Source organism: Saccharopolyspora sp. NPDC045839, from assembly GCF_056431645.1.
In genome coordinates this window covers 24,017-131,817 of sequence record NZ_JBWKKH010000001.1, presented here as the reverse complement: position 1 = coordinate 131,817, position 107,801 = coordinate 24,017, and the positions used below count along the sequence as shown (strand labels likewise).

105 protein-coding genes and 1 pseudogene are annotated in these 107,801 nt (G+C 69.8%); 50 read left to right on the top strand and 56 right to left on the bottom strand.

From position 1 onward, the window contains the following. Positions 1-128: 128 nt before the first annotated feature. Positions 129-3,071: an FAD-binding and (Fe-S)-binding domain-containing protein gene (locus AC07EQ_RS00630; protein WP_478385751.1), complete on the bottom strand. Its 2,943-nt coding sequence runs from the start codon at positions 3,069-3,071 to the stop codon at positions 129-131. Positions 3,072-3,356: 285 nt separating this feature from the next. Continuing rightward, the gene (locus AC07EQ_RS00625) at positions 3,357-4,520 is read right to left on the bottom strand and encodes a pyridoxal-phosphate-dependent aminotransferase family protein (protein ID WP_478385749.1); all 1,164 of its coding nucleotides are present in this window, start codon (positions 4,518-4,520) and stop codon (positions 3,357-3,359) included. A gap of 40 nt (positions 4,521-4,560) precedes the next feature. On the opposite strand from AC07EQ_RS00625, the gene AC07EQ_RS00620 reads away from it, so the two are divergent. Then, positions 4,561-5,379 carry an IclR family transcriptional regulator gene (locus AC07EQ_RS00620; RefSeq protein WP_478385748.1) on the top strand — a complete coding sequence of 273 codons (819 nt, stop codon included), beginning with the start codon at positions 4,561-4,563 and terminating at the stop codon, positions 5,377-5,379. On the opposite strand, the gene bioD is transcribed toward AC07EQ_RS00620, so the two are convergent. From bioD to bioB, 4 genes are read right to left on the bottom strand one after another with little or no spacing between them, the layout of a single operon-like run. Then, positions 5,364-6,056, bottom strand: coding sequence for a dethiobiotin synthase (gene bioD / locus AC07EQ_RS00615; RefSeq protein ID WP_478385747.1), 693 nt, complete (start codon positions 6,054-6,056; stop codon positions 5,364-5,366). The genes AC07EQ_RS00620 and bioD overlap by 16 nt on opposite strands. Beyond that, the gene (locus tag AC07EQ_RS00610; RefSeq protein WP_478385746.1) at positions 6,053-7,192 is read right to left on the bottom strand and encodes an 8-amino-7-oxononanoate synthase; all 1,140 of its coding nucleotides are present in this window, start codon (positions 7,190-7,192) and stop codon (positions 6,053-6,055) included. The genes bioD and AC07EQ_RS00610 overlap by 4 nt, the downstream gene beginning before the upstream one ends. Beyond that, a complete protein-coding gene (locus AC07EQ_RS00605) occupies positions 7,189-8,448 on the bottom strand; it encodes an adenosylmethionine--8-amino-7-oxononanoate transaminase (protein ID WP_478385745.1) in 1,260 nt (419 codons plus the stop codon). Before AC07EQ_RS00605 ends, AC07EQ_RS00610 begins: the two co-directional genes overlap by 4 nt. 1 nt (position 8,449) lies before the next feature. Beyond that, entirely contained in the window at positions 8,450-9,523 is a 1,074-nt protein-coding gene (gene bioB / locus AC07EQ_RS00600; protein ID WP_478385744.1) for a biotin synthase BioB, read from the bottom strand. A 101-nt stretch (positions 9,524-9,624) separates the two neighbouring features. Between bioB and AC07EQ_RS00595 the strand changes: the two genes are divergently transcribed. Together AC07EQ_RS00595 and AC07EQ_RS00590 are read left to right on the top strand one after the other, a co-directional pair. Beyond that, complete coding sequence (locus tag AC07EQ_RS00595; RefSeq protein WP_478385743.1) at positions 9,625-10,179, top strand: TetR/AcrR family transcriptional regulator C-terminal domain-containing protein; 555 nt, start codon at positions 9,625-9,627, stop codon at positions 10,177-10,179. Positions 10,180-10,410: 231 nt separating this feature from the next. Next, positions 10,411-11,415, top strand: a complete 1,005-nt coding sequence (locus tag AC07EQ_RS00590) for a TerC/Alx family metal homeostasis membrane protein (protein WP_478385742.1) — start codon at positions 10,411-10,413, stop codon at positions 11,413-11,415. A 623-nt stretch (positions 11,416-12,038) separates the two neighbouring features. On the opposite strand, the gene AC07EQ_RS00585 is transcribed toward AC07EQ_RS00590, so the two are convergent. After that, complete coding sequence (locus tag AC07EQ_RS00585) at positions 12,039-12,518, bottom strand: hypothetical protein (protein WP_478385741.1); 480 nt, start codon at positions 12,516-12,518, stop codon at positions 12,039-12,041. A gap of 111 nt (positions 12,519-12,629) precedes the next feature. Here AC07EQ_RS00585 and AC07EQ_RS00580 point away from each other — a divergent pair, with 111 nt between their 5' ends. From AC07EQ_RS00580 to AC07EQ_RS00570, 3 genes are all read left to right on the top strand, one after another. Continuing rightward, positions 12,630-13,463, top strand: coding sequence for an MmyB family transcriptional regulator (locus tag AC07EQ_RS00580; protein ID WP_478385740.1), 834 nt, complete (start codon positions 12,630-12,632; stop codon positions 13,461-13,463). 267 nt (positions 13,464-13,730) lie between these two features. Beyond that, a complete protein-coding gene (locus AC07EQ_RS00575; protein WP_478385739.1) occupies positions 13,731-13,952 on the top strand; it encodes a hypothetical protein in 222 nt (73 codons plus the stop codon). Positions 13,953-14,105: 153 nt separating this feature from the next. Continuing rightward, positions 14,106-14,894, top strand: coding sequence for an SDR family NAD(P)-dependent oxidoreductase (locus AC07EQ_RS00570; RefSeq protein WP_478385738.1), 789 nt, complete (start codon positions 14,106-14,108; stop codon positions 14,892-14,894). Positions 14,895-15,067: 173 nt separating this feature from the next. Here the strand turns inward: AC07EQ_RS00570 and AC07EQ_RS00565 are convergent, their stop codons facing one another. Continuing rightward, positions 15,068-16,441 carry a serine hydrolase domain-containing protein gene (locus AC07EQ_RS00565; RefSeq protein ID WP_478385737.1) on the bottom strand — a complete coding sequence of 458 codons (1,374 nt, stop codon included), beginning with the start codon at positions 16,439-16,441 and terminating at the stop codon, positions 15,068-15,070. A gap of 123 nt (positions 16,442-16,564) precedes the next feature. Here AC07EQ_RS00565 and AC07EQ_RS00560 point away from each other — a divergent pair, with 123 nt between their 5' ends. Then, positions 16,565-17,308 (top strand): TetR/AcrR family transcriptional regulator, encoded by a 744-nt coding sequence (locus AC07EQ_RS00560; protein WP_478385736.1) that lies wholly within the window; start codon positions 16,565-16,567, stop codon positions 17,306-17,308. Between the two features lie 272 nt (positions 17,309-17,580). On the opposite strand, the gene AC07EQ_RS00555 is transcribed toward AC07EQ_RS00560, so the two are convergent. Continuing rightward, positions 17,581-18,219 (bottom strand): HD domain-containing protein, encoded by a 639-nt coding sequence (locus AC07EQ_RS00555; protein ID WP_478385735.1) that lies wholly within the window; start codon positions 18,217-18,219, stop codon positions 17,581-17,583. Positions 18,220-18,318: 99 nt separating this feature from the next. Between AC07EQ_RS00555 and AC07EQ_RS00550 the strand changes: the two genes are divergently transcribed. Both AC07EQ_RS00550 and AC07EQ_RS00545 read left to right on the top strand, forming a co-directional pair. Then, positions 18,319-19,287, top strand: a complete 969-nt coding sequence (locus AC07EQ_RS00550) for a GlxA family transcriptional regulator (protein ID WP_478385733.1) — start codon at positions 18,319-18,321, stop codon at positions 19,285-19,287. A gap of 286 nt (positions 19,288-19,573) precedes the next feature. Beyond that, a complete protein-coding gene (locus AC07EQ_RS00545; protein ID WP_478385731.1) occupies positions 19,574-20,605 on the top strand; it encodes a baeRF2 domain-containing protein in 1,032 nt (343 codons plus the stop codon). A 112-nt stretch (positions 20,606-20,717) separates the two neighbouring features. Here AC07EQ_RS00545 and AC07EQ_RS00540 read toward each other — a convergent pair whose 3' ends face one another. Both AC07EQ_RS00540 and AC07EQ_RS00535 read right to left on the bottom strand, forming a co-directional pair. Beyond that, the gene (locus AC07EQ_RS00540) at positions 20,718-20,891 is read right to left on the bottom strand and encodes a hypothetical protein (RefSeq protein ID WP_478385730.1); all 174 of its coding nucleotides are present in this window, start codon (positions 20,889-20,891) and stop codon (positions 20,718-20,720) included. Positions 20,892-20,993: 102 nt separating this feature from the next. Continuing rightward, positions 20,994-21,851 (bottom strand): lysophospholipase, encoded by an 858-nt coding sequence (locus AC07EQ_RS00535; protein WP_478385729.1) that lies wholly within the window; start codon positions 21,849-21,851, stop codon positions 20,994-20,996. Between the two features lie 379 nt (positions 21,852-22,230). Here AC07EQ_RS00535 and AC07EQ_RS00530 point away from each other — a divergent pair, with 379 nt between their 5' ends. Beyond that, a complete protein-coding gene (locus AC07EQ_RS00530; protein ID WP_478385728.1) occupies positions 22,231-24,333 on the top strand; it encodes a putative bifunctional diguanylate cyclase/phosphodiesterase in 2,103 nt (700 codons plus the stop codon). Between the two features lie 28 nt (positions 24,334-24,361). Here the strand turns inward: AC07EQ_RS00530 and AC07EQ_RS00525 are convergent, their stop codons facing one another. Continuing rightward, a complete protein-coding gene (locus tag AC07EQ_RS00525) occupies positions 24,362-24,751 on the bottom strand; it encodes a hypothetical protein (RefSeq protein WP_478385727.1) in 390 nt (129 codons plus the stop codon). A 159-nt stretch (positions 24,752-24,910) separates the two neighbouring features. On the opposite strand from AC07EQ_RS00525, the gene AC07EQ_RS00520 reads away from it, so the two are divergent. The 5 genes and pseudogenes from AC07EQ_RS00520 to AC07EQ_RS00500 all read left to right on the top strand — a co-directional run bounded on the left by AC07EQ_RS00520 (position 24,911) and on the right by AC07EQ_RS00500 (position 29,167). Beyond that, positions 24,911-26,041 carry a hypothetical protein gene (locus tag AC07EQ_RS00520; protein ID WP_478385726.1) on the top strand — a complete coding sequence of 377 codons (1,131 nt, stop codon included), beginning with the start codon at positions 24,911-24,913 and terminating at the stop codon, positions 26,039-26,041. 367 nt (positions 26,042-26,408) lie between these two features. After that, positions 26,409-26,759, top strand: a complete 351-nt coding sequence (locus AC07EQ_RS00515) for a DUF8129 domain-containing protein (protein WP_478385725.1) — start codon at positions 26,409-26,411, stop codon at positions 26,757-26,759. 358 nt (positions 26,760-27,117) lie between these two features. Then, positions 27,118-27,363, top strand: a pseudogene (locus AC07EQ_RS00510) (SDR family oxidoreductase); the annotation flags it as partial. Positions 27,364-27,395: 32 nt separating this feature from the next. Further along, the gene (locus AC07EQ_RS00505) at positions 27,396-28,583 is read left to right on the top strand and encodes a zinc-dependent alcohol dehydrogenase (RefSeq protein ID WP_478385724.1); all 1,188 of its coding nucleotides are present in this window, start codon (positions 27,396-27,398) and stop codon (positions 28,581-28,583) included. Between the two features lie 179 nt (positions 28,584-28,762). After that, on the top strand, positions 28,763-29,167 hold the full coding sequence (locus AC07EQ_RS00500; protein ID WP_478385723.1) for a DUF6292 family protein: 405 nt from the start codon (positions 28,763-28,765) through the stop codon (positions 29,165-29,167). 158 nt (positions 29,168-29,325) lie between these two features. Here the strand turns inward: AC07EQ_RS00500 and AC07EQ_RS00495 are convergent, their stop codons facing one another. Both AC07EQ_RS00495 and AC07EQ_RS00490 read right to left on the bottom strand, forming a co-directional pair. Further along, positions 29,326-29,811, bottom strand: coding sequence for a DUF6789 family protein (locus AC07EQ_RS00495; RefSeq protein WP_478385722.1), 486 nt, complete (start codon positions 29,809-29,811; stop codon positions 29,326-29,328). A gap of 89 nt (positions 29,812-29,900) precedes the next feature. Further along, on the bottom strand, positions 29,901-30,968 hold the full coding sequence (locus AC07EQ_RS00490) for an NAD-dependent epimerase/dehydratase family protein (protein ID WP_478385721.1): 1,068 nt from the start codon (positions 30,966-30,968) through the stop codon (positions 29,901-29,903). A gap of 308 nt (positions 30,969-31,276) precedes the next feature. Between AC07EQ_RS00490 and AC07EQ_RS00485 the strand changes: the two genes are divergently transcribed. Next, positions 31,277-32,458: a PP2C family protein-serine/threonine phosphatase gene (locus AC07EQ_RS00485; protein WP_478385720.1), complete on the top strand. Its 1,182-nt coding sequence runs from the start codon at positions 31,277-31,279 to the stop codon at positions 32,456-32,458. A gap of 48 nt (positions 32,459-32,506) precedes the next feature. On the opposite strand, the gene AC07EQ_RS00480 is transcribed toward AC07EQ_RS00485, so the two are convergent. After that, positions 32,507-33,022 carry a MarR family winged helix-turn-helix transcriptional regulator gene (locus AC07EQ_RS00480; RefSeq protein WP_478385719.1) on the bottom strand — a complete coding sequence of 172 codons (516 nt, stop codon included), beginning with the start codon at positions 33,020-33,022 and terminating at the stop codon, positions 32,507-32,509. Positions 33,023-33,296: 274 nt separating this feature from the next. After that, positions 33,297-33,548, bottom strand: coding sequence for a hypothetical protein (locus AC07EQ_RS00475; RefSeq protein ID WP_478385718.1), 252 nt, complete (start codon positions 33,546-33,548; stop codon positions 33,297-33,299). Positions 33,549-33,791: 243 nt separating this feature from the next. Between AC07EQ_RS00475 and AC07EQ_RS00470 the strand changes: the two genes are divergently transcribed. The 11 genes from AC07EQ_RS00470 to AC07EQ_RS00420 all read left to right on the top strand — a co-directional run bounded on the left by AC07EQ_RS00470 (position 33,792) and on the right by AC07EQ_RS00420 (position 40,325). Beyond that, a complete protein-coding gene (locus AC07EQ_RS00470; protein ID WP_478385717.1) occupies positions 33,792-34,376 on the top strand; it encodes a hypothetical protein in 585 nt (194 codons plus the stop codon). Between the two features lie 280 nt (positions 34,377-34,656). Further along, on the top strand, positions 34,657-35,424 hold the full coding sequence (locus AC07EQ_RS00465; protein WP_478385715.1) for a hypothetical protein: 768 nt from the start codon (positions 34,657-34,659) through the stop codon (positions 35,422-35,424). 65 nt (positions 35,425-35,489) lie between these two features. Next, positions 35,490-36,602 (top strand): SRPBCC family protein, encoded by a 1,113-nt coding sequence (locus tag AC07EQ_RS00460; RefSeq protein ID WP_478385714.1) that lies wholly within the window; start codon positions 35,490-35,492, stop codon positions 36,600-36,602. 4 nt (positions 36,603-36,606) lie between these two features. Continuing rightward, complete coding sequence (gene gvpJ, locus AC07EQ_RS00455) at positions 36,607-37,026, top strand: gas vesicle protein GvpJ (RefSeq protein ID WP_478385713.1); 420 nt, start codon at positions 36,607-36,609, stop codon at positions 37,024-37,026. Further along, the gene (locus AC07EQ_RS00450) at positions 37,023-37,820 is read left to right on the top strand and encodes a GvpL/GvpF family gas vesicle protein (RefSeq protein ID WP_478385711.1); all 798 of its coding nucleotides are present in this window, start codon (positions 37,023-37,025) and stop codon (positions 37,818-37,820) included. The genes gvpJ and AC07EQ_RS00450 overlap by 4 nt, the downstream gene beginning before the upstream one ends. A 1-nt stretch (position 37,821) precedes the next feature. Continuing rightward, the gene (locus AC07EQ_RS00445; protein ID WP_358503463.1) at positions 37,822-38,073 is read left to right on the top strand and encodes a gas vesicle protein GvpG; all 252 of its coding nucleotides are present in this window, start codon (positions 37,822-37,824) and stop codon (positions 38,071-38,073) included. A gap of 146 nt (positions 38,074-38,219) precedes the next feature. Then, a complete protein-coding gene (locus AC07EQ_RS00440) occupies positions 38,220-38,534 on the top strand; it encodes a gas vesicle protein GvpO (RefSeq protein WP_478385710.1) in 315 nt (104 codons plus the stop codon). Continuing rightward, positions 38,531-39,001, top strand: coding sequence for a gas vesicle protein (locus AC07EQ_RS00435; RefSeq protein WP_478385709.1), 471 nt, complete (start codon positions 38,531-38,533; stop codon positions 38,999-39,001). Before AC07EQ_RS00440 ends, AC07EQ_RS00435 begins: the two co-directional genes overlap by 4 nt. Then, positions 38,994-39,770, top strand: coding sequence for a GvpL/GvpF family gas vesicle protein (locus AC07EQ_RS00430; protein WP_478385707.1), 777 nt, complete (start codon positions 38,994-38,996; stop codon positions 39,768-39,770). The genes AC07EQ_RS00435 and AC07EQ_RS00430 overlap by 8 nt, the downstream gene beginning before the upstream one ends. Before the next feature lie 8 nt (positions 39,771-39,778). Continuing rightward, positions 39,779-40,006: a gas vesicle protein gene (locus AC07EQ_RS00425; RefSeq protein WP_478386225.1), complete on the top strand. Its 228-nt coding sequence runs from the start codon at positions 39,779-39,781 to the stop codon at positions 40,004-40,006. Continuing rightward, positions 39,999-40,325 carry a gas vesicle protein K gene (locus AC07EQ_RS00420; RefSeq protein WP_478385706.1) on the top strand — a complete coding sequence of 109 codons (327 nt, stop codon included), beginning with the start codon at positions 39,999-40,001 and terminating at the stop codon, positions 40,323-40,325. Before AC07EQ_RS00425 ends, AC07EQ_RS00420 begins: the two co-directional genes overlap by 8 nt. A 90-nt stretch (positions 40,326-40,415) precedes the next feature. Here AC07EQ_RS00420 and AC07EQ_RS00415 read toward each other — a convergent pair whose 3' ends face one another. Continuing rightward, positions 40,416-40,619 carry a CsbD family protein gene (locus tag AC07EQ_RS00415; RefSeq protein ID WP_478385705.1) on the bottom strand — a complete coding sequence of 68 codons (204 nt, stop codon included), beginning with the start codon at positions 40,617-40,619 and terminating at the stop codon, positions 40,416-40,418. 845 nt (positions 40,620-41,464) lie between these two features. On the opposite strand from AC07EQ_RS00415, the gene AC07EQ_RS00410 reads away from it, so the two are divergent. Continuing rightward, complete coding sequence (locus AC07EQ_RS00410) at positions 41,465-41,878, top strand: hypothetical protein (protein ID WP_478385704.1); 414 nt, start codon at positions 41,465-41,467, stop codon at positions 41,876-41,878. 140 nt (positions 41,879-42,018) lie between these two features. Continuing rightward, complete coding sequence (locus tag AC07EQ_RS00405; RefSeq protein ID WP_478385703.1) at positions 42,019-42,492, top strand: hypothetical protein; 474 nt, start codon at positions 42,019-42,021, stop codon at positions 42,490-42,492. 45 nt (positions 42,493-42,537) lie between these two features. Here the strand turns inward: AC07EQ_RS00405 and AC07EQ_RS00400 are convergent, their stop codons facing one another. Next, complete coding sequence (locus AC07EQ_RS00400) at positions 42,538-42,789, bottom strand: hypothetical protein (RefSeq protein ID WP_478385702.1); 252 nt, start codon at positions 42,787-42,789, stop codon at positions 42,538-42,540. Positions 42,790-43,060: 271 nt separating this feature from the next. Continuing rightward, positions 43,061-44,281: a PP2C family protein-serine/threonine phosphatase gene (locus AC07EQ_RS00395; RefSeq protein ID WP_478385701.1), complete on the bottom strand. Its 1,221-nt coding sequence runs from the start codon at positions 44,279-44,281 to the stop codon at positions 43,061-43,063. Positions 44,282-44,351: 70 nt separating this feature from the next. Here AC07EQ_RS00395 and AC07EQ_RS00390 point away from each other — a divergent pair, with 70 nt between their 5' ends. Next, the gene (locus AC07EQ_RS00390; RefSeq protein ID WP_478385700.1) at positions 44,352-44,729 is read left to right on the top strand and encodes an STAS domain-containing protein; all 378 of its coding nucleotides are present in this window, start codon (positions 44,352-44,354) and stop codon (positions 44,727-44,729) included. A 96-nt stretch (positions 44,730-44,825) separates the two neighbouring features. After that, on the top strand, positions 44,826-45,218 hold the full coding sequence (locus tag AC07EQ_RS00385) for an ATP-binding protein (protein ID WP_478385699.1): 393 nt from the start codon (positions 44,826-44,828) through the stop codon (positions 45,216-45,218). Positions 45,219-45,751: 533 nt separating this feature from the next. Here AC07EQ_RS00385 and AC07EQ_RS00380 read toward each other — a convergent pair. Both AC07EQ_RS00380 and AC07EQ_RS00375 read right to left on the bottom strand, forming a co-directional pair. Then, entirely contained in the window at positions 45,752-45,964 is a 213-nt protein-coding gene (locus AC07EQ_RS00380; protein ID WP_478385698.1) for a DUF2188 domain-containing protein, read from the bottom strand. An 80-nt stretch (positions 45,965-46,044) separates the two neighbouring features. Next, positions 46,045-46,428, bottom strand: coding sequence for a hypothetical protein (locus AC07EQ_RS00375; protein ID WP_478385697.1), 384 nt, complete (start codon positions 46,426-46,428; stop codon positions 46,045-46,047). Between the two features lie 343 nt (positions 46,429-46,771). Here AC07EQ_RS00375 and AC07EQ_RS00370 point away from each other — a divergent pair, with 343 nt between their 5' ends. From AC07EQ_RS00370 to AC07EQ_RS00345, 6 genes are all read left to right on the top strand, one after another. Next, entirely contained in the window at positions 46,772-50,704 is a 3,933-nt protein-coding gene (locus AC07EQ_RS00370) for a Pls/PosA family non-ribosomal peptide synthetase (protein ID WP_478385696.1), read from the top strand. Then, positions 50,701-52,041: a M1 family metallopeptidase gene (locus AC07EQ_RS00365; RefSeq protein ID WP_478385695.1), complete on the top strand. Its 1,341-nt coding sequence runs from the start codon at positions 50,701-50,703 to the stop codon at positions 52,039-52,041. The genes AC07EQ_RS00370 and AC07EQ_RS00365 overlap by 4 nt, the downstream gene beginning before the upstream one ends. Before the next feature lie 252 nt (positions 52,042-52,293). Further along, positions 52,294-53,229, top strand: coding sequence for an acyl-CoA desaturase (locus AC07EQ_RS00360; protein ID WP_478385694.1), 936 nt, complete (start codon positions 52,294-52,296; stop codon positions 53,227-53,229). A gap of 234 nt (positions 53,230-53,463) precedes the next feature. Continuing rightward, complete coding sequence (locus tag AC07EQ_RS00355; RefSeq protein ID WP_478385693.1) at positions 53,464-54,447, top strand: EamA family transporter; 984 nt, start codon at positions 53,464-53,466, stop codon at positions 54,445-54,447. Between the two features lie 164 nt (positions 54,448-54,611). Then, a complete protein-coding gene (locus tag AC07EQ_RS00350; RefSeq protein WP_478385692.1) occupies positions 54,612-55,640 on the top strand; it encodes an alpha/beta fold hydrolase in 1,029 nt (342 codons plus the stop codon). Between the two features lie 780 nt (positions 55,641-56,420). Beyond that, positions 56,421-56,921, top strand: coding sequence for a hypothetical protein (locus tag AC07EQ_RS00345; protein WP_478385691.1), 501 nt, complete (start codon positions 56,421-56,423; stop codon positions 56,919-56,921). A 202-nt stretch (positions 56,922-57,123) separates the two neighbouring features. Here AC07EQ_RS00345 and AC07EQ_RS00340 read toward each other — a convergent pair whose 3' ends face one another. The 7 genes from AC07EQ_RS00340 to AC07EQ_RS00310 all read right to left on the bottom strand — a co-directional run bounded on the left by AC07EQ_RS00340 (position 57,124) and on the right by AC07EQ_RS00310 (position 65,769). Next, a complete protein-coding gene (locus tag AC07EQ_RS00340) occupies positions 57,124-58,062 on the bottom strand; it encodes an ArsR/SmtB family transcription factor (protein WP_478385690.1) in 939 nt (312 codons plus the stop codon). Positions 58,063-58,698: 636 nt separating this feature from the next. Next, positions 58,699-59,631 (bottom strand): lipid kinase, encoded by a 933-nt coding sequence (locus tag AC07EQ_RS00335; RefSeq protein ID WP_478386224.1) that lies wholly within the window; start codon positions 59,629-59,631, stop codon positions 58,699-58,701. 61 nt (positions 59,632-59,692) lie between these two features. Continuing rightward, on the bottom strand, positions 59,693-61,120 hold the full coding sequence (locus tag AC07EQ_RS00330) for an amino acid permease (protein WP_478385689.1): 1,428 nt from the start codon (positions 61,118-61,120) through the stop codon (positions 59,693-59,695). Between the two features lies 1 nt (position 61,121). Beyond that, positions 61,122-62,291 carry an aminotransferase class V-fold PLP-dependent enzyme gene (locus AC07EQ_RS00325; RefSeq protein WP_478385688.1) on the bottom strand — a complete coding sequence of 390 codons (1,170 nt, stop codon included), beginning with the start codon at positions 62,289-62,291 and terminating at the stop codon, positions 61,122-61,124. Between the two features lie 39 nt (positions 62,292-62,330). Next, positions 62,331-62,867, bottom strand: a complete 537-nt coding sequence (locus tag AC07EQ_RS00320; protein ID WP_397526681.1) for a helix-turn-helix domain-containing protein — start codon at positions 62,865-62,867, stop codon at positions 62,331-62,333. A gap of 457 nt (positions 62,868-63,324) precedes the next feature. Further along, positions 63,325-64,968 carry a thiamine pyrophosphate-binding protein gene (locus AC07EQ_RS00315; protein WP_478385687.1) on the bottom strand — a complete coding sequence of 548 codons (1,644 nt, stop codon included), beginning with the start codon at positions 64,966-64,968 and terminating at the stop codon, positions 63,325-63,327. Positions 64,969-64,992: 24 nt separating this feature from the next. After that, positions 64,993-65,769 carry a cyclase family protein gene (locus AC07EQ_RS00310; protein ID WP_478385686.1) on the bottom strand — a complete coding sequence of 259 codons (777 nt, stop codon included), beginning with the start codon at positions 65,767-65,769 and terminating at the stop codon, positions 64,993-64,995. A gap of 158 nt (positions 65,770-65,927) precedes the next feature. Between AC07EQ_RS00310 and AC07EQ_RS00305 the strand changes: the two genes are divergently transcribed. Then, positions 65,928-66,803, top strand: coding sequence for a PaaX family transcriptional regulator (locus tag AC07EQ_RS00305; protein WP_478385685.1), 876 nt, complete (start codon positions 65,928-65,930; stop codon positions 66,801-66,803). Between the two features lie 316 nt (positions 66,804-67,119). Here AC07EQ_RS00305 and AC07EQ_RS00300 read toward each other — a convergent pair whose 3' ends face one another. Together AC07EQ_RS00300 and AC07EQ_RS00295 are read right to left on the bottom strand one after the other, a co-directional pair. After that, positions 67,120-67,524: a RidA family protein gene (locus AC07EQ_RS00300; protein ID WP_478385684.1), complete on the bottom strand. Its 405-nt coding sequence runs from the start codon at positions 67,522-67,524 to the stop codon at positions 67,120-67,122. Beyond that, positions 67,521-68,276, bottom strand: coding sequence for an SDR family NAD(P)-dependent oxidoreductase (locus tag AC07EQ_RS00295; RefSeq protein ID WP_478385683.1), 756 nt, complete (start codon positions 68,274-68,276; stop codon positions 67,521-67,523). Before AC07EQ_RS00295 ends, AC07EQ_RS00300 begins: the two co-directional genes overlap by 4 nt. A gap of 82 nt (positions 68,277-68,358) precedes the next feature. Here AC07EQ_RS00295 and AC07EQ_RS00290 point away from each other — a divergent pair, with 82 nt between their 5' ends. From AC07EQ_RS00290 to AC07EQ_RS00280, 3 genes are all read left to right on the top strand, one after another. Beyond that, positions 68,359-70,725, top strand: coding sequence for a bifunctional salicylyl-CoA 5-hydroxylase/oxidoreductase (locus AC07EQ_RS00290; protein ID WP_478385682.1), 2,367 nt, complete (start codon positions 68,359-68,361; stop codon positions 70,723-70,725). Continuing rightward, complete coding sequence (locus AC07EQ_RS00285) at positions 70,722-71,852, top strand: acyl-CoA dehydrogenase family protein (protein WP_478385681.1); 1,131 nt, start codon at positions 70,722-70,724, stop codon at positions 71,850-71,852. Before AC07EQ_RS00290 ends, AC07EQ_RS00285 begins: the two co-directional genes overlap by 4 nt. Positions 71,853-72,275: 423 nt before the next feature. Continuing rightward, a complete protein-coding gene (locus AC07EQ_RS00280; protein ID WP_358574794.1) occupies positions 72,276-72,476 on the top strand; it encodes a DUF1737 domain-containing protein in 201 nt (66 codons plus the stop codon). Positions 72,477-72,500: 24 nt separating this feature from the next. Here AC07EQ_RS00280 and AC07EQ_RS00275 read toward each other — a convergent pair whose 3' ends face one another. Continuing rightward, positions 72,501-73,328 carry an enoyl-CoA hydratase family protein gene (locus AC07EQ_RS00275; protein WP_478385680.1) on the bottom strand — a complete coding sequence of 276 codons (828 nt, stop codon included), beginning with the start codon at positions 73,326-73,328 and terminating at the stop codon, positions 72,501-72,503. 175 nt (positions 73,329-73,503) lie between these two features. On the opposite strand from AC07EQ_RS00275, the gene AC07EQ_RS00270 reads away from it, so the two are divergent. Continuing rightward, positions 73,504-75,129, top strand: a complete 1,626-nt coding sequence (locus tag AC07EQ_RS00270) for an AMP-binding protein (RefSeq protein ID WP_478385679.1) — start codon at positions 73,504-73,506, stop codon at positions 75,127-75,129. A 176-nt stretch (positions 75,130-75,305) separates the two neighbouring features. Here AC07EQ_RS00270 and kynU read toward each other — a convergent pair whose 3' ends face one another. The 5 genes from kynU to AC07EQ_RS00245 form a co-directional block, all read right to left on the bottom strand. Next, the gene (kynU, locus tag AC07EQ_RS00265; RefSeq protein ID WP_478385678.1) at positions 75,306-76,547 is read right to left on the bottom strand and encodes a kynureninase; all 1,242 of its coding nucleotides are present in this window, start codon (positions 76,545-76,547) and stop codon (positions 75,306-75,308) included. Between the two features lie 173 nt (positions 76,548-76,720). Further along, positions 76,721-77,575 carry a tryptophan 2,3-dioxygenase gene (kynA, locus tag AC07EQ_RS00260; protein ID WP_478385677.1) on the bottom strand — a complete coding sequence of 285 codons (855 nt, stop codon included), beginning with the start codon at positions 77,573-77,575 and terminating at the stop codon, positions 76,721-76,723. A 68-nt stretch (positions 77,576-77,643) separates the two neighbouring features. Then, entirely contained in the window at positions 77,644-78,918 is a 1,275-nt protein-coding gene (locus AC07EQ_RS00255; protein WP_478385676.1) for a multidrug effflux MFS transporter, read from the bottom strand. 143 nt (positions 78,919-79,061) lie between these two features. Next, positions 79,062-80,063 carry a helix-turn-helix transcriptional regulator gene (locus tag AC07EQ_RS00250; RefSeq protein WP_478385675.1) on the bottom strand — a complete coding sequence of 334 codons (1,002 nt, stop codon included), beginning with the start codon at positions 80,061-80,063 and terminating at the stop codon, positions 79,062-79,064. Between the two features lie 39 nt (positions 80,064-80,102). Beyond that, a complete protein-coding gene (locus tag AC07EQ_RS00245; protein WP_478385674.1) occupies positions 80,103-80,606 on the bottom strand; it encodes a nucleoside deaminase in 504 nt (167 codons plus the stop codon). A 323-nt stretch (positions 80,607-80,929) separates the two neighbouring features. On the opposite strand from AC07EQ_RS00245, the gene AC07EQ_RS00240 reads away from it, so the two are divergent. Beyond that, positions 80,930-81,952 carry a YncE family protein gene (locus AC07EQ_RS00240; RefSeq protein WP_478385673.1) on the top strand — a complete coding sequence of 341 codons (1,023 nt, stop codon included), beginning with the start codon at positions 80,930-80,932 and terminating at the stop codon, positions 81,950-81,952. A 286-nt stretch (positions 81,953-82,238) separates the two neighbouring features. Here the strand turns inward: AC07EQ_RS00240 and AC07EQ_RS00235 are convergent, their stop codons facing one another. Continuing rightward, positions 82,239-82,739 carry a hypothetical protein gene (locus tag AC07EQ_RS00235; protein WP_478385672.1) on the bottom strand — a complete coding sequence of 167 codons (501 nt, stop codon included), beginning with the start codon at positions 82,737-82,739 and terminating at the stop codon, positions 82,239-82,241. 168 nt (positions 82,740-82,907) lie between these two features. Here AC07EQ_RS00235 and AC07EQ_RS00230 point away from each other — a divergent pair, with 168 nt between their 5' ends. Both AC07EQ_RS00230 and AC07EQ_RS00225 read left to right on the top strand, forming a co-directional pair. Next, on the top strand, positions 82,908-83,456 hold the full coding sequence (locus tag AC07EQ_RS00230) for a TetR/AcrR family transcriptional regulator (RefSeq protein ID WP_478385671.1): 549 nt from the start codon (positions 82,908-82,910) through the stop codon (positions 83,454-83,456). A gap of 82 nt (positions 83,457-83,538) precedes the next feature. Further along, entirely contained in the window at positions 83,539-83,985 is a 447-nt protein-coding gene (locus tag AC07EQ_RS00225) for a hypothetical protein (protein ID WP_478385670.1), read from the top strand. A gap of 203 nt (positions 83,986-84,188) precedes the next feature. Here AC07EQ_RS00225 and AC07EQ_RS00220 read toward each other — a convergent pair whose 3' ends face one another. Next, positions 84,189-84,473 carry a hypothetical protein gene (locus AC07EQ_RS00220; RefSeq protein ID WP_478385669.1) on the bottom strand — a complete coding sequence of 95 codons (285 nt, stop codon included), beginning with the start codon at positions 84,471-84,473 and terminating at the stop codon, positions 84,189-84,191. Between the two features lie 92 nt (positions 84,474-84,565). Beyond that, on the bottom strand, positions 84,566-85,018 hold the full coding sequence (locus AC07EQ_RS00215; protein ID WP_478385668.1) for a hypothetical protein: 453 nt from the start codon (positions 85,016-85,018) through the stop codon (positions 84,566-84,568). Positions 85,019-85,073: 55 nt separating this feature from the next. Here AC07EQ_RS00215 and AC07EQ_RS00210 point away from each other — a divergent pair, with 55 nt between their 5' ends. After that, positions 85,074-86,438, top strand: coding sequence for a cryptochrome/photolyase family protein (locus AC07EQ_RS00210; protein WP_478385667.1), 1,365 nt, complete (start codon positions 85,074-85,076; stop codon positions 86,436-86,438). 147 nt (positions 86,439-86,585) lie between these two features. On the opposite strand, the gene AC07EQ_RS00205 is transcribed toward AC07EQ_RS00210, so the two are convergent. The 3 genes from AC07EQ_RS00205 to AC07EQ_RS00195 all read right to left on the bottom strand — a co-directional run bounded on the left by AC07EQ_RS00205 (position 86,586) and on the right by AC07EQ_RS00195 (position 89,552). Further along, entirely contained in the window at positions 86,586-87,875 is a 1,290-nt protein-coding gene (locus AC07EQ_RS00205) for an MDR family MFS transporter (RefSeq protein ID WP_478386223.1), read from the bottom strand. Further along, the gene (locus AC07EQ_RS00200; protein WP_478385666.1) at positions 87,875-89,011 is read right to left on the bottom strand and encodes a PLP-dependent cysteine synthase family protein; all 1,137 of its coding nucleotides are present in this window, start codon (positions 89,009-89,011) and stop codon (positions 87,875-87,877) included. The genes AC07EQ_RS00205 and AC07EQ_RS00200 overlap by 1 nt, the downstream gene beginning before the upstream one ends. A 130-nt stretch (positions 89,012-89,141) precedes the next feature. Next, positions 89,142-89,552 carry a hypothetical protein gene (locus AC07EQ_RS00195; protein ID WP_478385665.1) on the bottom strand — a complete coding sequence of 137 codons (411 nt, stop codon included), beginning with the start codon at positions 89,550-89,552 and terminating at the stop codon, positions 89,142-89,144. 370 nt (positions 89,553-89,922) lie between these two features. Here AC07EQ_RS00195 and AC07EQ_RS00190 point away from each other — a divergent pair, with 370 nt between their 5' ends. After that, positions 89,923-90,954: a C40 family peptidase gene (locus AC07EQ_RS00190; protein ID WP_478385664.1), complete on the top strand. Its 1,032-nt coding sequence runs from the start codon at positions 89,923-89,925 to the stop codon at positions 90,952-90,954. 230 nt (positions 90,955-91,184) lie between these two features. Here AC07EQ_RS00190 and AC07EQ_RS00185 read toward each other — a convergent pair whose 3' ends face one another. The 3 genes from AC07EQ_RS00185 to AC07EQ_RS00175 all read right to left on the bottom strand — a co-directional run bounded on the left by AC07EQ_RS00185 (position 91,185) and on the right by AC07EQ_RS00175 (position 94,767). Next, positions 91,185-93,506, bottom strand: coding sequence for a heavy metal translocating P-type ATPase (locus tag AC07EQ_RS00185; protein ID WP_478385663.1), 2,322 nt, complete (start codon positions 93,504-93,506; stop codon positions 91,185-91,187). A gap of 32 nt (positions 93,507-93,538) precedes the next feature. After that, complete coding sequence (locus AC07EQ_RS00180; protein ID WP_478385662.1) at positions 93,539-94,489, bottom strand: hypothetical protein; 951 nt, start codon at positions 94,487-94,489, stop codon at positions 93,539-93,541. 68 nt (positions 94,490-94,557) lie between these two features. After that, on the bottom strand, positions 94,558-94,767 hold the full coding sequence (locus tag AC07EQ_RS00175) for a heavy-metal-associated domain-containing protein (RefSeq protein ID WP_478385661.1): 210 nt from the start codon (positions 94,765-94,767) through the stop codon (positions 94,558-94,560). Between the two features lie 324 nt (positions 94,768-95,091). Between AC07EQ_RS00175 and AC07EQ_RS00170 the strand changes: the two genes are divergently transcribed. Then, positions 95,092-95,721 carry a class I SAM-dependent methyltransferase gene (locus AC07EQ_RS00170; RefSeq protein WP_478385660.1) on the top strand — a complete coding sequence of 210 codons (630 nt, stop codon included), beginning with the start codon at positions 95,092-95,094 and terminating at the stop codon, positions 95,719-95,721. Positions 95,722-95,869: 148 nt separating this feature from the next. On the opposite strand, the gene AC07EQ_RS00165 is transcribed toward AC07EQ_RS00170, so the two are convergent. The 6 genes from AC07EQ_RS00165 to AC07EQ_RS00140 all read right to left on the bottom strand — a co-directional run bounded on the left by AC07EQ_RS00165 (position 95,870) and on the right by AC07EQ_RS00140 (position 100,322). Then, positions 95,870-96,652, bottom strand: a complete 783-nt coding sequence (locus AC07EQ_RS00165; RefSeq protein WP_478385659.1) for a sulfite exporter TauE/SafE family protein — start codon at positions 96,650-96,652, stop codon at positions 95,870-95,872. A 4-nt stretch (positions 96,653-96,656) separates the two neighbouring features. Next, the gene (locus AC07EQ_RS00160; protein ID WP_478385658.1) at positions 96,657-97,241 is read right to left on the bottom strand and encodes a rhodanese-like domain-containing protein; all 585 of its coding nucleotides are present in this window, start codon (positions 97,239-97,241) and stop codon (positions 96,657-96,659) included. A gap of 26 nt (positions 97,242-97,267) precedes the next feature. Then, positions 97,268-98,677: an MBL fold metallo-hydrolase gene (locus AC07EQ_RS00155; RefSeq protein ID WP_478385657.1), complete on the bottom strand. Its 1,410-nt coding sequence runs from the start codon at positions 98,675-98,677 to the stop codon at positions 97,268-97,270. Between the two features lie 73 nt (positions 98,678-98,750). Next, positions 98,751-99,020, bottom strand: a complete 270-nt coding sequence (locus tag AC07EQ_RS00150) for a metal-sensitive transcriptional regulator (RefSeq protein WP_478385656.1) — start codon at positions 99,018-99,020, stop codon at positions 98,751-98,753. Positions 99,021-99,229: 209 nt separating this feature from the next. After that, complete coding sequence (locus AC07EQ_RS00145) at positions 99,230-99,631, bottom strand: hypothetical protein (RefSeq protein ID WP_478385655.1); 402 nt, start codon at positions 99,629-99,631, stop codon at positions 99,230-99,232. 121 nt (positions 99,632-99,752) lie between these two features. Further along, positions 99,753-100,322 (bottom strand): dienelactone hydrolase family protein, encoded by a 570-nt coding sequence (locus AC07EQ_RS00140; protein ID WP_478385654.1) that lies wholly within the window; start codon positions 100,320-100,322, stop codon positions 99,753-99,755. A gap of 56 nt (positions 100,323-100,378) precedes the next feature. On the opposite strand from AC07EQ_RS00140, the gene AC07EQ_RS00135 reads away from it, so the two are divergent. Next, positions 100,379-100,957, top strand: a complete 579-nt coding sequence (locus AC07EQ_RS00135) for an ArsR/SmtB family transcription factor (protein WP_478385653.1) — start codon at positions 100,379-100,381, stop codon at positions 100,955-100,957. Beyond that, on the top strand, positions 100,954-102,201 hold the full coding sequence (locus tag AC07EQ_RS00130; RefSeq protein ID WP_478386222.1) for a multicopper oxidase family protein: 1,248 nt from the start codon (positions 100,954-100,956) through the stop codon (positions 102,199-102,201). The genes AC07EQ_RS00135 and AC07EQ_RS00130 overlap by 4 nt, the downstream gene beginning before the upstream one ends. A 26-nt stretch (positions 102,202-102,227) precedes the next feature. On the opposite strand, the gene AC07EQ_RS00125 is transcribed toward AC07EQ_RS00130, so the two are convergent. The 5 genes from AC07EQ_RS00125 to AC07EQ_RS00105 form a co-directional block, all read right to left on the bottom strand. Then, positions 102,228-103,199, bottom strand: a complete 972-nt coding sequence (locus AC07EQ_RS00125; RefSeq protein WP_478385652.1) for a M56 family metallopeptidase — start codon at positions 103,197-103,199, stop codon at positions 102,228-102,230. Then, positions 103,196-103,555, bottom strand: coding sequence for a BlaI/MecI/CopY family transcriptional regulator (locus AC07EQ_RS00120; protein WP_132487928.1), 360 nt, complete (start codon positions 103,553-103,555; stop codon positions 103,196-103,198). The genes AC07EQ_RS00125 and AC07EQ_RS00120 overlap by 4 nt, the downstream gene beginning before the upstream one ends. Positions 103,556-104,002: 447 nt before the next feature. Then, complete coding sequence (locus AC07EQ_RS00115; protein ID WP_478385651.1) at positions 104,003-105,442, bottom strand: acyltransferase family protein; 1,440 nt, start codon at positions 105,440-105,442, stop codon at positions 104,003-104,005. Positions 105,443-105,601: 159 nt separating this feature from the next. Then, on the bottom strand, positions 105,602-106,276 hold the full coding sequence (locus AC07EQ_RS00110; protein ID WP_478385650.1) for a response regulator: 675 nt from the start codon (positions 106,274-106,276) through the stop codon (positions 105,602-105,604). After that, positions 106,273-107,523, bottom strand: coding sequence for a sensor histidine kinase (locus AC07EQ_RS00105; RefSeq protein WP_478385649.1), 1,251 nt, complete (start codon positions 107,521-107,523; stop codon positions 106,273-106,275). The genes AC07EQ_RS00110 and AC07EQ_RS00105 overlap by 4 nt, the downstream gene beginning before the upstream one ends. Between the last annotated feature and the right edge of the window lie 278 nt (positions 107,524-107,801).

The window sequence follows — 107,801 nt, the reverse complement described above, 5'->3', positions numbered from 1 at the left end:
GTCCTCTTTTCAGCAAAAACCTGTTTTCCCCCACGCGTCCGCGTCCCTTTTTCCGCAAGAAAACGCCACCTGCGCCGGCACCGGGCACCTTCGGGATCAACCTGGTGAAGCCGCCCTGAAACGAGCTCCTAGTCGATGGACAGCGCCTCGCGGACCAGTTCCACCGGGTGCCACGCGGTGCGGCCCGCTCCGTGGAAGATCTGCTGCCGGCACGAAACCCCGGTCGCGGCCACGACCGTGTCCTCGGGTTCCGCCGCCAGCGCCGGGAAAAGCCGGTCCCCGCCGACGGTCATGGACGTTTCGTAGTGCTCCGACTCGAAGCCGAACGAGCCTGCCATCCCGCAGCAGCCCGCGTCGATCTCCTCGACCTGCGCCCCCGGGATCCGGCCCAGCAGGGCGACCGTGGCGGCGGTGCCGACTTCGGCCTTCTGGTGGCAGTGGCCGTGGAAGACGATGCGGCGCCCCGCGAGCCAGGAATCCGCGCGCAGCGTCAGCCGGCCCGCGTCGATCGCTTCGACGAGGAGTTCCTCCACCTGCTTGACCCGCTGCGCCACGGCGTGCACCGACGAGGAGTCGGGCAGCAGCGACTTGTGCTCCTCGCGGAGCATCAACACGCACGACGGCTCGCAGCCCACGATCGGCGAATCCGGTGCGGTGTCCCGCTCCAGCGAGGTGACCAGCGCCGTCGCCTTCTTCTTCGCGTCGTCGAGCATTCCCTTCGACATGCTCGACCGCCCGCAGCAGCCGCCGCCCGCGAGGTCCACCCGCCAGCCCGACCGTTCCAGCAGCTCGATGCCCGCCCGGCCGATGTGCGGCTCGGTGTAGGTGGTGAACGAGTCCGCGAGCCAGGTGACCGCGCCCTGCGGAGCGGCGGCCTGCGCGGACGTGCGGCGGCGGAACCAGCGGAGCAGGCTGACCCGCTGGAACGTGGGCAGCGGGCGGGCCGCCGCGATGCCGAGCGTGCGGTCCAGGACCCTGCGCAGGAAGGGGATCCGGCTGGGCAGGTTCGACAGCGGGGCGGTCGCCGAGCCGAGCCGGTTGAGCGCGCGGATCGAGGAGAACACGCGCGACCGGAGCGGGGTCCCGTGGATCTCGTGGTGGTGCGCGAGCGTTTCGGCCTTCAGCGACGCCATGTCCACGCTCATCGGGCATTCGCTCTTGCACGCCTTGCACATCAGGCAGAGGTCGAGGATCTCGTGGAGGCGTTCGCCGCCCAGCGCCGCGTGCGGGTCCGGTTCGGACAGCGCCTTCACCAGCGCGTTGGCCCGGCCGCGGGTGGAGTGCTCCTCGTTCTTCGTCGCGATGTAGGACGGGCACATCACGCCCGCGGCGGACTTCCGGCAGGCACCGATGTTCATGCAGCGGTCCGCGGCGCCGCGCATGCCGCCGACGACCTCGAACTCCAGCATCGTCCGCAGCGGTGGGGCGGGCGGGAGCGCGTCGCGGTCGCGGAGGTTCTCGGTCATCGACGGCGCGTCGACGATCTTGCCGGGGTTCATGACGCCGTCGGGGTCGAAGAGCCGCTTGACCTCGCGCATGGCCTCGTACAGCTCGTCGCCGAAGATCTCCCGGTTGAACTCGCTGCGGGCGAGGCCGTCGCCGTGTTCGCTGGAGTTCACCCCGCCGTACTCGGCGACGAGGTCCTTGACCGCTTCCGCGACGGCGCGCATCTTGGCGACCTCGTCGGGGTCGGTCAGGTCGACGAACGGGCGGATGTGCAGGCATCCCACCGAGCAGTGGCCGTAGAACCCGGCCTCCATCCGGTGCTCGTCGAGGATCTCCTTGAACCGCTTGGTGTATTCGGCGAGGTGCACCGGGTCCACCGCGGTGTCCTCGACGAAGGCCAGCGGGCGGCGGGTCCCCTCGCCGGCGGCCATCAGCAGGCCCAGGCTGGACTTCCGGACCTTCAGCAGCGCCTGCTGCTCGGCGGGCGTGACCGCGCGAAGCGTGTGGTAGCCGTGCCCGTTCTGCTGCCACCGCGCATCGAGCCGGTCGAGCTGGGCGACCAGGTCCGCTTCGTCGTCGCCGGTGAAGGAGACGAACAGCAGCGCGCCCGGGTCGCCGACGAGCACGTTGCCGAGGTCGGCGAACTCGATCTTCTGCCGCGACAGGTCCAGGATCGTCCGGTCCATCAGCTCGACCTGGTGCGGGTCGCAGCTCAGCGCGTCCGTGGTGGCGGAGATGGCGCTCGCGGTGTCGGTGAAGTGGCCGACGGCGTAGACCGTCCGCCACGGCTTGGGCACCAGGTCCACCAGCGCGCGAGTGGCGATGACCAGCGTGCCCTCCGCGCCCACCACGAACTTCGCCAGGTCGAACGGCTTTTCCGGCCCGAAGCCGACCAGCCGGTCGAGCCGGTAGCCGCAGGCGCGGCGCCAGAACGCCGGCATCTTCGCCTCGATGACGCCCGCGTTGGCGGCGACGAGACCCGGAAGCGCTCGGTAGATCCGGCCTTCGAGGGTCTCCGCCGACGCCCGGCGCGCCCGCTCGGCCTCGTCGACGGGCTCGAACCGGGTGCACGAGCCGTCGGCGAGCACCACGTCCAGCGCCCGCACGTGGTCGATCGTCATGCCGTAGGTCAGCGAGCCGCTGCCCGCCGAGTTGTTGCCGATCATCCCGCCGATCGTGGCGCGGTTGCTGGTGGAGGTGTCCGGGCCGAACATCAGCCCGTGCGCGGCGGCGGCCTGGTTGAGCTGGTCCTGCACCACGCCGACCTCCACCAGCGCCGTGCGCGCCACCGGGTCGATCGCCAGGATCCGGTTCATGTGCCGGGACATGTCGAGCACCAGGCCGGGTCCCACGGTCTGGCCGACCAGGCTCGTTCCCGCGCCGCGCGGCACGACCGGCACACCGAGCTCGGCGGCGACCTTCACGGCCGCGGCGACGTCGTCGTCGTGGCGCGGGAACGCGACGCCGAGCGGCGTGATCGAGTACATGCTGGCGTCGCGGGAGAAGAGGTGGCGGGTGTAGTCGTCGAAGGCGACCTCGCCGTCCAGCGCGGCGCGGAGCGCGCGTTCCAGGCGCGAACCGAGGGTTTGCCGTGCGGCGGGAGCGTCAGTTGTCGGGACGGTCATCGCGATTCCTTTCCACCGATTCGTCCTTGCAGTCGCCGCGCCCGGCCGGCGGACCAGGGCGCCGCGCTGATTTACCTGGGCCGCGGTAATAAGCGGCGGTAGCCGCTTGCGGTGTGGGACTCAACTCGCACCGCCGCGGGTTCTCAGATGGCTCCTCGCGAGGACAGCCCCGACGTGGTGAATTGGCATTCATGATGTCGGGGATCCCACAGCGAGGGGGCATCGGTAATTCCCGCAGGGGGGCCGCCACCCGCACCGCCACGCAAACCAACTTGAAAACACTCCTTAGCCGCGCAACACCTCGAGGGCCGCTTGGAGACCGGTGGGGTCGACGGGCACCCCGGACAGTTCGAGTCCCATCTGGACGCCGGCGAGGGTGCCGGCCAGCGTCAGGTCGTTGAAGTCGCCGAGGTGGCCGATGCGGAACACGCGACCGGTGAGCTTGCCCAGGCCGGCGCCCAGCGACATGTCGAAGCGGTCCAGGATGACCTCGCGGACCTTGTTCGCGTCGTGTTCCTCGCCCAACCGCACGGCGGTCAGCGAGCTGGAGTGCTCGCGTTCGTCGGCGCACAGCACTTCCAGGCCCCAGGCCCGCACGGCTGCTCTGGTGGCCTCGGCGTGCCGGTCGTGCCGGGCGAAGACGTTGGGCAGTCCTTCCGCTTCGAGGAGGGACAGCGCTTCCCGCAGCCCGTAGAGGAGGTTTGTCGGCGGGGTGTAGGGGAAGAAGCCGCGCTCGTTGGCTTCGAGGATGGGCGCCCAGTTCCAGTACGACTTCGGCAGCCGCGCCCCTTCGGCGGCGGTGAGCGCCTTCTCGCTGATCGCGTTGAACCCCAGCCCCGGCGGCAGCATCAGGCCCTTCTGCGAGCAGCTGACCGTGACGTCCACGCCCCACTCGTCGTGCCGGTAGTCGATGGAGCCCAGCGAGGAGATCGTGTCGACCAGCAGCAGCGCGGGGTGGTTCGCTTCGTCGATGGCAGCGCGGATCTCCGGCACCCGGCTGGTGACCCCGGTCGACGTCTCGTTGTGGACGACCATCACCGCGGCGATGCCGTGCTGTTCGTCCGCGGCCAGCCGCTCGGCGACGACGGCCGGGTCGACGCCTCGCCGCCAGTCCCCGGGGACGAAGTCGACGACCAGCCCGAGGCCTTCCGCCATGTCGCGCCACAAGGTGGCGAAGTGGCCGGTTTCGAACGCGAGCACGCGATCGCCGGGGGACAGGGTGTTGACGAGCGCCGCCTCCCAGGCCCCGGTGCCCGAGGACGGGTAGATGACGACGGGCCGATCGGTGCCGAACACCGGCCGGACCCTGCGCAGCACGTCCTGCGCGAGTTCCGCGAAGTCCGGCCCGCGGTGATCGATCGTGGGTTGCGCCATGGCGCGCAACACGCTGTCGGGGACGTTGGTCGGTCCGGGGATCTGCAGGAAATGCCGTCCGCTGTTGGCGGCCATTGCACCAAACCCTTCTGAGCCGATCAGGTGACGCTGTGCCGTGACGTGGTACGCTGTGCCGTATGAAAGCGCCGAGAGAGTAGGCACGGCGGACTGGGGAGTCAAGGCATTGCGCAACGTCCTGAACACGCTGCGGGTACTGGAAGAGGTCGCCGCGCGGCAGCCGATCGGCGTCGGCGAACTGGCCCGCGCGCTGGACATGCCCAAGAGCTCGGTCCAGCGCTCGCTGCTCACCCTCGACGAGGCCGGGTGGATACGTCCGGCATCGGGCGAGGTCAAGCGGTGGGTGATGACCACCAAGGCGCTCGCGATCGGCGGCCGCGCCAGCGGTGACCTCGGCCTGCGCGACGCGGCCAGGCCGATCATGGAGGACCTGCGCCGGCGCACCGAGGAGACGATCCACCTCACGGTCCCGGAGGAGGACAGGGTCGTCCTGATCGAGCGGCTGGAGACGTCGAAGCCGCTGCGCATCAGCATGGCCCTGGGGCACGCGCTTCCCCTGCACGCGTCCGCCAACGGCAAGGCGGTCCTCGCCAACAGCGGCCCGGAGGTCCTCAAGCGCCTGTTCGCCGACGAGCTACCGCGCTACACCGACAACACGATCACCGATCCGGACCAGATGCTCGCCGAGCTGGCCCGGATCCGGGAACGCGGATTCGCGCTCAACCACGGGGAATGGCGGGCCGACGTCGGTTCGGTCGCCGCCGTCGTCCTGGAGGGACCGGAGAAGCCGATCGCCAGCCTCAGCGTGAACATCCCGATGAGCCGCCTGACCGAGGAGAACGAAGCGATCTTCGGCGCCGCGGTGAGCGAGGCGGCGAGGAGCCTCGGCGCCCGGCTCGGCTACGAAGCGGCGTGACCGGCCCGGAAACTCGGGCAGTCGGCCAGCCAGGAGCCGGCTCGCGCCCGGAACTGCTCCGGTTCGAGACCGCCTGCGCCGTCGGGAATCGCCGCCACGATCGGCACTCCCGTGACCCGGGGCAGCTCGGCGAGGTTGCACTCCTCGGCCAGCCCGAGCGCTTCCGGCACCGCGCCGAGCACCAGTCCCGCCGGCTCCAGGTTTCGCGAACGCAGGGCGTTGACGGTGAGTTCGGTGTGGTTGAGGGTGCCGAGCCCGGCCCGGGTCACGACGTACACCCGCACCGGGTGGTCCACGGCGAGCCCGGTGGCGAGGTCCAGCAGGGTGCCGCCCCCGGTGTCGAGGCGGACCATGAGGCCGCCCGCGCCTTCGACGATCACGGTGTCGCGGGTCCGGGCGAGCCCGCGGATGCGGGCCGCGTGCTCGCTGATCGGCGGGATCCCGATGCCGCGCCGCCGGGCGGCCGTGTCCGGCGCGAGGGGATCTTCGAGCCGGGTGAACTCGGCGACTTCGCAGCCCGCCAGCCGCGCCACGACGGAGATGTCGGGCTCGTCGGTGCCGACGCCGGTCTGCGCGGGCTTCACGACGATCGTTCCCGGACCGGAGCGGACCGCGAGCGCCGCGGTGGCCACGGTCTTGCCGACACCGGTGTCGGTGCCCGTGATGATGGTGATCATGCCTGCCGCCGGTGGTCGTCGATGGTGCGGGCCAGCACGTCGACGGCGCGCGCCCAGCGCTCGTCGTCGAGGCCGACGTGGGTGGTGATCCGGAGCCGGGAGATCCCGTCGGGCACCGATGGCGGCCGGAAGCACCCCACCCGGACTCCGGCTGCGAGCGCCGCGGCCTGTGCGGCGACGGCGACCTGCGGAGACGGCATGGGCACCGAGAGCACGGCGCCTGCCGACCGCGGCACGCCGAGCCGGTCGGCCAGCTCTCCGCCGCGCTGGTGGATCTGCGCCGGGAAACCGGGTCGCCCGCGCAGCCTGCGGAGGGCGGCCAGCGCGCCGGCGGTGGGCGCCGGTGCCAGCCCGGTGTCGAAGATGAACGGGCGGGCCCGGTTGGTGAGGTGGTCGATCAGCGCAGCGGAGCCGAGCACCGCACCGCCCATCGCGCCGAGCGATTTCGACAGCGTCGCGGTCATCACCACGTGCTGGTCGTCGGCCAGGCCGTGGGCGTGCACCAGTCCTCGGCCGCCGTCACCGACCACGCCGAGCCCGTGCGCCTCGTCGACGACGAGCAGCGCGTCGTGATCGGCACAGGCCGCCGCCAGATCTTCCAGCGGGGCGGCGTCGCCGAGCACCGAGAAGACCGACTCGGTCAGCACGATCGCCCGCCGGCCACCGGCTTCGGCCAACGCGGCCCGGACCGCGGCGACGTCGTTGTGCGGGACCACCTCGATCGCCGCCCGGGACAGCCGCGCGGCGTCGATCAGCGAAGCGTGCACGTGTGCGTCGGAGACGATCAGCGTCTGCTTGTCCGCCAGCACGGTCACCGCGGACAGGTTGGCGTGGTAGCCGGTCGAGAAGACCAGCGCCGCGTCGCGACCGGTGAACTCGGCGAGTTCGCGCTCCAGGTCGGCGTGCAGCGTGGTGGTGCCGGTGACCAGCCGGGACGCACCCGAGCCGGCGCCCCAGGCGAGGGCGGCGTCGGCGGCCGCTCGGCGCACCTCGGGATCGCAGCTCAACCCCAGGTAGTCGTTGTTGGCGAGGTCGATGACGTCGTCATCGACCGCCCGCGGCCGCAGCGTGCGCTGCAACCCGGCGTCTTCGCGCTTGGTCCGCTGCTCGGCGAACCACGTTTCCCAGCCGCTCATCCGGCCTCCGCAGCGGCCGCGATCCCGGCGCAGATGGCGGCGATGTCGTCGTCGGTGCACACGTACGGCGGCATGGTGTAGATCAGGTCGCGGAACGGGCGCAACCACACGCCCTGCTCCAGGGCGGCTTCGGTCGCCTTGACCACGTCGACCGGGTGGTCGAGCTGGACCACGCCGACCGCGCCGAGGACCCGCACGTCGACGGCATCGATGTCGTGCAGCGCCTGCAAACCCGTGTTGATCCGGCGCACGTCCGCCGCCCAGTCGCCGGTGCTCAGCAGGTCCAGGCTGGCCGAGGCGACCGAGCAGGCCAGCGGGTTGCCCATGAAGGTGGGGCCGTGCATGAGGACGCCGGAATCGCTGGCGGACACGCCACGGGCGACCTCCGTCGTGCAGAGCGTGGCGGCCAGCGACAGGTAGCCCCCGGTGAGCGCCTTGCCGACGCACAGCACGTCCGGGGTCACGCCGGCGGCGTCGGCGGCGAAAAGCGTTCCGGTGCGGCCGAATCCGGTGGCGATCTCGTCGAAGACCAGCACCAGTCCGTGCTCGTCGGCGATCTCGCGGAACACCCGCAGACATGCGGCGGGGTAGGGGTGCATGCCGCCGGCGCCCTGGAGGAGCGGCTCCACGATCAGCCCGGCGAGGCGGTCCGCGTGCTCGGCCGCGAGCGCGCGGAAGCCCGCCGCCCAGGCGTCGACGTCGCCGTCGAGCCGTGGCGGGCGCTCGCCGAACACCTGCTCCGGCAGCACGCCGGACCACATGGCGTGCATCCCGCCGTCGGGGTCGCACACGCTCATGCAGTCGAAGGTGTCGCCGTGGTAGCCGCCGCGGACGGTGAGGAACCGGGTCCGGTCCGGCAGGCCGGCGCCGCGCTGGTACTGCAGCGCCATCTTCATCGCCACCTCGACGCTCACCGACCCGGAGTCGGCGAGGAAGACGCGGTCGAGGCCGGCGGGTGCGAGGTCGACCAGTCGCCGGGCCAGCTCGATCGCCGGCTCGTGGGTGAGCCCGCCGAACATCACGTGCGACATCTGCTCGATCTGCCGGCGCACCGCCGCGTCGAGCACGGGGTGCCGGTAGCCGTGGATCGCCGACCACCACGACGCCATCCCGTCGACCACCTCGCCGACGCCGTCGAGGCTGATCCGGCTGCCCGCGGCGCCGGTGACCAGGCGCGTCGGCGTCGGTTCGGCCATCGATGTGTACGGGTGCCACAGGTGCTCGCGGTCGAACGCGAGCAGTGCTTCGGCGGTCATGTCAGGCGTTGGGGAGGACGTCGGTGCCGGCACCGCGGCGCCGGATCGCCGGATCGATCGGCTCCAGCCGCCCGGTCTGCCGCGCGAGGTCCTCCGCGGAGCCAAGGACGACGAAGCCGTTGTCGCGGATCATCTCGAGGTCCGCCTTGGCTTCCTGGCCCTCCGAGGTGAGGTAGTCGCCTAGGAAGATCGAGTTGGCGACGTGCAGCGCGATCGGTTGCAGCGAACGCAGGTGCATCTCGCGGCCGCCGGCGATCCGGATCTCCTTGTCCGGGCAGACGAAGCGCGCCATCGCCAGGATCTTCACGCAGCGGGTGGGGGAGAGCTCCCAGGTGTTCTCGAACGGGGTGCCGTCGAAGGGCATCAGGAAGTTGACCGGGATCGAGTCCGAGCCCAGCTCCCGCAGCGCGAACAGCGCCTCGACGAGTTGCTCGTCGGTTTCGCCCAGGCCCGCGATCAGGCCGGAGCAGGGCGAGATCCCCGCGCCCTTCGCCTTCTCCACGGTTTCGACCCGGTCCGCGTAGGTGTGGGTCTGGACGATGTTGTCGTGGTTGCTCTCGGCGGTGTTGATGTTGTGGTTGTAGGCGTCCACCCCGGCGGCCTTCAGGCGCTCGGCCTGGCCGTCCTTGAGCAGCCCCAGGCAGGCGCAGACCTCGACGTCGGGGTACTCCTCCTTGAGCGCCCCGACCATCTCGGTGACCTTGTCGATGTCCCGGGTGGACGGCCCGCGTCCGGAGGAGACCAGGCACACCCGGCTCGCGCCGCCCTTGAGCCCGGCGCCGGCCTGCTGGAGGGTCTCGTCCTTGGACAGCCAGGAGTACTTGAGGATGGGCGCGTCGGAGCCCAGCGCCTGCGAGCAGTAGTTGCAGTTCTCCGGGCACAGCCCCGACTTCAGGTTCACCAGGTAGTTCACCTTCACCGCGTTGCCGAAGTGCGCGCGGCGCAGCCGGCCGGCGGCGGCGACGACGGACATCAGCTCGGCGTCGTCGGCGCGCAGCACCGCGAGGGCGGCCTCGGGGGTGGCCGGCACCCCGGCGAGGATCCCATCGGCGAGCTGGTGGAAGGTGGTGTTCATCGCTTCTCCCGTGTCGGCAGGTGCGGCAACCTGAACAGTGTTCACCTGAACGGTGTTCAGGCTAGGCTGGGCGGGGCGATCGGTCAACGGGAGGGGTCTGCGTGCGGTATCACCGGAGCGACGTCGTGGATCGCGCGATCGCGGTCCTCGACGAGTACGGGCTGGAGTCGCTGTCGATGCGCCGCCTGGCCGCCGATCTCGGTGTGCAACCGAGCGCGCTCTACCACCACGTGCCGAACAAGCAGACGCTGCTGGCCGCGGTCGCCGACGAGATCCTGACCCGGGGCAGGCGAGCGCACCGGGCCCGGGAATGGGACCGGCGCGTGGTCGAGGTCTGCGCAGAGCTCCGGGACGCGATGCTCGCCTACCGCGACGGTGCGGAGGTGGTCGTCACGGCGCACACCTTCGGCCTCGGTGCCGCCGAGCCCGCGAACCAGCTGCGAGCGGCCCTGCGCGACGGCGGCCTGCCCGACGACCTGGTCGACGTCGGCACCCGGGCCCTCCTGCACCTCGTCTTCGGCCACACGGTGGAAGAGCAGATGGCGCTGCAGGCGGCGAGCGCCGGCGCGATCGACCGGGCGCCCGGCGGACCGGCGGACTTCGAACGCGGGCTCGAACTCGTCCTGGACGGCCTCCGTTCCAAGGTCGGCGGCTGACGACGCGCAGGCACCGCAAGGGGTTCGGCGCCACCGGCCGGAGTCGCGATCTCCGGGAGGCCCGGCGAGCGCTTTGAGGTGGCCGCCGTTCGGGCGCTGTTCGATACTCGGCTCGGGGGGAGTACTTCCGCAGGGTCTGTCCGGTCAGGACGGATGCCCGTTGGCATCCCCGGCAGGCCGCCCGCACGGGCGAAGGAGACCTCGAACGCAACCGAGTTCGAGGGGGTCTCCATGCCTCGTCCGACCGCTCTCGCCGCCGCCCCATCGGACTCGATCGGCTCGCCGTGGCTCTGGGGCATCAGCATCGCCGTGCTGCTGGCGCTGCTGTGCGCCGACTTCCTGGTCACCCGCCGCCCGCACGAGGTCTCCATGCGCGAGGCCATCGGCTGGTCGGTCTTCTACCTCGCCTTGCCGCTGGTGTTCGGGTTGTTCCTGTGGAGTGCGTTCGGCGGCAGCCAGGCGCTGGAGTTCATCACCGGCTTCGTGGTGGAGAAGTCCCTGTCGGTCGACAACCTCTTCGTCTTCATGATCCTGCTGTCGGGCTTCGCCGTGCCGGCCGAACTGCAGCAGCGGGTGCTGCTGTACGGCATCGTCGGGGCTCTGGTGCTGCGCGGGATCTTCATCGCGGCCGGGGCCGCCCTGCTGCAGGCGGGCACCTGGGCGTTCCTGGTCTTCGGCGCGATCCTGTTCGCCACCGCCGTCAAGATCCTGCACGAGGCGATCACCGGTTCCGGTTTCGACCGCGACGTGTCGCAGATGCGCTCGGTGCGCCTGCTGCGGCGGCTGATGCCGGTCACCGACGACTACCGAGGCCCCCGGCTCACGGTTCGCGAAGGCGGCCGACGTGCCTTGACCCCGCTGACGGTCGTGGTCGTGGCGGTCTTCGCCACCGACGTGGTGTTCGCCGTCGATTCCGTCCCCGCCGTCTACGGCATCACCGAGGATCCGTACCTGGTGTTCGCCACCAACGCGTTCGCCCTGCTCGGACTGCGTGCCTTGTACTTCGTGCTGGCGACGGCGCTCGCCAAGCTCACCCACCTCAACCACGGGTTGGCGATCATCCTCGCGTTCATCGGGGTGAAGCTGGTCCTGCACTGGGCGCACGGGATCTGGCCCGCCGTCCCGGAGATCCCGACCCCGCTCTCACTCGCGGTCATCGTGGTGGTCTTGGCGGCCGTCACGCTGACCAGCCTGCGCGCCCGCCGCGGCGCCGAAGAATCCACGCCCGGGAGCTGACCATGTCCACCGAAGTCCTCGTCGAACTCGCCGTGACCGTTCTCGTGGTGATCGCCTTGCTGATCACCTGCGCGGTCCTGCTCGACGCCCGCCCGCCCAGAGGGCCGCACCATTGACCGCGGTGGTGCTCCGCAGCCACACCCGCGAACACGACGCTTCCGCCCGGCTGTGGGAGATTCCGAAGCCCGGCTGGAAAAGCAGCGACCCCGAAGCCGCTTCCTGGCGGTGTCCGCACAGGCCGAACCGGACACAGTTCGGGGCTTCGGGGTCGGGTAGCTGCCTGGTATTCGCCGACCGCTTGCCCGCGTCGAATTCCACAGGGGGCATCGCACGTCGGGTCGGCTGGAGTGCCTGGGCGGTCCTAGCGGACAGCCACCTCACAAGTCCTGTTGGTATTCAACGTTGGACCACCTCCTTTCCTGTGTACCGAGGAGGCTAGGGGGTGGCGCCCCACCCGGGCAACTGATTTTTTCGCAGCGGCCGCCACGGCGTCCTCCCGCACGCGCAGCGGCCGGACAGTCTCATGTGGACAGATCATTCGAGCAGGGCCCGCCCCGCGGTCTCCACCGCATGCGGCCGACGTCGCATCCTGGAAGGCCCCCTTGGTTCGGTGGCTCGTGCGGTCACGTGCGCGCCGCGCCGCTCGGCGCCACGTTCCCGTGCGAATGCCCCCGCTGCGCGGTCCTCGGGCTCCGCGAGCTGCGGAGACCGGCGAACGCGAGTGCGGCGAACGTGATGACCCACGCGGCGCCGGCGAGCATGAAGGCCACGCCCAGGCCGGTGAGCGGCAGCACACCGGTGAACGTCAGCGGGAGGATGACCGCACCGGACACGGCGTTCCCCGCGATGGCCGACCCGGCCAGCCGCGACGGGATCTCCGGGTAGCCGGCGATCAGGCCGAGAGCGGCGGCGCCGCCGAGCATCGCGATCCCGATCGGCAGGAACCAGGCGGACGGCAGCCCGAGCGGAGCAGCGAGCCACTGCCCGCCCACCAGCATGATCACCCCGAAGGCCGCGGTGCCCCCGCTGTCGATCCGCAGGCTCCTGCGCAGCAGGTCGGCCCGTTCCCTCGGGCTGCCGGCGGTAGTGGTCGGGCTGCTCATGTGCGTCTCCTCGTCGTCGATCTGCCCAGAAGGTGGCATCGCGCAGGGCACGAGTTCAATGACCTCCGAGGTCATGGCCGCGGTGATCTGCGGCTGGCTAGGCTTCGGAACATGGGTGTGCGGCAACCGGCCAGGGTGGGGATCTTGCTCCGCGAGTGGCGGCGGCGTCGGCGGCTCAGCCAGCTGGACCTCGCTCTCCTGGCGGACACCTCCGCGCGGCATCTGTCCTGTGTGGAGACCGGCCGTGCGCGGCCGAGCCGGGCGATGGTGCTGCGCCTGTCCCGTGCCCTGGACGTTCCCCTGCGCGACCGGAACACCTTGCTGCTGGCCGCCGACTACGCACCGGCGTACCAGGAGAGCAGCCTCGATGACGAAGCCATGGCCTCGATCCGTTCGGCGCTGGACACCATGCTGGCGTCCCACGAGCCGTATCCGGCGGTCGTGGTCGACCGCCTGTGGAACGTGCTGCTCGGCAACCGGGCCATGGCCGTGCTCATGGACGGCATACCGCAGCACCTGCTGCTGCCGCAGCCCAACGTGTTCCGCCTGGCCCTGCACCCCGACGGACTGGCCCGGCGGTTGGTCAACCTGCACGAGGTCCGCGCCCTGTTCCTGGAACGGCTGCACCGCCAGGTCATCGCCACCGGAGACGCGCACCTGCGCGCGTTGTACGAGGAGGTGGGCGGGTATCCCGTCCCCGAGGACCCGGGAGCGGAACGGGGCGGCAGCGCCGGAAATGCGCCGAGCCCGATCCAGGTGCCGCTGAGGATCCGCACCCCGCAGGGCGAATTGGCGATGTTCAGCACCATGGCCACATTCGGCGCTCCGGCCGATGTGACGTTGTCGGAGCTGGCGATCGAGTTCTTCTACCCCTTCGACGAGCACACCGCGAACGCACTGCGCGCGCTGGCGTCCGCGGGCACGACCGGTGGCTCGCCGCTGTAGCGATAGGCCGCCGAAAAGACTCCGAGGTCAGCCGGCTCTCGCACTGCCGGTGGCGGTATCAGGTGTCCGAGCGCCACCAGCGGTGGGGATGCCGTCGTGCGTGGGGCGAAGCGGGAGACCGGTCAGGAATCGAGAAGCGCCGGCCGCGTGCCCGCGCCTAGCGTGACCGGAGCGGACACCACCGGTCGCCGGGCAGGGCCCGGCCGACCGCCACGAACGTCCCCACCCGGCTGGTCCCGGGGTTTCCCGATTTCGCAGGAGGTCCGAATGAACTGGAACAAGTGGGTTCGGCAGAGCCACCGCTGGCTTTCCATCGCCTTCACGGTGACCGTGATCATCACCTTCGTCGCCCTGGCGCAGGAAGAGCCCGTCGTCTGGATTTCCTACGTACCGCTGCTCCCGCTCGCGCTGCTCCTGCTCAGCGGCCTGTACATGTTCGCGCTGCCGTACGCCAGGCGCAGCCGCCGAAGCGCCGCTCGCGGGAGATGACCCGCTACCTGTTTTCTCCGTCGAAAAGACTTGCATGCCAAACGCTTTCGGATATCTCTCCGCGAGCACCGTCCAGTCGACTGCCCGGAACCCCACCCGGGGGCGCGCCTGACTGCCTATCGTGATGCCGGGACCCGACGAGAAGGGGTGGGCATGCGGACTTGGCTGGTTACCGGCGCGTCGCGCGGGTTGGGGGCGGCGCTCGTCGACGCGGTGCTGGCGCGAGGGGACGCCGTGGTGGCCACGGCCCGGGCCCCCGAACGCATCGCCGCCGTCGCGCTGGAGCACGAGGAGCGGCTGCTCACGTGCCGCCTCGACGTCACCGATCCGGACACCGTGCGGAAGGCGGTCGCGGCCGCGGTCGATCGGTTCGGCCGGATCGACGTGCTGGTCAACAATGCCGCTCTCGGACTCCTCGGTGCCGTCGAGGAAACCTCCGTGGAGGAGGCGAGAACCCTGTTCGACACCAATGTTCTCGGGGTGTTGTCGGTGACGAACCAGGTGCTGCCGGTGATGCGCGCCCAGCGGTCGGGGCACGTGCTGATGATGAGTTCGATGGGCGGGTTCGCCTCCGGGGCGGGATTCGGCGTCTACGCGGCGAGCAAGTTCGCGGTCGAGGGACTGGCCGAAGCGTTGCGGGAGGAGCTCGCGCCGTTCGGGATCGCGGTCACGATCGCCGAACCCGGGGTCTTCCAGACCGACTTCGCGTCGGTCGGCTCGGCGCGGGCCGGCCGGTCCATCGACGATTACCGCCAGGTCGGCGAGACGCTCGCCGAGTACGACGACGGCGAGCCGGGTGGCGACCCGGCGTGGGCCGCCGCCCAGCTCGTCGCCGTCGCGGACCGGGAGGATCCGCCGTTGCGGTTGCCGCTCGGCGCCGACGCCGTCGCCCGCATCAGCGGCAAGCTCACCGCCGTGGCAGCGGAGCTGGCCGACCTCTGAAGGGTCGTTCCGGAATGGTGTGCGAGCACGTGGTCGGCTGGGGCGCAGGGCGCCGGTTTCGCGCGAAACCGCCGCCGATGTCAGGCGCCGGACGCCTTCGGACGAGCCGGGCGGAGCCGTTCTGAAACGACCTCCAAGAGGAACCTCCTTCCTGATCGCGGGCTAACCCGCGATCAGGTGGCCTTGGGGGCGGCGCGCATGCTGACGTAAACGCACGGGGTGCCGTTGGCCAGGGTGGCGAACACCACCGGGCTGTACGCCTCGCCGCCGAGGTTGAAGGGCGCGGCGAAGACCGTCGGCGATACCGGCAGCAGGCTCGCTTCCATCGGCGGGGCAATGCCTTCCAGCTCGTCGACGAACTCGTAGCGGATCCGTGCGCCGCCCGCGTCGTCCCGGCTGATGGTCGTGATGGTTCCGGCGCGCCGATAGCTGCCCAGCAGCGGCGTCAGGTCCACCTCGGGCGGGTTCGCCGGCGGAGCGAACGGGGCCGGCATGCGCGCGTCGGCCAGTTCGGCCAGCAGCTCCCGGAACAGGTCGGCGTAGAGCCGGGCGAAGTCGCCGCCGTTGGTGAGCAGCACGAACGCCACGCCCGCCCGCGGGATGACGCGCAGGTAGGACTGCTGCGCGCCCGCGTTGCCGTCGTGCCCGAAGCCGAAGACCCCGTTCCAGTCGTGCAAGGTCCAGCCGAGACCCCAGCCGTCCGCGGACATGCTCCACTTGTCCGGGCTGTCCACCTCGCGGCGCTGCATCGCGGCGACCGCATCGGCGGACAGGACCCGGGTGCCGTCCGCGGCGATGCCGCCGTCCAGGTGCATCTTGGCGAAGCGGGCGACGTCACCGGCCGAGACGATGACCCGGCCGTACGGCCCCGCCGAGCGCGGCATCATGTCCCAGACGGCCGCAGGTTCGGGCTCCCGGCCGAGGTGGCCCATGGCCGTCCGGAACCGCAGCGCTTCCTCCGGCAGCGTCATCGAGTGCTCCAGCCCGAGCGGGGCGAACAGCCGGTCCCGCAGCGCCTGGTCCCAGGTCTGCCCGGTGAGCACCTCGACGATCCGGCCGAGCACGACGTAGCCGAGGCTGCCGTAGGAGAACGCCGTGCCCGGCGGGCAGTCCAGTGTCACGTCCCCGGCGGCCTCGACGTACTTCGCCAGGCAGTCGTCGCCGCGGCCGGAGTCGTGGAAGAAGTCGTTGGTCACCCCGCCGGTGTGCGACAGCAGCTGCCGGACGGTGATCGTCCTGGTGGCTTCCGGGTCCGGGGTGGCGAACTCCGGCAGCACGCCCACCACCGGCGCGTCCAGGTCCAGCTCGCCGGAGTCGACCAGCTGCATCACCAGCGTGGCGGTGTAGGTCTTGGCGAGCGATCCGGCCAGGAAGACCGAATCGGGGGTGGCGGACACCCCGGTTCCCCGGTGCAGCACGCCGCTGGCCAGCTCGTGGACGGTGCCGTCGGCCAGCACGGCGAGCGCGGCTGCCGGGACGTGGTGGGCGGCGCGCAGCTCGTCGAGCCTGGCCTGCCACCGGTCGACGTCGAATTGCGGTACTGGCATTAGATCCCCTCTGACCTGCGAACCGAACAGTGTGCGGACGTCCGCACACCGTACTGAGACCGTGCGTTGTGCGCAAGGACGTACACTGTTCGAACGGATCGCGCGTAGGAGCGAGGAGCCCGCATGTCAGCCGATGAGCAGCCGTTTCCCTCGGTGTGGGCCCGCCCGCAGCGACAGCGGCGGGAGCAGCCGGCGCTGAGCCGGGAGCAGATCGTCGCCGCGGCTCTGCGCCTGCTGGACGCCGAGGGAATCGGGGCGTTGAGCATGCGCAAGCTCGGCGCCCAGCTCAACGCCGGGGCCACCTCGATGTACACGCACGTGGCCAACAAGGACGAGCTGATCGAACTGGTCGTGGACGAGGTCTACGGCGAGATCGAGGTGCCGGTCCCCGGCGATGCCGCGGGCTGGCGCGCAGCCATCACCGGCTGCGCGCACAGCATCCGGTCGACGCTGCTGCGCCACCCGTGGATCGTCTCGGTGCTCGGCGAGGCGGGCGTGGCCTACCTCGGGCCGAACATGATGCGGCTGACCGAGGCCATCCTCGCCGCGTTCGAGGAAGGGGGCTTCCCGCTGGACGCGGCCGACCGGGCGATGAACACGGTCTTCGCCTACGTCGTCGGGGTGTCGACCAGCGAGGCGGCCTGGCTCACCATGCTCGCGCGCAGCGGGCAACGCGAGCAGGAGTGGGCCGAGCGCCTGTGGCCCGCCGCCGAACGAGCGGTGCGGGAATTCCCGCGGCAGCGCAAGCTTTACGCCGCGCAGCGGGGTCAGAACCTGCGCAGCGCCCGCGACGACGAGTTCGCCACCGGCCTGGACTGCGTCCTGCGCGGCCTAGCGGCCCGCTTCGCCCTCGACCCCGGCGCGTGACGCCACGCTCCACTTTGGACCGGCACGCCTTGGCGATGAGCTGAACCGGCTTCAGGGGTCGTTCGCACGTTCGGGATGTGGCCGTCTGGGGCGCAGGGCGGCGGTTTCGCGCGAAACTGCCGCTTCGCGTGGGGCGGGATGGCGTTTTCGCGCGAAACCGCCGCCGGCGTCACGTACCGGGCGTCTCCGGGATGAGCCGGGTGGAGCCGTTCTCTTGGAGAAGCCCGGGCGACCCGTCGAATCGGCGGTGCCGTTCTTCCCTCGGCGGGGGATCACTCCGGCCAGTCGGAGTTCTTGATGACCTCGACGAAGTCGCTGCGCACGAAGCCCGGGGCGTAGTGGGCGAGCACGTCCGCCTTGACGTTGCCGAACGTCGTCTCGGGGCGGTCCTCGATGCCTTCGGTGAACGCGGTGAGGATCCGGTTCTTGAAGTCCGGGCGGGGGTGCGCGGCGACCACGGCGGCGCGTTGCTCGTCGGAGACCGCGTGGTAGCCGATGCCCAGGACGTCGAGCTCGACGCCGCGGGTGACCAGGGCGACCTCGGGCGCCATGTGCAGCGGGATCTCGGGCGTGGTGTGCAGGGCGATGGCGGTCCAGACCCGGTCGGCGGGCTCGCCGCCGATGCCGTGGGCCTGCAGGAACCTGCGGGCCTCGTCGGCGCCGTCGATCTCGAAGCGCTGGTCCGCACGGCGGAACCGCTCGGTCAGCCCCAGGTCGTGGAACATGGCGCCCACGTACAGCAGCTCGGTATCGAACCGAAGCCCCTGCTCCCGGCCGCGCAACGACCCCCACAGGAACACCCGCCGGGAGTGGTCGAACAGCAACGGCGACGCGGCCTCGCGCACCAGCTCGGTGGCCTCCCGCGCCAGGGCGCTGTCCGGGATCTGCACGCCTGCGATGGATTCCTTCATCTGCGCTGCCTCCTGCTCGGTCGGTGACGGGTTCCAGGTTCGCCCGGGCGGCTACCCTGGTGCCATGTCCTTCCGGCCAGAAGAACCACAGATCCGGACATGACGCACCGGGTGGCCGTCGTGGTGTTCGACGGTGTGACCATGCTCGATGTCAGCGGCCCGTCGGAGGTCTTGCACCAGGCGGGTCGGCAAGGCCACCCGTACGAGTTGGTGCTGGTCTCGCCGCGCGGTGCACAGGTGGCCACGTCCGCCGGGCTGGGGCTGGCCGGCTGCGTCTCGGCGGCCGAGGCCGGCCCCGTCGACACGGTGGTGGTCGCCGGCGGCGACCGGCTGGCCGAGCGGCGACCGGAGGACGGCCTGCTGGCGACCGTGCGCACGCTCGCCACGCAGGCGAAACGGGTCGCGTCGGTCTGCACCGGCGCCTTCGTCCTCGCCGAACTGGGGCTGCTCGACGGCCGCCGCGCGACCACGCACTGGCGGCACGCCGAAGCGCTCGCCCGCCGCTACCCCCGGGTGTGCGTCGAGCCGGACGCCATCCACATCCGCGACGGCCGCTACGTCACCTCGGCCGGCATCAGCGCCGGAATCGATCTGACCCTCGCTCTCGTGGAAGACGACCACGGCGCGGACGTGGCCCGGGACATCGCCCGGGAAATGGTCGTGTTCCTGCAACGCCCGGGCGGGCAGTCGCAGTTCTCCACGGCCCTCGCCACCCCGCCGGCGCGAAGCGACGTGCTGCGCGCGGTGATCGCGTCCGTGGTCGCCGACCCGGCCGCCGACCACAGCCTGCCGGCCATGGCCGTCGCGGCGGCCGTCAGCACCCGGCACCTGACCCGCCTGTTCGGGGCCGAACTCGGCACCACACCGGCCCGCTGGGTCGAACGCGTCCGCCTCGACCGCGCCCGGCAACTCCTCCTCGACGGGCACAGCGTCACCTCGGCCGCGCGCCACAGTGGACTGGGCACCGACGAATCCCTCCGCCGCGCCTTCGCCCGCCACCTGGGCACGACGCCGACCCACTACCGCCAGCGGTTCGCCACCACGCAACGGCAGTCCCCGGAGCCGTGACCGCGGGCGGCTTTCGGCTTCGCTCAGCGCGAACTCCTCGCGCGAAGCCGCACCATGAACAGCGCACGACCGGCGCCGGAGACGCATCGGCGTCCCGCAAGAGGTGCACTGTGGACACCCGGGCGAGTGCTCGTCCGGCTCGGCCGAGCGCATCGATGCGTGGTGTGAGGAAAGCCATGCGGTCGTGGGTGGGATGTGTTGCCGTGGCGTTCGCCCGGGTAGCCGTTGATCGGCAAGCGCCGGGCAGCCACCCGGCGACGTGCGTCCGGAGTTGAGGAGTTCAGCGATGGAACTGGTTGGTTTGCGTCACGTGTACGAGCAGGAGGGGCCGTTCGCGACCGTCTACCTGGAGGCCCGCTCGCCCGGGGAGGACGCGGGCAAGCAGGTCGAGCTGCGGTGGCGGGCGCTGCGCGACCGGCTCCAGGCGGCCGGCGCGCCGGCGGAAGTGCTGGACGCCATCGAGTCGGCGCTGAGCGGTGCGCCCGGCGAGGAGCAGGCTCGGGGACGGGTGCTGGTAGGGGCCGGGCCCGCCGTGCTGCTCGACGAGCCGTGGGACGTCGAGCCCGGAGCCGGCGACGACGCGTTCTGGGATGAGCTCCCGCAGCTCGGCGCCTACGTGCGGGAGGCCGCGCGCTCGGTGTCCGAACTCGTGGTGATCGCGGATCAGGAAGGCGCGCAGGTGCGCCAGGACGTGGTGACCGAGCATCGCGGGCCGCGGGAGATCGACACGGACGTCGTGGAAGGCACGGGGCACGGCGGCGTGCACAAACCGCGTCACGGTGCGTTGTCCCACAAGCGCATTCATCGGCGCGCCGAGGAAACGTTGCAGCGCAATGCGAAGGACGTGGTGGCCCATGTGAACGCGGTCGCCGCGAAGTTCCGGCCGCAGGTGGTGGTCCTCGCCGGTGGTGTGCAGGCGCGGACCGAGGTGCGGGAGCACTTGCCGGTCGAGCTCGCGGAGCTGGTCGTCGAGACCGAGCGGGGCGGGCTCGCGCACAACGCCTCCGATGAGGCGCTCGACGAAGAGCTGGTGCGGATCGCCGGCGAGGAGAGCGAGCGCAGGGCGGCGGACAGCGCCGACAGGATGGAGGCGGGCCTGACGCACGGCCGGGCGGTCCAGGGGGACGATCCGGTGGTGCGGGCGGCCGAGCAGGGCGCGGTCGAGACGTTGCTGCTGGAGGCCGACGCGCCGGCGGAGCACGAGGCGTTGCTGCTCAAGACCTGCGCGGAGACGACCTCCGGCGTCGAACTCGTGCCCGCCGGGACCGGGCTGACCGACGGGGCGGGTGCGATCTTGCGCTTCCCCGTGCATCAGTAGCGCCCGGCCGTTTTCTGGGATCGCGCAAGGGAATTCCTCGCGCACGACGAAGGTGGCGGCAACGACGCAGGGGCCGGCGAACCGGGAGTTCGTCGGCCCCTGCACGTTCGGTTCACTCCGGACGTCGCCCGCGGCGCAGTGCTTCCGGCGGAACTCGGGGGCCCTTGTGCAGCAGCGGATCGGACTCGCGCCCGGGCTCCGGAGCAGTCCCGGTGCGCGACCGCCCGAACCGCTTGCGGAGCTGTGCCGGGATGTTCCGAAGTCGCGTGTTCAACATGAGATCCATGACCTCCTCGTGCGCGGGGTTTCAGCTGCCTCGGCACGAGGGTTTACGCCCACGGGGATGAGGAAACATCACCGCCGGCGCCGATCGAATGCCGCCCGCGTTTCAGGCCTTCCGGTGGGCGTCGAGCCAGTCCACGATCTCGTCGAGCACGCGGTCCTGCTCCGGCTCGTTGTGCGGCTCGTGGTAGAGCCCGTCGTGGATCCGCAGGGTGAGGTCCGGCGATCCGGCGTGGGCGCGCACCAGCTCGCTGGCGGCCGGCGGCATCAGCCGGTCCGCGCCGCCGTGCAGGACGAACAGCGGCATGGTCAGCGACTTCAGGCGCTGCGGCATCGCTTCGACCGCCAGCATGATCTCGGTCGCGGTCCGCGCCCGCATCTTCCCGTCGTGGCAGAGCGGGTCGGTGAGGTAGGCCCGGACGACCTCGGGGTCGCGGCTGATGGTGCTCGCGTCGAGGCTGCGCACGCCGAGGTCGGGCAGCAGCTTGGACAGCAGCGGTGCGGCGGCCCGCTCCACGGCCGACACCGAGCCGGTGTTGAGCGCGGGGGCGGAGATCACGGCACCGGCGATCCGGTCGAGCGGCGTCCCGGTGAGGTACTGCAAGGAGATCAGCCCGCCGAGGCTGTGCCCGTAGACGAACAGCGGCACGTCGTCGTGGCGCTCGCCGGCCAGCCGCGCCAGGAGGTCGACCCCGGCGACGGCAGCGGCCATGCTCCCGATGTTGCCGCGCTTTCCGGGAGACCGGCCGTGCCCGGGGTGGTCGAGGGTGTACGCGGTGTAGCCGGCCGCGTTGAGCCGCTCCGCGACGTGGCGGTAGCGGCCGCTGTGCTCGTGCACGCCGTGGACGAGCACGACCACGGCGACGGGCCGCTCGACGGTCCAGCTCTGCCAGTACTGCCCCGAGGGCAGGGTGCCTTCGAAGTGCGCCGCCTTCGGCCGAGCGTCGTCGTGGGACTGCGTCATCGGGTGCCTTCCTGTCCGGTCAGGTGCGCTGCTCGCCGTCCGGAGTGCACACGTCCGGGCAAGCCTCGTCCGATGATCGGAGCTCGGCAACCTGCCGGGCCGCCGAGCGGACTTCGGGCCTGATCGCGCCGGCGGCGCCCCGAGCCGTGGCGTCCGCCCGTGAACACTCCCGATACCTGCTGTGACCAGCTGTGGTCCATGTGGGTGACGATAGCGATTTTCGCGTTCGCGGAATGTACAGTGCGTGGCATTGCTCGAGCGGCTCCGCGCCCATGCGCGTTGGGCCCGGCGCCCGGGTAGTGCTGCGGGAGCGCGGTGCGGTTTCTCGCCCGCGCGAGTCGGCTGTCGCCGCCGCGGTGCAGCTCAGGACGGAGATGTGGTGAATATCCCCGACAGCCAGGCGACGGACGCGGTCGGCGATCGGCCCGACAGCGACGTCCGGCGACCGGGAGCGGCGCTTCTCGGAGATCCGTTGATCGGAGAGCTCGCGGCCGACCTGCGGGAGTACGCCATCTTCGCCCTCGACGCGGACGGCCGGGTGAGCAGCTGGAGCGCCGGGGCTCAGCGGGTCAAGGGTTACGACAGCGAAGAGGTCATCGGGCGGCACTTCTCGGTGTTCTACCCGCCCGAGCAGGTCGAGTCCGGGTATCCGGACTGGGAATTGGGCCAAGCCACAGCACATGGGTTCCTCATCGACCGGGGGTGGCGGCTGCGCAAGGGCGGGGCCCGCTTCTGGGCGCACGTGGTGATCACGGCACAGCGGGCGCCGGATGGCAGCCTGGAGGGCTTCATCAAGGTGGTCCGCGACGAGACCGAGGCGCATGCCCAGCGGCAGCGCTCGGAACGGCGGTTCACCGACCTCTTCGAACTCGCTCCGGTGGGCATCGCCCTCCTCGACCAGGACGAACGGATCCTGGACGCCAACGGCGCCCTGTGCGACCTGCTGGGCGACCGGCTGCACGGCAAGAGCGCCGCCGATCTGATGCACCCCAGCGATTCCCGGGCGGGACTGCTCTCGCGTCCCGCGGGCCCGGCCGAACCGGATCGACACCCGGCGTCACCCCGGGTTCTGGCCCGCGCCGATGGGCGACCGGTGTTCTGCGACGTGCGGTGCGCGGCGTCGGTGCGCGACGACGGGAACCGGTTCTGGCTGGCGGTGTTCCAGGACGTCACCGAGCAGGTCCGGCACGCCGAGACCCTGCACTTCCAGGCGACGCACGACCAGACGACCGGGCTGCTCAACCGGCAGGGCGTCAACGAGCTGCTGACCACCGTGCTCGCCGGCGGCGGCACCGACCGAGCGGCCGTGCTGTTCTGCGACCTGGACAACTTCAAGCGCGTGAACGACTCGCTCGGCCACGACGCGGGCGACGAGCTGCTCCTGGCGCTGGCGCAGCGCCTGGCCACCGAGCTCCCGCCATGCTGCACACCGGCCCGGCTCTACGGGGACGAATTCCTCGTGGTCTGCTCCGACGTGTCCGGCCGCGGCGGGATCGACGCGCTCATCACGAACGTCTCGGACATCCTGAGCGCGGCCATCCCGTTGCAGGACCGACTGGTCTCCATCACGGCTTCCATCGGCGCGGTCGCCGTCCAGGACGGTGCCACCATCGACGAGATCATCAGCGCCGCGGACGCGGCGATGTTCGACGCCAAACGCGGCCACGGACGCCTCACGCGGACCGCGCCGACCACCAACGGGGTGCAATTGGCCCTGGAGGAAGACCTCCGCGACGCATTGCGCCACGACCGGCTCCAGCTGCACTACCAGCCGATCGTCGCCCAGGACCGGTCCATCGTGCTGGCGGAAGCGCTCGTGCGGTGGCCGCACCCGGACCTCGGGCCGCTGGCGCCGGACGTGATCCTGCCGGTGGCGGAGAAGGGCGGCCTGCTGCCCGAGCTGGACCGCTGGGTCCTGCGCACCGCGCTCGGCGAGGCGACCACCTGGAAGTCGCACGACGGCCGCCCCGTGGGCGTGACGGTGAACGTCTCCGGGCTGCGCCCCGAGGCCCCGGACTTCGCCGACGAGATCTCCGCCGCGATCAGCGAGACCGGCATCGCGCCGGGCCGGGTCGTCGTCGAGATGGTCGAGACATCCCTGGTGGACCTGCCGTCGAAGCCCCGCAAGACGATGAGCGACCTGGCCCGCACCGGGGTGCGGTTCGCCATGGACGACTTCGGAACGGGCTATTCCTCGCTCGCCCGCCTCAAGGACCTGCCCACCCAGATCGTCAAACTCGACCAGCGCTTCGTCTCCGGCATGGGGACCGATCCGGCCGACCTCGGGATCGTCCGCGCCGTGGTCGAACTCGCCCGGGCGATGCGGCGGACCTGCATCGCCGAAGGCGTCGAGAACACCACCCAACGCCGCCTGCTCGAGGGCCTCGGCGTCGACGCGTGCCAGGGATTCCTGTTCTCACGCCCCCTGCCGGCACCGGAGTTCCGGGCGTTCATCGGCGCACCCGGTCCCGGCCTCCGCTGACGGTGTGCCGGTCCGGTGTTCGTGATCGTCATGCCTCGGTTTCGGGTCGTGCTCTGAGATCGCCCGAGGTGTGCAGGTCCACGCTCTCGATCGCGGTCCAGTACCGGATGGCATCCGTGACGGCCACCTCCAACTGATCGCTCAGCCTGGCCAGGTGGGTGCCGGCGACCTTCAGCTTGTCGCCGGGGTGATCGCTGGTCTTGGCCCGTTCCAGCTCGCGTTCGTCGAAGCGCCCCACCTGTTCGGCCAGCACCGAGCTCAACTGGCTGAGCTGGGCGATCGTCGACACGATCGCCGAGCCGAAGGCGTGGAGCTCCCGCAGGGACGGTTGCGGGGTCCTGGCTTGCCGGCTCACGGCCACCGCCACGGCGTCGCGGGCGCGGTGCAGCGCTTCCAAGGGATGTTCGTACTCGGGCATGGCGGGTGCCTCCTCGGCTCGGAAGGGCCCGGTAACGCTGAAGTACCCGGTGTCGCCGCCCGGCTCCCGCGATGGTGGAGAGCAACTCGTCGGGCGGCGGTTGTTTCGGAACCGCCCCGCCCCGGGAATGGCAGGGATGGTGCCGGAGTGGGAGGTGGCATGTCGTCGGCCGGACGAGGCAGCAACCGCGCGATCACGGTGGGTGTGGTCGCCGACCCCGGTGTGCCCACGGAGATCGCGCACCGGATCGCCGACGGGCTCCCGGGCGAGTTCCGCGAGCGAGTCGATCAAGACCTCGACTGGTCCGTGGAGGTCCGGTCCGAGGCGCTGTCGCTGAGCGAGGACGGCAGGATCGACATCGCGGGCAAGGCGCAGGAGAAGAAGTCGTCGGAGGGCTGGGACCTGCTGGTCTGCTTGACCGATCTGCCCCGGCGCGACGCCACCCGGCCCGTGGTGGCCGAGGTCGACACCGAGCACGGGGTCGGCCTGGCGTCGCTGCCGGCGATCGGCTGGATCCGGTTGCGGCCGTACGTCCGGGACGTCGTCGTGCACCTGGTGGGGTTGCTCGCGCGGGAAACGCTGAAGCTCACGGATTCCCGCCCGGCAGGCGGACACCACCACGCGCCGAGGTGGGGCTGGCCCGGTTCGCAGATCCGCCAGGTCCCCGCCGGGAACGACCACGCCGACGTGACCTTGGTGCTGCCCGGGGTGCGCGGCCGGCTGCGCCTCCTCTTCGGGATGGTGCGCGACAACCGGCCGTGGCGGTTGGTCCCGGAGCTGTCGCGGGCGATCGCGGCCGCCACCGCGACCGCCGCGTTCGGCATCTTCTTCCCGACCATCTGGTCGCTGGCGGACAACCTCAGCGTCGTCCGCCTGGTCGTGATCAACCTGGTCGCGGTCTTCGCCATGGTCACGTGGATCACGCTGCACAACAGCCTGTGGGAAAGGCCGCGCAACAGCGAGGACCGCAACAAGGTCGTGCTGTACAACGCGGCCACGCTGATCACCCTGACCATCGGGGTGGCCTGCATGTACGCCCTGCTGTTCGTGATCACCCTGATCGGGTCCACCGCCGTGATCAGCGTGGACTACCTGGGAAAGCAGTTGGGGCATGCGGCGACGTTCATCGACTACGCCAGCCTGTCCTGGCTGGCGAGTTCCATGGGCACGGTGGCGGGCGCACTGGGGTCCAGCCTCGAAACGGAGACGGCCGTCCGGCGGGCGACCTACAGCCGGCGGGAACGCGAACGCCGCGCCCGACGCCGCCGGGAATCGCGCGAGCAGGGCTAGCGGTCGTGCCGGAGGGATTCCCGCCTTGGCCGGGAAGTGTTCCTGCGCCGGAGAAAACGGCGCCGCACCAGGATTGGGCAGATCATCTGCTGTCGGCGGTCGGAGCATCGCGATCGGAAGGGGTAGGAGATGAAGAACTCGCTTGCCCGGCGCGGGAAGATCGGCCCGCTGAGCTGGCATCGCGGACGACGCGGTGCGATGACGTGGTCCCTGCGGCTGGGGCCCTGGTCGTGGACCGGCAGCAGGTCGTCCCACCGGAGTTCCCGGCGTTCCCGGTGGAAGGCCGGGCGCTGAGCGGCATCGCGCCGCGCCGAGCATGATCCGGCCGGGAACGGGGAACGCCTGTAGCTGTTGCAAAGGAGGAGAGATGTCCCCGCATGAGCTTCCCCTCATCGACTACGACAACGTGCCGGTCGGCTCCCTGCAGCACCGGATCCGGTCGCTGGACGGCGAGCAGATCCAGCAGCTGCTGGATTACGAGCGCGTGCACAACAACCGGGTTCAAGTGATGGAGGTGCTGGAAAACCGGTTGCAGGAGTTGCGGGAGGGCGCGACGCCGTCGGGCGGGACGCAGGAGGCGCAGCCCGTGGAGGCCGAGGACACCCCCGGGGGCTCCCCGGTCGAACCCAGCGGCTCGCCGGAACCGATGCACCCGCCGCGGCACGGCATCGGCGGACTTCCCGGCAAGCCCAAGGCCGATCGCCCGCGGAAGCAGTGAGCCCGGCTCCCTCGCGCCGAGCGGGCCGGGCGGAGCCGGCTGCGGCTCGCGCGCGGACGCCCGGTCCGTCCCAAGTGGACGCGCTGAAACCCGCGCGGAGGCGTGATCGCAACTCGCGGGCGCCCGGAGAGTAGATCTGCGGCGCCACTGTTAGGCACCGGTTTGCGGATCTGCGCGCCACGGGCAGCCGGGTAGTGCGCTTCCGGAACGGACGATCGATGGTGAGGTCGCGATGGCGGAATTGCCGAAGACAGCACGAGCGCAGCAGCAGCGCCCTCCAGGAACCACGCAGGCGATGCGACCGCATCCCAGGGATGAGATGCGGGATTACGTCGGCGCGCACCACCTGATCGGCACGCAGTCGCTGGTCGGCCGGCGCATCCGCGTCAACTGCGTGGCCCCCGGGCCGGTGTGGACTCCGCTCATCCCGGCGACGCTGACCGAAGACAAGGTGGAGGGATTCGGCGAGCAGATTCCGATGGGGCGCATGGCCCATCCCGACGAGATCGCGCCGTCGTACGTCTTCTTCGCAGCAGAGCGACTTTCGAGCTACTACACCGGTGAAGTGCTGACACCCGTCGGCGGCGAGACCCATCCCGGGTGACGCCGAACGGATCGACCACCTCGGAGGTGCGCGTGAAGGCGCTCACTTGGCAGGGACCGCGGGATGTCCGGGTGACCGACGTGCCGGACCCGCGGCTGGAAGCCGCGACCGACGCGGTCATCGCGGTGACCACCACCGGAATCTGCGGCTCCGACCTGCATCTGTACGAACTGCTCGGGCCGTTCCTGGAGCCGGGTGACGTGCTCGGGCACGAAGCCATGGGCATCGTCCAGGAGACGGGATCCGAAGTCACTCACATCAAGCCCGGCGACCGCGTCGTGATCCCGTTCAACATCTCCTGCGGGCACTGCTGGATGTGCCGCCGCGGGCTGTACGCCCAGTGCGAGACGACGCAGGTGCGCGAGCACGGCAGCGGTGCGGCGCTGTTCGGCTACACCAAGCTCTACGGCAGCGTGCCGGGCGGGCAGGCCGAGCTGTTGCGCGTGCCCCAGGCGCAGTTCGGCCCGATCAAGGTGCCCGACGGCCCACCTGACGAGCAGTTCGTCTACCTCTCGGACGTGCTGCCGACCGCATGGCAGGCGGTCGAGTACGCGGCCGTCCCGGAAGGGGGATCGGTCGTCGTGTTCGGCCTCGGCCCGATCGGGCAGATGAGCGCGCGGATCGCCGACTTCAGGGGTGCCCGGGTGATCGGGGTGGACCTCGAACCCGATCGGCTGGAGATGGCCCTGCGGTACGGCATCGAGGTCATCGACGCCCGCGCGCACGACGACGTGCCTTCCGCGGTCCGCGCCATGACGGAGGGGCGCGGCGCGGATTCAGCCATCGACGCCGTGGGCATGGAGGCGCACGGCTCGCCCGGAGCGGAGTTCCTGCAGAAGCTGGTCAGCGCCCTTCCGGGCGCGGTAGCGGAGCCGATGATGACCAAGGCGGGCGTGGACAGGCTCACGGTCCTGCACCAGTGCATCGACGCGGTCCGGCGTGGCGGGACGATCTCGGTCAGCGGCGTCTACGCGGGCACCGCCGACCCGCTGCCGATGCTGGTGATGTTCGACAAGGGCGTGCGGGTCAGCATGGGGCAGGCCCATGTGAAGCGGTGGATCGGTGATCTGATGCCGCTGGTCCGGGACGAGGCGGACCCGCTCGGGGTGCTCGACCTCGCGACGCACCGGCTGCCGTTGGACGAGGCGCCGCACGGCTACGACATCTTCCAGCGGAAGGAGGATGGCGTGGTGAAGGTCCTGCTGCGCCCAGGCGATTAGGTCAGGGCTCCTCGTCGAGGGTGAACGGCAGCGGCTGAGCGCCGCGCGGATGCCGGTGCGTTCCCGCGACGCCCTCGGGCACGTCGCCGGCTGGACTAGGCCGGCGCGATACCGGTTACCCAATGGGCGCCAGCCTGCTGAGGTCGAACGGGAAGCGAGGTCGGACGGGAGGATCGGTGATGGACACGATGAGCCTCGCGGCAGACGGATTGGTCGGCTACGCCACCTCCGTGGCGGAAGATCTCGGCGTCGACGTCTTCGAGATCGACATCAACCTCGATGTCGATCTCGCGACCGTGATCATTCTCGTGGATTCCCAAGTCCCGGTGTTCGAGGAGTTCCCGCTCATGCTGACCTGGGACGAGGTGAGCGGATGGGCGCTGCGGATCGACACCGACGGCTGCGGCGGGACCGCGACGCTGGAGTTCTTGGGCGAGGACATCCTGCCGGACTCCGCGTCGGTGCGGCGGTTCCTCTGGGAGGCGGTCCGCGGGAACAGCCCCGGCGTGCTCGCCTCACCCGCGTTCCGGCTGCCGAACGCGGGTGACGACCTGGAGCAACGACTCGCGCGGTTCTGCAACTGACGACGACGGCCGGAGTCCAATGTGGCCTGTTGGGGTGCCTGGAAGGTGTTCTTCGTGCCGTCCGCGAGTAGTCGGCATGGGGCTTGCGCGCAGGAAGGCACAAGTCCCGCCCGGCGGTCGCCCAGGTCTCAAGCCGGGACGGCCGCGGCCTGTCGCTTTTACGCACCCGCACCGCGTTGCCGCTTGACCGCATCGGGATCGGGCGCGAGCCGACCGGCCACCACGATGCCGTAGACGGCGTGGTCGAGCGCGATGACGAGACGACCGAGCAGCCTCCGACGGGTCGGGCGCACGGCCAGCAACGGCGCGATGACGGCCTCGAACCCCAGCCAGATGACCAGGCCGTACGCGGGGCCGGACCAGGGGCGCGACCTGATCTTCCACGGCAGGGCGTTGTACCCGAGCCCGGCGAATGCGCCGTACGACCAGTGCGCGGCCGCAGTGAGCGCGGTGCGGCTTTCCACGGGCAGCTGCTGGACGGACTCCGGCGCGTGCTTGCCGACTATCGCTTCCGGCGGTGTCTCCTCGACGAGGCCGACGTTCCCGGTGAGGGTCCGGATGCCGGTCATCGCCATGGCACCGACGAGTCCCCGCGCCCCGGCGCGGACCAGGTCGGGGGTCTTCGAGTGCTGGGAATGTGACACCGGGCCACCTTCCTGAGATCTGTCCTGCCAGGCCGAACAACCACCGGCTACCCGCCGGAACGGACGTCAACCACACGTCGTCATGGTGCTCAGGGGCGTTGACCGACGCCCGTGGCGAGCTCGTGCAGGCGGCCTCCCGGGATGCGCGGCGCGAGAGGCGGGGTTCTGCCGCCTGAGGCTTCCCGCAAGCCGTGGAGGAATCCTTCGACGGCGTCCGTGGAGCTGTGCCGCGGGGACCAGCCGAGTTCGTCCCGGGCTCGCGACACATCCATGACGGGAAGCCGCAGGAAGGCGTCGAACAGGCCCGGCGACGCGGGGACGAGGTGCAGGTGCCAAGCGGCGGAGAGGACTCCCTTGGCGATGCTGGGCGGAACACCCACCGTCGGCTTGCCGAAGAGCTCGCCCAGCACGCCGGTGTCGATCAGCGGATCCGCGGCGATGTTGAACGCTCCGGCGCTGGTGGAAAGCGCGGCAAGCCGGTACGCCTCGCCGACATCGTTGCTGTGCACCGCTTGGAAGCGCATGCCGCCCGGAGTCGGCAGGGCCGGCAGCAGGTCTGGCCTGACGAGCCGGTTGATCAGCATGGGCCCCAGGAAGAGCCGTCGTTGCTGGGATGCCGATTCCGGCTTGAAGCAGAACGCGGTCCGCATCCGGACGACCCGGATGTCCTGGTGCTGGAGCTCGAAGGCATCGAGGTACCGCTCCAGGTACGCCTTCTCCCCGCTGTACGCCGCGGCAGGCCACCCGTGGGTCGGCCACGACTCGTCGATCGGCCGCGCGTCCGGTCCCGGGCTGTAGGCGGCGATCGAAGACGCGTGCACCAGGCTCGGGACACCGGCCGCCGCGACGGCGTCGAAGACCCGGATGCCGCCGAGCACGTTGTTGCGCCAGGTCGTGATCGGGTCGTGGGTCGGCTGGAACAACCAGGCGAGGTGGATCACCACGTCGGCCGAGGCGAAGCGCGCCACCAGATCGTCTTCGGTGACGTCCGTGCGTTCCCAGCGCACCTTCGAGCTGGTGACGGGTGGCTCTCGCCGTGACAGCGCGATGATGGTGCCGACCGCGGGGTCCGCGTCGAGTGCGTCGACCACGCTGGTTCCGATGTTTCCGGTCGCCCCGACGACGACAACGCGCTGGGGGCTCTCGGCCGCCTTCATCGTTGGTCTCCTCCTTGGCCCGGTCTGCTCCCGCCGGCTTCCCCTCGTGGGAAGCGGAAGTGACGACAACTCCGGCTACCCGGCGAAATTCTCGGATAACCGCTGGGCTCTTCCGCTCACAGCCACGTCGAGTTGCCCGGTCGCCGGCTGCTGAAGCCGCGGACGGCTGTGCATGTCGGGTTCTGGGCGTGCCAGGACCGAAAGAGCCGGAAAGGTGGTGTCCGGGCCAGCGGTTTGCCGAACTGCGTCTTCCGGGCAATCAGGTGCTACCCGAAACCGGATGACCAACAGGAAGGGCGCGTGCAAGCGTGACCGAGCCCGCCCGGCTGGCGCTGGTGGACCGCGCCTTGAAGGAGGCCCCAGCGCACGAGCTCGCCGAAGTTCTTGAGGAAGTGCTTCGGAAGCACTACCGCGCCATCTCCTCGGAGATCTACTTGATCGACCTCCGGCTCGCACTCCTGGAACCGGTGCTCGCGTCGACGGCACCGGGGGTGTCGTTGGTGGGAACACCCGCAGGCCGGGCCTACTGCGATCAAGTCCCCGTGCGGGAAGCCGTCGGTGCCGGAGTTGTGCTGGACCTCCCCATGGCGGTCCGCGGTGACCGCATCGGCGTGCTGAACGTTCGCCTGCCGGAACTGCCGGATGCCACCGGGACGGACGAACTGGTCGCCTTGGCCGGGACGGTCGCGCATGCGATCACCCTCGCGGAGGTGGCCACGGACCGGTACCGGCGAGCCCGGCGGCCGGAACGGCTGACCCTCGCGGCGGAAATGCAATGGCAGCTGCTGCCGGTGCGGGCCGTCGACGGCAAGTCCTACCGGCTGGCCGGCCAGCTCGAACCCGCCTACGCGGTGCGAGGTGACAACTTCGACTGGTCGCAGGAGGCGGAGACCTTGACCGTCGCGGTCACCAACGGCATGGGGGAAGGCGTCACGGCGTCGATGCTGACGACCTTGGCGATCACGGCTCTGCGCAACGCTCGCCGAAGCGGTGCGGATCTGGTCGAACAGGCGGCATTGGCAGATCAAGCCGTCTGGTCGCACCACACGGGTGCGCAATACGTCGCGACCCTGCTGGTTCAGCTGGATCTCCAGAGCGGCAGCGTCCTCGCCATCGACGCGGGTTCCCCGCGGATCTGGCGCGTTCGCCAGGACGACGTCGCCCCCATCTCGCTCGAGGCTCAGCTCCCGCTCGGGATGTTCGACGGCACCGAGTACGTGACGCAAGCCTTCGAGCTCGAGGCGGGCGATCGGCTCTTCATCCTCACCGATGGCATATACGGCGCCGTTCTCGCGGATCGCAACTACACCACGACCTCGCTCAGACGGGCACTTCGATCCAGCCGCCTGCTGCCGCCGGCCGAGGCCGTACGGGCACTGATGAGCGATCTGCGGGCCTTCCTGCATGATCAAGAACTGGACGACGACGCCGTGGCGGTGTGCCTCGACTGGCTCGGTCCGGAACCGGTCCCGCCGCCGTCCACGTCGTGAAAGCTCGGACGCCGGCTGGTCGCCAGCGCTACACCTCGACCTGGTCGCTCAAGCGAGCTCTTCGTCTGCGTGACCGAGTTCCACAGCCGCCGAGTAGAAGGCGTTCAAGCCCATGCGCAGGGCACTGCGGTTCCGCGCGCTCATCTGCTGGAGCACTGCGGCGAGGTCCGCTTTCCGGGCACGCCGGAAGCGCTGCAAGAAACGCCGTCCGTCAGGGGAGAGCTGCAGGACGATCTCACGACGGTCGATCGCGCTGCTCCGACGTGCGAGCAGACCGGCTGCCTGAAGGCGATCGCACAAGCGACTGGTGACGGAGGGGATCGAGCCGAGCTCGTCGGAGAGCCCGACGAGATTGATCGAAGAGTGACGATCTACCACGATCAGGGCGCGCAGTTGCGAGGCCGAAACCGTCGGCCGGACGCGTTCCGCACTGCGTCCCCAGACCACGACGAGCGCCCGGGCTGCAGTCTCGATCTCGTCGAGGAGATCGGCTGGTGGTAGATCAGGCTGACGTACCAGGGTCGTCTCCCATGCTTGAGCACACGATCCACTCAGGTGATGCATCCATTGTCTCACGCGAAGGACCGGGAGAGTCCTGACGGCTCGATGTTCAGGACGAGATCGCCGGATCCTCCCGGGAGATTCGTTGCTGGTGAGCAAGTGTTCGTTTCGTTCCGCGAAGACCCGCGGGATCAAGGGCTGACGCCGGTCCTGATTAGACGATCGTCAGCCGGGCTTTCTGATGCGGGTGAACCTCGTGTGACTGCCGCGCTTCCTGCGTCTTCGCGTTCGTGTTGGTGCAGGACACGCTCGTGGCTGCCGGGATGGGCACGGGTTGTCAATGCTGCGGGCGAGCATCAGGTTTCGACCTGTCTGCACGTTCTGCGGTGACCACCAACCGCGGACGTTCCTCGGGCGGGACATCCTCCAGGCGGCCGTCGGCGAGGATCTTCGCCGCTGCCCTGACGATGTCCGCGATCACGTGCAGGCCCCCACGGATGCCCGCTGCCGCGTTCGGGGTGCGGACCAGTGCGCCGACGTCGACCAGGCTTCGGCTCACCCAGGGCGCGTTGATCTGGGCGACCAGCACGATTTGAACGCTCTCGTGCTCGTGAGGCCGCTCTGGAACATGTGCGGAGTCGTGCTTGCTTGACATGATCTGCCGCCTCCGAGGCCCTGGTGCTGCCGGGTCGTGCGTGCGATTCCACCGTGGGCATACCCCTGGGGAAAGCGACCATATCGGAGCGGCAGGAGAAACTTTCCGCGTGCAGGGTTGGGCGCATACTGGTGGCGAGCGTGGTGTCCGTGATGTGCCGGGCATCGCGAGGCGCTAGTGATCAAGGATGACGCCCGAAGGGCATCGACATCCTTGGAGGAGAGGGGCAGCGCCATGACGTGGTTTCCTCGCCTGCTCGGCATCGGAACGGCCGCGGCCGGCGCAGTCGTCGTACTGCGTCCGGAGACCCTCGCGACTGCTTGTGGGATGCGTGATTCGGACGGGAACGTCGCGCCGACCACCGCGGTTCTCTGCCGTGGCATCGGTGTACGAGACGTGCTTTCCGGGTTGGCAATGACCTTTGCGCCGAATCCGGACACGCTGCGGCTGGCCGTCGTGGCCCGTGCGTCGGCGGATTTCGGTGACGCGGCGGTCCTGGATCTTCTGCCCGGCGATTCGGAGACGCGGAACATCGTGGCGACGTTGGCGGCCGGCCGCGGTGTGCTGTGCGCGCTGAGCGGCCTGACCATTCGTTCGGACGCAGCGGACGAAGACGTTGTGAAGCCGGCGGACGACCAGCAGACCTGCGGGTGGCGAAGAGGTCACCGCGAGGGGCGCGCGACCGACCGGATGTCTCCCCTGCGGCGCTGGGTGAGCGAGATTGTCGAGGAGGAGCTTCGAGATGCGGAGTTGGTCGACTGACGTCGCTCGGCGTCTGCTCGAAGCTGTTCATGGAATTGGAAAGTCACGCTTCGCTCGCCGTGGAAGCCGATCTCGAATGCCTCGGCGTGGTGCTCGATCTTGTTCTCGCGAGAAGCCAGTTCGATCACGAAGTTGTCCCGTGGCAAGGGTTTTGGTCGACTACTAGGAGGGTAGCCACTCAAAATAATCGCCGTAGCGGCTCGGCAGCATGCCAACACGGGGGGAGCCGTTCGCGTTTACGGGCGACCGGCCCGCCGGAAACGCCCGCAGGAGGTTGATCATGAAATCCGGACCTCAGATCGCGCTCGCAGTTGCGATCGGTTACGTCCTCGGGCGCAGTCGGAAGATGAAGCTCGCGATCGCGACCGCCGGGGTGATGGCAGGGCGGCGCGTCGGGGTCAATCCCAAGGATCTCCTCGCGCAGGGGGGCAAACTGATCGCAGGGTCCCCCGAGTTGAAGAAGTTGACGGGTGAGGCGCGTGAGCGCCTGATGGACGCGGCGAAATCCGCTGCGATCGCGGCGGCGACGAACAAGATCGACTCGATTGGCGACAATCTGACCAAGCGGGCCGCCGGTTTGCGGGTTTCCAACGTCGGGGAACAGGCGGCTGGTCTTGGTGGGCAAGCCGCTGGACTCGGCAAGCGCGCGTCTGGACTCGGCAAGCGGACCGCCGGGGAAACTCCCGAGGAAGACGTGGACGAGGGTGAAGCGGCAACCGAGGAGCAGGAGGAAGAGCGAGCTGCGGTGCCGTCACCGCGAAGCACCGACCATGCCCGCGGCCGGAAGGATGAGCGTTCAGCATCGGCTCGCGCGAGCACGCGTCGTTCTGAGCCGAGTGGTCGGAAAGGCGGCTCCTCGGCGCAGAAGGAACCCGAGCCACGGTCGAAGACCACCGAGCGGTCCAGGTCGACGGCCGGTAGTGGGGCATCGGGAAAGTCCGCGGGCCGCTCGACTGGCCGGGCGGGGAGCAGAACCGGCTCCGGAACGTCGGCTCAGTACAAGTCGGGAACGAGTTCCAAGTCGTCCAGCACTAAGAAGTCGTCTTGAGCGTGGCTGAGGTGATGACCATGGCGGAGCAGCCCGATGGGCGTCGTTCCGGTTCTGGTGGGTTGTTGAGCGAGCTGCCGCTCGATCCGTTGAAGGCTGGGCTCCAGGATTTGTTGACCGCGGCCGGGGAGCGGGCGGCTGATTTCGTCAGCGACAAGGTCGAGGGCATGACCGAAAGGCTTGTGGAGTCGGCTGAAAACGGTGGTGCGGGGTTGATGGCCGCAGTGACGGGGGGTAAGGAGTTGACTGCGGGAGGGTCCCCGGTCAAGTCGGCGCTGAAGGCCGGCTTCTCCGGATTGAAGGAAAAAGCAAAAGAGACGCTAGGCATGGGTGGAGGCAAAGGAGGGAAGAAGGGCAAGGCCAAGGTTGTCAACATCATCGAGCACAACGATGTGGGATTGCCGCTTCGCGTTGTGTACGACCAGTGGACCAGGTTCGAGGATTTTCCGGACATGACGAAGAAAGTCCTCAGCGTGGACCAGGAATCCGACGAGAAGGTCAACTGGAAGGCGCAGATCTTCCTGTCGAAGCGAAGCTGGGAAGCCACTATCGTCGAACAGGTGCCCGACGACAGAATCATCTGGACTTCGAAAGGCGCGAAGGGGAGCGTGGATGGAACGGTCACGTTCCACGAGCTCGCGCCGAACATGACGCGAATTCTGCTTGTCCTCGAATACTATCCGCAAGGATTCTTCGAGAAGACGGCGTACATGTGGCGTGCGCAAGGGCGGCGTGTGCGAGCGGACTTCAAGTACATCAAACGGCACATGATGACGCGGACGATCCTGGAACAGGACAAGATCGAAGGATGGCGCGGCGAGATCCGCGACAGGGAGGTCGTCAGGACTCACGAGGACGCCCTGCGCGAGGAGGAGGAAGGATACGGCCGCGAACCCGCCGAGGAAGAAGAGGAATACGAAGGCGAGCGCGCCGAAGTGGATGAGGAGCCCGAAGAGGAAGAGGGCGAAGAAGAAGGCTACGGCGAGGAGGAAGACGAGGCCGAGCGAGACGAGTACTACGACGAAGCGGATGAGGAGGAAGAAGGATACGAGGACGAAGAGGAGTACGGAGACGAGGACGAGGAGCACCGGGAAGGTGACGAGGGCGACGAAGAAGACGAGGAGGAGGAACGCGAAGGGCGTCGAAGTGAACGTGTGACATCCAGCCGGAGAAGGTGATCGCATGACCGTCGCAAGCATGCAAGGCGGCGGCGGGTCCCCGGTGCAGCGGGGAACTGGAGGGACTCTTGCGGACGTGGTCGAGCTCATCCTCGACAAGGGGCTGGTCATCGACGTGTTCGTGCGTGTCTCGCTCGTGGGTATCGAGATCCTCACGGTCGATGCGCGCGTCGTCGTGGCCAGTGTGGACACCTACCTGCGCTTCGCCCAAGCGACCAACAGGCTGGACCTGGATGAGAAGGGCGGCAAGGACCTTCCAGAGCTCGTGCAGGGCGTGACGGAGAGCGGCGCGAAAGGCAAGACCAAGGGAATGATCGACGCGGCCAAGGACAAGTTCGACGAGTTCCGCAGTGCCGACGAGGACGACAAGAGAGAGAAGCAACCCGTGCGGCGCAGGGAATCACGCAGTCGGGAGCGTGAATGATGGCCACCCGCGCAGAACGAGCCGATCAGGTCCAATCGGGACAGAACGACGACGTCGATCGCGGCGTGTACGTGTACGGGATCGTCGGCCACCGCAAGAAGCTGCCGGACGATCTGCCCTCGGTCGGAGATGGCAGGGAAGAGGTGGACCTTGCCTCGTACGGCAAGATCTCAGCCCTGGTCAGCGAGGTGCAGCTCGCTCGTCCGCTCGGGACGCGCGAGGATCTGCTCGCGCATGAACGGGTGCTCGACACCCTCGCGGCGGAGGCGACGGTGATACCGATGCGCTTCGGATCCGTCGTGAGAACCAGGGAAGCCGTCGTCGACGAGCTCTTGGCGCCCCATCAGGGGCATTTCGAGGAACTGCTCGCAGAGCTCGCCGGGCTGGTGCAGTTCACCGTTCGCGGCCGGTACGCGAACAACGCGCACCTCCGTGAGATCGTTTCCGAAGAGCCCGAGATCCAGGAACTCCGCGCGGCCCTTCAAGGGCTGCCCGAGGATGCGGGCTACGCCGAGCGCCTGAGACTGGGCGAGCTGGTCAACAACGCGGTGGTAAGGAAACGTGAAGTCGATACCGAGACGCTGATCAGCTCTCTCGAGAAGTCCTCCGCTGCTTCCGCTTCACATGCGGTCGCGGGTGAGGACGACGCCATGCACGTCGCGTTCCTCGTTGATCGCGAGGCAGTACCGCAGTTCGAGCAATCAGTGGATGATCTCGGACGACAGTGGGATGGGCGCGTCAACTTGCGGTTGATCGGGCCTCTCGCTCCCTACGACTTCCTGCCGGAGACCTGACATGGGGCTCATCACCGGACTGCTCACGCTTCCGCTGGCACCGGTCCGAGGTGCCGTATGGGTCGCTGAGCAGATAAAGCAGCACGCGGAGCGGCAGTACTACGACCCCGCCCTGATCCAGCGCCAGATAGCCGACGTCGATGACGCGCACGCCGCCGGCGAGCTGACCGATCACGAGCGCGACGAGCTGCAAGCGGACCTGCTGGCCAGGCTGTTCGAAGCGCAACGCCGACGTGATGCTGGGGAGATGTGAATCCGGTGGCCACCACGCGGGACGACGACGCCAGGGACCGCGAGCCACCTGCTGATCGCCCTCGGCGACCTCGGCCGCGGCAACCAGGGTCGAAGGCGTCGGCGCCACGCGGCGATCGTGCCGAGAAAGACCGCAAGCCGCAGCGAGTGCGTCGGGAACCGGAAGGTGAAGAGGACAGGCGAGGTGATGATGATGGGGGACGTTCGCTCAAGGCCGCCCAGGCCGCGCAGCTGGCCGTCCGCCAAGTGCACGAACTGACGGGCCGGCAGCCAGAGGGGGTCACCTCGCTCGAGCGCGTGGAAAACGGTTGGCGCGTAAGCGTCGAGGTGGTCGAGAGCCACCGGGTTCCGGACACGGCGGACATCCTGGCGGTGTACGAAGCGGAACTGGACCAGGACGGCGAACTCCTTTCCTACCGCCGGGTCGATCGCTACTCCAGGGGACGAGGCGACGAACGATGAACGGGCACGATCGCGAGGAGCGGATGACGGCACCGGAGGTTCGAGGCGGCGGGGCGCGGGCACCCGCCTGGTACGGACAGCGCGGGGCACCACCTGCCAGACAGGAGTCCGCGAACCTCGCGGACATCCTCGAACGCGTCCTGGACAAGGGAATCGTCATCGCGGGTGACATCCAGGTGAACCTGCTCGACATCGAGCTGCTGACCATCAAACTCCGGCTCGTGGTCGCCTCGGTGGAACGCGCCCGCGAGATGGGGATCGATTGGTGGGAGCACGATCCCACCCTGTCGTCCGGCCACCGCGATCTGGCCGAGGAGAACCGGCAGCTGCGCTCTCAGGTCCGGGAGCTCGAATCCGAACGCGGCACACCGCAGGGCGCGATAGAGCAAGGCGAAGCCGAACAACGCCGTGAGCGTCGTCGAAGCACACCTCCTCGGCGCACCTCTGAGGAGCAGGACCGTGGCTGAAACCCTGTCCTACGTTTACGCGATCTCCCGGAAGGACGCGGACTTGCAGCCCGGCACCGCGGGGATCGCCGGGTCGGGGGTCCGGCTGGTCGGCTCTGGCGAGTTGGCAGCGCTGGTCAGCACGGTGTCCGCCGAGGAGTTCGGCGAGCAAGGGCTGCGGAAGAACTTGGAAGACCTGCGGTGGCTGGAAAGAACGGTGCGCGAGCACAATCGCGTCGTCGACGCAGCAGCTGCCACCTCGACCGTGGCGCCACTGGCGTTGGCCACGGTCTACTACAACGATGCTCGGGTCCAGGCTGCATTGACCGAACAAGCGCCCGTGTTCCTCGACGTCCTGGCGCTGATAGCCGGCCGCACGGAGTGGGGGGTCAAGGCATACGCGGACCTCGTCAAGAGCACGTCCGGGGAACCTGCTGAGCCGGAGACCGGCGAGGGCGAGCGCCCGGGACAGGCCTACCTCCGCAAGATCCGGGAGCAGCGGAAGGGGCGGGCGGAGGCAGAGCATGAAGCGGTGGAGCGAGCGAGCGAGATCCACGATGCCTTGAGCAAGCTCGCTCACGCGAACCGCGTGCACCCTCCGCAGAATCGCGACCTCGCGGCCTATCGAGGCTTGATGGTGCTCAACGGCGCCTACCTGGTCGACGACTCGCGGACCGAGGAGTTCACCTCCGCGATCGATGACATAGCGAGCGGAAGCTCCCTGCAGATCGAGCTCACGGGACCTTGGGCACCGTACTCGTTCGCGGTGGTATCCGCGGAGGGCCGGTGAGCGCGGCGATGACCACAGGACACGACGTCAGCACGCGAACTGTTCGGGACGCTCGGGAGATCGCGCTCGTCGACCTTCTCGACCGGCTGTTGGCCGGCGGAGTGGTGATCACCGGTGATGTGACCATTTCCTTGGCCGGGGTGGACTTGGTGCGGGTCTCGTTGCGGGCGATCATCACATCGATCCAAGAGAGCACGATGAACGTCGACTCCTGGGAGCGGGGCAGCGATGAGTGAACCGTCCGGAGAACGACGGGTCGGCCGGTCGGGAAGACTGCAGCACCGCATCGAAACCGATGCGGAGTCGGTCCAGCGCGATCTGGTCCGGCTCGTGCTGACCATCGTCGAGTTGCTGCGCCAGCTCATGGAACGCCAGGCCTTGCGCCGAGTCGACCAAGGCACGCTCGACGATGAGCAGGTCGAAGAGCTGGGTCTGGCCCTCATGAAGCTGGAACAGGCGATGACGGAACTGCGCGATCGATTTGGGCTCTCGACCGACGATCTCAACCTCGACCTCGGTCCGCTCGGCCCCCTGCTGCCGCGGGACGACCAGTGATGGTCACCTGCTCTCGTCGTCGTCGCTTCCAGAGCTGTGAGCGCCGTGGGCCGCACACCAGCGGGGGTGCGCGGCCCACGAAACAGGCGGCTATCCGTCCTGGTCGGGCTTCTTGTCCTTGTGCCCGGTGACGGCATCCTTCACCTTGTCCGCCGCCTGCTTCAGCGCACTCTTGGTCTGTTCGCTCTTGCCCGCGGCTTCTTTCTCCTTGTCGCCGGTGGCTTGACCGAGCTTCTCCTTCGCCTTGCCGGCAATTTCCTCGGCCTTGTGCTTGGCTTCGTCGCCTGTGCTCATGCCATGCTCCCTAGATGCGACTGCTCGGGACCCCGCTCGCCTTCGGGTAAAGCTCGACCCGATGGTCATGCGAAGTCGCTTCACGCTTACCCGCGACGTGTTGGTCTTACACCTGACGGAACTTGTTCCGGTGTGACGTGTGACACCGCTGTTGTGCACGGATTGCTACGAGGCCGGAAGTAGGCAATAGGTTGTCGCTCGGCAACTTATCCGCACCGCCACGCAAAACGAGGTTGGAAAAATCTCAGTGCCGGACCGGCCGACGATTCCCGTTGTGCGTTCCCGGGTACCCGATGGGAACTCAAGGTTCGGTGATGGCCATGATTCGGATCAGGGTGGCGCTGGCGAACCTCGTCAGGATCTTGCTCGGCTGGTGGGGTGGGGTGAAATCCGCCTTGGGTCGCCTCGGCCGCAAAGCATTCCAGTGGATTCGAACGCTGTCCGCGACGTTCACGGGTGCTTTCGGAAGGCTTTCACGGGCAGTGCCAGGTGTGGTGCGCGGGCGAAGGTTCGGATTCTCCGGGCGCGCCAAGAAAGCGAGAAGCGTTTCCGGGCGCCGTTCCGCTCGTGGAAGGGGCTCGGGTAGGGCGGGTGCGAGTCGCGGGAAGCGGATGAAACTCCGGGGCGGCAAGAGATAGTCGCGTGTTCGCCTCCGATCGGCCGAGGGATCCAGGGCGGAGGCGATTCTGGAAAACGGGGTTGATGTGAGAGAGGCAAGTGCCCCTCCGGGGCGGCGAAAGAAACAGCCCGGGGAAGTCATCGGCGACCGAAGTGGGCGATCGCAACGAGATTTCGCATCGTCCGGGCGGGCCCGCAGGGTGCCGGCGGAGTCGACCGCCGGAGACGTGGCCGATCGCAGCGGTGCGCCCCCTGAGGTCGGCGAGGGCACGGTGGCTGCCTTGGAGCGGTTGGAGAACAGCCTCTGGCGCCTCGCCCGCGCCGCGGTCGAAGCCTGCGCACAGCTCATCTCGACGAAGACCGAGAGAGTGGTCGGCAAACTCGCCGAACGCGCGGCCAAGTCCGGGCCGGTGCCTGGGGCTGCGCTACGGGCGGTGCGGGCGGCGATCCTCGGGAAGAGCCCGGTCTGGGAGGCGATCAAGGGTGCAATAGCCGGCATGAGCTGGCAGACCAAACTCATCCTGGTGGCCGGAATGATCTTGTTGCCCATCCTGCTGGTCGTGTTGGGCGCGGTCCTCCTGCTGGTGCTGATCGTGCGTGCCATCGTGGTGGCGTTCCGGGCGGCAACGCAGCGCGGTTGATACACCGCTTGATCGTGCCTCACTGGATCGAGCGATGCTTGAACGTATGAACTCGCGAATGGCGTCCGGCTCCCTGCGGCAGAAGAATGGGTTGCAACCGTTGGCACGTGTGGTGGCATCGCTGATTTGGAGCTCGAGACATGATTAAGATCAAGGCCTATCTGGCCACGCTCCTTGGCTATTTGCTGCACTTCTGGGACATGGTCAAGATCGCATTGCGCCTCGTTCGTAAGGTCGTCCAGGACGTGCTTGAAACCCGTGCGCCGAGGCGTCATGGCAAGCGCAGGTTCACTCGGAGGTCAAAGGTCCGCGAGCGGCGGATGATGCTTTTGCGGCGCACGAGCATGGTGGCAGCGGGGAGCGCGGCAGCGGCCGCCATGGCGTACGTCGCTTACCGCATGGTGCGTTCGTCGAAGGAACCGGAGGAACGTCCGCTCGGGCGGGAGGAAGCCCCCGAAGAAGCCGAAGCATCGACTGACGAGGGTGCTCGGCCGGCTGGGGAGACGTTCCCGCCCGAGGACGCCATCCCGGCAGCCAGGGCAGCCGAAACGACCAGTACCGGGAAGCGAGGCCGAAGCTCAAGGCGACCGGCCCGGATTCGTGGTTCCCGCTGACGGCCGGCGATCGCCGACCGGGCATCCCGGCGACGCCACGCCGTGCTACTTCTCGACGACGGTGACCCTGGCCGTTTCTCGTGGCGGCGCTTGTTCGGGCAGTTCCACGCTCCCGCCTTGGCGAGTGCGGATTTCGCGCATCATGTCGCGGATCTCGCTCAAGAGCAGGGCTTGAGCCATCGTCGCCCAGTACAGCGCTTCATCCTTCGGCTTGATCTGCTCGGCGGCCGCTCGTGCCCGGGCAAGAGCTCGGTCCGGGTCGGTGACGATCTTGCTGGTCTTGTTGTCCTTTGCCATGACCACGCAATACCCGCGGCCGCGATCATCAACACCGCGACGGCCGTTTCCGCGATCGTGAAGTCGAGGGGTCGGCCGGCGAAACGAGGAGGAGAGGCGGTGGTGATGGCCGAGGAGGAGGCCGGGTGCGCCCCACCGCAGTGATGATGTTGCGGCACTCCGCGATCGGTACTGGTGTGTCCCCGGGCAATGATGGTCGTCAACAGTGGGTTGCTCGCCGACCGAACCCCGACCTCGGCCCGCTGCTGCCGCGCGACTGACCCGCCCCTGCTCAGCCGGAGTGGCTGATCGCGAGGAGCGCGACGTCGTCCGTCGGCCGTTCGGTGCCGACGAGCTTGTTCATCACAGTGGTGCACACGGCGTCCGCCGGAGCGGGGGAGACCGCCTCGCAGAGCTGCTCCAACCCGACGTCGATCGATCGGTGGCGGCGTTCGACCAGACCGTCGGTGAAGAAGCAGACGACCCCGTCGGCGGGTAACGCGAGCACGCCGGCCCGCCGTTCGCGGCGAGTGACGCCGAGACCGACGGGGGGATCCACCGGCACGTCGGCGAGGTGGCTGCGGCGGGAGGGCGAGCCGATCACCGGCGGCAGGTGTCCGGCCATCGAGATGTGCAACGTGGTCGCGGCCGGGTCGTAGATCGAGTACGCGACGGTGGCCATGGCGTTCGGTTCGAAGTGGGTGACCTTGCGATCCAGTTTGTGGAGGACCTGCGCGGGGTCTTCCGTTTCGAGGGCGTAGGCGCGCAGGGCGCTGCGCAACCGGCCCATGATGATCGCTGCCGCCAGGCCGCTGCCGACCACGTCCCCGATCACGATGCCGATGTGCCCGGACGGCAGGGTGAAGACGTCGTACCAGTCGCCGCCGACACCCGGATCGACGCCGGAAACGTACCGCGCGTCGAGGGTGATCCCCGGGACCGCGGGCAGTCGAGTGGGCAGCAGGCTGCGCTGGAGCGCCTTCGTCGCGGCGCGCTCGGCGCGCGTCGTGCTGGCGCGGATCGCCAGCGCGATGCGATCGGCGAAGAGCTGGAGCAGGTGCACGTCATGCTCGGTGAAGCGGCGGGTGTCGTAAGTACCGATGTAGAGCACACCGATGATCTCGCCGCCGGCCAGCATCGGGGTGCCCATCAGCGTTTCAATCCCGTGCTCCTGGAAAACCGGTCGGAGGACCGAGGGGTCTTCGTGGCTGTCCAGGATCGGCGGACGGCGCCCGGAGGCGACCGCGTCGGCGAAGGCTGGGCCCACGTGAACCCGAACGTCCTGGCGGACCTCGTCCTCGATCCCGACGGCGGCGGTCGCGACCAGCAGCTCGCCAGCGGGTTCGTAGCGCATCACCGCGGCGGTGTCGACGTCGAGCAACTTGCTGACCCGGTGCAGCATTTCACGCAGCAGGTCGTCGGATTCGAGGTGCGCCAGCGCCGTGTCGGTGACGAGCTCGATCTGCCGCAACCGCTCCGCTGCGTCGTCGGACGAGTTGACCGCGGGCCGCATGGGGACATCGTAGCCTCGCCGATCCTTGATCATCTTTGCATTCGGGCACGGTGACGACCACCATGGGGACATGTCCACGCCTACCGGTTCAAGCGACCCCGCAGCACCGTTGACCGTGGTAACCCGATGGTCCGATCGCGTGTTGCTGATGGAAATCGCGGGTGAAGTCGAACTGCTCAACGCCCCGCGGGTCGAGTCGGCGATCATGAACGCGTTCGACATGCGGCCCGAGGTCCTGATCCTGGACCTCAGCGAGGTGACGTTCCTGTCCTCGGCGGGGCTCGCCGTCCTGGTCCGCGCTCGGAACCGCGCCGGAACCGACATCGGGTTCCGCGTGGTCGTCGAAGGCCCGGCAACGGTGCGGCCGGTGCAGCTGACCGGCCTCGACCAGGAGATCGCCTTCTTCTCCACCCAAGACCAGGCGATGGCCGCCGCCGCAGGCACTTGAGTTCCGCGGTCCGCGCCACGGATGGGGCTGGAAATGATGGCTGGTGAGCCGAACGGAGGTCGTGCTCTCGGTGCCGCCGGAGATGGTGGCGCCCCGGTGCCCGCGCTGCGCTACCGGATGGTTTCGGCATCTCCAGGGGAGTTGCCCGCGCTGCGCGACGAGCTGGCGAGGTGGAGCCGCTGCGCGGGCCTCGGGCGCGACGCCGCGGAAGCGCTCGCGCTGGCGTGCTACGAGGCGATGGCGAACGTCGTCGAGCACGCCTATGCGCGTCCAGGGGCGATGGACGTGGAAGCGGTGCACTTCGCCGCCGAGCGCCGTGTGCAGGTCACGGTCACCGATCGCGGCAGCTGGGTGCCGCTGGACTGGGGTTCGGACGTCGACCGGGGCAGGGGGCTGCCGTTGATCCGCCACCTCGCCGACGAGGCGGTGATCACGCCGGGCGATGCCGGCACGGAAGTGCGGATGAGCTGGTCAACACCCGGCGAGTGACGCCCTGCCGCAATTTCAATGGAAATCAGAGGTTCGATTTCCATTGAAATTGCGGCAGACGTGTTGCTCGGGGCGGCGCGGGGGTTCCCTGGGTTCCCCCCGTGGTAGCTGTGAGGCCTGTGTTCTCGATTCCTCACAGCCGGATTTCATCCCAGGCGTGGCGTTGAGAACGCTGGGCGGCCAGTTCTAGTCCCGGCGGCGCAGAGAACCTGATGCCGCGTGGGGTGGAGCGTTGACATGGCGGCGACCGATCGACCCGGCGGCCGTGGTGGCGAGCCGGAAGCGACCATTGTGGACGAACGGCAGGACAGGCGGACCCTGAGCAGGTCTTCCACGAGCTGTCGCCGATGCTGCCCGACGACGCGATCACCACGTCGGACTCGGGCTCGGCGGCGAACTGGTACGCGCGGCACCTCAAGATCCGCGGGGGACATGCGGTGCTCGCTGTCGGGCACCCTGGCGACGATGGGCCCGCCCGCCCCGTAGCCCGGGTCGACCAGCCACGTTGCACGCCCGAAGCGAGCGCGGCGGATTCAGGTGGCGGGCGCTACCGTGCGCTTCTCGTTCACCTCGCCGTCGAAGCCGTGGATGACCACGTCACCGCCACCGGTGCGCCGGGCTTTGTCCGCCGCCTCGGCGATGGCCCCGGCCTGGGTCCTGGTTCGCGACTCCGTCTTTCCAGTGCTCGCGTCGACGACTTTCCAAGTGCCTTCGGCGCGGTCGCGAACGACATGACGTTCTGTCATGGCGCCCTCCGGAAAATCAGGCACTGTCGACTCAGGACTACCCGGAGCGCCGTGCCCGACACCTGCGGGGCTCGCTCGGGTCAGCGGTCGGTCGAACCCTCCTGCGCGCGGACGACTTCCTCCTGCAGCATCCGGGACTGCTGGCGCGTGCGGATCCGGCCCAGCGTCCAGATCGTCACGCCGTGCGCCACGGCCAGCACCAGTAGCAGGACCCCCAGCCGCGCCACCACGGTCTCCGGCGCGCTGCCGAGATCCATCGGCACGACGGAGATCAGCGCGAGCAAACCCAGCGCTGCCAGGTGGAACACGACCACGACCAGTTGGTTCACCGAATCCGCGGCGGCGGTATCGCGGGCGGTCGACTGCAGGTAGGTCGTTCCGCTGCGCCGGATCAGCTGACCGTCGGCGACCACCAGCGCGGCGCCGACGACGAGGAACACCATGAACGAACCCACATCCGGCATCGGACTTCCCTCCACTTCCACTCGGAACGGATCTTTCACCGAGCGCTACCCGGAGCGCGGCGCGCGGTAAACGGCGAGCGAACGCTTGACACCGAGATGGACCAGTACGACCAACGCCGTCTCGAGTTGTGATGGCAAGCACTTCGCGGGGGCCTTCGGGATGCGGAAACCCGTTCGATCCGTAAGCTGACCTGTCTGCCCTGGGCGGGTCGTCGGAGTACGCGCCTGGACTACCGCGGAGCGAGACAGTGATTTCACGTCCTGTTCGGAGTTGCGACACCTCACGGGACCTGCCGCGCGGCGGGCAGCGGGGCAACGGGTCGTCGGCGGGACGGCGCGTTCGGTGACTCTGACCGCAGCAGGTGAACAGCTCGTCCCGTCCGCATCTCCGGAAACCGCGGTCGGCGCGGTCTTCTGGTCGGACTTCGCGCCCGATCAGCGCACCCTGGTCGAGGTTCTCGACAGCACGGCACGTCGATTCCCGGATGCACCGGCGATCGATGACGGCACGATGGTGCTCAGCTACGGCCGGCTGACCGCCGAGATCGGCGTCGTGCGGCGACGGCTCGCCGAAGCCGGTATCGGCATCGGCGACCGGGTCGGAATCCGGATTTCCTCCGGCACCGCGGAGCTCTACGTCTCGATCCTGGGCGTGCTGGCCGCCGGCGCCGCCTACGTTCCGGTGGACGCGGACGACCCCGACGAGCGCGCCGAACTCGTGTTCGGTGAAGCCGAGGTCTGCGCCGTGCTCTCCGACGGGGGCTCGTTCGCGTTGCGCCGCGAGCCGCTCGGTCGCCCGGGCGAACCATCGCCCACCGACGACGCCTGGATCATTTTCACCTCCGGTTCGACCGGGAAGCCGAAGGGCGTGGCGGTGAGCCACTCCGCCGGCGCGGCCTTCGTCGACGCCGAAGCCGGCCTGTTCCTCACCGAGGAACCCATCGGCCCCGGGGACCGGGTGCTGGCCGGGCTGTCCGTGGCGTTCGACGCCTCGTGCGAGGAGATGTGGCTGGCCTGGCGGCACGGCGCCTGCCTGGTGCCCGCGCCGCGCGCCCTGGTGCGCACCGGTGTCGACCTCGGCCCCTGGCTGGTGGCGCGGCACATCAGCATCGTGTCGACGGTGCCGACGCTGGCCGCGTTGTGGCCCGTCGAAGCGCTGGAAGAGGTTCGGCTGCTCATCTTCGGCGGCGAGGCGTGCCCGCCGGAACTCGCCGAACGACTCGCCGTCGAAGGCCGCGAGGTCTGGAACACCTACGGGCCCACGGAAGCGACCGTCGTCGCCTGCGCCGCGCGGCTCACCGGCGAGGGGCCGGTGCGGATCGGATTGCCGTTGGCGGGCTGGCAACTCGCGGTCGTCGACGAGCGCGGCGAACCGGTTGCGATGGGCGACACCGGCGAGCTGATCATCGGCGGCGTCGGCCTCGCCCGGTACCTGGACGCGGGCAAGGACGCCGAGAAGTTCGCGCCGCTGCCGTCGCTCGGCTGGTCCCGGGCCTACCGCAGCGGTGACGTGGTGCGGGCCGAGCCCGAGGGGCTGCTGTTCGTCGGCCGGGCCGACGAACAGGTCAAACTCGGTGGCCGCCGCATCGAACTCGGTGAGGTGGACGCGGTGCTGCAGGCCCTGCCCGGCGTTGCCGGGGCGGCCTCGGCCGTGCAGACCACCGCCGCCGGGAACCAGATCCTCGTCGGCTACGTGGTGCCGCGTGCCGAGTCCGAGGCGGCAGCGGACGCGCGGTTCGACTACGACCGCGCGGTACGGCGGCTGCAGGAACAGCTGCCCGCCGCGCTGGTGCCGCTGCTCGCGGTCGTGTCCGACCTGCCGACCCGCACCTCCGGGAAGGTGGACCGAGCCGCGCTGCCGTGGCCGCTGCCCACCACCGGCGGCGATCCCGCCGCGAGGTCGGCGATGTCGCCGACCGAGGCGTGGCTCGCGGAGGGCTGGGCGGAAATCCTCGGCGTGGAGGTGACCGACCCCGCCGCGGACTTCTTCGCCACCGGCGGCGGCAGCCTCACCGCCGCCCAGCTGATCGCGCGCATCCGGATGCGCCACGCCCAGGTGTCGGTCGCCGACATCTACCAGCACCCGACGCTCGGTTCGCTGGCCGCGCACCTGGACGCGTTGGAGGCGATGACCGAGACCTCGCGGCGCGTCGTCCGCCCGACGCCGCGCCTGACCGGGCTGTGGCAGGCCCTGATCATGCTGCCGCTGCTGGCCATCGTCGGGTTGCGCTGGACGACCGTGCTGGCGGCGCTGAGCAACGTGCTGGCCTGGACCGGATCCGTGCCGTTCGCGCCGACGGTGTCGGTTTGGTGGATCGCCGCGGCGTGGCTGCTCCTGTTCAGCCCCGCGGGCCGGATCGCGTTGTCGGCCGGTGGTGCGCGGTTGCTGCTCGCCGGGGTGCGCCCGGGCACCTACCCGCGCGGCGGGGGTGTCCACTTGAGACTGTGGACGGCCGGGCGGCTCGCCGAGTTCAGCGGCGCGACTGGTGTGTCCGGTGCCTCCTGGATGACCCACTACGCGCGGGCGTTGGGCGCCAAGGTGGCCAAGGACGTCGACCTGCACTCGCCGCCGCCGGTCACCGGCATGCTCAAGGTCGGCAAGGGCGCGGCCGTCGAACCCGAGGTGGACCTCGCCGGCCACTGGGTCGACGGCGACGAGGTGCACATCGGCAAGATCCGGATCGGCGCCGGTGCGCGCGTCGGCGCCCGCACCACGCTGATCCCCGGCGCCCGGATCGGCAAGTCCGCGGAGATCGCGGCCGGCTCCACGGTGCGCGGCTCGGTGCCCGCGGGGCAGCGGTGGGCCGGGTCCCCGGCCGTCCCGGTGCGCGAAGCGGGCCGCACCTGGCCGTCGAGCCGTCCGCCCAGGTCGCAGGTGTGGGCCTCGGTCTACGGGGTCACCTCGGTGCTGCTCGGGCTGCTGCCGGCGCTGGCGGCACTGCCCGGCGTCATGGTGCTCGGCCTCGCTCTCGGCGGCGCACCCGATCTCGGCTCGGCGCTGACCCGGGCGCTGCTGGCGGTGCCCCTGGCGAGCGCGTGCTACCTCGTCTCGTACGCGTTGCTGGTGCTGGTGAGCGTGCGCGCGCTGAGCATCGGGATGCGCGAGGGCTACCACCCGGTGCACGGCCGCATGGCCTGGCAGGTGTGGGCGACCGAGCGCCTGATGGACATGGCCCGCATCGGCCTGTTCCCGTTGTACGCCAGCCTGTTCACGCCGGTGTGGCTGCGGTTGCTCGGTGCCAAGGTCGGTCGCGGCGTGGAAGCCTCCACCGTGCTGGCGCTGCCGAAGATGACGAAGGTCGCCGACGGCGCCTTCCTCGCCGACGACACCATGGTCGCCACCTACGAGCTCGGCGGTGGCTGGCTGCACGTGGCCCCGGCCCGCATCGGCAAGCAGGCATTCCTCGGGAACTCGGGCATGACCGCGGCAGGGCGTTCGGTGCCCAAGCGCGGCCTGGTCGGGGTGCTGTCCTCGACGCCGCGCAAGGCCAAGAAGGGCTCGTCCTGGCTGGGCATGCCGCCGATGCCGCTGCGCCGTTCCATCGACGAGGCCGACGCGAGCCGGACGTTCGCCCCGCCGCTTCGGCTGAAGATCGCCCGCGCGGTGGTCGAGCTGTTCCGGTTCGTGCCGGTCGTGCTCAGCGCGGCGCTGGCGGTGCTGGTGCTGGCGGCGCTGGCGTTCCTGCACGCCGAAGGCGGGCTCTGGCTGGCCGCGTCGCTGGCCGGGCCGGTGCTGCTGGCCGCGGGCCTGCTGGCGTGCGCCATGACGACCGCGGTGAAGTGGCTGCTGGTCGGGCGCTACCGGGCGGACGAACGCCCGCTGTGGAGCTCCTTCGTGTGGCGGACCGAGCTCGCGGACATGTTCGTGGAGGTGCTGGCCGTCCCGTGGCTGATCGGTTCGGCCGGCGGGACGCCGCTGCTGACGGCGTGGCAGCGCAGCATGGGCGCGAAGATCGGTCGCGGGGTGTGGCTGGAGACCTACTGGCTGCCCGAATCGGACCTGGTGCGGCTCGGCGACGGCGCGTCGGTCAACCGGGGTTGCGTGGTGCAGACCCACCTGTTCCATGATCGGGTCATGCGGTTGGACGAGGTGCGCCTGGACGCCGGCGCTACGCTGGGCCCGCACGGAATCGTGCTGCCCGGTGCGAGCATCGGTGCGCACACCACCCTCGGCCCCGGGTCGCTGGTGACCCGGGGAGACGAGGTGCCCGCGCACTCGCGGTGGCTCGGCAACCCGATCTCGACGTGGCGGAAAGCGGGAGGACGTCGCCGGTGAACCCTGGTGCTGACCAGTCGGGTGCGCCGGCGCCGGGGGCAGATCGGTCGACGGATTCCTACCTGCCCGAGCACGGCAACGGCGGCTATCGAGTCGAGCACTACGACCTGGACCTGGAGTACCAGGTCGGCCCGAACCGGCTCGCCGGGCAGGCGACGATCTCGGCGGTCGCGACGCAGGCCCTGTCGCGGTTCAGCCTGGACCTGGCCGACCTGCGGGTTCGCCGGGTGCTCGTGGACGGCCGTCCCGCGAAGTTCACGCACGGCGGCGGGAAGCTCCGGATCAAGCCGGCACGTCCCGTCGCCGCGGCGGCGGAATTCCGGGTGGACGTCCGGTATTCGGGCAATCCGCAGCCGATTTCCGGTCGGTGGGGCGAGATCGGGTGGGACGAGCTGACCGACGGCTCCCTGGTCGCCGGCCAGCCGGTCGGCGCGCCGTCCTGGTTTCCCTGCAACGATCACCTCGCGGACAAGGCGGGCTACCGGATCTCGTTCACGACGGCCTCGCCGTACTCGGTGCAGGTGACCGGGAATCTGGTGTCGCGGCAACGCCGCGGCAGCACCACGACCTGGGTATACGAGCGGCCGGAACCGACCGCGACGTACCTGATGAGCATCCAGGTCGGCCTGTACACCGAGGTGGAGCTGGCCGGCGGCCCGGTGCCGCAGCGGGCGGCGATCCCGGCGCGGCTGGGCGACCGCTTCGCCGCGGACTTCGCGCGGCACGGCCAGATCATGGACGTGCTGCAGCGATTGTTCGGCCCGTACCCGTTCGGCGAGTACGTCGTCGTGGTCACCGACGACGACCTGGACGAGCCGGTCGAGGCGCAGGGCATGTCGGTCTTCGGCGCGGGCCACCTGGACGGCCGGCGCACGAACGAGCGGCTCGTCGTGCACGAACTGGCGCACCAGTGGTTCGGCAACAGCGTGACGATCGCGGACTGGCGGCACATCTGGCTCAACGAGGGCTTCGCCACCTACGCCGAATGGTTGTGGTCGGAGTTCTCGGGCGGCCCGTCGGCGCAGCAGCACGCAGCGGACTGGCACGCGCACATCGCCGCAGGCCCGCCGGATCTCCGGATCGCCGATCCGGGTGTGGCCGGGATGTTCGACGAACAGGTCTACAAGCGCGGCGCGCTGACGCTGCACGCGCTGCGCCGTGAAGTGGGCGACGAGCCGTTCTTCGAGCTGTTGCGGAAGTGGGTCGCCGACCACCGGCACGGCACGGCGACCACGGCGGACTTCACGGCGCTGGCCGACGAATTCGCGAACCGGTCGCTCGCCGGGTTCTTCACGAAATGGCTGGACAGCATCGAGTTGCCGCCGCTGCCACGCTGAGGCCGCCACATCGGGCGCCGACGACAGGGGTGCGGACCGGTGGCGCAGCATGACCGACCACGACGAACCCGCAATTTCCATTGAAATCGAACCTTCGATTTCAATGGAAATTGCGGCTCGACCGAGCACCTGACACCGTGCCCTCGTCTGACGTTCACCAATGCTTGCGGGCCGGTTCGTTGTGCTCCGGGCGCGATACCGGTTGTGTGGTGGCAGGACTTCCCGCGACGCAGATTCGAGGTTCCCGCTGCGATGGTCGCCACCGAGCCGTCCGGGTCGACGCCCCAACCGCTGCTGGCCGGCACCAGGCCGTTGGCCCCGCACCTGTCGGTGTACGTGTTCATCCTCCTGCCGTTCCTGGCGCTGGTGGCGGCGGTGCCGCTGGCGTGGGGATGGGGGCTGCGCTGGTGGGACGCGCTGCTCGCGGTCGGCTGGTACGTGTTCACCATCCTCGGCGTGACGGTGGGCTACCACCGCTACTTCACGCACGGCGCGTTCCGCGCCAAGCGCTGGCTGCGCATCGCGCTCGCGGTCGCGGGCAGCATGGCGGTCCAGGGCCCGGTCCTGCACTGGGTGGCCGATCACCGCCGCCACCACGCCTTCGCCGACAGGGAAGGCGATCCGCACTCGCCGTGGGCGTTCGGCACGTCTCCCGCCGCGCTGGCGCGCGGGTTCTGGCACGCGCACATGGGCTGGATCTTCGAGCGGGACCTGACGAACCAGCGGCGGTTCGCGCCCGACCTGCTGGCCGACCCCGACATCAGGTTGGTGCACCGGCTGTTCGGCCCGTTGACGGTGGCGACGTTCGCCCTGCCCGCGCTGTGCGGCGGTGTGATCACGGGTACCTGGTGGGGCGCGGCGACGGCGTTCTTCTGGGCCGGGCTGGTGCGGGTGGCCTTGCTGCACCACGTGACGTGGTCGGTGAACTCGATCTGCCACCTGGTCGGGGATCGCCCGTTCCGCAGCCGCGACAAGGCGGCCAACTTCTGGCCGCTCGCGGTGCTGAGCATGGGGGAGTCGTGGCACAACCTGCACCACGCCGACCCGACGTGCGCCCGGCACGGGGTCCGGCGAGGCGAGATCGACATCTCGGCCCGGGTGATCTGGATCTTCGAAAGGCTCGGCTGGGCCACCCACGTCCGCTGGCCGACCCCGCGACGCCTCGCCCGCCTGGCGGCCGACAGCTGAATCACTGTCCTTTATGGACATTCTTTGCCGATCCGGACCTTCACCGGCTTCAGGGGCGTTTCGGACTGGTGTGCGGGTACGTGTGGGACGTGGCCGTGGGGGAGCAGGGCGGCGATTTCGCGCGAAATCGCCGACCAGTGTCCGGCGTCGGGTGCCTTCCGGATGCGTCCCGGCCGAGGGGGTGCGCGGGAAAACCGATGGCCGGGGCGGTCATGTCGCGGCCAGACTGCAGGCGTGGTCGTACTGGAGAAGGCCGCGCGTGCGCCGGGCCGGGCGTGGGCGACGGGGCTGAGCCTGACCTCGTGGGTGCTGTTCGCTAGTTCCGGCCCGCTGGCCAAGGCGGTGATGGCGGCGGGTTGGTCCCCGGCCGCGGTGACCTCGGTGCGGATCGCGCTGGCTGCGGTGCTGCTGGTGCCGGTGGTCGCGGTGCTGCGGCCGCGGGCGCTGCGGTTCCACCGCGCCGACCTGTGGCTGCTGCTCGGCTACGGCCTGCTCGGTGTCGCCGGCGTGCAGCTGTTCTTCTTCCTGGCCGTGGCCCGGGTCCCGGTCGGGGTGGCGATGGTGCTGGTCAACCTGGCGCCCGCGCTGGTCGCACTGTGGGTACGGGTGGTGCGGCGCACCCGGTTGCCGGGACTGGTGTGGCTGGGAATCGGACTGGCCGTGGCCGGATTGGTCCTGGTCGCGGAGATCTGGCAGGGATCGGAGCTGGATCTGCTCGGTGTCGCCGCCGGGCTGGCCGCGGCGATCTGCTCGGCCGGGTTCTTCCTGCTCGGCGAGCACGGCGCGAGCCGGTACGACTCGTTCGGGCTGACCGCGGCCGGGCTGTCGATCGGCGCGGTGGTGGTGGCCGTGGTCGCCTTGCCGTGGACGCTGCCCACGGGACTGTTCACCGCCCCCGCGATGCTCGGCGGCCTGCAGGTCCCGGTGTGGCTGGCCCTGCTGGTGCTGGCCGTGGTCGGCACCGCGTTGCCTTACCTGGCCGGGCTGCGGGCGCTGCGCAATCTGCCTTCGGCCCTGGCCAGCGTGCTGGCCCTGGTGGAACCGCTGGTCGCCGCCGGACTCGCCTGGCTGCTGCTCGGCCAGGCGCTCAGCCCGGCGCAACTGGCCGGAGCGGTGGTGCTGCTCGCCGGCGCGGTGCTGGTGCAACTGGCCGCCCCGAACTCGCTCCCGGAAGGCGCCTTTCGCCGTGAGACGTTCGGTGGAGGTCGGCGAGGGTGATGCCGAGGTGTCGGCGCAGCGCGCGAAGTCGCGCGGAACACGCGCTCACCTTGCCAGAACGGCAAGATTTCGTGCCAGATCGGTGCGCGCCCGCTGAGACTGGGCGCTGATCGACGGCGCGACCGTGCGCCGACTCCACCACTCCCTCCGCAGGACAGGAACACATGATCACCGCAATTCGGGCGCTGACGCGCAGGTTCAGCCGGCCCGCGCGCACGATGGCGACCCTCGCACTCACCCTGCTGCTCACGATCGGCGGCGCGGCCTGTTCCGCGCCGACCGCGGACGACGTTGCCCCCTACGCCGTCGCCACCCAGGACGATCCGGCGTTCCAGGGCACCTTCCGGCACGAGTTCGCCGACGTCGATGGCGTCCGCATGCACTACGTGACCGGCGGCAGCGGCCCGCCGGTGGTGCTGATCCACGGCTGGCCCCAAACCTGGTACGGCTGGTGGCAGATCATGCCGGCCCTCGCCGAACACCACACCGTCTACGCGGTCGACCTTCCCGGACTGGGCGACAGCACCGGCTCACCGACCGGTTACGACAAAGCCACCCTGGCGCGGTACGTGCACACGCTGATCGCCGACAGGCTCAAGGTCCGGGACGCCGCCGTCATCGGGCACGATTTCGGCGCCGCGGTGGCGTTCCAGTACGCCAGCCAGTTCCCCGGCGACACCGCCCGCCTCGGATACCTCGACCTGCCGCTACCCGGGCCCGCGATCGACGCATCCACGTACCGCACGCTGAGCTGGCACATCGCCCTCCACTCCCAGCGACGGGTCCCCGAGGCGATCGTGGGCGATGACGTCCGCGAGTACCTGGCACTGTTCTACCCCCAGGTCTCGTTCGAGGGCACGGCATTCGGCGGCACCTCGGATCGGTCTCCGTTCACCGACGGCGAGATCGACGAGTACGCGCGGACCTACAGCCGGCCCGAGGCGCTGTCGGGCGGCTTCGAGCTCTACCGCGCCCTCGACAAGGACGTGCGCGACACCGCGTCCGCGGCACCGGTACGCATCCCGACCCTGCTCATGACCGCCCAAGGGCAACTCGACGCGATCCGAGCCACAGTGGACCCGCGGATGGCCAACATCGTTCGCGCGGTGGACGTGCCGCGCGCCGGACACTGGCTCGCCGAGGAAAACCCCCAGTTCGTCACCGCGGAACTGCTGCGTTTCCTCGACGGATGAGCAAGCCATGAACACGGGGCTGAGATGCCGCTGGCGTGTCCGATGTGGACCGGTCAGGGCTCTTCGCCGACCGGGTCGGGCAGCGTCCAGCGGTCTTCTCGGCGGGGGTGGATGTATCCGAAGTAGTAGAGGTAGCCGATCGCCAGGATGGCCAGCGCTGCGGCCGAGCTGGAGCATGATCGCGATCACCGCGTTGATCACCGCGATCGCGATGCCCAGGCTGACGATCGTGTTCACCACCGGCCCGCCGCGGGCGAGCAGGAAGTAGTTCATCGGCGAATCGGCGTTGACCAGCCGCGACGGGCACCGTTCCCCGGCCCTGCCGCATGACCGGCTCACCGAGCTGCTGCGCGAGTCGGGGCTGCGGCCAGACGGTCGTTGACGCTCTGCCGACGCAAATCCCGTTGATCGGCCGGGCTCGCCAGGAGCTCCGTCCGTTGTGGACAACTCACCGAACGTGATCCGGACCGGTATTGAGGCGCCGTCTCTGCTTCCGGTAACGAATTTCGCCGTCCTAGAAGTCCGGGTTGCTGGCGTCCTTCCAGGTTCGGGGAACGACGACGTGGAGAGCGTCGCGCGCGACCGAGAAGCGTTCCGTTTACCTGCGAAAACACTACGGCTGACTCGAACTCGTGCCGCTGACCAGTCGCTTTCGGTCTGAACCGAAACCTCTCGCGCACAAGGGCGATAGGTCATTAGAAAGGAGATGCCCGGACGGTCACCCCGCGGTTTATGGGGAGCCGCGATCTGTTCGGGCAGCAGATTGGTTCTGGAGGGATCATGCGAATCAAGAACAGGGTCGTCGCGCTCGTCGGCACGAGTGTGATAGCGCTGTGCAGTGTGGCCGTTTATACGGGGTCCGCCGTCGCGCAGGCGCCGGACCAGGGTAAGCAGTCGACGGCGGAATCTCCGGCGGCTCCTATGCCTGCGAAGGCGTACACGTACCACGAGACCGCGGTCGTCACCGACAAGACGCCGCCAGTTGATGCCATTTGCGGTGATTTGGGCGATGGCGCAGGCAAGGTGTGTTTCGAGCCCCACGGTGACCGCTTCTGGCTCAGGGACACGAAGGCCGATCGGGCAGTCCTCAAGAGCTGGGCGCACGCAGAGCCGAGTGAACACACGTACAAGTGCGATGCGGACAAGGGCAGCAGTGTCTCTTGGCAGTACTGCACGTTCCATGACGACATGCCTGAAGGCGAATACATCGGATTCAACGCCAGCGCCTACAAGTACGGCGAGGAAGTTGCCTGGTCGGCATTCCTGAATGCCGTGAGCTAAATATTTTCTGGCTTCTTGACCGGGCATCTCGATGCGTCGTGAGCGGAGGAATGTCCGATCTCTGGTTGAACCGTTTCCGCCCACTGGCCCAAAACTTTGTGGCCAGTGGGTGGGAGATCAACACGTGCAGCCGGCTGTGGATGTGGCCTACAGGCAGCACCTGATCGCGGATCTGCTTGGCCGACCCGCGGCGCCGGCTATGTCACGCCCCAGCCGTGTCGGGGCTCGTCTGTCTGCCGGGCGGGCCCGGGTGTGCGCTGCCGTGGAGGAGGCCGGTGCCGAGTGGGGTGAGCGTGTGGAGCGCTCGGTTGTCCATGCGTCGGGTCGCGACCAGGCCGGCGGCCCGCAGGGCGGAGATGTGCTCGCTCACCGAGGAGGGGGCGAGGTCGAGGACGTGTGCTGCCTCCCCGGTGGAGCACACCCCGTCGAGGGCGGCGAGCACCCGGGCACGGGTGCGGCCCAGGAGCGCACCGAGGGGGTCCGAGGCTGCGCTCCCGGGCGGCGTTGCTGGGGCTTGGTGTGCGGGATAGACCACGATCTGGGGCAGGGTCGGATCCGCCAGCGCCACGGGTTTGCCCCAGCAGAAGCGGGAGGGGACGAGACACAGTCCCCGCCCATCGAGGTGGAGGTCCCTGGATTCGGGATAGTCCATCTCGAGCACCGGTGGCCGCCAGCGCAGCACCGGTCGCAGCGACGACAGCAGGCCGTGGACGCCGCCGTCGCGCAGGGCTCGGGCGCGGAGCGCGCGGTCCACCTCGACGGCGGACTCCGTGCCCGTCCAGTGAGGTTCGACGACTGCGCGATATATGACGTGCAGTGCGTCCGCGAGGTCCTGGAGGCGCTGGGCGTCGCCGGCGGCGAGATCACGTACCCACACCGGAGGGCGCCGTCCCTCGAACGCCCGGGGCAGCTCTTCTGACAGGCGCTGGTGCGGCGTGCCGCGCAGCGCGTCCAGCCCGGCCGACAAGCCCTCCCGGCCGGCGGCCGGGGTCAGGAAGTCCGGGAAGTAGCCCGCCAGCGGCGGCGCCAGGGTGAGCAGCAGGCGTGCTGCCGGGCCCAACGACTGTGCCCCCTCCAACCGTGCGACCTGCAGTCGCCAGGGCCGGAAGGCCGCGGTCGCCCGACCGTTGAGCTGATGCACCGCAAGGAGTGTCTCCCACAGGGGGTCGCTGGCCACCGTCACCCGGGCCAGATCCCGATCGCTGAAGTGAATGCGCAGCACTGATCCCCCAACCATCTTGCTGCGCGACGGATGCCGCCGCCCATGAGTCCGGTTGTGCTCAACCCCAGCACCGGAAAATCCCTCGGTTCCCCAGAAGCGTTCAGTACCTGCTTGACGAGAGTAAATCTGAGCTAGGTGGACCCGAAGTGCCTCGTCCGGGACGATAACAGGCAACTGGTGTGGCTGTGGCCGGGCTGCAACAAATCTCCACCATGTTCGAGATCACCGTGCTGCAGCTGTCGTCGACAGGTGAATCCTGGCTCAAGTGCGCTATCGTCGCCCGTTTCCGGTGTCGTACTCGGCGGTTTGGTCGCCGGCCCCGGGAAGGCGGCTTCGTGCGGGCAGCGGACACGTCCACCGGATCACGGGTGGTGATCCACTTGCCGACGGACTCGAAACGCCACCGGAGGTCCGGTTGTCGTGATGCTCGGCTGATCCACGTCCGATCGCGCTTCGCGATTTGGTTGGCGGACAAAGCCGATCATCTCGCGACGCTCTGCCGGTCCCGGGTACGAGACCGGCAGAGCACAGCGCCATCTCGTCGCTTCCGCCGTCCTAGAAGTCCGGGTTGCTGGCGTCCTTCCAGGTTCGGGGAACGACGACGTGGAGAGCGTCGCGCGCGACCGAGAAGCGTTGCGGGGTGCCGTCGACGAGTTCACCGTCGACGTTGATCGGAAGGTCGGGCCCGGTCGCCACGTCGACCCGCTTGGTGCGGAAATGGCGGACGTGCTCGCTGTCGAGCGCACCGCGTTTGAGATCGCGCGCGGCGGCGATCAGGTCGTGGAGGCTGCCGTGCCGCATGACGGAGATGTCCAGCGTCGCATCGTCGATCCCGGCGTCGTGCGCCGCGAGCTGCCCGCCGCCGAAGTAGCGGCCGTTGGCGATCGAGAGCTGCAGCAATCCGTGGTGCTCCTGCGGCTCGTGGTCGCCGTCGGGGAACGTCAGATGCGCCGAGAACGGCCGGTGTCGCAGCAATGCCTTGACGGTCGCCACCGGGTATGCCAGTGCCCCGGTCCACCTCTTCAGCGTCGGCGACATCGCCTCGGCCACGCCCGCGCCGAGACCGACCGACGCGCGGTTGACGTAGTAGTTGTTCCCGCAGAGGCCGAGGTCGATGTCGACCACCTTGCCGTGCGCGATGGTGCGGCAGGCCTGGTCGAGATCCGTGGGGATGTGCAGGGTGCGAGCGAAGTCGTTGGCGGTGCCCAGCGGCAGCAGGCCCAACGGCACGCCGCGGTGTGCGAGGACGTCGACCACCGAGCTGACGCTGCCGTCTCCGCCGCCGAGGATGATCAGGTCGTGGCCCGCGTCCACGGCCGAGCTCACGGTCTCCGGGAGCCGGGCCGGATCGTGCAGCGGAAAGGTCGAGTCCAGCGGCACGCCCAGGCTGCGCAGCTCGTCGATCGCCCGCGCGTACGCCTTGGCGCCCGTGCGGGCCCGTGCATTCACCACCAGGGCTGCTCGCTTGGTGGAACCGTCGGTTGTGATGACCGCTCCTCACGAGAAGAACCTGCCTGCACCTGCAGTGTAAAGGCATCCGGCGCGAGACTCATCTGCGCTCCGGTTGCGTGGAAGACCTCCTGCGCGGCTTCCGGCCGATGGCGAAGTAGATCGCGCTCAGCACGATGAAGAACGGCACGCCCGCCCACCAGGCGATCGCCAGGTCGTCGATGAACGCCGTGGACACCAGGATCGCCACCAGGAAGAGGATCGCTGCGATTCCGGTGACCGGCGCGCCGCGCAGGCGCACCTTCGGCAGCGGCAGGCCCACCGCCGCGCGGGTCCGCCGGAACGCCAGGTGCGTGACGAGGATGAGGATCCACACCGCCAGGGCGCCGAAGATGGACAACCCGAACAGCACCAGGTACGCGGCGTTGCCCTGCGCGGCCGACAGCACGGTGGCGACGAGCAGCCCGGCCGCGCTGAGCAGCAGCGCGTTGCGCGGCACGCCGCCCTTGCTCAACCGGGCGGTCCAGCGCGGCGCGTAGCCGTGCCCGGCGAGGGAGTGCAGCATCCGGGTGCACAGGTAGAGGTTCGTGTTCGCGCTGGAGAGCGCCGCGGTCAGCACCACGAAGTTCATCACCAGCGCGGCGAACGGGATTCCGGCCGCGCCGAAGACCGTCACGAACGGGCTCTCGGACACCCCGCTGCTCTGCGCGACCGTCGTCCAGGGCACCACGGTCAGGACCAGGGCGATGGCCAGCAGGTAGAACAGGGACAACCGCAGCACCATCTGCCGGGCCGCGCGGGGGATGTCGCGTTCCGGGTTCTCCGACTCGGCTGCGGTCACCGAGACGACCTCGGTGCCGATGAAGCTGAACAGCGCGAACACCATCGCCAGGTACAGGCCGGTCCACCCGTTGGGCAGGAATCCGCCGTGCGCCACCAGGTTGTCGAAGCCGGTGGGCCGGGCGTTCGGCAGCCCGACCGTCACCAGGGCGAGCGCCAGCAGGATGAACACCACGATCGCGGTGACCTTGATCATCGAGAACCAGTACTCGAAGGTGCCGAACAGCCCGACCGCGCCCGCGTTCACCGCGAGGATGAGCACCGAGAACGCCACCACGGGCAGCCACAACGGCAACTGGGGCCACCAGAACTGCGTGTAGATCCCGGCCGCGATCAGCTCGCCGCCCACCGCGATCACCTGGATGGTCCAGTACGTCCAGCGCACCACGAATCCCGCCCACGGGCCCAGGTAGCGGTGCGCGATAGCGCCGAACGCGCCCGCGTCCGGGTGCTGGACCACCATCTCGGCCAGCGCCCAGGCGATCACGAGCGCGACCAGCGCGCAGGCGAGGTAGGCGAGCACGGTGGCCGGTCCGGCCTGCGAGATCGCCAGGCTGGACCCCAGGAACAGGCCGGTGCCGATCGCGCCGCCCAGCCCGATCATGGTCACCTGGCGGCGCGTCAGCTGCCGGCGCAGCCCGGTGCCGGACGTGCCCACCCCGGTGGCGCTGCCTGTGGTGGAGTCCATGTCATCTCCCGGATCTGCGGTAGTCGGCGATGGCCGCGGCGACGGTGTCCACATCGGACTCGTTGTTGTAGAAGTGGAAGGACATCCGCAGCACGGTGCCGCGCGGGCTGGTCGCGATCCGGCGTTCGGCGAGCCATGCGGCGAGTTCGCCCGGTGCGTCGTCGAGGAGCGCGACCTGCGGTCCGCGCGACGCCGGATCGGTCGGCGACCAGAGCCGTTCGCCCGCCGCCAGCAGCTCTTCCTGCAGGCGCTGGGTCAGCCCCCGGACGTGTTCCCGCACCGCTGCCGCGTCCAGGCGGTTGACCAGGTCCAGACCGGCGTTCGCGCCGTAGGCGGCCGGAATGCCGGGCGTGCCGGTTTCGTAGCGGCTCGCCCGCGCCGGGTGGTCCACCGAGCGCGGATCGAACGCGAACGGGTTCTCGCGGCCGAACCACCCGGTCAGCTGCGGTGCCACCGCATCCTGCACGCCGCGGCGCGCGTACAGGAACGCGATGCCGGGGATGCCCAGCACGTACTTGAGCGCGCCGGCGACGAGGAAGTCGCAGCCGAGCTCCTCGACGTCGATGCGGTGCACACCCGCGGCCTGGTAGGCGTCGACGAACGTCGTCGCGCCCTGCTCCTTCGCGCGGGAGATCACCTCGCGGACCGGCAGCAGGAGGCCGTTGCGGTAGGACACCAGCGGCACCGACACCAGCTGGGTCCGCTCGTCGATCGCGTCCAGGCAGTCCGCGGTGCGGACCTGCCCGTCCTCGGCCCCGACGTGGACGACCTCGGCTCCCCGGGCGCGCTGCGCGAGCCACACGTGCGCGATGGAGGGGAACTCCATGTCGGTGGTGACGATGCGCGGCCGTTCGGCGTAGGACCTGGTCGACGCCGCCTGGAACGCGCCTTCGGTGGCGTTGGCCAGGACCGCGACTTCGTCGGGCTCGGCCCCGATCAGCTTCGCGAAGCCTCGGCGCGCCCGTTCGACCTGGTCCATCCAGATCTCCCACGGCGCTCCGTGCACGTGCATGGAGCGCTGGAACTCGGCGAGCGCATCGCCGAGCTGGTAGGAGGCGGCGCCCTGGCTGCAACTGGCCAGGTGCACGTTCTCGGCCAGCGACGGGAACGAGGCGCGGAACAGGTCCGGGTCGGTGATGGTCTCGGCGGGCGGTGCCGGGGTGGCGTTCACGGTGTGCGATTCCTCTGCGGGTGGGCGGATTCGGCCGGGTCAGTAGCTCGGCGGCGTTACCGACACCAGGAAGGTGGCGGTGTCGGTACCCGGGTTGACGAAGCGGTGCGGGACTCGCGAGTCGAAGTAGCAGCTGTCGCCCGGTTCCAGCCGGATCCGGGAGTCGCCCACCTCGACCAGCAGCTCTCCGGCCTGGGCGAGCACGCATTCCTCGGAGGGGTGGCTCCACGGCTCCTCCGACGATGCGGCGCCGGGTTCCAGGCGGCCTTCGAGCAGCTCCAGGCGGCCCGATCCGGGGGACAGGCGCGTGTAGGCGATCCCGCCGTGCGGCGAGCCGACCTTCATCCGCCGCTCGCGGCGGACCACGGCCACCTGCTGCACGTCGTCCTCGGCGAAGAGGCTGAACAGCGGGACTTCCAGCGTTTTCGCCAGTCGTCGCAGGGTTTCCAGGCTGGGGTCGTGGATGCTGCGCTCGACCTGGCTGAGCAGTCCGGTGGACAAGCCGGTGAGTTCGGCCAGCTGCTTGAGGGTGAGGTTGCGTTTCTGGCGCAACTCCCGGAGGTGAGGGCCGATCATGGCTTCGCGCCTTCGGTGTGGGTGAAGTATTTCAGCGAGAATGAATCCGCGTACGCGCGAAGTCAAGAGCGCGGTTCATGTCGGCTGCCGAGCGGCAGTCTGGTGTGGAGTGAACGGCCTGTTCGCATCGATAGGTGAGGCGAACGGTCCGTTCACTTCATCCACTCAGCGTCGGTGGGCACTGCTGGTGTGGAGTGAACGGCCTGTTCGCATCGATAGGTGGGGCGAACGGTCCGTTCACTTCATCCACTCAGCGTCGGTGGGCACTGCTGGTGTGGAGTGAACGGCCCGTTCGCTTCGATAGGTGGGGCGAACGGTCCGTTCGCCTTGACCGCCGCGAGGCGGACAAGTGGCTTCACCGCTCGGAAGGCACGAGCCGGCCGACCACGACTCCGCGCCATCACATCTCAAACAGCTTCTGCAGGTTTGCCGCTTGTACGACGAGAATCCGCGAGGGTCAGTGGCCGCGGAATGCTTCGACGAGCCACCAGGCGCCTTCGCCCGGGGCGATCTTGGCGTCGATCACCAGCGGCGTGGCACGCGGTCCGTTCAGCCAGTCGCGCACCGGCGCGAGGTCGGCCTCGGTGCGCACCGTGAGCCCGGTGCAGCCGAAGCCGCGCGCGGCGGACGCGAGGTCGGTGTCCGGGAACTCGACGGTGTCCAACCGGTGGCCGTCCGGGCCGAAGTGGTGGACCTCCGCGCCGTAGGCGTGGTCGTTGTAGACCACGATCACCATCGGCAGGCCGAGCCGGGCCGCCGTTTCCAGTTCGGCGATGCCCATCAGCGCGCCGCCGTCGCCGAGCGCGGCGACCGGCAGCCGGTCCGGGCGGGCCAGCGCCGCGCCGATGGCGGTGGCCAGGCCGAGCCCGATGGACTGGAAGGCCTGGGTGAAGCAGAAGCCCTGCTCGTCGGGCACCCGCAGGAACATGCTCGGGTAGCCCATGAAGTTGCCGGAATCCACCGCCAGCACCCGCTCTTCGGGCAGCAGCGCGTCCAGGGCGATGGTCAGCGCGCGCGGATCGATGGCGTCCGGTGTGGACTCGTCGTCGAATGCCACGTCGCGCCAGGACCCAGCGCTCGCGATCCGCTCCCGCACCTCCGGATCGCGGTAACCGGCGGGCCGGACGCCACGGTCGGTGAGTTCGGCCCGGGCCGCCTCGGCGGTCGCGGCGACGTCGCCGAGCACCCCGAGTTCGACCGGGCGGTGCGCGCCGATCGCCTCGCTCTCGACGTCGACCTGCACCAGCGCGGACCCGGCGCCGATCAGGTTGCCGTGCCGCGTGGTCCACATGTTCAGGGCGGTGCCCCAACCGACGACGAGGTCCGCGCGGGAGATCAGCTCGGCGGCCAGCGGCGTGGCGAACCCGCCGGAGACGTCCAGCGACCACGGGTCGTCGCGGAACAGGCCCCGCGCCACCGCCGACGTGGCCAGCAGTGCCCCGCAGGCCTCGGCCAGCGCCCGCAGCTCGGCGCCGGCGTGCCGGGCACCGCGACCGGCGATGAAGACCGGGCGTTGCGCGGTGACCAGCCGGTCGGCCAGGTCCCGCACCGCCGCGGCGGACGGCGCGACCGGGTTCAGCGCCGGGAGCTGCGGGACGTGCGGTTCGCCGTCGAACTCCGCCGCCTGGACGTCCAGCGGCAGGTTCAGCACCACGGTCCGCCTGCCCTCGGTCGCCAGCCGGACCGCCCGCACCACGTCATCGACGGCGGTGGCCGCGCTGTGCACCCGCTCCGCGCGGGCGCCGACAGCGGTGGCCAGCGCATCCTGGTCGATCCGGAAGTTCGAGCGGATGGCGGCGGAGGCCGTCTCCGCGGCGAGCACGAGCAGCGGGGTCCGGCTCTTGGCCGCTTCGGTGATGCCGGTGAGCGCATTGGTCAGCCCGCAGCCCTGGTGCACCGAGAGCACCCCGAGGCGGCCACTGGTGCGCGCATACGCGTCGGCCATCGTCGCCGCGCCGCCCTCGTGACGGGCGGCCACGAACCCCGCACCCGCGGCGACCAGTGCGTTGGTGACGTGGAAGTTGCCGCTGCCGACGACGCCGAAGACGTGGTCGGCGCCCAGTGCGGCCACCGTGCGGCCAACGACCTCGGCGACGTTCATCTCGCCCCTTCCCCTGCCCGTGGGTCAGTCCTGTTCGATCAGCGCCAGGACCCGCGTCGGGCTGCCGGAGCCGTTGACGATCGGCAGCGGCGCGGCGACCAGCACCGCTCCGGTGGGTGGCAGCAGCGCGAGGTTCTGCAGTTGGGTGAGGCCGTACTTGCCGGCGCCGAGCAGCAGCGAGTGGCAGGGGAAGGCCGGTTCGAAGGTGGGCGCCATCCCGGCGTCGGTGCCCACGGTCTCCACGCCGATGCCGATCAGGGCGCTCTCCTCGGCCAGCCAGCGGGCGCAGTCCGGCGAGATCCCCGGGGTGTGCGAGCCGCTGTCGTCGGCGTTGAGGAACTCGGCCTGATCGCCGCTGCGCGCGTCCCAGCCGGTCCGCATCAGCAGCCAGCCGCCCTCGGGCAGGGGGCCGTGCGCGGATTCCCACTCGCGGATGTGCTCGGTCTCCAGCAGGAAGTCCGGATCCTCGGCGACCTGCGCGGAGCAGTCCAGCACCGCGGCCGGGCCGATCATCTGCCGGGGCGGGACCGAGGCCACGTCGAGGCCGTCGCGGCCGGTGATCCAGTGCACCGGCGCGTCGAAGTGGGTGCCGGTGTGCTCCCCGGTGTGGATGTTGTTCCAGTACCAGGCGGGGCCGCGGTCGTCGAACCGGCTGATCTCCTCCAGGCTGAAGCCGATGGTGTTGGCGAACGGCTCCGGTAGCCGCAGGACGGGCACGTCGGACGTCAGGGGCGCGGTCAGGTCGATGACGCTGATCCGGCCGGACGTCAGCGCCCGCAGCAGTTCGTCGAGGACGGCCACGTTCTTCGCCTCCGGATTCCGGGAACTGGACGACGTGCGGGATCCTACTTCGCGTCCGGGGCGCTGCCAATGCGCCGGGAATCACCCGGTGCGGCAGGGAATTCGGGCGCAGCACTGTGGATCGAGTCGGCCCGCGCGACCGCTGTTATCGTGTTCGCGTGACGACGGACATCGTGACGGATGGCGCATCGGTGGGCGATGCCGTGGTGGGCGAGCTGACCGGCCGCGGCATGCAGCCCAGGCAACTGATCGTCACCCTCTACGGCCTGTACGCGCGCGAGGCCGGTGGCTGGCTGTCGGTGGCGTCGTTGGTGCGGCTGCTCGCCGATCTCGGCGTCGACGAGCCCGCGGTGCGCTCGTCGATCTCGCGGCTGAAGCGGCGCGGCATCCTGCTGGCCGAGCGGCGCGGCGGGGCAGCGGGATACGAGCTGTCCGGTGCCGCGCTGGAGATCCTGCGCGAAGGAGACGAGCGGATCTTCCGCCGGGAGCGCGCCACCCTCGCCGACGGGTGGGTGCTGGCGGTGTTCTCGGTCCCGGAATCCGAGCGGCAGAAGCGGCACGTGCTGCGCACCCAGCTGACGCGGTTGGGCTTCGGCACCGCCGCGCCGGGGGTGTGGATCGCCCCGGCCGACCTGCGGGACGCGGCGAGCAGCGTCCTGCAGCGCTACGAGCTGGCCGGCTACGCCGATCTGTTCCACGCGGAGCACCTCGCCTTCGGTGATCTGCGGGCAAAGGTGGCGCAGTGGTGGGACCTGGAGCAGCTGCAGGAGCTCTACGGCGAGTTCATCGGGGTGCACCAGCCGGTGCTGCGGCGGTGGCGGCGCCGCCGGTCGCCGCGCGGGCCGGAGGCCTTCGCCGACTACGTGCGGGTGCTCACCGATTGGCGCCGGTTGCCCTACCTGGACCCCGGGCTGCCCGCCGAGCTGCTGCCGAAGGACTGGACCGGGACGGTGGCCGCCGAGGTGTTCTTCGAGCTGAAGTCCCTGCTGGAGCGGCAGGCCCACGACCACGTCGAGGCAGTCACGGTGCGCTGACCGGAGTCGTTCCGGAAAGCTCCGGGAACGCCCACCCGAAGGAGCCTGGGCGCCGGCTTCGCGCGAGCCACGACCGCTGGGCGGGTTCCCGATTTTAGGCAAAATCGCGAGCCGCAGGGGTCGGGTGGGTTCTCGATTTTAGGCAAAATCGCGAGCCACGAGGGTCGGGCGGGTTCCCGATTTTAGGCAAAATCGCGAGCCGCGGGGGTCGGGTGGGTTCCCGGTTTTAGGCAAAATTGGGAGCCGCGGGGGTCGGGTGGGTTCTCGGTTTTAGGCAAAATTGGGAGCTTGACCGACCGGGGTGAGTGAACCGGCTTCATCCGGCGGGGATCGCGGCGGTGCCCTTGATCTCGACCAGCGCCTCGGCGTCCCAGAGGCGCTGCACGCCGATCCCGGCCATCGCCGGGTAGTCCCGTCCGGCGAGTTCGCGCCACACCGCGCCGATTTCCCGGGCGTGCGCGCGGTAGTCGTCCACGTCCACGATGTAGACGGTCAGCTCGGTCACCTGCTCGGGACGGCCCCCGGCGGCGCGCAGCGCGGTGAGCAGGTTGCCCAGCGCCTGCCGGAACTGCGCGACGATGCCGTCCCCGACGATCTTGCCGCCGGCGTCGAGCGCGGTCTGCCCGGCCAGGAACACCAGGCGGCAGTCCGAGGCCACCACGGCGTGCGAGAAACCCGCCGGGCGGGCCAGTTCCGCGGGGTTGATCCGTTCGATGGTCATGATTGCACCGCTCCTCCGTCCACAGTGATCCCTTGCCCGTTGATCGCGGCGTTGCGCACGCACAGCTCCACGACGTCGGCGACCTCGTCCGGGCTGATCAGCCGGCCGATGGGCTGCCGGCCCTCCAGCGCGCTGCGGGCTTGTTGCGCGCTCCGCCCGGTCTTGGCGGTGATGTTGTCGATGGTGCGGTCGGTCATCGGCGTGTCGACGAAGCCCGGGCACACGGCGTTGACCGTGACACCCGTCCTGGCCAGCTCCGCGGCGGCCGAGCGCACCAGCCCGAGCACGCCGTGCTTGCTGGCGGTGTAGGCGCTGACGTAGGGGTCGCCGCGCTTGGCGGCCATCGACGCGATCACCACGATCCGGCCGAAGCCGCGTTCGACCATCGTCGGAACCGCCCGGCGCAGGAAGCGGAACGGTGCGGTCAGGTTGATCTGCAGTGCGCGTTCCCAGTCGTCGTCGGTCGTCGCGGTCAGCGGTGCCGAGGTCGCGGTGCCCGCGTTGAGCACCAGGACCTCGACCGGTCCCCATTCGCGTTCGACCGCGTCGAAAACGCGATCCGGGGCCTGCGCGTCGGCGAGGTCGGCGGGCAGGTCGAGCGCCGGCCCGGGCAGCCGCGCGGCGGCCTCGGCGAGCTCCCCGGCGCTTCGCGCAGTGAGCGCGACGCGGTTGCCGGACTCGGAAAGTCGCTGGGCGATGGCGCGGCCGATGCCTCTACCGGCTCCGGTGACCAGGCAGTTTCTCGTCGTCACGGAGGCGATATTACGTAAAATTGACGGTCGTGCGCAATGCGGCATACGCTGCCGGGAGCGGAACCGACGGAAGGAGCCCGCGGTGCGCATCGCGGTCATCGGTGGCGGTCCAGGCGGTCTGTACTTCTCCGCGCTGCTGCGGCAGCTCGGCCCGGAGCACGAGATCGACGTGTGGGAGCGCAACGCGCCGGACGACACCTTCGGATTCGGCGTGGTGTTCTCCGACGAGACCCTCGGCGGCATCGAGCACGCCGACACCGGGATCTTCCAGGCCATGCAACGGGAATTCGCCAGATGGGACGACATCGACGTGCACCACCGGGGCGCCTCGTCCACCTCCGGCGGCCACGGCTTCGCCGCGATGAGCCGCAAGCGGCTGCTGCGCATCCTGCAGGAGCGGTGCCGCGAACTGGGCGTGGCGCTGCACTTCCAGGCCGAGGCGCCGGACGCCGAGCGGCTGTCCGCCGACTACGACCTGGTGGTCGCGGCCGACGGCGCGAACTCGGCGGTGCGCGCCCGGTACCCGGAGACCTTCCGGCCCAGCGTGGAAACCGGGCGCTGCAAGTACATCTGGCTGGGCACCGACCTGGTCTTCGACGCGTTCAAGTTCGTCGTCCAGGACACGCCCCACGGCATCATGCAGCTGCACGGCTACCCCTACAGCCGCGACGCCAGCACCTTCATCGTCGAGATGCACGAGGACGTCTGGCAGCGCGCCGGATTCGCCGACTTCGCCGCCTCGGCGTCGACCAGGCCCGGCGACAGCGACGAGAAGTCCATCGAGCTGATCCGGGAGCTGTTCGCCGACACCCTGGCCGGTCACGAGGTCTTCGCCAACAACTCGAAGTGGCTGAACTTCCGGACCGTGCGCTGCGACTCGTGGCGGCGCGGCAACGTCGTGCTGCTCGGCGATGCTGCGCACACCGCGCACTTCTCCATCGGCTCCGGCACGAAGCTGGCCATGGAGGATGCGCTGGCGCTGGTGGCCTGCCTGCACGAGCAGCCCTCGATCGACGCGGGGCTGGAGGCGTACGAGGCGGAGCGGCGTGCGGTGGTGACCTCCACGCAGCGTGCGGCGCAGGCCAGCCTGGAGTGGTTCGAGAACATCGGCCAGTACGTGCACCAGGACCCCGAGCAGTTCGCCTTCAACCTGCTCACCCGCAGCCGCCGCGTCACCTACGACAACCTGCGGCTGCGCGACCCGGAGTTCGTCGCCGGGATCGACGCCTGGTTCGCCGGCGCGGGCGAGGTCCGGCCGCCGATGTTCCAGCCGGTGCGGCTCGGCCCGCTGGAGCTGCCCAACCGCGTGGTCGTCTCGCCGATGGACATGTACAGCGCGGTCGACGGGGTGCCGGACGACTTCCACCTCGTGCACCTCGGCAGCAAGGCCCTCGGCGGGGCCGGGCTGGTGATGACCGAGATGGTGTGCGTGTCCGAGCAGGGGCGGATCACGCCGGGCTGCGCCTGCCTGTGCACCCCGGAGCAGGAGGCGGCCTGGCGGCGGGTGGTGGATTTCGTGCACGGGAACACCGCCGCGAAGATCGGCGTCCAGCTGGGGCATTCGGGCCGCAAGGGTTCGACGAAGCTGATGTGGGACGGCATCGACGACCCGCTGGCCGAGGGGAACTGGGAGGTCGTCGGCCCCTCGCCGCTGCCGTACTCGGCGGCGAACCAGACGCCGCGCGAGCTCACCGCGCCCGATCTCGCCGAGATCAAGCAGCAGTTCGTCGCCGCTGCGCAAGCCGCGGCGCGGGCCGGCTTCGACGTGCTCGAACTGCACTGCGCCCACGGCTACCTGCTGTCGTCCTTCATCTCCCCGCTGGCCAACCAGCGCACCGACGAGTACGGCGGATCCCTGGCGGGCAGGCTGCGGTTCCCGCTGGAGGTCTTCGACGCGGTCCGCGCGGTGTGGCCGGCCGACCGGCCGATGACGGTGCGGATCTCGGCCACCGACTGGCACGAGGGCGGAGTGGACGCCGACGAGGCGGTGCGGATCGCGCGCGCGTTCGCCGAGCACGGCGCGGCGGGCATCGACGTCTCCACCGGCCAGGTGGTCAAGGCCGAGCGCCCGGCGTTCGGCCGGAGCTACCAGACGCCGTTCGCCGACCGGATCCGCAACGAGGTCGCGCGCGAGCACGACATCGCGGTGATCGCGGTCGGCGCGATTTCCTCCTACGACGATGTCAACTCGCTGCTCCTGGCGGGCCGGGCCGATCTGTGCGCGGTCGGCCGGACTCACCTCTACGATCCACAATGGACCCTGCATGCGGCGATCGAGCAGGACTACGACGGCCCCGGCGCGGCGTGGCCGAAGCAGTTCCGGGCCGGTAGGCGCAAGCCGCAGACCGGACGCACCGACGGCCCCAAACCCCGCCTGGATCTGATCCGCAGCGGTGGCCGGGGCACCGCTCACGCGCGCTGGAAACCCGCTGAGGAAGGGATGCAATGAGCGCCTTCGCACTCACCGCGCAGCAGCGCGAGTTCGTCGAACAGGTGGGCCGGGTCGCCGCGGAACAGCTGCGGCCCGTGGCCGAGTCCGGCACGCCCGGCTCGGTCAACCGGGACCTGATCAAGGCTATGGGGGAGCAGGGCCTGCTGGCCAAGCTCTTCCCCGGCGGCGCGGGATCGCGGGAGGCGGCCTCGCTCGACCTCTGCCTGCTGCGCGAGTCGCTGGCACGGGTGTGCACCGAGGCTGAGACCGCGCTGGCGCTGCAGGGGCTGGGCAGCTACCCGGTGCTGCAGTCCGGCCAGGACGAGCAGGTGCGGCGCTGGATCCCGGCGGTCGCGGCCGGGGATGCGGTCGCGGCGTTCGCGCTCACCGAGCCCGAGGCCGGGTCCGACGCCGCCGCGCTGGAACTGGCCGCCGAGCCGGACGGCGACGGCTGGCGGCTGACCGGGGAGAAGATCTGGATCTCCAACGCGCCGGAAGCCGACTTCTACGCGGTGTTCGCCCGCACGACGGCCGGCGCCGGGGCCAGGGGAGTGAGCGCCTTCGTGGTGCCCGCCGACCGCCCAGGGCTGTCCGGCGAGCACCTGGACATGATCAGCCCGCATCCGATCGGCCGGCTGACCTTCGACGGTGTCCGGGTCCACCGCGCGGAGCTGCTGGGGGAGCAGAACCGGGGCTTCCGGGTGGCGATGCGCACGCTGGACCTGTTCCGCCCCAGCGTCGGCGCCTTCGCGGTGGGCATGGCGCAAGCGGCCCTGGACGCGGCGGTCGAGCACGCCGGAGCGCGCCGGGCCTTCGGCGGAACGCTCAAGGACCTCCAGGCGGTGTCGCACCCGCTGGCGGAGATGGCCACCCGGACCGAGGCGGCCCGCCTGCTGGTCTACTCGGCGGCAGCGGCCTACGACGCGGGCGAGCAGAACCTGGCCGGACGCTCGGCGATGGCGAAGCTGTTCGCCACGGAGACGGCCCAGTACGTGGTGGACGCGGCGGTCCAGGTCCACGGAGCCCGAGCGCTCCACAAAGGACACCTGCTCGAACACCTCTACCGAGAGGTCCGAGCACCCCGGATCTACGAAGGAGCCTCAGAAGTCCAACGCACCATCATCGCCCGAGACCTCTACCGCTGATCCCTGCTGAAGGGTGCCCCCGGCAGAACGCCGGTCGGGGCGATTTCGCGCGAAATCGCCATCCGGCCCTCATGCGGACTGCGGATTTCGCGCGAAATCGCCCGCTGCGGTCCAGGCGGTCACGACTCACATGTGCCCGCACCCCCCTGCCAGAACGACCCCTTGGCCGACCCTCGTCGCGGAGGTCTGCACGACTCGACTGCGGTTCTTGATTCGATTCCGCGCCAGAAGTAGCGCAGCTGTGCTCTCAGCCGGAATCGACCACCGGACCCATCCCGTACGACCGATGCTTTGGCCGCTTACCCGGCCCAGCACGCGGCATGTGTCAGGACCGGCGCTCCGGTCGTAGATCGCGATCTCACGTGCACTGTGTTCGGCGCCTGCCGGCGGCGGGGCGAAGGCCGGGGCTGAGATGATGACCGCATGAGCGCACCCCCGGATGGATTGCCGGTCTACCGAGTCCTGACCGGCCCCGATGACGCGACGTTCTGTCGCCGGGTCAGCGAGGCGATCGCGCTCGGCTACCGCTTGCACGAAGGCCCCGCCGTGACCTTCAACGGCGAGCGCGTGATCGTCGCCCAGGCACTGCTGTGGCCGGGCGCCGGTGATGCGCCTGCCGACTAGTGCTCCAGATCGTGGCCGGGGCCGTCAGCGGCCCTGCCACTCCGGGGGGCGTTTGGCGTTGAAGGCGGCGTGGAACTCTGCGTAGTCCGCCGTTTTCATCAGGAGCGCTTGGGTTACCGCTTCTAGTTCCAGGGCTCCGGAGAGGCTCATGTCGAGTTCCCGGGTGAGCAGTTCTTTGGTCTGGGCGTAGCCCTGGAACGGGCCGGTGGCCAGGCGTCGGGCGAGTGCGGCCACCGCTTCGTCCAGCTCGTCGTCCTCGACGAGTTCGCTCACCAGGCCGTAGCGTTCCGCTTTCGCCGCATCGATGGTGTCGCCGAGCATCAGCAGCTGGGTGGCGCGGCCGAGGCCGACCAGACGGGGAAGCAGGTAGGCCGAGCCCATGTCGGCGCCGGAGAGGCCGACCTTGGTGAACAGGAACGCGAACTTCGCCGAGCGGGACGCGATGCGGAAGTCCGCCGCCAGGGCGATGACGGAGCCCGCGCCGGCCGCCATGCCGTGCAGCGCCACGATGATCGGGATCGGGCACTCCCGCATCGCCTTGATCACCGCGCCGGTCATCTTGGTGAACTCCAGCAGCCGGTCGGCGTCCATCTTCAGCGTTTCGCCGATGATCTCGTTGACGTCGCCGCCGGAGCAGAACGCCCGCCCTTCGCCGCGCAGCACGAGCGCTCGCGTGTCGCCGCGCTGCGGGAGCTCGGTCAGCAGGTCGCGCAGGTCCGCGTACGCCTCGAAGGTGAGCGCGTTGAGCTTGTCCGGCCGGTCGAAGGTGACGGTGGCGATCCCATCGGCGTGCTCGAAGCCGAAGTGCTCCCACTCGGTGGTGATGGGGACCGATCCGCGGAACGGGCTCATGGGGGCGTCCTCCCTGGGCGTGCCGGATGCCGGGAGCGTATCACTGAAATTTGACTGCCGTCATCAATGCGACATGTTTGACGAGGAGTATCGCGAGATATTGACTGTCGTCACATCAAGTGAATACTTGGGGCGAATCGCGTGGCCCCTGTCGTCGTTGGAGGGAGCGCTGCCGATGCAGCCCTCGTCGCAGTTATCGGTGTCCGGGCACGTCGACACGTTCTGCCGGGACAACCTGCCGCCGCGCGAGCAGTGGCCGCAGTTCCGGTTCGACCTGCCCGGGCTGGCGTACCCGGAGCGCCTCAACTGCGCCGAAGTGCTGCTGGACGACGCGGTGGCGCGGTGGGGGCTGGACCGGCCGTGCCTGGTCACGCCGACCGAGCGCTGGACCTACGGGGAACTCCAGCGGCGCGCCGACCAGGTGGCGCAGGTGCTCGCAGCGGATTTCGGCCTGCAGCCGGGCAACCGGGTGCTGCTGCGCGGCCCGAACAACCCCTGGCTGGTGGCGAGCTGGTTCGGCGTCCTCAAGGCCGGTTGCGTCGCGGTGACCACGATGCCGCTGCTGCGCTCCGGCGAGATCGGCCAGCTGATCGAACTCACCCGCCCCGCCCTGGCGCTCTGCGATCACCGCTTCGCCGCCGAGCTCCGCGACACGACCCCCGGGGTCACGATCGCGACGTACGGCGTCGACGCGGACGGAAGCCTGGACCGCCGCTGCGCGGCGAAGACCGGCGAGTTCACCGCGGTGTCGACGGCCGCCGACGACGTCGCGCTGCTCGCGCCCACCTCCGGCACGACCGGAAAACCCAAGGCCACCATGCACTTCCACCGCGACGTGCTGGCCAATGCGGACACCTTCGCCAGGCACGTGCTCAAGCCCGACGCCGACGACGTGTTCACCGGAACCCCGCCGCTGGGCTTCACCTTCGGGCTGGGCGGCCTGGTCGTGTTCCCGATGCGCGTCGGGGCGTCGTCGCTGCTGCTGGAGAAGGCCGGCCCGGACGACCTGGCCAAGGCGATCGCCGAGCACGGCGTCACGGTGCTGTTCACCGCGCCGACGGCCTACAAAGCACTGCTGTCGGCCGACCGGGGCGCGGACCTGGCGACGTTGCGGCGCTGCGTGTCGGCCGGGGAACACCTGCCCAAGGAGGTGTGGGAGGCGTTCCACGCCCGGACCGGCATCCAGATCATCAACGGCATCGGCGGAACCGAACTGCTGCACATCTTCATCTCGGCCGCCGACGACGACATCCGGCCGGGCGCCACCGGCAAGGCTGTGCCCGGGTTCGAGGCGGCCGTCCTCGACGACGACGGCGAACCCGTGCCCGATGGCTCGGTGGGGCGCCTCGCGGTGCGCGGGCCGACCGGCTGCCGCTACCTCAACGACGCCCGGCAACAGCAGTACGTCCAGCACGGCTGGAACATCACCGGCGACACCTACGTCCGCGACGGCGACGGGTACTTCTGGTACCAGGCGCGCAACGACGACATGATCATCTCCGCGGGCTACAACATCGCGGGCCCCGAAGTGGAGGAGGCGTTGCTGGCGCACCCCGACGTGGTCGAAGCAGGGGTGGTGGCGTCGCCGGACGAGCAGCGCGGCTCGATCGTCAAGGCCTACGTGGTGCTGCGCGACGGACTGGTGGGCGACGCGGACAAGGCCGCCGAGCTGCAGGACTTCGTCAAGCAGCGCATCGCCCCGTACAAGTACCCGAGGGCGATCGAGTTCCTGGAAGCCCTGCCCCGCACCAGCAACGGCAAGCTCCAGCGCTTCGTCCTCCGCGAGCGCGCCCGAGCCTGAGAGCCTGCCTACCGAATGCTGCCTGGACTCGGCGTCCGCAATTTCCATTGAAATCGAACCTTCGATTTCAATGGAAATTGCGGATCCTCGATGCGCGATGCCCGGGACTGCCGGCCTCGCCGAGAGCCCTTCGGGCGGACACCGTCTGAGAATCCCGTGGTGGAACTTCGTGGCGGTTACGGTTTTCCGCGCTCGACGACGAGGTCGCGCAGCGCCGCAAGACCATTGTGGACCTCGACGAAACCGGTGCTCAGCGGGGCGAGTCCGATGCGGATCCCGTCGGGCGCGCGGAAGTCCGGGATGACACCGCGGTCCCAGAGCTGTTCGGTGATCTCCCGGAAGTCGGCCCGGCGCACGGTGATGTGGCTGCCGCGGCGCTCGGGTTCGCGCGGTGACGCGAGCTGGACGCCCCGGTCGAACAGCCATGCCTCCGCCAGTTCGAGGGCGTACCGGGTCAGCAGCGACGACTTCGTGCGCACCGCCTCGATCCCCGCTTCTTCCAGCATGTCCAGGCTGGCGAGCAGGGGGAGCATCGCCAGGATCGGGGGCGTGCCGCTGAGCATCCCGCGGATGCCGTCGGCGGGGCGGTAACCCGGGCCCATCTCGAACGGTTCGCGATGTCCCATCCAGCCCCAGATCGGCTGCTGGGCGGAGCCGTGGTGGCGGTTGTTGACGTAGCCGAAGGCGGGAGATCCGGGCCCGCCGTTGAGGTACTTGTAGGTGCAGCCGACGGCGAAGTCGGCGTTCCACGCGTCGAGCTCAACGGGTACCGAGCCGGCCGAATGGCAGAGGTCCCACAGCACCAGCGCGCCCGCCCCGTGCGCGGTTCGGGTGATCGCTGCGGCGTCGGCCAGGTAGCCCGAGCGGTACGCGACGTGGCTGAACACGACCAGCGCGGTGTCCGGGCCCACCGCCGCGGCGACCTGTTCGTCGGTGATGCCCGCCGCCGGGTCGGTCTCGATCCACTTGAGGACCAGGTCGCGTTCGGCGGCGATGCCTTCCAGGACGTAGCGGTCGGTGGGGAAGTTGTCGGTGTCGAGGACGACTTCGCGGCGGCCGGGCCGGGCGGCGACCGCGGCGCGGGCGAGCTTGTAGAGCATGACGGTGGTGGAGTCGGCCACGACGACCTGCCCGGTCTCGGCGCCGAGCGCGGCCCGGCCGAGGCGGTCGCCGACCGCGACCGGCCAGTCGAGCCACTCGTCGGTCCAGCCCCGGATCAGGCGCTGTCCCCACGGCTGGTGGATGAACCGGTCCATGCGCTCGGGGAGCGCGCGGGCGGGGCGCCCCAGGGAGTTGCCGTCGAGGTAGGCGACGACGTCCGCGCCGTCGGGGGTCAGGAACCGTTCCCGGAAGCCGCGCAGCGGATCGGCTTCGTCCAGCGCATGCGCCTTCTCGAGGAGGTCGGTGCGGTCGGGCATGGCGTTCTTCCTCTGCTGGTGGTCGAGTCAGGACGTGGGTGACGGGTCGAGTACCCGGGCCGTGCACAGGGAACCGGCGAACCGGGACGGCCGGCTATCGAGACCGCTCCGCATTGTCCCCACCAGGCGGAATCGGCGATCACCCAGTCCTCTTCGTCGCTGGGCGCCGTGGGCTACCGGGTGATCTCGGTGCGCACCGCGTACAGCTCGGGGAAGAAGGTCAGGTCCAGGGCGTCGCGGAGGAAGGGCACCCCGCTGGACCCGCCGGTGCCCCGCTTGAACCCGATCGTGCGCTCCACGGTCTTGAGGTGCCGGAAGCGCCAGAACTGGAAGTTCTCCTCCAGGTCCACGAGTTCCTCGCAGGCCTCGTAGGCTTCCCAGTTCTCCTCGGCAGACTCGTAGATCTGCCGGAAGACGGGCACGAGCTCGGGCGCGTAGGTGTGCGCGCGGCTGACGTCGCGCTCCAGCAGCGGCGCGGGGATCGGGTACCCGCAGCGGGCGAGGTGCCGGAGGAACTCGTCGTAGATGCTGGGGCGCCCGAGCATCCCGGACAGCAGGGCGTGGGCGCGCTCGTCGTGGCGGAACACCTCCAGCATCTCGGCGTTCTTGTTGCCGAGGACGAACTCCACGGCGCGGTACTGGTAGGACTGGAATCCCGATGACCTGCCGAGGAATCCGCGGAACTGCGCGAACTCCGTCGGGGTCAGGGTCGCCAGCACCGACCACTGCTCGGTGAGGGTGTGCTGGATGTGCTTGACCCTGGCCAGCCCCTTGAGCGCGGGCTGCAACCGGTCGCCCGACAGGTGCTCGCACGCCGTCCGCAGCTCGTGCAGCACGAGCTTGAGCCACAGCTCCGCCGCCTGGTGCTGGATGATGAACAGCAGCTCGTCGTGGTGCTCGGGTTCGCTGACGGGCTGCTGAGCGCCGAGCAGCTGGTCGAGGTTCAGGTACTGGCCGTAGGACATGGCGGTGCGGAAATTCCTGACCACCTCGTCCTCGATGGGACGGGTGTTCGTCGCATCGACCATCGGTTCTCCTCACGCCCCGCCCGAGCGGGCGGAGCCGACGCCGGTTCATGTCGCATCCTATACGAACGTCACGAACGAGCAATAGACGTTCCGGCGGCGGGACACACTTTGTCCATTGTGGATGATTCGCCGTGGCCCTGCCACGGCCGGGCGAGCGTGATCAGTGCCAACGCGGAGACGAGGGCGAAGCCCAGCACCACGACGGCCATCGACATGGCGGTGGTGCTGCCCAGGACGCCGGGTAGGGGCGCGGCCGCGGCGGCGAGCACGAACTGGGTGCCGCCGAGCAGGCCGGAAGCGGCTCCGGGGGCGTCGCCGCCGACCGCGAGGACGATGGTCGTCGACGCGGGCAGCACCACGCCGAACCCTGAGGTCAGGCCGAACAGGCAGACCCAGGTGGCCGGGAACGTGCTGATGCCGACCGCCAGCAGTGCGACCAGCGTGATCGAGGCGGCGACCGTGACGACCACCCCGACGACGAGCAGGGAGTTGAGCCGCACGCGTCCGGCCAGCCGCCCGAACACCGCACCGGCCACTGTGGTGCCGACGGCGTTCGTGGCGAAAACGAGGCTGTAGCCGGTGGGGGACAGGCCGTAGACGCTCTGGAAGACGAAGGGCGAGCCGGTGATGTAGGCGAACAGGGCGGCCAGTCCGCACCCCATGACCAGGAGGTGGCCGAGGAGCTCGCGCCGCCGGAGCAGTCCGCCCATGGCGGTGAGCGCGGGCCGCAGTCCGCCGGTCCGGCGCCGCTCGGCGGGCAGCGACTCGGGAACCCACGCCCAGACGGCGGTCATCAGCACCAGTCCGGTCGCGGCCAGCGCCACGAACACCAGGCGCCACGAGCCGACGCCGAGGACGAGGCCGCCGGCCACCGGTGCCAGCACCGGCGCGGTCATCGCGATCACGCTCAGGGTCGAGAGCTTGCGGGCCGCGCCGGTGCCGGTGAACCGGTCGCTGATGACGGCCCGCCCGATGACGAGCCCCGCGCTGCCCGCGACCCCTTGCAGCAGCCGGGCGACGTCGAACACGGCGATGGTCGGGGCGAACGCGCAGACCAGGGACAACGCGGTGAACAGGCCGGAACCGGCCAGGAGCAGGCGTCGCCGCCCGGTCGCGTCGCTGACCGGGCCGAGCACGACCTGGCCGACGGCGAGCCCGACGAGGCACGCCGTCAGGGAGAGCTGGACGGCCGTTCCCGAGGTCGCGAACGAGGTGACGATCTGCGGGAAGGCCGGCGCGTACATGTCGGTGGCGAACGGCGATACCGCCGAGAGTCCACCGAGGACGATGATGAGCCGTCCCGCTCCTGCGCGCGGGGAAGTGGCTTCGATGCTGGCGTTCATCGGTCTCCATCGGAGGATGTCTGCTTCGGGGAAACCCGACGGCCGGTGCGGCCGCTACGCATCACATCGTTGGAGCCGGGGCTGCGCCGCGGTGTGGAGCGACGTGCCCGCGCATGTGGAGCGCGGTGCTTTCCCCGTGGGTGTCAGGAGTGCGCCTGCCTGAACCGCGCGGGGGTGATGCCCCGGTCGCGCCGGAAGGCATAGCCGAAGTTGGTGGGCGAGGAGTAGCCGACCTCGTGCCCGATCCGGGCCACGGGCCAGTCGGTCTCGACGAGCAAAGCGGCGGCCCGGTCGAGGCGGTGACGCCGGTGGTACGCCATCACCGATGTCCCGTACAGCGCGCGGAATCCGGTCGTGAGGCGCCGGACCGACATCGACGACGCGCGGGCCAGATCGGCCAGCGTCGGCGGCGCGTGGCGTCGCTGCCAGAGCAGCTCGGGAACGCGGCGCAACGCGGCCACCTCGTGGTCGTCCAGAACGAGGTCCCGGGAGTCTGCGGGCGGCGGGGTGACCGCGAGCCCGTCGATCAGTGCGGCCAGCGCCGCCACGACCCGCGATTCCAGGAACAGCAGGCGACCCGGCGACGAGCGCCGGTGCACGAAGATCTCCTCGAGCGGGCCGGCCGCCGCGCGCAGGCAGGCGGACCGGCCCAGATACCGCTCGCGCGCGACATCTTCGGGCCCCGTGGCGGGTAGGGCGCCGCCGAGGTAGGACTCCAGCCCGCTCCAGGTCCCGGTGATCGACACCGCCCGGTATCGCTCGCCGTCGCCGTGTGCGACGGAGCCCCCGGTGGCGCACCGGGGGCTCAACGCCACCGAGCCGGTGTGCAGCTCGCCGATGCCGGCGTCGGTTTCGCTGACGCACATGCGCCCGTCGACGCAGTGCTCCAGCTCGAAGTGGTCGCCGGGGAACGCGTACCCGACCTGGTGCCCGCCGGTGAACGCGACGTCATAGCGGGCGATGTGGAACCCGCTCCGCAACGACGTCACCTCGATCGTGCCGTCACCGACCTCAGGGCGGAGCCGATGCCGGACGGTGCCATCGCGGCTCTCGTCGGTCTGCGCGATCGACGAGTAGTACGCCGCGCACGTCCGGTCCAAGGCGGTGGAACCGGCCGTGCCGGAGATCAGGTGAACCCGAGCCACGAACCCACAGGTTAGTCCGCCTTTGCCCGGGGGCGGCTGTCAGTTGATGCCGTGCAGGCGTGCGTGCAGGTGCCGGACCTCGTCGGCCAGCTCCGGATCCGGCCCCGCCACCGGGACGTTCGGTGCGATCGCGTTGATCGGCAGCGCGGCGACCTCGCCCGCCCCGATGCCCCACTCGCGGTGCCATGCGGTCAGCTGCTCGGTGCTCGTCGCGTAGACGATGCGCCCGAGGCCGACCCATGCGTGGGCGGCGCTGCACATCGGGCAGTGCTCGCCGGAGGTGTAGACGGTGCTCTCGCGGCGCTCGGCGGGGGAGAGGTGCTCGGCTGCCCAGCGCGCGATCTCGAACTCCGGGTGCCGGGTGGCGTCGCCGTCCTTGACCCGGTTCCGGTCCTCGAAGCGGACCGCGCCCCGGGAGTCGACGAGCACGGAACCGAACGGCTCGTCCCCGGCCTCCAGCGCCTCGCGCGCGAGTTCGACGCAGCGCCGAAGATGCGCGTGGTCGTCCGCCGTGATGGTCTGAGTTCCCTCCGCTTCATGCATCGGTCCACCCTAGCACATTTTGGTATACCAACACTCCGGGAAATGCGGTGGCCAATGGTGGCACGGCATGTGTTTCGCGCGGTTCCTGGCTGTGCCGAGGTCGATCTCGCGCGATGGGACGGTTTCGCCATTCCCTCTCGAATCGCTGTCGTTGGTATACCGTCATGTTCGTTCGTGATCTAGAAGAGGCGAATGAGATGCCGCCGGTTCGGCAACGTCCGCGCAAGCCGGATTCGGCCGATCGCACCCGCGCGCATCGGGCGTCCCGGTGATTTTTCGGCGGCTTCCGTTCCGGAGTCCCGCCCGGATGTGAAGATCGGCGCATGGTGACCCGGCGTGCGGTGATCAAGGGAATCGGAAACGCCGCGGCGGTGGCCGCGGTGGCTCCTTCCGCGATTCGAACAGCGCCGCCCGGTGGCGATGTGCTCGCAGTGGTCGAGAAGAGCGGCCATGCCGTGAGCTTCTACGACACGTCCACCGGGCGGCGGCAGGATTCGATCGCGCTGCCGCAGTATCCGCACGAACTCGCGGCGGACTCCGGGCGGCGACGGGGCTACGTCGGTCACTACGGCGTCCGGATGTCCTCCGACACCGGGGAAGGCGGCGCCGCGGTCTTCGTGCTGGACCTGGCCGCGCGCAAGCTGATCCGAACGGTGGATCTCCGGCCGTTCAACCGGATTCACGGTGTGGGCATGGACGCGCGGGACCGCTTGTACGCGCTGAGCGAGGCGAAGGCGACGTTGCTGGGCTTCGACGATCCGCCCAGCGACCGGGAGCCGACGCGGGCGGTGCCGACCGATGGCATCAAGACGCACCTGTTCGCGATCAGCCGGGACGGCGAACTCGCCTACGTGACGGGGCTGCTCTCGCACACGGTCAGCCTGGTCCGGCCGTACGACCCGGTCGCACGACCCGTCGTGATGACGCCGGGCGAGCGCCCCGAGGGACTCTGCCTCAGCCACGACGAACGCACTCTGTACGTCGGTGCCCGGCGAAGTCGGAGGTTGGTGGCGTTGGACGCGCAGCGGATGACCGTGCGCACGACGGTGTCCGTGCCAGGCGATCCGCTGCGCGTGTACGCGCGCCCCGACGGTGTCGTGCTGGTGACCGATATCGCGGACAACAGCCTCACCGCGTTCACCCCGGACCTGCGGCGGCTCTGGTCCCTGAAGCTGCCGGGCACCCCGTCGGCGGTGTCGTTCCACCCGAGCGCGGCATTGGCTTACGTCTCGCAGCTCGGAGACGCCGATCAGGTCAGCATCGTGGACCTGGAAAGCAGATCGATCGCCGGCGGCTTCAGCACCGGGCGCGAACCGGACTCCTCGGTGCTGCTGCCGGCCGCCTGACGCTCACCGGCCGACGCCGGAAGCGCTTAGCGCGGTGAACGTGCTCGTCGTCTCCGTGCAGCACAATTCGGCCACCTCGAACCCGGTGTCGGATGGTCGGTGATCGGCGAGTTCGGCCAGGCATTCCCGGCCTCGCGTGGAAGTGCGGCGAGCGGCTCCTCTGCGGGACGCCCATGCCCTCCTGGCAAATCCCGCAAGTCCGGGTACCAGCGCCGTGTCGGGGCGCGGGGCCCGAGCAGCACTCGCCTGTTGCTGACCAGCACCGCTGCTACTACGCGCACCAGGACTAACGGCCCGCGTGGAAGCGGTCCACGGCGTGCTGGAGAAGCTGAATCATCGCTGGCACGTGGGTGTGCTCGACGGCGGCCCAGCGCGTCCGCGCCTCGTCCGTCTCCTGCTGGTTGAAGTAGGCGAACACCAGGGCGCCATCCGCGCGCTGAACGACGATCTCGGGGAGCAGGCCGATGGCGGAGCCCGCCCCGAGCAGCACGTGGTCCGGGGTGCGCTGCCGCACCTGCCAGCCGAGCACGTGGTCGTCGGACGGGATCGGGCCGAGCCGCACGCCGAGCGCGCCGAACCCGTTCGTCATGGCCTCCCGCATCGCCGCCGGTTGGTCTTCGAAGGTCGCGCGAGCCCACTGCTCGGCGGTCCGGTCTGCCACGCCGTCGAACTCGGCGATGACGGCGTTCTGGTAGTCGATCCGGGCCAGCGTGCACAGGGCGAGCGCTGCCGGTGGTACCTCGATCTCGCGCACTGCGGCCGAAGTCTGCGTTGTGGACCCAACCATGGCTGCTCCTCCACGGGAAGTCGGATCGGTGGTGGACCTTCGCCGGATTCCACCATCCATTCAGTACTGTATGGATGACGCTAGTGGTGCCGGGAAGGCGGCGTCAACCCCGGCGCGGGGGCGATGCTTCACTTGACCGAGCACGCGAGACCGAACAGGAGCAGATCCATGGCGCCACCGACTCGCACCCCGCCGAGCACGTGGATCGAGGCTGGCCTGAAGGCCCTCGCGAGCGGCGGACCGGACGCGGTCCGGATCGAGCCGCTGGCGAAGGAGCTCGGCGCCACCAGGGGCAGCTTCTACTGGCACTTCAAGGACCGCGGCGCGCTCCTCGAGGCGATGCTGAACACCTGGGAACAACGCAGCATCGACGAGGTGATCGACCAGGTGGAGACCGAGGGCGGAGACGCGAGGGACAAGGTCCGCAGAGCGGGCATGCTCACGTTCTCCGACGAACTGGTCCCGGTCGACCTGGCGGTCCGGGACTGGGCCCGGTACGACCCGGCGGTGGCCGAACGCCTCCGCCGAGTCGACAACCGCCGCATGGACTACGCCCGCGAACAGTTCAGAAAGTTCTGCACCGACGAAGACGACGTCGAAGCCCGCAGCCTGATCGCCTTCTCCCTCGCGATAGCCAAGCACCTGCTGGCGGCAGATCACGGCCCCCGAACCCGGACAGAAGTCCTCCACCTGGCCTCCGCTCGCCTGCTCGCCTGATCACCGTGAACGACGGCACGTCGAGGAAGCCATGATCTGCTTCGGCGACAAGCGGCTGCTGCCGCTGCACGGGAGGTGCTGAGTGGAGTTCATCAAGGTCGAGTGGAATCCGGAGCAGGGAGGGTTCTGGATCGATCCCACCGCCTACGTCGCGGAGCTGCCGAAGCTCGTCGATGACCTGCCGAAGGGGGCCCGCACCTTCGCGTCGGATCCTGATCACTACGCCTTCGGAGGTCCCAGGTGCATCAAGGATCTCGAGTTGATCGGTGCGTCCTGGGTCGGTGACGGTGACACGGGCTTCGAGGTCCGCTTCGGCCCGAACGCGTGGAAGCACGATTCAGGTCTCGTGATCAGGTACGCGCAGGTGTCGGACCTGCATCTGACTGCACCAGGCGCGAGCGTCGACGATCTGGGGCCGGTTCTTCTCGACGAGATCCTGCCTGTGAAGCACGGGTGCAGTCACGAGATCGTGTTCATCGGAGGCACGCTCTCGATCTCCTGCGCCGATCTCGAAGCCCGCTGGGAATAGGGTGGAATACCAGCTTCGCAGGGTGTGAATCGACTGACCTCGACCAGTTGGCGTCCGTGGCCCCGCACGCTAGACCGGCCCGCAGCACGGCGCGAACGTTCCGCGTGAGTGCGTAGGAATATGACAACGGCGCGGTTGGCGTTGAGGAATATGTCCGCTGGGGCGGAACGGCCGAGACTCTCGTTCGTGGTGTCGGCCCAGCCTCAGGCTGCGTCGTTCTGGTCCCACCAGGCGTCGGCTGTGTCGTCGGTCCACTCGGCGAGGCGCGTTCCGATGTGGCCCGGGAAGTCCTCGAGGGCGTTCAGGCGCCGGCTGATCTCCGCCTGGACGACGAGCGCTTCGCGGCGGTGCCGTCGCACGAGGTCCCAGCACTGCTGTTCGAGCGCGTGGTTCATGCAGAGCTCGGCGAGCTTGACGCGACGATCAAGTTCGTCCAGGGGGCAGGAAGTCAGTGACTCGGTGTGGGATTGCAGGATGAGCTGGGACATGGTCACACACCCCGATTCGTCGGTGGATGGCTGTTTCGGTCGCGCTATCCACTGTGACGCCCGACACCTGCGCCGCGTACGGGGTGAACTACTCATGGCACGTCCGCATTCGGCCTGAGTAGTGCGCCGGGCCGCAGACGCTCGATGGGCGGCGATGGACCGGCCCCCAGGGGCTGCCGGATGAGTCCAAGACCCGGAACGTGTTGCCGGCAGGCACGATCACGATCGAAGTCGATGAGCACGAGTGTGCGATTCAAAAGTGGTTCACTGGCGGAGCCGCCCCTGGTTCGTCGATGGGACACCGAGGACGGCGGCTTCAGGCTGGTGTTGTCGGGCTCGTCGGGAACCGGTTCGGAACGGCGGCGCTCCTGGAAGTCGACGACGATCCGGCCGACCGCGGTGAGGTAATCCGATTTCTCATCGCGGAACTGATGGTGGCCGATCCGGAGCACGGCGATGTCGCGTGGTGGGAACAAGCGTTGCTCCAACGGAAAACCGCGATCGACCGGATTCGCGTCAACGGATTTATCCTGGGCTCGGCCCATCGCCGGCCTGCGGTGGGCCGACCGCCGCGAGTCAGGTCGGATGCGGAGGTACCCGATGGGGAACGCCGGGGTTTCGATCGCCCTGTTCACTCGGGACCTTCGGGTGCACGACAATCCCGTGCTGTCCGCGGCCGCCGCGGCGGCTCGCGTCGTTCCGCTGTTCGTGCTCGACGAGGCGATCATCGGCAGCGACCACCCGTGCCCGAACCGGGCGGCGTTCCTCGCCGAGAGCCTGGCCGACCTCGATGCGGGACTTCGCGAGCTTGGCGGCCGGCTCGTCGTCCGCCGCGGTTCGGTGGTGGCGGAGGTCAGCCGGGTCGCGGAGGAGGTCGGTGCCGACGAGGTGCAGGTGGCCGCCGACGTCAGCGGCTATGCCCAGCGCCGCCTCCGGGCGCTGCACCGTGCGCTGTCGGCCGAGGGCCGTGACCTGGTGGTGCACGAGGCCGTGATCACCGCGGTACCAGCGGGAGAGGTGACACCCCAGGGCAAGGACCACTTCGCGGTGTTCACCCCGTACTACCGCCGCTGGTCGACGGCGCCGAAGCGCCGCCCGCTCGGACCACCCGGCCGCCTGGCGATGCCCCGTTTGAGCGCGGGGCGGATTCCCTCGGCAACGCAGCTGTGCGCAGGCGAGACCTCGCCCGACCGGCCCGTCGGAGGGGAAAGCACGGCGCGGCGCTTGTTCGACGAGTGGACCCGGTCGGTGCGCGACTACGCGGACGACCACGACGATCTGGCGGCGGACAACACGTCGCGGCTGTCGCCCTACCTGCACTTCGGCTGTCTGTCCTCAGTGGAACTCATCGACCGGGTCGGCACCGGCGGTCCCGGCGCCGAAGCGTTCGTGCGGCAGATCGCCTGGCGCGACTTCCACCACCAGGTGCTGGCCGCTCGACCAGCGGCCTCGCAACACGACTACCGGTCTCGAGGCGACCGGTGGCGCCACGACGAGCGCGCGCTGGAGGCGTGGAAGCAGGGTCGCACGGGCTACCCGATCGTCGACGCCGGCATGCGCCAGCTGGCTCGCGAAGGCTGGATGCACAACCGGGCCCGGTTGATCGCCGGAAGCTTCCTCACCAAGACGCTGTACATCGATTGGCGCTGGGGAGCCCGGCACTTCCTCGATCTGCTGGTCGATGGCGACATCGCCAACAACCAGCTGAACTGGCAATGGGTCGCGGGCACCGGCACCGACACCCGCCCCAACCGCGTCCTCAACCCGTTGGCGCAGGCGAAGCGCTACGACCCGAACGGCGACTACGTGCGCCGCTACGTGCCGGAGCTGCGCGGCATCGACGGCGGCGCCGTGCACCAGCCCTGGCGTCTCGACCCCGGCATCCGGCGGCGGTTGGACTACCCGCAGCCGATCGTCGACCTGGATGAGGGCGCCCAGCGCTTCCGAACCGCCCGCCGGGCATAGCCGACCGTTCGCGGGTGGCGCTGCGGCGTTGTCCGGCTCCCGGTGCGGGCCGACTCGAGTGTGACGACGAGCAGCCGTTTCGAGCGGCAGGCCGCCGGAGCCATGACTTCTCCAGCGGCCTCCCCGGAACCAGCAGGTGTCGCCCGTTCAGCCCTGCGCGGGTTGCGGGACCGCGCTCAGCCGACTGGCCCGTTCGAGCGTGCTGATGCCGGCGGCGCAACACAGGCCGATGACCGCCATGCCCAGCCAGGGCAGCATGGCGAACCCGGACGATCGGGCGATGTCCAGCGCGCTACCGGTCAGGAGATTGCCGGCCATGATGCCCACGCCGCAGACCGTGTTGTAGAGCCCGTAGTAGGTCGCGACGAGCCGGTTGCCCGCCAGCGTCACGATCGTCTCCATCTCGAAGGGGAACACGATGACCTGGCCCAGCGCGAGGAGTGCCGCCGACAGCAGGAGCGGGACCGCTCGCACGGCGACTTCGGCCGCGGAGAGGCTCCCGGCTGCGCTGGGCGAGCCCGCGGTGATCAATGGCGGGAGGAACGCCGCGCTCATCAGCACCAGGCCGACGGTGAGGCATCGGCCAGGTTCCCATCGCCGCTTGCACCACGCGGTGATGCGCACTTGCCCGGCGATCGCCAGCATTCCCGACACCGCGAAGAGCGCTGCCACGGTTGCCGTTCCGGGCAGGCCTTCGCCCGCCAATCGGCGAGCCTCCAGGGGCAAAGCCAGGTAGACCTGGAACGTCAGCACGTAGCTGCCGATCATCGCGACGGAGAACATGACGAACGGCCCGTTGGAGAATGCCGTTCGCCAGTCCGAGAGGACTGACGGACCGGGGCCCGCAGGCGAGTCCGCCCGCTGCGCCCTGCGTTGTGGCAGAGCACGGGCTTGCAGGATCGTCAGAACGGCGAAGACGGCTGCGGCGACGAAGCACGTGAGCTGGAACGCCACGCCGGTCAACACCATCCCCACCAGCGGGCCCAGCAGGATGCCGGCCTGGTAGAAGACGTTGAACAGCGCGAACGCCTCTACTCGTCGGTCACCGGCATCGTGCGAGAGGTAGGCGCGCACGGCCGGGTTGAACAAGGCCCCGGCGAAGCCGGTCGCAGCCGAGGCGAGTACCAGCGCCGGGACCGAGTCCACGACGCCCAGCAGCGCGAATCCTGCCGTCCGCAGCAGGCATCCGGCGAGGATGAGCGGCTTGTAGCCCAAGCGGTCGGCGAGGGTGCCGCCGATCAGGAACATGCCTTGCTGCGAGAAGTTGCGGACCCCGAGGACGAGCCCCACCAGCCAGGTCGCCAGGCCCAGCCCGTCGGACAGGTGCGCGGCCAGGTAGGGGATGAGCATGTAGAAGCCGAGGTTGATGGTGAACTGGTTGATGACGAGCAGCTGAACCGGTCGGCTGAAGGACCGGAACTGGCGGAGCGTCCGGATCACAGCCCACCTCCGGCAGGCGCGGTTCCGGCCGGGTTCGACACGTGCTCGCACCGCGTCCACCGGGTCACTTCGCGTTGCCCGGGGTGCCCGATCGAGTCCGGATCTTCGGGCGGAGTCGTCCCCAGAAGACCGTGTCGAGCGCAGTACTCATCGCTGTACACGGTGTCGAAGTATCGCTGTGGCCCATCCGGGAAGACCGCCGCGATGCGGGTGTCCGGTCCTGCCGTGCGTGCGATCCAGCCGGCGACGAGCGCAACCGCGCCGACGCTCCAGCCGCCGCTGGCGTAGGTGGCGGCCGCCAGTTCTCGCGCCGACCACACGGCTTCGCTCGGGCCGACCCAGTGCACCTCGTCGAACGAGTCGTAGTCGATGTTCCGCGGGTAGATGCTCGAACCGAGGCCGCGCATGAGGCGCTGGCGCGCAGGTTGGCCGAAGATCGTCGAGCCGATGGTGTCGACGCCCACCAGGCGCAGCTCGGGGAAGAACGTTCGCAACACCCTGCTGACGCCCGCCGAATGACCACCGGTTCCGACGGAGCACACCAGGACGTCGAGCCTGCGGAGCTGGGTCACCAGTTCCAACGCCAGCGACGCGTATCCGTCCACGTTGTCGGGATTGTTGTACTGGTCGGGGCAGAACGAGCCGGGATTCTCCGCGAGGAGCTCGGTCACGCGCTCGCGGCGCGCCTGCTGCCATCCTCCGGTGGCGTGCGGTTCGTCCACCACATCGACGCGGGCCCCGTAGGCCCGCAGCATCCGGTGCATGATCGGCTCCATGCCCGGATCGGTCACCAGGGTGACCGGGTGCTGGTACCGGATACCGGCCAACGCCAGGCCCAGTCCCAGGGTGCCGCTGGTCGACTCGACGATCGCGCCGCCGGGCGCCAGCTCACCGCGCTGGCGGGCCCGTTCCACCATGTGCAGTGCGGGCCGGTCTTTCATACCACCCGGGTTGTGACATTCCAGTTTCGCCCAGAAACCGCAGCCCGCTCGGTTGAACGGCCGGTCGATCCACAGCACCGGGGTGTTCCCGACCGTCGTGTCGATGGTGTTCGAAGTGACGGGAGCAGCGGAGTTCCTCGCCAGCTGGGCGAGAGCGGCATCGGTTCGCGCGGATGGGAGCAGGGTATCCATTCGTGTCCCTCGGATCGCTGCGCGTTGAGGCGCAGGGCAGGAAGGCGTGCCGGTCCGGCGTGACCAGGAGGACCCCGGTCGCGCTGGGAAGGGCACGGTGATCGTGATCAGCGTGGAAAGCGAACGCTGATCACGTTCGTGAGGTGCACGAGGAGGCGAGGATCTGACGCCCGCTCGGCGGTAGTGCCGGGTGCGAGGAACTCGCGAGCGAAATCCACCCGCGGTCGCTGCGGGGGAAGGGCGGCCACGCCTCCGGTTCCGGCGCGGCCGTGTCCAGGAACGGCGAGATGTCCCGTGCTGAAAGCCCGCAATGCGAGTCGATCGGGCCGTGCTGCGTGGTGCCGTCGTCGCCTGGGTGCCGGCTGTTGTCGCACTCCTGGCTTGGGAGGTTCGAGGCGTAGGCGCCCGCATGGACGGCGGCGGAGTGCGCTGGGTCGAGTCCGATCACCACATGCGTGGCGAGGAACGCCGTCAACACGAAAAGCGCGATGCACGACCAAGCTCCGCCGATGTGGCGGACGGTGAAAGGCTGAGCTCGCACAGTGACGACTGTAGCGCGTGCTGCTGGTCGCTGCTCGGCGGGGTTGGCATTGGCCGATGACGTGTTCTTTCTTGTGCGGCAACGCTATCTGGCGGACGGCGTCCTGTGTCGACAGTGGACGACGAAGCTCGGATCGTGACACTCTGGATTTCTACTAGGTGAGCTAGTAGATTGAGTACTAATACGAATAGTAGACGAGTGTTCGATCGTCGAGCGGGTCCCGCTCCCCGGGTTGCGGGGAGCCCACATCGACGACTCGAGTGCAGGCTTTCCCGGCGGCTGGGGCCATGTGCCCGACCGGCCGCCGGCGGGAGCCCGTAGGGACGAAGGAGAGCGGTCCAGCGTGGCTTTGCGCCAGTTGAAGCGTTCGATGCGGAGTGCGATCTCGGCCTCCGCGGTGGCCGTGACGGCAGTGTCGGTGGCCTTGCCCGCAGTCGCGCAGCCGTCGGTTCCGGCAAGCGGTTCCGCCGAGATGAGGCGCTACGAGCAGCTGAGCGAGGATGCGAGCAAGGCGAATGAGGACGTTCTCGTCGCTCAGGACGAACTCGACAGGAAGCAGGCCGAACTCGACGCCGCGAAGGCGCAAGCGACCGCGTCCAGGAGTGTTGAGCAGCAGAGCCGGGCGGACGAAGCGCGCCTGCGGGGCCGGGTCGACGAGCTCGCGGGTGCGGCATATCGCGGTTCGCGGCTCAACGGGCTCTCGGCCTTGCTCGCCAGCGAGAATCCCGACGCGTTCCTCGACCGCGCCACAGCTCTCGAGGTGATGGCCGCGGACGACAACGAAGTCCTGGGCGGGTACGCCCGCGCCTCCGTGAGCGCCGCGGAGGCTCGAGGCACGGCCGAGTCGGCCGAGCGACGCGCGCAGGAGGCCGCCGATACGGCGGCCAGGCTCCTGGAGGACGTGCGAAAACGCAAGCAGGACCTGGACAAGCAGGTCGGCGACCTGCGCAAGGCGATGAACGCGTTGAGCTCCGGGGAAAGGGCCGGCCTGAAGGGGCCGGTCGACACCGGCAGCTACCTCGGGCCGCCCGGTGCGGCGAACACCGCCCTGCAGGCGGCCTTGTCGAAGCGAGGTTCCGAGTACGTCTGGGGTTCCAAGGGGCCCAGCACGTTCGACTGCTCCGGCCTGACCTACTGGGCGTACAAGCAGGCCGGGGTCACCATTCCGGGCAACAGCCGGGCCCAGTGGGGTGTGGGGCGGCCGGTGTCGAAGGACCAGTTGCAGCCGGGAGACCTGATCTTCTTCGACGACGGCAGCGGCAACCCCTCGGCCATTCACCACGTCGGCATGTACGTCGGGGGCGGGAAGATGATCGACGCGCCCACCGAAGGCCAGCTGGTGGACGTGCGGTCGGCGAAGGGGGACGGCCACTACATCGGCGCCCGGCGCATCGTGGGGTGAACGGCGGAATGGGGCGCTCGGCGCGATGTCGCCCCGTTCCCGGATTGGGCATACATCAGTCAGGGCACCCAAAGACCAGGGAGCCTCTGAGGTTCCGCCACCCGCACCGCCACGCAAAACGAGGCTGGAAAACCTCAGTGGGAAGCAGGCCGGGAAGAACGGCGTCGCTGCGGTGCGAAAAGCCGAACGGGCCACCACGTCCAGCGTGGTGGCCCGTTCTGCCCGGGCGGTCAGTTGCGCCCGGTCACCGGTTCCCGCCGGTCGATGACCGGGGCGAGGTCGGCCGGGTCTCCCGCGGTGCTGCGGAAGCCGCGCAGCCGCAGGCTGTTGCTGACCACGAACACCGAGCTGAACGCCATCGCCGCCCCGGCGATCATCGGGTTCAGCAGTCCCGCTGCGGCCAGCGGGAGGGCGGCCACGTTGTAGGCGAAGGCCCAGAACAGGTTGCCCTTGATGGTGCGCAGGGTGCGGCGGGAGAGCCGGATGGCGTCGACGGCGGCGCGGAGGTCGCCGCGGACCAGCGTCAGGTCGCTGGCCTCGATGGCGACGTCGGTGCCGGTGCCCATGGCCAGGCCGAGGTCGGCCTTGGCCAGGGCCGCGGCGTCGTTGACGCCGTCGCCGACCATCGCCACGACCTTGCCCTCGCCCTGCAGGCGCGTGACCACGTCGACCTTGTCCTTCGGCAGCACCTCGGCGATGACCTCGTCGATGCCGACCTGCCCGGCCACGGACCTGGCGACGGCCTCGTTGTCGCCGGTGAGCAGCACCGGCGTCAGGCCGAGCTCCCGCAGCTGCGCGATGGCCTGCGCCGAGGTGGGCTTGACCGTGTCGGCGACGACCAGCACCGCCCGGGCCTGCCCGTCCCAGGCGACCGCCACCGCGGTGCGGCCTGCTGCCTCCGCAGCGGCCTTCGCCGCGGCGAGCTCCGCGGTCAGCGGCTGGCTCCACTCCGCCAGCAGCGCCGAGCGGCCGACCAGCACCGCGTGCCCGTCGACGATGCCCTGCACGCCCAGGCCTTCGACGTTGGTGAAGTCCTCCACCGCGGGCAGCTCGCCCACCGCCCGCTCCGCGCCGCGTGCGATGGCGCGGGCGATGGGGTGTTCGGAGGCGTTCTCCAGCGCCCCGGCGATCCGCAGGACCTCGTCGCGGTCGGTGCCGGCGGTGAGGTGGACGTCGATCAGTTCCATCTGGCCGGTGGTGACGGTGCCGGTCTTGTCCAGGACGACGGTGTCGATGCGCCGGGTGGACTCCAGCACTTCCGGGCCCTTGATCAGGATGCCGAGCTGCGCGCCGCGGCCGGTGCCGACCAGCAGCGCGGTCGGGGTGGCCAGGCCCAGGGCGCACGGGCAGGCGATGATCAGCACCGCGACGGCGGCGGTGAACGCGGCCGCCAGTCCGGTGCCCGAGCCCAGCCAGAACGCCAGCGTTCCCACCGACAGCGCGATCACGATCGGCACGAACACCGCCGAGATCCGGTCCGCGAGCCGCTGCACGGCGGCCTTGCCGGTCTGCGCGTCCTCGACCAGCTTGGCCATCTGGGCGAGCTGGGTGTCCGAACCGACCCGGGTCGCCCGCACCACCAGTCGACCGCCGGCGTTGACGGTGGCACCGACGACGTTGTCGCCGGGACCGACCTCGACCGGGACGGATTCGCCGGTGAGCATGCTGGCGTCGACCGCCGAGCTGCCCTCTTCGATCACGCCGTCGGTGGCGATCTTCTCGCCGGGACGGACGACGAACCGGTCCCCGACGGCGAGTTCGCCTGTGGGGATGCGGACTTCGCGGCCGTCGCGGAGCACCGCGACGTCCTTCGCGCCGAGCTCCAGCAACGCCCGCAACGCCGCGCCTGCGCGCCGCTTCGACCGCGCCTCGAAGTACCGCCCGGCCAGGATGAACGTCGTCACCCCTGCTGCGACCTCCAGGTAGATCGAGCCCGCACCATCGGTGCGCTGGATGGTCAGCTCGAAGGGGTGCGTCATGCCGGGCGTGCCCGCGGTGCCGAACAGCAGCGCGTACAGGGACCACAGGAACGCCGCGATGGTGCCCATGGAGACCAGGGTGTCCATCGTGGCCGCGCCGTGGCGCAGGTTCGTCCACGCCGCCTTGTGGAACGGCCAGGCACCCCACACCAGCACCGGTGCGGCCAGCGTCAGCGAGATCCACTGCCAGTAGGTGAACTGCAGGGCCGGGACCATCGCCAACGCGATCACGGGCACGGACAGCACGACCGATGTGATCAGCCGCTGCCGCAGGGTTCGGGTCGAGTCCGCTTCCTCGTCGTCCCGCTCGGTCGCCGGGCCGCTGTCCTGTTCGGTCCTGGGCAGGGTCGCGCCGTATCCTGCGGCCTCGACCTCCGCGATGAGCTGTTGCGGGTCGATGCCTTCCGGGACGCTGACCTTCGCCTTCTCGGTGGCGTAGTTGACGGTCGCCGCGACGCCGTCGAGCTTGTTCAGCTTGCGCTCGATGCGCGCCGCGCAAGAGGCGCACGTCATGCCGGAGATCGAAAGTTCGAGTTCGCTGGTGACTTGCGGGGGTCGTTCCGTGGCGGTCATGCCGTTCTCTCCTCGCTGCTCAAGTTCTTCGGTCAGCCGTCGTGGCCGGCGTGGCCGTCACCGCGCTGGGTTTCCGGGGTGGTGCCGCCCGCGGCGTCCACGGTGAACTCCGCGGTGCGCACGACGCCGTTGTGCTGGAAGTCCAGGAACAGCCGGTAGGTACCAGCGGTGGGTACTTCCGCGACGAAGTCGATCTCCGGGCCGGGTGCCGTCCTGCCGTCGCCGGGCGCTCCCTCGGGGTGCACGTGCAGGTAGGCCAGGTCGCCATCGCGCAGTGCCACCAGGTGTCCGTAGGCGGACAGGTACGGCTGCAGGTCGGTGACGGGCCGGCCGTCCTTGGCGACCGCGAGCCGGACGGGGGAGGCCTGGCCGGGGACGAGCTCACCGTCCAGCTGGACCCGGTAGCCGTCGACCTCTGCGACCCGGGAAGGAGCGAAGTCGCGCGGTTCGAAGGCCCCGCCGGCGGCGATGTCGGTGCCGAGGGTGGCCGGAGCGGCGCCGGTCGGGGTGAAGTCGGCGAAGACCCGGTAGCTGTCGGCTTCGGGCAGGTTCAGCGGGACGGTCCAGGTGCCGTCCGCGGCCATCTCCGGGTGCAGGTGCTGGAATCCCGCGGTGTCGCGGCGCACCACGATGAGGTGCATCCGCTTGTCGTGCTCGACGTCGAACCCGGTGACCGCGTTGCCGTCGGGGCCGAGGATCCGGAAGGAGAAGGGCTCGGTGGTGCCGGTGTCCTGCGTCGTGTCGGTGGGCGCGAGGGTGTAGCCGCCCCTGGACGACGCCAGTCCGCCGGGCAGGGCGGTCTCCGCGACGGTGCCGCTGTGGGTGTCCCCGTGCCCGGCGACCTCACCGCCGGGCATGTCGCCGTGACCGCTCGGGGCGGACATGGCGGTGAAGGGACCGACGGCGGTACCGGTCGCCCAGGCGCCACCGGCGACCAGGGCGAGCGCCGCACCGTAGGCGGAGAGCTTGCCTGCTGTGTTCATGATGATTCCTCGCTGTGCTGGCCGGGCCGGGAGCCCGGGCGGGTTCCCGGCCCGATCGGGGGTGGAGGTCAGCTGGGGGCCAGCTCGTAGCCGGCCTCTTCGACGGCGGCCCGCACGCCGGCGTCGCTGATCGCCTCGGCGCTGGTCACGGTGACGGAGCCGGTGGGCAGGTCGACGGCCACGTCGGAGACGCCGCCGATCTTGCCGACCTCCTCGGTCACCGACTGCACGCAGTGCCCGCAGGTCATTCCGACAACGGTGTAGGTGGACTCGGCCATCAGGAGCTCCTCGGTGTCATGTCGTCCGGTTCGTCACCGCTTCTACCCCTGGGGGGTATCGGCGACATCAGTTTTATACCCCCTTGGGGTATGTCGGTCAAGTCCGCGGGGATAGCTCGATCGGACGGGTTGCTCGCCGGTCGATCCGGTCGGCGAGGCGGCACTCCGCGTGCGTCCAATGTGGATTCCGGAGATCCGGGCGCGCGAACTCGCGCCGGGCCCGGACGGAAATCGGGTACGACTTCCTGTGGGCGCTGCCCGGCCGTTGGAAGTAGCTTGGCCGTGTCAGTGCGGTGCTCACGTGCGACCGGGACGGAGACTGTTATGCCGGGCAAGGCGAACCTCGATCGGCTGCGGCGCTACTGGGACCGGCACTCCCGTGGTTACGACCGCCAGATGGGGTTCATGGATCGGAAGTTCTTCGGCGACACGAGGCAGTGGCTGTGCGGGCAAGCCGAAGGCGAGGTCCTCGAAGTCGCCGTCGGTACCGGGCTGAACCTCGGCTGGTACTCCGACGACGTGCGACTCACCGGGGTCGATCTGAGCCCGGGCATGCTCGACCACGCGCGCCGTCGTGCGGAAGAGGCGGGCCGGGAGGTCGCGCTGAGCGTCGGCGATGCCCAGTGGCTCGAGTTCCCGGACGCCTCGTTCGACACCGTGGTCTGCACGTTCTCCCTGTGCGCGATTCCAGATGATCGGGTGGCCGTCGGGGAGATGAAGCGCGTTCTGCGGCCGGGCGGACGGTTGCTCCTGGCCGACCACGTGGTGAGCACGTCGTGGCCGGCTCGGGTTGTGCAGCGGCTGCTGGAAGTCGTCACGATCCCGGTGGGCGGGGAGAACTTCCGGCGTCGCCCCATCAAGCACGTGCGGGCCGCCGGGTTCAGCATCGAGCAGCATGATCGTTTCAAGCTGGGGATCGTCGAGAGGCTCGTCGCCCGCAAGCCGGCGGCCTGATCCGCCCGCTCCCGTTCGGCCAAACCTGCTCCCGCCCGACAACGGACGGTTCATCGCCCGCCCACCGAACGACGCAGCTCGCTGACGAGGTTCCACGAACGAAAAGCGCCGCATCGATGTGAAGCCGGTCGGGTGCCGTGCTCGGCCCTCAGCCTGCGGTGGGCAGATCGAGTCCGGACGAGATGCCCACTCCAAGCGCGACGGCCAGCACGACGCAGGCGAACGCGCGGCGGACGGTGGTTGCCGGGAGGCGAGCCGCGAACCTGCCTGCGGCCACCGACACGAGCATCGCGGTACCGGCGAACGCGATCAGCACGCCCACATCGAGGCCGCCCGCGGTGCCGATGTGCGCGAGCAGCCCGCTGCTCGCGTTGATCAGCACCACCACCAGGGAGGTGGCCACGGCTTGCGGCGCGGCCAGGCCGAGCAACACGGACAGCGCCGGGACGACGATGAAGCCGCCGCCGACGCCGAACAGCCCGGTGAGCACGCCGACACCGGCTCCGGCCGCTGCCGACTTCGGCAGGCAGCGGCGGTGATCGATACCGCCATCCGGCATCCGGCACGCGCCCGTGTGCTCGTCGTTGCCGGTGAACATGCGCACGGCCACGACGACCATGAGCGCCGCGAAAGCCAACAACAGCCAGCGCTGCGGGAACTCCCGGCCGAGGGCCGTGCCGGCGAAGGTCCCCGGCAGGCCGGCGGCGCCGAACACCAGCGCCACCGGCCACTGCACCGCGCGCAGCCGCGCCCGGGACGACAACGCGCCGATGGACGACGCGGCGACCACCACCAACGCGGTCGGGATCGCGGTGCTCAGCGGCTGCCCGACACCGTAGACGAGCGCCGGGACCGCCAGGATGGAACCACCGGCGCCGAGCAGGCCCACGGAAAGGCCGATCACGGCGCCGAAAACGACGGCCGGCAGCATCGGCTCAGCGGGCCGGTGCGTCGTCCGCGGTCAGCGCCGCGAGCAGCGTCGGCGCGTCCTGCGCCGGAGTCCGGTTGTACGGCAGCAGCGAGAGCACCCGCGCCATCGCGCAGGTGTTGCTCAGCGCGGAGAACGTCAGCCCGCCACCGATGAATCCGGCCAGCCACTTCATCTTCGGCGCGACGACGCTGCCCAGGACGCCGGTCAGCACCAGCGATCCGGCGACCAGCCGCACCTGGCGTTCCATCGCCCACCTGCCGGTTCCGCGCGCGACCGGGGCGCCCTGCTGGTCCCACGCGTTGATGCCGCCGGCGAGGACGGCCGGCCGGCCCAGCCCGGCGGCGGCGAGCAGGGTGCGGGCGTCCTCGGCCCGGGCGCCGGAACCGCACACCAGCACCACCGGGTCGTCGTGCCCGGCGGCCAGGTCGGCTTCCCGCAGCAGGTCGAGCGGCACGTTGTAGGAGCCGGGGATGTGCGCGGCGGCGAACTCGCCGGGCGTGCGAACGTCGATCAGCCGCGCCCGGGGTTCGCTTTCGAGCAGCGCGCGAGCACGGGAAACGTCTACAGTGGATGATAACGAGCCGGTCATGGTCCTCCTTCTGCCGAAATGTGTCGTCATGCCGCGGTGACCAGGGGAACCCCGGCCGGGCCTGCGGCGGCGAACGCGTCGTCGACGACGACGGCGGTCCGCCCGGCGGATTCCAGCAGCGATGCCGCGGCGGTCGCCCGGTATCCGCTGCCGCAGTGCACCCACACCGATCCGGCCGGGATCTCCGGCAACCGGTCCGCCAGCTCGTAGAGCGGGATGTGCACGGCGCCTTCGACGTGCGAGGCACGCCATTCGTTGTTGGTCCGGACGTCCAGCACGACATCGGCGCTCGGGAGCTCGCCGGGTGCGCCGGCCAACGCGGTGGCCAGTTCGGCGAACGTGGCGGCCGGGGTGCTCACCAGCTGGGACTCGTCGGCGGCCAGCTCCGCGGGCTGCCCGGTCGCGGCGGCGGCGAAGTGGTCGATGCCGATGCGGGCGAGCTCCCGCTGCGCGTCGGTGACCTGCTCGCTCGACTCCCCGACCAGCGTGATCGGCGCGCCCCAGTCGATCATCCAGCCCAGCCAGGTGGCCATCGGCCCGTCCAGGCCGAGGCTGATCGTGCCCGCCAGGTGCGTGTCGACGTAGGCCTTGCGGGACCGCAGGTCGATGACCCATTCGCCGCGCCGCAACCGTTCGGCGAGGTCTGCCGGCGTCGCCTCGGCGGGCGCGCGCAGGTCCAGCGGCTCGGGGCCGGCGATGTTGCGCGTCCCCATGTGCGCGTAGTAGGCGGGGTAGGCGTCCAAGCCGGCCAGGGTGGTGTCGACGAAGTCCTGTTCGGCCAGCGACAACGCCGGGTTGGCCGAACGCTGCTCGCCGATCGTCGACGAGTCGCCGTCGGCCTGGGTCGCCGAGCAGAAGCTGCCGAATCCGTGCGTGGGCCAGATCCGGGTGCCCTCCGGCAGCAGGTCGGCGAGCTTCCGGACCGACCTGTGCTGGTGCCGGGCGAGTTCTTCGCTGTGCTGCTCGCCGAGCAGATCGGTGCGCCCGGTCGTGCCGTAGAGCAGGGATCCGCCGGTGAACACGCCGACCGGTGCGCCGTCGCTCTCCAGCACGTACGAGAGGTGGTGGAAGGTGTGCCCGGGCGTGGCCACGGCGCGCACCCGGAAACCGTCGGCGACGTCGAGCAGGTCGCCGTCGCGCAGCGGGCGGTGGGTGAACGGCGCGTCGTCGGCCGCGGCGATGCCGTACTCGGCTCCCGTCAGCCGGGCGAGTTCCAGGCCGCCGGAGACGTAGTCGTTGTGGACGTGGGTTTCCAGGACCAGCACGATCCGCGTGTCCAGCCGACCGGCGAGGGCGATGATGCGGTCCACGTCGCGCTGGGGGTCGATCACCACCGCGCGCCGTCCGTCGGTGGCCAGGTAGCTGCGGTCGCCCAGCGACGAGGTTTCGACGACCTCGACGCGGAGCCCGGCGAGTCGTGAGGGCGCTGCTGTCACTTCGATTCACCTCCGATACCCCGGGGGGTATGGTTCGGGCGCACCTGTGCGCTGGGCGAGGTCGCGCCGGTCGTCAGGCGAGGGCGAGGAAGAGCCGTTCGAGCTCCTGCTCGGTCATCGGGGGTTCGTCCCCGCTGTCCCGCGCCTGCTGGCAGTACCGCATGCCGCTGGCCACGATCTTGAAGCCGGCGCGGTCCAGGGCGCGGGAAACGGCGGCGAGCTGGGTCAGCACCGCCGCGCAGTCGTCGCCTTCTTCGATCGCCTCGATGACGCCGGCCAGCTGGCCCTGCGCGCGTCGAAGGCGGACCAGGGCGTCGCCCAGGAGTTCGGGTTTCATCTGCATGTCTTTCGCCTCCCGTGCCGACCATACCCCGGGGGGTACCCGATCGGGCGGGATGTGACGGGACGCACGGCGGCCGCCCGGCGTCCGGACGGTGCGGCCGGCCTCGGGTGGACCGATCCTCCCGGGCCGATATGTACCCCGAAGAATGGTCGACCCCCAGCTCGGGTAGGCCGCTCCGGCGATCGCCGGAGTGATCGCTTGCGAACGCCTTACGTGGAACTCAGAGCGTCCAGCGACGCCACGGGAACGATGCCATCCGCCCGACGAGCCAATGCCTCATCGATCGTGACCAGCGCATCGGCCTGAAGCCGCGTCACGGCAAGGTATTCGGCGTCCCCGATAGTGTCCCACCCCTGCTCCCGGGCGATCCGCCAGGCTGTGCGACGGGAGACCCGGTCGCCCAGCAGCCGCATCTTTACCTCGGTCAGGCGCTCGTGCATTCGCAATGCCTCGACCTCGTCGAGCTCGCCGCAGCTGACCTGTTCGAACAGCAGCGACAGTGCCTGCGACCGCACCGGGTTTGGTGCGACAAGCTGGTGATCGGGTCTGATCTGCACACCGGTCGACACGATGTGCAGCAAGGTCCTGGCATCGACCACGTAGCGCGTCATGGCTCGATGAACTCCCACTCCTCGTCCGTCAGTTGCACACGAGTCACACAAAACGATCTACCGGATCAGAGCCTCGGAGCGAGTCCCGAACCCGCAGATTGATCACGACTCGATACGCGCCCTAGCTCGAGCCGAGAAACTCGATCGTCCGCTGGGTCAGGAGCTTGGCAGCGTCCGGGTCGTAGGACGGCAGCGAATGGTCCGCGAACAGATGCTGGTCTCCGGGATACAGAAACATCTTTGCGTCAGCGGAATCGGAGACGAGCGCGCGAGCAGCATCGACGTCCTCGGCGAAGAACGGATCGGCTTCCTTCGCATGCACCTGCACAGGCACACCGTCAGGCCAAGCCGCGCCGAACTCCGACACAGGGATGCAGGCGTGAAACAGGAGCGCGCCCCGCGCGCCCGACCGAGTCTGCGCCAGCTTCTGGGCAGGCAGCACACCGAGCGAGAAGCCGACGTAAACGATGTCCTGCGGCAGGTGCTCGGCCGCGCGGACGCCACGCTCGGTGATCTCGCCGAAGCCGATCTGCTCGACGTAGCCCGAACCCTCCTCAAGGGAGCCGAAGGTACGCCCCTCGAAGAGATCGGGCGTGTGGACGGTGTGGCCGACGGCGCGCAGTTCGTCGGCGAAAGCGGCGACGCCGGGGGTCAGCCCCTGCGCGTGATGGAACAGTACGACCTCTGTCATGCCCAACCCCTTGCTCACCAGTAGCGAATGATCCGAAACTTTAGAATAATCGAGAGGTGCCGAACAATACCCTTCCCGACTACGATCTCGCCGACGTCACAGACGTGTCAGACCCGGCCCAGCTCCACGCGCTGGCCAGCCCAGTGCGCAACGCCATCCTCGAGCTGCTCCTCGAACGCGCCGCCACTGTGAGCGAATTGGCCAGCGCACTGGACCGCCCGAAGAGCACGGTCGCGCACCACGTGAGCGTCCTGGTCGATGCCCAGTTGCTGAAGGTCGTGCGGACCCGCCGGGTGCGGGCCATCGACGAGCGTTTCTACGGCCGCACCGCGCGCATCTTCCGTGTCGGCACGGTCAGCCCGACTGCCGGGGGCGTCACTCCGTACTGCAACAACGATCTCGCCACGGCCGCAGCCGAGTCGGTCCCGGCGCACCAGGCAGATCAACTGTCCTCGATCGTGCGGCATGTTCGGATCCCGCAGGAGCAGGCCCGCGAGTTCTGGGCGCGGGTCCTGGAGCTCGCCAATGACTACGCACAACTGCCGCGCGGAGGCGATGTGGTGTACGGCTTCGCGGCCGGGCTCTACCCGACCGACTATCCGGCGCTGCCAGAGGCTGAGTCTGCGGCGGACTGACCTGTACCGCAGGTCGTGTCGTCCGCAGCCACGGCCTGCAGCCCCCGAAACTTCACCGCCCTGGCCCCATCTCAGGCAGCAACCACCGAGTCAACAACGACATGGACGGCGTGCCCGGCGTGACCCAGGAAGCCGTCCGGCCTGGCACGAAGTTCGACTACGAGTTCACCGTGCCGGATCCGCGGACCTACTTCTTCCACCCGCACGTCGGCGTGCAGCTCGACCGCGGGCTCTACGCGCCGCTGATCGTCGAGGATCCCGACGAGCCCGGGCAGTACGACGCCGAGGCGGTCGTCGTCCTCGACGACTGGCTGGACGGCGTTGCCGGAGATCCCGACGCGAAGCTCGCCGAGCTGACGGCCAAGGGCATGCAGATGGGCGGCATGGGCCACGGCGGGATGGCGGGGATGGGCGGTATGGATCACGGAAGCACGGGCGGAAACGCGGGCCCGCTGGGGTCGGACGCGGGCGATGTGGACTACCCGCACTACCTGATCAACGGGCGGGTGCCGACCGCGCCGAGCACGATCGGCGCCCGGCCGGGGCAGCGGCTGCGGTTGCGCATCATCAACGCGGCGTCGGACACCGCGTTCCGCGTGGCGCTCGGCGGCCACCGGATGATGATCACCCACACCGACGGGTTCCCGGTCCAGCCGGCGGAGACCGACTCCCTGCTGATCGGCATGGGTGAGCGCTACGACGCCGTGATCACCGCGGGCGATGGCGTCTTCCCGCTCGTGGCGTCCGCGGAGGGCAAGCAGGGGCAAGGGCTCGCCCTGGTGCGCACGGGATCCGGGACGCCCCCGGCGCCCGATGTGCGTCCGGCGGAGCTGGACGGTCGGCTCCTCGCAGCAGGGTCCCTCGTCGCTGCGGAACCGGTCCGGCTACCGGCGCGGGGCCCGGACCGCACGCACGGGCTGGAGCTGGGGATGGACATGTCGGCCCCGTACCGGTGGACGATCAACGGCAAGACCTTCGAGGAAGGCCGACCGCTTCCGGTCGGCCAGGGCGAGCGGGTCCGGCTGCGCTTCGTGAACAGGACGATGATGTTCCACCCGATGCACCTGCACGGGCACACGTACCAAGTGGTGACTGGGCGGGGTGCCGGGCCGCGGAAGGACACCTCGATCGTGCTCCCGATAAAGACGCTGGAGGCGGACAACCCCGGCCAGTGGATGATCCACTGCCGCAACGCCTACCACGGCGAAGCCGGAATGATGACGACGATGTCCTACCAGGCTTGAGAAATCGCGGGTTCCGCCGATGCAGGTCAAATCTCGAACAGGATGGGGCACGTGATCATCGCGAGGCTGGCGAGGATGCCCAGGCCCGCGAGCGCCGGGAGGAGTGCGGCGGTCAGCCCCGCCATGCCGGAGGCCAGCGCGCGCCTGGCCCGTGGCGCGCAGGGCCCCAGGAATTCGAGGTGGTGCAAGCGGAGGGCGACGGCGCTGTCGGCCATGCCCAGGGCGTGCTGGGGAGTGGCCGGACCGCCGTGGCAACCCGACATGATCAGCAGGGCCGAGCGCACGGAGCCGGCACCGTGCAGACGCGCCGCGGCGCGATCGGCGGCCAGTTCGACGGCCGTGCGCACCAGGGCGGGGGAGTGGCGCATCAGCGGGATCCACCGTGCCGAACGAGCGAGGGCTTCGGCCAGGCCGACCAGCATGTGGTGGCGCCCGTGGAGATGGGCGCGTTCGTGCTCGATGACCGCGGCGGCGTCGCCCGCGCAGAGTTCTTCCCGGACGCCGTCGGTGGCGACCACGAACGCCGGTGTTCCGGCAACGCTGTAGGCCAGGGGTTTCGGGTGCGGCAGCCACATGGTGGGGAACGGGCCGGCCTCGGGCTGCGCGGCGACCCGCAGCAGTTCGAGCTGCCGCTGGTGCATCCGGCGTTGCCGCCGAACGTGGTGCATCAGCCTGACGCTGACGAGCAGCAGCAGGCTGGTGAGACCGAGCAGGAGCAGCAGTGCCGTCACCGCGTGGAACTGCGGGAGCGCACCGTGTTGCACGGCGGTCAAGCAGTGGTGGACCAACTCCATGAGCAGGGATGTGGGCCCGTGGGCGGGCAGCAGGACCACGACCAGGGCGGCTACGACCGTGAGGAACGTCGTCGCCACCAGCGCAACCCAGGTCGCCAGCACGACCTGGGGATCGATTCGCCGCGCCATCATCCGGTCCAGCAGGCCGGGGGAGTAGCCGGCGACGATGCCGACGCCGAGGAGCAGGGCGAACGCGAGGATCATCGCCGGGGCCGCCGCCGCAGGCCCCGCCGCAGGGCGGCCGTTTCGTCTTCGGACGCGGACTGGGCGAAGTGCAGCAGGACGGCCTCCGGGTCACCGCTGGATTCGAGCAGCTCGCGCATGGCCCGGGCCGCTGCCGCTTCGCGGGCTTCGGCCGGGGTGTAGAGGTATGCGCGGTTGTGCAGCTCCCGCTCGACCCACCCCTTCTTGTGGAGGTTGTCGAGCACGGTCATGACCGTCGTGTAGGCGAGATCGCGCGTGTTGTTGAGTTCCGCGAGGACTTCGCGAACGGTCATCGGCTCCGCGGACTGCCACAGCACGTCCATCACGGCGCCTTCGAGCTCTCCCAGACCCTGCATGCCGAACCTCCTGCTCCTGCGGCCGAGGATACGGGTTCGTCCCGTGCGCACATGAACGCCTGCGGCGTTCCCGCGATCAGCCCCGACGGAGCTCGCGCGGTGAAGATGCCCGCCGTCTGTCGACGTCATCGGATCGGACTCGGTCGCGACGTGCAGCCGCCCGTCGGCGACTCTCATCACCTGCGGTGCGCTGGAGAGCAGGCCGCGCGGTGTCCAGGACGTTCCACCGTCGGTGCTGACTTGGACCCGGCCCCCGACGTCGATGCCGTTCGGTGGTGGCGACGAGTTCATCGGGGTTGGCCGGGCTGACCGCGAATTCCGCCAGCACGATCTTCCCCCGTCGGCCCCAGGAGGTGTGGTCGCGGCTGACCATGATCTCGGCCGTCGCGCTGCTCGCCGTACGGCGAGATCGACTTCCACTCCACGCGCTGCATCGCGGCGACGCTGCTAGCGGCTTTCACGTCCCCGGGGGATCCCGTGCCGCAATCGGACAGTGCCGACTCCGCCGGCTGACGGAACGTCCAGCTTGAGTCCACAATGGACGTAACCGGTGGCGTCGGTCTGATCGCGGTAGTGCGCGCGCTCATGCGTGTTCCTGGCGACCGGCGAACGCTTCGAGGAGTGTTGCAGGCGCAGCGCTACCAGGAGCAGGAGCGCAGCGGTCGTTGCTGAAACGGTGGTGAATCCCGCGATCAGCACCGTGACGATGGCCGCGATGGCGATGACCACACCGGCCGCGGCGAGCCCGGGCGTTCGACGAGGCGGCCCGGTGGTCCCGCGCTCGAATCGGCCAAGGCGGCCGGCGAGCGGGATGAGGACCAGTGCGATCCCGGCCAACCACGGGCCCCGGGTCAGCCACCACGCGGCGCCGAGCGGCTCCGGCCAGGGGAATCCCAGCACCAGCAGCACGGCGGCGAGCAGCACCACGGCGGGCATGTGCCAGAGGTAGATGGTCAGCGAATGCCTGCCGATCACGTCGACTGCGGCGCGGAGGCGCGGCCGTCCCATGTGGACCGCGAGGCGAGCGGTGACGAGCGACAGCAGGCACACCTGGACGACGCCGAGCAGCACCAGGTTGATGGTCGGCGGGTTGAGGTTGGCCAGCATGTCGGCCGGGTAGGGGCCGGTGGTCGTGCCGGTCAGCAGCAACGCGAACGCGCCGAGCGCCACACCCAGCAGCAGGCTGTTGGACCGGAACCGGAACCAGCCGTCGGCGTACCAGAACCCGATCTGCTGGATGGCCAGCCAGACGAACGCGAGGTTGGCGAACCCGATCGCCGGCGAAGCGGTGGCGATCGACAGCACGTCGACGCCGAGCGCGAACGCGACGAGCAGCGCAAGCGTTGCCCGCGGCGCTCGCTCGTGCAGCCGGCACATCAGCGGGACCAGCGCGGACGTCCCCAGGTAGACGCCGATGAACCACATCGGCTGGCCCATCCGGAACCCGAGCTGTGCGAGCAGGTCCGGCGAGACCCCGGCCGCGCTCGCCAGCGCCAGCGCGCCTGCGATCGCCGCGAACGCGATCAGTGCGGGCCGGGCGAGCCGGATGAGGCGGGTCCGGACGAAATCGGCCGGCGTCGCACCGGCGTCGCGCATCCGGCGCCACTGCGTGATGCCGGCGAATCCGCCGACGACGAAGAACAACGGCATCACCTGGATGATCCAGGTGATCGGGGTGAACCACCGCTGGTTCTCCAGGGCGTTCGTGATCTGGATGCCCGACGCGCCGACCTCGATGCCCGCCATCATGGCGTGCAGGACGACGACCACCACCAGGCAGGCGGATCTGACCAGATCGAGAACTCGGTCGCGGGATGGTCCCGGGCCGCCAGGCGGTGCCGGTGCCGGTGCCGGTGCCGGTGCAAAAGGTGTGCGCAGATTGGCCACTGTCGCTTCTCCCGTGAAAAAGTCCGGACGAATTCCGGACCGGAAAAAGCGTATGAATTCGGCGGCCGTGATCGCGTCCGTCCTGGGAGCGCATTCAGGACCCCTACCGCGGTAGGGGGTGGGGCGACCACTACCACCCCGGTACTGCGCCTTGGCGCATCATGCGCCGGTGGCGGAGACCAGCCCGCATTCGTAGGCGGCGATGACGGCCTGCACCCGGTCGCGGACCCCCAGCTTGCCGATGATGCGGCTGACGTGGCTCTTGACGGTCTGCTCGGAGATGAACAACGCTCCGGCGATCTCGTTGTTCGAAAACCCTTGCGCGACCAGGACCAGCACCTCGCGCTCCCGTTCGGTGAGTGCCGCGAGCCGCGGTGCGGTGGTCTGCCGTGGCGGGGCGGACCGGGCGAAGTGCTCGATCATCCGGCGCGTGACCGTCGGTGCCAGCAGCGCCTCGCCACCGGCGACCACGCGCACCGCCGAAACCAGATCGGCAGGCAGCGCGTCCTTGAGCAGGAAGCCGCTGGCGCCCGCCCGGATCGCTTCGTACACGTAGTCGTCGATGTCGAAGGTCGTCAGCATCAGCACGCGGGGCACGTGCCCGACACCCGCGGGCGGGTGCATCAGCTGCCGCGTCGTGTCGATCCCGTTGAGCACCGGCATCCGCACGTCCATCACGACGACGTCCGGCTGGCGGCTGTGGCTGATCTCGATCGCGCGCGCGCCGTTCTCCGCCTCGCCGACCACCTCCATGTCGGGCTGGGCGTCGAGCAGGGCGGCGAACCCGGCTCGCACCATGGCCTGGTCGTCGACGACGATCACCTTGATGGTCACTGGTCTTCCCGCTCCTGCGAATCGTTTCCAGCCGTGTGCAGCGGGAGAACCGCTCGTACTTCGTAGCCGCCGTCGTCGAGATGTCTGAAGTGGACGTTCCCGTCGACGACCGCGGCCCGCTCCTGCATGCCGACGAGACCGTGCCCACCGCCCTGCACCGGGGTCACCGCCCGGTCCGGGGCGCTGTTGCGCACGGTGATCGTCAGCTCACCGCCGGAGCGGGCGAAACGCACCTCGGTGCGCGCGCCGGGGGCGTGCCTGGTCACGTTGCTCAACGCTTCCTGCACGATGCGGAACGCCGCGATGCCCGCGATCTCGTTGCCCGTCCCGTCTTCCAGCAACTCCGTGCCGTGCGCGGAAACGTCCACGCCCGCGCGGCCGGCGCTGTCGATCAGCTCCGGAATGCGGGCCAAACCCGGCTGCGGAACCAGCTCGCCGCCGGTCTGGCCGTTGCGCAGCACGCCCAGCACGCTGCGCATCTCGCCCAACGCCTGCCGGGACGCCGCCGCCATTTCGTCGAATTCCACGATGAGCCGCGGGTCGAGGTTCGGGTGCCGGTACTGCGCCGTGGTCGCTTGCACGTTGATCAGCGACATGCTGTGCGCGATCACGTCGTGCAGCTCGCGGGCGATCCGCGTCTTCTCCTCGGCTATCACGCGCTTGGCGTGTTCGTCGGCGCTGAGCCTGCGTTCCTGCACGAGCTGCGAGGAGATCTGCCGCCACTGCCGCACCACCAGCGCGCCGCCGAACACGCCACCGGTGACCGCGCCGAACAGGATGAGGTTTCCCGCCACGGCATTCGCCGGCACGCTCTGCGGCACGAGCACGGCAGCCCCGACAGCTGCCGCGACGCCACCGAGCCAGCATCGCAGGCCGGCCGGCCACGCTTGGTGCACGCCGAGCACGCTGATCAGCAGCCCGTGACCGATCAGCGTCGTCACCGAGACCGGCCAGATGGCCGCGGGATCGTCGCTGCGGGCCGCCATCGCGAGCAGGAAGACGGCTGAACAGGAGAGGACGGTCGCCGGCCGCGGGTAGAAGAGCGCGATGCCGATCGATCCGGCTTGGGCGATGCTGAGCAGGAACGCCAACGCCAACGGCATCCCGAGCGCCACGGTGTTGAGGGGGACCGCCACGGCCGCCAGCGCCAGCGCGAGAAGACCGAGCGCGGCCGAAACCCAGACAACGGGCTTCACCTGGGGGCGCGGCCGCTCATCCGGATCGCGCCTGCGCTTGGACTTCGCCATCGGGGGAGGCTCAACTCCACAGCTCGTAGAGATCTTCGACGAGCCTACCCGCTGCGCAATGCCGGTCCGGCACTCGACCGCGATGCCCGGCAGCGGCGGGCCGAAATCTCGACCGGCGACGGCACACACCTCGAACGCGGTCGGTCGGAGCTTCGCGGTGGGGGGGGGGGGGGGGGCCCCCCCCCACCCCCCCCCCCCCCACCTTCTCCCGGTTCAGCCCTTTTGCCGTTCCTCGCCCAGCCCCCCCTCTCGGCCAGGAAAAGAAAAACAACCAAGAA

Excerpts from the sequence above, each read along its gene's own strand:
- AC07EQ_RS00630 (WP_478385751.1), bottom strand. The coding sequence starts at position 3,071 with ATGACCGTCCCGACAACTGACGCTCCCGCCGCACGGCAAACCCTCGGT.
- AC07EQ_RS00625 (WP_478385749.1), bottom strand. The coding sequence starts at position 4,520 with ATGGCCGCCAACAGCGGACGGCATTTCCTGCAGATCCCCGGACCGACC.
- bioD (WP_478385747.1), bottom strand. The coding sequence starts at position 6,056 with ATGATCACCATCATCACGGGCACCGACACCGGTGTCGGCAAGACCGTG.
- AC07EQ_RS00610 (WP_478385746.1), bottom strand. The coding sequence starts at position 7,192 with ATGAGCGGCTGGGAAACGTGGTTCGCCGAGCAGCGGACCAAGCGCGAA.
- AC07EQ_RS00605 (WP_478385745.1), bottom strand. The coding sequence starts at position 8,448 with ATGACCGCCGAAGCACTGCTCGCGTTCGACCGCGAGCACCTGTGGCAC.
- bioB (WP_478385744.1), bottom strand. The coding sequence starts at position 9,523 with ATGAACACCACCTTCCACCAGCTCGCCGATGGGATCCTCGCCGGGGTG.
- AC07EQ_RS00590 (WP_478385742.1), top strand. The coding sequence starts at position 10,411 with ATGCCTCGTCCGACCGCTCTCGCCGCCGCCCCATCGGACTCGATCGGC.
- AC07EQ_RS00585 (WP_478385741.1), bottom strand. The coding sequence starts at position 12,518 with ATGAGCAGCCCGACCACTACCGCCGGCAGCCCGAGGGAACGGGCCGAC.
- AC07EQ_RS00580 (WP_478385740.1), top strand. The coding sequence starts at position 12,630 with ATGGGTGTGCGGCAACCGGCCAGGGTGGGGATCTTGCTCCGCGAGTGG.
- AC07EQ_RS00575 (WP_478385739.1), top strand. The coding sequence starts at position 13,731 with ATGAACTGGAACAAGTGGGTTCGGCAGAGCCACCGCTGGCTTTCCATC.
- AC07EQ_RS00570 (WP_478385738.1), top strand. The coding sequence starts at position 14,106 with ATGCGGACTTGGCTGGTTACCGGCGCGTCGCGCGGGTTGGGGGCGGCG.
- AC07EQ_RS00565 (WP_478385737.1), bottom strand. The coding sequence starts at position 16,441 with ATGCCAGTACCGCAATTCGACGTCGACCGGTGGCAGGCCAGGCTCGAC.
- AC07EQ_RS00560 (WP_478385736.1), top strand. The coding sequence starts at position 16,565 with ATGTCAGCCGATGAGCAGCCGTTTCCCTCGGTGTGGGCCCGCCCGCAG.
- AC07EQ_RS00555 (WP_478385735.1), bottom strand. The coding sequence starts at position 18,219 with ATGAAGGAATCCATCGCAGGCGTGCAGATCCCGGACAGCGCCCTGGCG.
- AC07EQ_RS00550 (WP_478385733.1), top strand. The coding sequence starts at position 18,319 with ATGACGCACCGGGTGGCCGTCGTGGTGTTCGACGGTGTGACCATGCTC.
- AC07EQ_RS00545 (WP_478385731.1), top strand. The coding sequence starts at position 19,574 with ATGGAACTGGTTGGTTTGCGTCACGTGTACGAGCAGGAGGGGCCGTTC.
- AC07EQ_RS00540 (WP_478385730.1), bottom strand. The coding sequence starts at position 20,891 with ATGGATCTCATGTTGAACACGCGACTTCGGAACATCCCGGCACAGCTC.
- AC07EQ_RS00535 (WP_478385729.1), bottom strand. The coding sequence starts at position 21,851 with ATGACGCAGTCCCACGACGACGCTCGGCCGAAGGCGGCGCACTTCGAA.
- AC07EQ_RS00525 (WP_478385727.1), bottom strand. The coding sequence starts at position 24,751 with ATGCCCGAGTACGAACATCCCTTGGAAGCGCTGCACCGCGCCCGCGAC.
- AC07EQ_RS00520 (WP_478385726.1), top strand. The coding sequence starts at position 24,911 with ATGTCGTCGGCCGGACGAGGCAGCAACCGCGCGATCACGGTGGGTGTG.
- AC07EQ_RS00515 (WP_478385725.1), top strand. The coding sequence starts at position 26,409 with ATGTCCCCGCATGAGCTTCCCCTCATCGACTACGACAACGTGCCGGTC.
- AC07EQ_RS00500 (WP_478385723.1), top strand. The coding sequence starts at position 28,763 with ATGGACACGATGAGCCTCGCGGCAGACGGATTGGTCGGCTACGCCACC.
- AC07EQ_RS00490 (WP_478385721.1), bottom strand. The coding sequence starts at position 30,968 with ATGAAGGCGGCCGAGAGCCCCCAGCGCGTTGTCGTCGTCGGGGCGACC.
- AC07EQ_RS00480 (WP_478385719.1), bottom strand. The coding sequence starts at position 33,022 with ATGCATCACCTGAGTGGATCGTGTGCTCAAGCATGGGAGACGACCCTG.
- AC07EQ_RS00465 (WP_478385715.1), top strand. The coding sequence starts at position 34,657 with ATGAAATCCGGACCTCAGATCGCGCTCGCAGTTGCGATCGGTTACGTC.
- gvpJ (WP_478385713.1), top strand. The coding sequence starts at position 36,607 with ATGACCGTCGCAAGCATGCAAGGCGGCGGCGGGTCCCCGGTGCAGCGG.
- AC07EQ_RS00450 (WP_478385711.1), top strand. The coding sequence starts at position 37,023 with ATGATGGCCACCCGCGCAGAACGAGCCGATCAGGTCCAATCGGGACAG.
- AC07EQ_RS00445 (WP_358503463.1), top strand. The coding sequence starts at position 37,822 with ATGGGGCTCATCACCGGACTGCTCACGCTTCCGCTGGCACCGGTCCGA.
- AC07EQ_RS00435 (WP_478385709.1), top strand. The coding sequence starts at position 38,531 with ATGAACGGGCACGATCGCGAGGAGCGGATGACGGCACCGGAGGTTCGA.
- AC07EQ_RS00425 (WP_478386225.1), top strand. The coding sequence starts at position 39,779 with ATGACCACAGGACACGACGTCAGCACGCGAACTGTTCGGGACGCTCGG.
- AC07EQ_RS00420 (WP_478385706.1), top strand. The coding sequence starts at position 39,999 with ATGAGTGAACCGTCCGGAGAACGACGGGTCGGCCGGTCGGGAAGACTG.
- AC07EQ_RS00415 (WP_478385705.1), bottom strand. The coding sequence starts at position 40,619 with ATGAGCACAGGCGACGAAGCCAAGCACAAGGCCGAGGAAATTGCCGGC.
- AC07EQ_RS00405 (WP_478385703.1), top strand. The coding sequence starts at position 42,019 with ATGATTAAGATCAAGGCCTATCTGGCCACGCTCCTTGGCTATTTGCTG.
- AC07EQ_RS00400 (WP_478385702.1), bottom strand. The coding sequence starts at position 42,789 with ATGGCAAAGGACAACAAGACCAGCAAGATCGTCACCGACCCGGACCGA.
- AC07EQ_RS00395 (WP_478385701.1), bottom strand. The coding sequence starts at position 44,281 with ATGCGGCCCGCGGTCAACTCGTCCGACGACGCAGCGGAGCGGTTGCGG.
- AC07EQ_RS00390 (WP_478385700.1), top strand. The coding sequence starts at position 44,352 with ATGTCCACGCCTACCGGTTCAAGCGACCCCGCAGCACCGTTGACCGTG.
- AC07EQ_RS00380 (WP_478385698.1), bottom strand. The coding sequence starts at position 45,964 with ATGACAGAACGTCATGTCGTTCGCGACCGCGCCGAAGGCACTTGGAAA.
- AC07EQ_RS00375 (WP_478385697.1), bottom strand. The coding sequence starts at position 46,428 with ATGCCGGATGTGGGTTCGTTCATGGTGTTCCTCGTCGTCGGCGCCGCG.
- AC07EQ_RS00360 (WP_478385694.1), top strand. The coding sequence starts at position 52,294 with ATGGTCGCCACCGAGCCGTCCGGGTCGACGCCCCAACCGCTGCTGGCC.
- AC07EQ_RS00350 (WP_478385692.1), top strand. The coding sequence starts at position 54,612 with ATGATCACCGCAATTCGGGCGCTGACGCGCAGGTTCAGCCGGCCCGCG.
- AC07EQ_RS00345 (WP_478385691.1), top strand. The coding sequence starts at position 56,421 with ATGCGAATCAAGAACAGGGTCGTCGCGCTCGTCGGCACGAGTGTGATA.
- AC07EQ_RS00330 (WP_478385689.1), bottom strand. The coding sequence starts at position 61,120 with ATGGACTCCACCACAGGCAGCGCCACCGGGGTGGGCACGTCCGGCACC.
- AC07EQ_RS00320 (WP_397526681.1), bottom strand. The coding sequence starts at position 62,867 with ATGATCGGCCCTCACCTCCGGGAGTTGCGCCAGAAACGCAACCTCACC.
- AC07EQ_RS00315 (WP_478385687.1), bottom strand. The coding sequence starts at position 64,968 with ATGAACGTCGCCGAGGTCGTTGGCCGCACGGTGGCCGCACTGGGCGCC.
- AC07EQ_RS00300 (WP_478385684.1), bottom strand. The coding sequence starts at position 67,524 with ATGACCATCGAACGGATCAACCCCGCGGAACTGGCCCGCCCGGCGGGT.
- AC07EQ_RS00285 (WP_478385681.1), top strand. The coding sequence starts at position 70,722 with ATGAGCGCCTTCGCACTCACCGCGCAGCAGCGCGAGTTCGTCGAACAG.
- AC07EQ_RS00280 (WP_358574794.1), top strand. The coding sequence starts at position 72,276 with ATGAGCGCACCCCCGGATGGATTGCCGGTCTACCGAGTCCTGACCGGC.
- AC07EQ_RS00275 (WP_478385680.1), bottom strand. The coding sequence starts at position 73,328 with ATGAGCCCGTTCCGCGGATCGGTCCCCATCACCACCGAGTGGGAGCAC.
- AC07EQ_RS00270 (WP_478385679.1), top strand. The coding sequence starts at position 73,504 with ATGCAGCCCTCGTCGCAGTTATCGGTGTCCGGGCACGTCGACACGTTC.
- kynU (WP_478385678.1), bottom strand. The coding sequence starts at position 76,547 with ATGCCCGACCGCACCGACCTCCTCGAGAAGGCGCATGCGCTGGACGAA.
- kynA (WP_478385677.1), bottom strand. The coding sequence starts at position 77,575 with ATGGTCGATGCGACGAACACCCGTCCCATCGAGGACGAGGTGGTCAGG.
- AC07EQ_RS00255 (WP_478385676.1), bottom strand. The coding sequence starts at position 78,918 with ATGAACGCCAGCATCGAAGCCACTTCCCCGCGCGCAGGAGCGGGACGG.
- AC07EQ_RS00245 (WP_478385674.1), bottom strand. The coding sequence starts at position 80,606 with ATGCATGAAGCGGAGGGAACTCAGACCATCACGGCGGACGACCACGCG.
- AC07EQ_RS00240 (WP_478385673.1), top strand. The coding sequence starts at position 80,930 with ATGGTGACCCGGCGTGCGGTGATCAAGGGAATCGGAAACGCCGCGGCG.
- AC07EQ_RS00235 (WP_478385672.1), bottom strand. The coding sequence starts at position 82,739 with ATGGTTGGGTCCACAACGCAGACTTCGGCCGCAGTGCGCGAGATCGAG.
- AC07EQ_RS00230 (WP_478385671.1), top strand. The coding sequence starts at position 82,908 with ATGGCGCCACCGACTCGCACCCCGCCGAGCACGTGGATCGAGGCTGGC.
- AC07EQ_RS00220 (WP_478385669.1), bottom strand. The coding sequence starts at position 84,473 with ATGTCCCAGCTCATCCTGCAATCCCACACCGAGTCACTGACTTCCTGC.
- AC07EQ_RS00215 (WP_478385668.1), bottom strand. The coding sequence starts at position 85,018 with ATGGGCCGAGCCCAGGATAAATCCGTTGACGCGAATCCGGTCGATCGC.
- AC07EQ_RS00210 (WP_478385667.1), top strand. The coding sequence starts at position 85,074 with ATGGGGAACGCCGGGGTTTCGATCGCCCTGTTCACTCGGGACCTTCGG.
- AC07EQ_RS00200 (WP_478385666.1), bottom strand. The coding sequence starts at position 89,011 with ATGGATACCCTGCTCCCATCCGCGCGAACCGATGCCGCTCTCGCCCAG.
- AC07EQ_RS00190 (WP_478385664.1), top strand. The coding sequence starts at position 89,923 with ATGCGGAGTGCGATCTCGGCCTCCGCGGTGGCCGTGACGGCAGTGTCG.
- AC07EQ_RS00185 (WP_478385663.1), bottom strand. The coding sequence starts at position 93,506 with ATGACCGCCACGGAACGACCCCCGCAAGTCACCAGCGAACTCGAACTT.
- AC07EQ_RS00180 (WP_478385662.1), bottom strand. The coding sequence starts at position 94,489 with ATGAACACAGCAGGCAAGCTCTCCGCCTACGGTGCGGCGCTCGCCCTG.
- AC07EQ_RS00175 (WP_478385661.1), bottom strand. The coding sequence starts at position 94,767 with ATGGCCGAGTCCACCTACACCGTTGTCGGAATGACCTGCGGGCACTGC.
- AC07EQ_RS00170 (WP_478385660.1), top strand. The coding sequence starts at position 95,092 with ATGCCGGGCAAGGCGAACCTCGATCGGCTGCGGCGCTACTGGGACCGG.
- AC07EQ_RS00165 (WP_478385659.1), bottom strand. The coding sequence starts at position 96,652 with ATGCTGCCGGCCGTCGTTTTCGGCGCCGTGATCGGCCTTTCCGTGGGC.
- AC07EQ_RS00160 (WP_478385658.1), bottom strand. The coding sequence starts at position 97,241 with ATGACCGGCTCGTTATCATCCACTGTAGACGTTTCCCGTGCTCGCGCG.
- AC07EQ_RS00150 (WP_478385656.1), bottom strand. The coding sequence starts at position 99,020 with ATGCAGATGAAACCCGAACTCCTGGGCGACGCCCTGGTCCGCCTTCGA.
- AC07EQ_RS00145 (WP_478385655.1), bottom strand. The coding sequence starts at position 99,631 with ATGACGCGCTACGTGGTCGATGCCAGGACCTTGCTGCACATCGTGTCG.
- AC07EQ_RS00140 (WP_478385654.1), bottom strand. The coding sequence starts at position 100,322 with ATGACAGAGGTCGTACTGTTCCATCACGCGCAGGGGCTGACCCCCGGC.
- AC07EQ_RS00125 (WP_478385652.1), bottom strand. The coding sequence starts at position 103,199 with ATGATCCTCGCGTTCGCCCTGCTCCTCGGCGTCGGCATCGTCGCCGGC.
- AC07EQ_RS00120 (WP_132487928.1), bottom strand. The coding sequence starts at position 103,555 with ATGCAGGGTCTGGGAGAGCTCGAAGGCGCCGTGATGGACGTGCTGTGG.
- AC07EQ_RS00105 (WP_478385649.1), bottom strand. The coding sequence starts at position 107,523 with ATGGCGAAGTCCAAGCGCAGGCGCGATCCGGATGAGCGGCCGCGCCCC.